Source organism: Achromobacter sp. SIMBA_011 (assembly GCF_046535435.1).
Lineage (GTDB): Bacteria > Pseudomonadota > Gammaproteobacteria > Burkholderiales > Burkholderiaceae_B > Achromobacter > Achromobacter dolens.
Genome location: NZ_JAWRWN010000003.1, coordinates 394724 through 509193, shown reverse-complemented (window position 1 = coordinate 509193; position 114470 = coordinate 394724). Strand labels below are relative to the sequence as shown.

Annotated in this window: 96 protein-coding genes and 1 tRNA gene (2 of these 97 running past the window's edge); 48 read left to right on the top strand and 49 right to left on the bottom strand. The window is 67.5% G+C overall.

Going from position 1 to position 114470, the window contains the following annotated elements; all coding sequences use genetic code 11:
- Positions 1-738, bottom strand: partial view of a sulfite exporter TauE/SafE family protein gene (locus tag SB816_RS15415; RefSeq protein WP_006386411.1) — the 5' portion only. It extends 27 nt beyond the left edge of the window; the window shows 738 of its 765 coding nt (coding positions 1-738); the start codon lies at positions 736-738; the stop codon falls past the left edge of the window.
- A gap of 341 nt (positions 739-1079) precedes the next feature.
- Here SB816_RS15415 and SB816_RS15410 point away from each other — a divergent pair, with 341 nt between their 5' ends.
- The 7 genes from SB816_RS15410 to SB816_RS15380 are packed head-to-tail and all read left to right on the top strand — an operon-like array spanning position 1080 to position 6124.
- A complete protein-coding gene (locus tag SB816_RS15410; protein WP_144655095.1) occupies positions 1080-2069 on the top strand; it encodes a methyltransferase in 990 nt (329 codons plus the stop codon).
- Positions 2070-2100: 31 nt separating this feature from the next.
- Positions 2101-2349, top strand: a complete 249-nt coding sequence (locus SB816_RS15405; protein ID WP_054504092.1) for an acyl carrier protein — start codon at positions 2101-2103, stop codon at positions 2347-2349.
- A gap of 19 nt (positions 2350-2368) precedes the next feature.
- The gene (locus SB816_RS15400) at positions 2369-3262 is read left to right on the top strand and encodes a diiron oxygenase (protein WP_167517617.1); all 894 of its coding nucleotides are present in this window, start codon (positions 2369-2371) and stop codon (positions 3260-3262) included.
- Positions 3263-3275: 13 nt separating this feature from the next.
- Positions 3276-4232: an NAD(P)H-dependent flavin oxidoreductase gene (locus SB816_RS15395; protein WP_144655093.1), complete on the top strand. Its 957-nt coding sequence runs from the start codon at positions 3276-3278 to the stop codon at positions 4230-4232.
- A gap of 58 nt (positions 4233-4290) precedes the next feature.
- The gene (locus tag SB816_RS15390; RefSeq protein WP_054504095.1) at positions 4291-5076 is read left to right on the top strand and encodes a hypothetical protein; all 786 of its coding nucleotides are present in this window, start codon (positions 4291-4293) and stop codon (positions 5074-5076) included.
- Positions 5077-5460 (top strand): thioesterase family protein, encoded by a 384-nt coding sequence (locus SB816_RS15385; RefSeq protein ID WP_054504096.1) that lies wholly within the window; start codon positions 5077-5079, stop codon positions 5458-5460. It begins immediately after the preceding gene.
- On the top strand, positions 5435-6124 hold the full coding sequence (locus SB816_RS15380; protein WP_144655092.1) for a hypothetical protein: 690 nt from the start codon (positions 5435-5437) through the stop codon (positions 6122-6124). Before SB816_RS15385 ends, SB816_RS15380 begins: the two co-directional genes overlap by 26 nt.
- A gap of 77 nt (positions 6125-6201) precedes the next feature.
- On the opposite strand, the gene SB816_RS15375 is transcribed toward SB816_RS15380, so the two are convergent.
- The 4 genes from SB816_RS15375 to SB816_RS15360 form a co-directional block, all read right to left on the bottom strand.
- Positions 6202-6277, bottom strand: a tRNA-Ala gene (locus tag SB816_RS15375).
- A gap of 70 nt (positions 6278-6347) precedes the next feature.
- Positions 6348-7130, bottom strand: a complete 783-nt coding sequence (gene xth, locus SB816_RS15370; protein ID WP_064523698.1) for an exodeoxyribonuclease III — start codon at positions 7128-7130, stop codon at positions 6348-6350.
- 95 nt (positions 7131-7225) lie between these two features.
- The gene (locus SB816_RS15365; protein ID WP_054504099.1) at positions 7226-7537 is read right to left on the bottom strand and encodes an addiction module antidote protein; all 312 of its coding nucleotides are present in this window, start codon (positions 7535-7537) and stop codon (positions 7226-7228) included.
- On the bottom strand, positions 7534-7848 hold the full coding sequence (locus SB816_RS15360) for a type II toxin-antitoxin system RelE/ParE family toxin (protein WP_144655091.1): 315 nt from the start codon (positions 7846-7848) through the stop codon (positions 7534-7536). The genes SB816_RS15365 and SB816_RS15360 overlap by 4 nt, the downstream gene beginning before the upstream one ends.
- A gap of 426 nt (positions 7849-8274) precedes the next feature.
- Between SB816_RS15360 and SB816_RS15355 the strand changes: the two genes are divergently transcribed.
- Positions 8275-11616, top strand: coding sequence for an AAA domain-containing protein (locus SB816_RS15355; protein ID WP_410547243.1), 3342 nt, complete (start codon positions 8275-8277; stop codon positions 11614-11616).
- Positions 11617-11644: 28 nt separating this feature from the next.
- Here the strand turns inward: SB816_RS15355 and SB816_RS15350 are convergent, their stop codons facing one another.
- A complete protein-coding gene (locus SB816_RS15350) occupies positions 11645-12421 on the bottom strand; it encodes a 3-oxoacyl-ACP reductase (protein WP_064523701.1) in 777 nt (258 codons plus the stop codon).
- A 107-nt stretch (positions 12422-12528) separates the two neighbouring features.
- Positions 12529-13332, bottom strand: a complete 804-nt coding sequence (locus SB816_RS15345; protein ID WP_064523704.1) for a FadR/GntR family transcriptional regulator — start codon at positions 13330-13332, stop codon at positions 12529-12531.
- 336 nt (positions 13333-13668) lie between these two features.
- On the opposite strand from SB816_RS15345, the gene SB816_RS15340 reads away from it, so the two are divergent.
- Together SB816_RS15340 and SB816_RS15335 are read left to right on the top strand one after the other, a co-directional pair.
- Entirely contained in the window at positions 13669-15102 is a 1434-nt protein-coding gene (locus tag SB816_RS15340) for an aldehyde dehydrogenase family protein (RefSeq protein ID WP_410547242.1), read from the top strand.
- 110 nt (positions 15103-15212) lie between these two features.
- Positions 15213-15917, top strand: coding sequence for a riboflavin synthase subunit alpha (locus SB816_RS15335; protein WP_410547241.1), 705 nt, complete (start codon positions 15213-15215; stop codon positions 15915-15917).
- A 52-nt stretch (positions 15918-15969) separates the two neighbouring features.
- On the opposite strand, the gene SB816_RS15330 is transcribed toward SB816_RS15335, so the two are convergent.
- Positions 15970-17463, bottom strand: coding sequence for a M81 family metallopeptidase (locus SB816_RS15330; protein ID WP_410547240.1), 1494 nt, complete (start codon positions 17461-17463; stop codon positions 15970-15972).
- Between the two features lie 18 nt (positions 17464-17481).
- Positions 17482-18783 carry an MFS transporter gene (locus SB816_RS15325; RefSeq protein ID WP_054504106.1) on the bottom strand — a complete coding sequence of 434 codons (1302 nt, stop codon included), beginning with the start codon at positions 18781-18783 and terminating at the stop codon, positions 17482-17484.
- Between the two features lie 169 nt (positions 18784-18952).
- Between SB816_RS15325 and SB816_RS15320 the strand changes: the two genes are divergently transcribed.
- The 3 genes from SB816_RS15320 to SB816_RS15310 all read left to right on the top strand — a co-directional run bounded on the left by SB816_RS15320 (position 18953) and on the right by SB816_RS15310 (position 22320).
- The gene (locus tag SB816_RS15320) at positions 18953-19867 is read left to right on the top strand and encodes a LysR family transcriptional regulator (RefSeq protein ID WP_144655087.1); all 915 of its coding nucleotides are present in this window, start codon (positions 18953-18955) and stop codon (positions 19865-19867) included.
- Between the two features lie 226 nt (positions 19868-20093).
- A complete protein-coding gene (speG, locus tag SB816_RS15315; protein WP_049074529.1) occupies positions 20094-20678 on the top strand; it encodes a spermidine N1-acetyltransferase in 585 nt (194 codons plus the stop codon).
- A 550-nt stretch (positions 20679-21228) separates the two neighbouring features.
- On the top strand, positions 21229-22320 hold the full coding sequence (locus SB816_RS15310; RefSeq protein ID WP_410547239.1) for an HNH endonuclease: 1092 nt from the start codon (positions 21229-21231) through the stop codon (positions 22318-22320).
- Between the two features lie 191 nt (positions 22321-22511).
- On the opposite strand, the gene SB816_RS15305 is transcribed toward SB816_RS15310, so the two are convergent.
- Positions 22512-24980: a heavy metal translocating P-type ATPase gene (locus SB816_RS15305; protein WP_175188925.1), complete on the bottom strand. Its 2469-nt coding sequence runs from the start codon at positions 24978-24980 to the stop codon at positions 22512-22514.
- A gap of 98 nt (positions 24981-25078) precedes the next feature.
- Between SB816_RS15305 and cadR the strand changes: the two genes are divergently transcribed.
- Positions 25079-25513, top strand: a complete 435-nt coding sequence (cadR, locus tag SB816_RS15300) for a Cd(II)/Pb(II)-responsive transcriptional regulator (RefSeq protein WP_006386392.1) — start codon at positions 25079-25081, stop codon at positions 25511-25513.
- 125 nt (positions 25514-25638) lie between these two features.
- Positions 25639-26232, top strand: a complete 594-nt coding sequence (locus SB816_RS15295; protein WP_064523713.1) for a nitroreductase — start codon at positions 25639-25641, stop codon at positions 26230-26232.
- 55 nt (positions 26233-26287) lie between these two features.
- Here the strand turns inward: SB816_RS15295 and SB816_RS15290 are convergent, their stop codons facing one another.
- Positions 26288-26614, bottom strand: coding sequence for a hypothetical protein (locus SB816_RS15290; RefSeq protein ID WP_054504110.1), 327 nt, complete (start codon positions 26612-26614; stop codon positions 26288-26290).
- 493 nt (positions 26615-27107) lie between these two features.
- Between SB816_RS15290 and SB816_RS15285 the strand changes: the two genes are divergently transcribed.
- From SB816_RS15285 to lpdA (SB816_RS15270), 4 genes are read left to right on the top strand one after another with little or no spacing between them, the layout of a single operon-like run.
- Entirely contained in the window at positions 27108-28340 is a 1233-nt protein-coding gene (locus tag SB816_RS15285) for a 3-methyl-2-oxobutanoate dehydrogenase (2-methylpropanoyl-transferring) subunit alpha (RefSeq protein ID WP_026382699.1), read from the top strand.
- A 3-nt stretch (positions 28341-28343) separates the two neighbouring features.
- Positions 28344-29387: an alpha-ketoacid dehydrogenase subunit beta gene (locus SB816_RS15280; RefSeq protein WP_054415994.1), complete on the top strand. Its 1044-nt coding sequence runs from the start codon at positions 28344-28346 to the stop codon at positions 29385-29387.
- Position 29388: 1 nt separating this feature from the next.
- Positions 29389-30741, top strand: coding sequence for a dihydrolipoamide acetyltransferase family protein (locus SB816_RS15275; RefSeq protein WP_410547238.1), 1353 nt, complete (start codon positions 29389-29391; stop codon positions 30739-30741).
- Positions 30742-30743: 2 nt separating this feature from the next.
- Entirely contained in the window at positions 30744-32147 is a 1404-nt protein-coding gene (gene lpdA, locus SB816_RS15270) for a dihydrolipoyl dehydrogenase (protein ID WP_054508127.1), read from the top strand.
- Positions 32148-32318: 171 nt separating this feature from the next.
- Here the strand turns inward: lpdA (SB816_RS15270) and SB816_RS15265 are convergent, their stop codons facing one another.
- Together SB816_RS15265 and argH are read right to left on the bottom strand one after the other, a co-directional pair.
- Entirely contained in the window at positions 32319-34358 is a 2040-nt protein-coding gene (locus tag SB816_RS15265) for a PEP/pyruvate-binding domain-containing protein (protein ID WP_410547237.1), read from the bottom strand.
- A 177-nt stretch (positions 34359-34535) separates the two neighbouring features.
- Complete coding sequence (gene argH, locus SB816_RS15260) at positions 34536-35954, bottom strand: argininosuccinate lyase (RefSeq protein WP_006386379.1); 1419 nt, start codon at positions 35952-35954, stop codon at positions 34536-34538.
- A 198-nt stretch (positions 35955-36152) separates the two neighbouring features.
- Between argH and SB816_RS15255 the strand changes: the two genes are divergently transcribed.
- The 3 genes from SB816_RS15255 to SB816_RS15245 all read left to right on the top strand — a co-directional run bounded on the left by SB816_RS15255 (position 36153) and on the right by SB816_RS15245 (position 40121).
- The gene (locus SB816_RS15255; protein ID WP_054504113.1) at positions 36153-37484 is read left to right on the top strand and encodes a mechanosensitive ion channel family protein; all 1332 of its coding nucleotides are present in this window, start codon (positions 36153-36155) and stop codon (positions 37482-37484) included.
- Between the two features lie 93 nt (positions 37485-37577).
- Entirely contained in the window at positions 37578-39644 is a 2067-nt protein-coding gene (locus SB816_RS15250; RefSeq protein WP_410547267.1) for an NAD(+) synthase, read from the top strand.
- A 138-nt stretch (positions 39645-39782) separates the two neighbouring features.
- Complete coding sequence (locus SB816_RS15245; protein WP_006386376.1) at positions 39783-40121, top strand: P-II family nitrogen regulator; 339 nt, start codon at positions 39783-39785, stop codon at positions 40119-40121.
- Between the two features lie 475 nt (positions 40122-40596).
- Here SB816_RS15245 and gspF read toward each other — a convergent pair whose 3' ends face one another.
- On the bottom strand, positions 40597-41802 hold the full coding sequence (gene gspF, locus SB816_RS15240; RefSeq protein ID WP_269874624.1) for a type II secretion system inner membrane protein GspF: 1206 nt from the start codon (positions 41800-41802) through the stop codon (positions 40597-40599).
- Between the two features lie 174 nt (positions 41803-41976).
- Between gspF and gspD the strand changes: the two genes are divergently transcribed.
- Positions 41977-44598 (top strand): type II secretion system secretin GspD, encoded by a 2622-nt coding sequence (gspD, locus tag SB816_RS15235; protein WP_054504115.1) that lies wholly within the window; start codon positions 41977-41979, stop codon positions 44596-44598.
- Positions 44595-46022 (top strand): type II secretion system ATPase GspE, encoded by a 1428-nt coding sequence (gspE, locus tag SB816_RS15230; protein WP_054504116.1) that lies wholly within the window; start codon positions 44595-44597, stop codon positions 46020-46022. Before gspD ends, gspE begins: the two co-directional genes overlap by 4 nt.
- 136 nt (positions 46023-46158) lie before the next feature.
- On the opposite strand, the gene SB816_RS15225 is transcribed toward gspE, so the two are convergent.
- From SB816_RS15225 to SB816_RS15175, 11 genes are all read right to left on the bottom strand, one after another.
- Complete coding sequence (locus SB816_RS15225; protein ID WP_054504117.1) at positions 46159-46689, bottom strand: TlpA disulfide reductase family protein; 531 nt, start codon at positions 46687-46689, stop codon at positions 46159-46161.
- A complete protein-coding gene (locus SB816_RS15220; protein ID WP_410547236.1) occupies positions 46689-48866 on the bottom strand; it encodes a TonB-dependent receptor plug domain-containing protein in 2178 nt (725 codons plus the stop codon). The genes SB816_RS15225 and SB816_RS15220 overlap by 1 nt, the downstream gene beginning before the upstream one ends.
- A 257-nt stretch (positions 48867-49123) precedes the next feature.
- Complete coding sequence (gene gspN, locus SB816_RS15215) at positions 49124-49891, bottom strand: type II secretion system protein N (RefSeq protein ID WP_410547235.1); 768 nt, start codon at positions 49889-49891, stop codon at positions 49124-49126.
- Positions 49891-50478, bottom strand: a complete 588-nt coding sequence (gene gspM / locus SB816_RS15210; protein ID WP_144655757.1) for a type II secretion system protein GspM — start codon at positions 50476-50478, stop codon at positions 49891-49893. The genes gspN and gspM overlap by 1 nt, the downstream gene beginning before the upstream one ends.
- Positions 50475-51467 (bottom strand): type II secretion system protein GspL, encoded by a 993-nt coding sequence (gspL, locus tag SB816_RS15205; RefSeq protein WP_410547234.1) that lies wholly within the window; start codon positions 51465-51467, stop codon positions 50475-50477. The genes gspM and gspL overlap by 4 nt, the downstream gene beginning before the upstream one ends.
- Entirely contained in the window at positions 51464-52408 is a 945-nt protein-coding gene (gene gspK, locus SB816_RS15200) for a type II secretion system minor pseudopilin GspK (RefSeq protein ID WP_175189734.1), read from the bottom strand. The genes gspL and gspK overlap by 4 nt, the downstream gene beginning before the upstream one ends.
- Positions 52405-53019, bottom strand: coding sequence for a prepilin-type N-terminal cleavage/methylation domain-containing protein (locus SB816_RS15195; protein ID WP_410547233.1), 615 nt, complete (start codon positions 53017-53019; stop codon positions 52405-52407). Before SB816_RS15195 ends, gspK begins: the two co-directional genes overlap by 4 nt.
- Entirely contained in the window at positions 53016-53420 is a 405-nt protein-coding gene (gene gspI / locus SB816_RS15190; protein WP_410547232.1) for a type II secretion system minor pseudopilin GspI, read from the bottom strand. Before gspI ends, SB816_RS15195 begins: the two co-directional genes overlap by 4 nt.
- Positions 53407-53895 (bottom strand): type II secretion system minor pseudopilin GspH, encoded by a 489-nt coding sequence (gene gspH / locus SB816_RS15185; protein WP_054504125.1) that lies wholly within the window; start codon positions 53893-53895, stop codon positions 53407-53409. The genes gspI and gspH overlap by 14 nt, the downstream gene beginning before the upstream one ends.
- A complete protein-coding gene (gspG, locus tag SB816_RS15180; RefSeq protein WP_054504126.1) occupies positions 53867-54295 on the bottom strand; it encodes a type II secretion system major pseudopilin GspG in 429 nt (142 codons plus the stop codon). The genes gspH and gspG overlap by 29 nt, the downstream gene beginning before the upstream one ends.
- A 75-nt stretch (positions 54296-54370) precedes the next feature.
- Positions 54371-54817, bottom strand: coding sequence for a type II secretion system protein N (locus tag SB816_RS15175; RefSeq protein ID WP_054504127.1), 447 nt, complete (start codon positions 54815-54817; stop codon positions 54371-54373).
- Between the two features lie 263 nt (positions 54818-55080).
- Here SB816_RS15175 and SB816_RS15170 point away from each other — a divergent pair, with 263 nt between their 5' ends.
- Genes SB816_RS15170 through SB816_RS15160 form a run of 3 tightly spaced genes read left to right on the top strand, consistent with a single transcriptional unit; the run spans position 55081 to position 59467 of the window.
- Positions 55081-57069 (top strand): alkaline phosphatase family protein, encoded by a 1989-nt coding sequence (locus SB816_RS15170; protein ID WP_410547231.1) that lies wholly within the window; start codon positions 55081-55083, stop codon positions 57067-57069.
- A 21-nt stretch (positions 57070-57090) separates the two neighbouring features.
- Positions 57091-57255: a hypothetical protein gene (locus SB816_RS15165; RefSeq protein ID WP_343719141.1), complete on the top strand. Its 165-nt coding sequence runs from the start codon at positions 57091-57093 to the stop codon at positions 57253-57255.
- Positions 57256-57292: 37 nt separating this feature from the next.
- Entirely contained in the window at positions 57293-59467 is a 2175-nt protein-coding gene (locus SB816_RS15160) for a phosphocholine-specific phospholipase C (RefSeq protein WP_395757648.1), read from the top strand.
- A gap of 105 nt (positions 59468-59572) precedes the next feature.
- Here SB816_RS15160 and SB816_RS15155 read toward each other — a convergent pair whose 3' ends face one another.
- Positions 59573-60475 (bottom strand): LysR family transcriptional regulator, encoded by a 903-nt coding sequence (locus tag SB816_RS15155; protein ID WP_054504129.1) that lies wholly within the window; start codon positions 60473-60475, stop codon positions 59573-59575.
- A gap of 105 nt (positions 60476-60580) precedes the next feature.
- Between SB816_RS15155 and ggt the strand changes: the two genes are divergently transcribed.
- From ggt to SB816_RS15105, 10 genes are all read left to right on the top strand, one after another.
- Positions 60581-62209 (top strand): gamma-glutamyltransferase, encoded by a 1629-nt coding sequence (gene ggt / locus SB816_RS15150; RefSeq protein WP_410547230.1) that lies wholly within the window; start codon positions 60581-60583, stop codon positions 62207-62209.
- Positions 62210-62269: 60 nt separating this feature from the next.
- Entirely contained in the window at positions 62270-63784 is a 1515-nt protein-coding gene (locus SB816_RS15145) for an ABC transporter substrate-binding protein (RefSeq protein ID WP_054504131.1), read from the top strand.
- Positions 63785-63859: 75 nt separating this feature from the next.
- On the top strand, positions 63860-64804 hold the full coding sequence (locus SB816_RS15140) for an ABC transporter permease (RefSeq protein WP_116793295.1): 945 nt from the start codon (positions 63860-63862) through the stop codon (positions 64802-64804).
- The gene (locus SB816_RS15135; RefSeq protein ID WP_054504133.1) at positions 64801-65679 is read left to right on the top strand and encodes an ABC transporter permease; all 879 of its coding nucleotides are present in this window, start codon (positions 64801-64803) and stop codon (positions 65677-65679) included. The genes SB816_RS15140 and SB816_RS15135 overlap by 4 nt, the downstream gene beginning before the upstream one ends.
- Before the next feature lie 14 nt (positions 65680-65693).
- On the top strand, positions 65694-67553 hold the full coding sequence (locus SB816_RS15130; protein ID WP_116793293.1) for a dipeptide ABC transporter ATP-binding protein: 1860 nt from the start codon (positions 65694-65696) through the stop codon (positions 67551-67553).
- A 125-nt stretch (positions 67554-67678) separates the two neighbouring features.
- Complete coding sequence (locus tag SB816_RS15125) at positions 67679-68215, top strand: YaeQ family protein (protein WP_410547229.1); 537 nt, start codon at positions 67679-67681, stop codon at positions 68213-68215.
- A 31-nt stretch (positions 68216-68246) separates the two neighbouring features.
- A complete protein-coding gene (locus SB816_RS15120) occupies positions 68247-68828 on the top strand; it encodes a hypothetical protein (protein WP_410547228.1) in 582 nt (193 codons plus the stop codon).
- A gap of 120 nt (positions 68829-68948) precedes the next feature.
- Positions 68949-69548, top strand: coding sequence for a TetR/AcrR family transcriptional regulator (locus SB816_RS15115; protein ID WP_054504136.1), 600 nt, complete (start codon positions 68949-68951; stop codon positions 69546-69548).
- A gap of 125 nt (positions 69549-69673) precedes the next feature.
- On the top strand, positions 69674-70372 hold the full coding sequence (locus tag SB816_RS15110; RefSeq protein ID WP_064525525.1) for an SDR family oxidoreductase: 699 nt from the start codon (positions 69674-69676) through the stop codon (positions 70370-70372).
- A gap of 56 nt (positions 70373-70428) precedes the next feature.
- Complete coding sequence (locus SB816_RS15105) at positions 70429-71847, top strand: DHA2 family efflux MFS transporter permease subunit (protein WP_054504138.1); 1419 nt, start codon at positions 70429-70431, stop codon at positions 71845-71847.
- A gap of 76 nt (positions 71848-71923) precedes the next feature.
- On the opposite strand, the gene SB816_RS15100 is transcribed toward SB816_RS15105, so the two are convergent.
- Positions 71924-72544, bottom strand: coding sequence for a chorismate--pyruvate lyase family protein (locus tag SB816_RS15100; RefSeq protein ID WP_064525540.1), 621 nt, complete (start codon positions 72542-72544; stop codon positions 71924-71926).
- 126 nt (positions 72545-72670) lie between these two features.
- Between SB816_RS15100 and SB816_RS15095 the strand changes: the two genes are divergently transcribed.
- Positions 72671-73402 carry a pseudouridine synthase gene (locus SB816_RS15095; RefSeq protein ID WP_054504139.1) on the top strand — a complete coding sequence of 244 codons (732 nt, stop codon included), beginning with the start codon at positions 72671-72673 and terminating at the stop codon, positions 73400-73402.
- Between the two features lie 89 nt (positions 73403-73491).
- On the opposite strand, the gene SB816_RS15090 is transcribed toward SB816_RS15095, so the two are convergent.
- Positions 73492-74397, bottom strand: a complete 906-nt coding sequence (locus SB816_RS15090) for a LysR family transcriptional regulator (protein ID WP_006394388.1) — start codon at positions 74395-74397, stop codon at positions 73492-73494.
- 336 nt (positions 74398-74733) lie between these two features.
- On the opposite strand from SB816_RS15090, the gene SB816_RS15085 reads away from it, so the two are divergent.
- The 3 genes from SB816_RS15085 to adeC are packed head-to-tail and all read left to right on the top strand — an operon-like array spanning position 74734 to position 80611.
- On the top strand, positions 74734-75927 hold the full coding sequence (locus SB816_RS15085; RefSeq protein ID WP_049074437.1) for an efflux RND transporter periplasmic adaptor subunit: 1194 nt from the start codon (positions 74734-74736) through the stop codon (positions 75925-75927).
- Positions 75928-75941: 14 nt separating this feature from the next.
- A complete protein-coding gene (locus SB816_RS15080) occupies positions 75942-79124 on the top strand; it encodes an efflux RND transporter permease subunit (protein ID WP_054504140.1) in 3183 nt (1060 codons plus the stop codon).
- Positions 79121-80611: an AdeC/AdeK/OprM family multidrug efflux complex outer membrane factor gene (gene adeC, locus SB816_RS15075; RefSeq protein ID WP_064525522.1), complete on the top strand. Its 1491-nt coding sequence runs from the start codon at positions 79121-79123 to the stop codon at positions 80609-80611. Before SB816_RS15080 ends, adeC begins: the two co-directional genes overlap by 4 nt.
- A 78-nt stretch (positions 80612-80689) precedes the next feature.
- Here the strand turns inward: adeC and SB816_RS15070 are convergent, their stop codons facing one another.
- Together SB816_RS15070 and SB816_RS15065 are read right to left on the bottom strand one after the other, a co-directional pair.
- Positions 80690-80941, bottom strand: a complete 252-nt coding sequence (locus SB816_RS15070; RefSeq protein WP_049074432.1) for a GlsB/YeaQ/YmgE family stress response membrane protein — start codon at positions 80939-80941, stop codon at positions 80690-80692.
- Positions 80942-81083: 142 nt separating this feature from the next.
- Positions 81084-81698, bottom strand: a complete 615-nt coding sequence (locus SB816_RS15065) for an SCO family protein (RefSeq protein WP_054504173.1) — start codon at positions 81696-81698, stop codon at positions 81084-81086.
- A 222-nt stretch (positions 81699-81920) separates the two neighbouring features.
- Between SB816_RS15065 and SB816_RS15060 the strand changes: the two genes are divergently transcribed.
- Positions 81921-82652, top strand: a complete 732-nt coding sequence (locus SB816_RS15060) for a class I SAM-dependent methyltransferase (RefSeq protein WP_081273498.1) — start codon at positions 81921-81923, stop codon at positions 82650-82652.
- Positions 82653-82711: 59 nt separating this feature from the next.
- Here SB816_RS15060 and SB816_RS15055 read toward each other — a convergent pair whose 3' ends face one another.
- The 4 genes from SB816_RS15055 to SB816_RS15040 form a co-directional block, all read right to left on the bottom strand.
- Positions 82712-84778 (bottom strand): M3 family metallopeptidase, encoded by a 2067-nt coding sequence (locus SB816_RS15055; RefSeq protein ID WP_336236228.1) that lies wholly within the window; start codon positions 84776-84778, stop codon positions 82712-82714.
- Between the two features lie 217 nt (positions 84779-84995).
- The gene (folD, locus tag SB816_RS15050) at positions 84996-85847 is read right to left on the bottom strand and encodes a bifunctional methylenetetrahydrofolate dehydrogenase/methenyltetrahydrofolate cyclohydrolase FolD (RefSeq protein WP_024068618.1); all 852 of its coding nucleotides are present in this window, start codon (positions 85845-85847) and stop codon (positions 84996-84998) included.
- Positions 85844-86470 (bottom strand): response regulator transcription factor, encoded by a 627-nt coding sequence (locus SB816_RS15045; protein ID WP_020927318.1) that lies wholly within the window; start codon positions 86468-86470, stop codon positions 85844-85846. Before SB816_RS15045 ends, folD begins: the two co-directional genes overlap by 4 nt.
- Positions 86467-88221 (bottom strand): PAS domain S-box protein, encoded by a 1755-nt coding sequence (locus SB816_RS15040; RefSeq protein WP_020927319.1) that lies wholly within the window; start codon positions 88219-88221, stop codon positions 86467-86469. The genes SB816_RS15045 and SB816_RS15040 overlap by 4 nt, the downstream gene beginning before the upstream one ends.
- Positions 88222-88652: 431 nt before the next feature.
- Between SB816_RS15040 and aceE the strand changes: the two genes are divergently transcribed.
- The 5 genes from aceE to SB816_RS15015 all read left to right on the top strand — a co-directional run bounded on the left by aceE (position 88653) and on the right by SB816_RS15015 (position 96853).
- Positions 88653-91361 carry a pyruvate dehydrogenase (acetyl-transferring), homodimeric type gene (gene aceE, locus SB816_RS15035; protein WP_064525520.1) on the top strand — a complete coding sequence of 903 codons (2709 nt, stop codon included), beginning with the start codon at positions 88653-88655 and terminating at the stop codon, positions 91359-91361.
- A gap of 12 nt (positions 91362-91373) precedes the next feature.
- A complete protein-coding gene (gene aceF / locus SB816_RS15030; RefSeq protein ID WP_144655777.1) occupies positions 91374-93035 on the top strand; it encodes a dihydrolipoyllysine-residue acetyltransferase in 1662 nt (553 codons plus the stop codon).
- 12 nt (positions 93036-93047) lie between these two features.
- A complete protein-coding gene (gene lpdA / locus SB816_RS15025; RefSeq protein WP_054504145.1) occupies positions 93048-94820 on the top strand; it encodes a dihydrolipoyl dehydrogenase in 1773 nt (590 codons plus the stop codon).
- 182 nt (positions 94821-95002) lie between these two features.
- The gene (locus SB816_RS15020) at positions 95003-95776 is read left to right on the top strand and encodes an SDR family oxidoreductase (RefSeq protein ID WP_054418568.1); all 774 of its coding nucleotides are present in this window, start codon (positions 95003-95005) and stop codon (positions 95774-95776) included.
- Positions 95777-95944: 168 nt separating this feature from the next.
- The gene (locus SB816_RS15015) at positions 95945-96853 is read left to right on the top strand and encodes a LysR family transcriptional regulator (RefSeq protein WP_054418566.1); all 909 of its coding nucleotides are present in this window, start codon (positions 95945-95947) and stop codon (positions 96851-96853) included.
- A 113-nt stretch (positions 96854-96966) separates the two neighbouring features.
- Here the strand turns inward: SB816_RS15015 and SB816_RS15010 are convergent, their stop codons facing one another.
- The 15 genes from SB816_RS15010 to SB816_RS14940 form a co-directional block, all read right to left on the bottom strand.
- Entirely contained in the window at positions 96967-97161 is a 195-nt protein-coding gene (locus SB816_RS15010; protein ID WP_054431993.1) for a putative motility protein, read from the bottom strand.
- Positions 97162-97270: 109 nt separating this feature from the next.
- A complete protein-coding gene (locus SB816_RS15005; protein WP_410547227.1) occupies positions 97271-98140 on the bottom strand; it encodes a hypothetical protein in 870 nt (289 codons plus the stop codon).
- A 128-nt stretch (positions 98141-98268) separates the two neighbouring features.
- Complete coding sequence (locus SB816_RS15000) at positions 98269-99045, bottom strand: TylF/MycF/NovP-related O-methyltransferase (RefSeq protein WP_081273497.1); 777 nt, start codon at positions 99043-99045, stop codon at positions 98269-98271.
- Positions 99042-99842: a phytanoyl-CoA dioxygenase family protein gene (locus SB816_RS14995; protein WP_175189744.1), complete on the bottom strand. Its 801-nt coding sequence runs from the start codon at positions 99840-99842 to the stop codon at positions 99042-99044. The genes SB816_RS15000 and SB816_RS14995 overlap by 4 nt, the downstream gene beginning before the upstream one ends.
- 61 nt (positions 99843-99903) lie before the next feature.
- Positions 99904-100404 (bottom strand): acyltransferase, encoded by a 501-nt coding sequence (locus SB816_RS14990; protein ID WP_064525501.1) that lies wholly within the window; start codon positions 100402-100404, stop codon positions 99904-99906.
- Positions 100405-100423: 19 nt separating this feature from the next.
- Positions 100424-101179, bottom strand: a complete 756-nt coding sequence (locus SB816_RS14985) for a cephalosporin hydroxylase family protein (RefSeq protein ID WP_054431990.1) — start codon at positions 101177-101179, stop codon at positions 100424-100426.
- Positions 101180-102004, bottom strand: coding sequence for an NAD-dependent epimerase/dehydratase family protein (locus SB816_RS14980; RefSeq protein WP_144658152.1), 825 nt, complete (start codon positions 102002-102004; stop codon positions 101180-101182).
- Positions 102001-103245 (bottom strand): methyltransferase domain-containing protein, encoded by a 1245-nt coding sequence (locus SB816_RS14975; protein WP_410547226.1) that lies wholly within the window; start codon positions 103243-103245, stop codon positions 102001-102003. Before SB816_RS14975 ends, SB816_RS14980 begins: the two co-directional genes overlap by 4 nt.
- Positions 103242-103799, bottom strand: a complete 558-nt coding sequence (gene rfbC, locus SB816_RS14970) for a dTDP-4-dehydrorhamnose 3,5-epimerase (protein WP_410547225.1) — start codon at positions 103797-103799, stop codon at positions 103242-103244. The genes SB816_RS14975 and rfbC overlap by 4 nt, the downstream gene beginning before the upstream one ends.
- Complete coding sequence (gene rfbG, locus SB816_RS14965) at positions 103796-104866, bottom strand: CDP-glucose 4,6-dehydratase (RefSeq protein WP_064525489.1); 1071 nt, start codon at positions 104864-104866, stop codon at positions 103796-103798. Before rfbG ends, rfbC begins: the two co-directional genes overlap by 4 nt.
- Positions 104851-105621 (bottom strand): glucose-1-phosphate cytidylyltransferase, encoded by a 771-nt coding sequence (gene rfbF, locus SB816_RS14960; protein WP_175189747.1) that lies wholly within the window; start codon positions 105619-105621, stop codon positions 104851-104853. The genes rfbG and rfbF overlap by 16 nt, the downstream gene beginning before the upstream one ends.
- Positions 105618-109019: a bifunctional class I SAM-dependent methyltransferase/glycosyltransferase gene (locus SB816_RS14955; protein ID WP_144658149.1), complete on the bottom strand. Its 3402-nt coding sequence runs from the start codon at positions 109017-109019 to the stop codon at positions 105618-105620. Before SB816_RS14955 ends, rfbF begins: the two co-directional genes overlap by 4 nt.
- A gap of 250 nt (positions 109020-109269) precedes the next feature.
- On the bottom strand, positions 109270-110949 hold the full coding sequence (locus SB816_RS14950) for a flagellin (RefSeq protein ID WP_064525479.1): 1680 nt from the start codon (positions 110947-110949) through the stop codon (positions 109270-109272).
- 278 nt (positions 110950-111227) lie between these two features.
- Positions 111228-112823: a methyltransferase regulatory domain-containing protein gene (locus tag SB816_RS14945; protein ID WP_064525475.1), complete on the bottom strand. Its 1596-nt coding sequence runs from the start codon at positions 112821-112823 to the stop codon at positions 111228-111230.
- 154 nt (positions 112824-112977) lie between these two features.
- Complete coding sequence (locus SB816_RS14940; protein WP_064525472.1) at positions 112978-113733, bottom strand: RNA polymerase sigma factor FliA; 756 nt, start codon at positions 113731-113733, stop codon at positions 112978-112980.
- Between the two features lie 429 nt (positions 113734-114162).
- Here SB816_RS14940 and flhD point away from each other — a divergent pair, with 429 nt between their 5' ends.
- On the top strand, positions 114163-114470 hold the 5' portion of the coding sequence (gene flhD / locus SB816_RS14935) for a flagellar transcriptional regulator FlhD (RefSeq protein WP_006219025.1). 16 nt of this gene lie beyond the right edge of the window; 308 of the gene's 324 nt are visible here — the first part of the coding sequence; its start codon is at positions 114163-114165; its stop codon lies beyond the right edge, outside the window.

Genomic DNA, 114470 nt, shown 5'->3' with positions numbered 1-114470 from the left:
CACGGTCATGGCGGCGCCCGTGACGATCACGAACGCCCGGATGGCCGAAGCCGGCAGGACGCGTATCAAGTGGCCGCCCAGGTAGCCGCCCGCCAGCGCGCCGGCCAGCATGCATAGCGTGGCCGGCCAATGCACCGAACCCTGCACGATGAAGATGACGATTGCCGCGGCGGTGACAAACGTGGCCAGCAGGTTTTTCAGCGATTTGATGGCGCGCAGGTTTCCGGGATCCGTGATGGAAATCACCGCGGTCAGGATCACGCCCAGCCCGGCGCCGAAAAAACCGCCATACACGGAGGCCAGCGCGATCGGCAGCACGCCGCGCGCGGGGCCGTCCTGCGCCTGGCCGCCGCGTCGGCGCGCGCTCCAGGCCTGCACCTGGGGCGCAAAGGCGAACAGCAGGGTGGCGAACGCGATCAGGGCCGGCACGGGCAGGATGAAATAGGCGGGGGGAATGGCAAGCAGGATGAATGCGCCCAGCGCGCCGCCCGCGGTGGTGGCGATGGATAACAGCCAGAAGCGCCGATCGGGAGCGGGCAGATTTTCACGATCCGCCAGCGCCGCGAGGATATGGCCGGGTGAGATGGCGACCGCGCTGGAGGCATTGGCGATGACGGGCGGCAGGCCCGCCGCCACCATCGCGGGAAAGGTAATCAATGTGGCGCCGCCCGCCAGCGCATTGATGACGCCGCCCAGCGTGCCCGCGCCGGCCAGCAGTGCCGCGATGGTCCACTCCATGCCCACACCTCTTCGTTAAACAATGTTTATGGTCCATATAATGGACCCAAAATATCGGGTGAAATTTATTATTGCCTATTTTCTGCGTGGGTATAGAATGCTCGAAAATTAAACAATAAATAATGGTCCAATATATGGACCATATTGAAACTCCGGCGACGCCTTTTAGCCGCCCCCGCAAGATCGCTGTCACTCCCCAGGATGGCGCATGCGGCCGGATCTGCATCGGCTTTGCGTGTATCCCGTCCTGATCGCTGGTTTCCAACTCCGTCCCCGGAGTTGTTGCGTGTTCACCTGTCTGGCCCTGCGGGCCATCACCGTTGAATCAGGAGGGAATCTCGATGGATGTGAGCTTCATGGCGTTTTCCCGGTTGGCATTCGGGCATTGGGAGGGGCAACCCTTGTATGCCCTGGCCGATCTGGGGATTGCCCAGCGTTTGACCGAACCCCGTACCTGCGCCGAGCTGGCTCGGGAAATCGGTTGCGAATCCGAGCCGCTGGAACGCTTGCTGGACTGCGCGGTCGCGCAAAAGCTGCTGGCATGCGACGGCGAGCGCTACGCCAATACCGATCTCAGTGCGCGTTTCCTCACCGAGGACAGCCCCGAATCCCTGTTGTGCTGGCTGCGCGTCATGGCGCGCTGGAAACAGCCCTGGACGCAACTGGCCGAGGCGGTGCGGCGAGGCGAGGCGGTGGACAACCAATCCAAGTGGCTGGGCGAGGACCCCCAGTTCATGCGCGATTTCATCCTCGGCATGCACCAGTTCGCGTCCCGTTCCGGCCCCGCGTTCGCGCAGGCCCTGCAAGACGTGCCCATTCGCCATCTGGTGGATGTGGGCGGGGGCGCGGGCACGTATTCGATTGCCTTGTGCGCGGCGCGGCCCGATGTAACCGCGCAGGTTCTGGATCTGGCGCCGGTTGTCGAGATCACGCGCGAAACCGTGCGCGCAGCCGGCCTGGCGGACCGCGTGAGCGCCAAGGTGGCCGATTATCGGCAGGACGGCTTTGGCGAGGCGGCCGACGCGCTGCTTTTTTCGAACGTGCTGCATCAGGAGAGCGCGCAGGTGTGCCGATCGATGCTGGACCGCGCAAGGCAGGCATTGCGCCCGGGCGGAACCTTGCTGGTGCAAGGCTACTTCCTTGCCGAGGACCGGCGCGCGCCGTTGTTCACCACCTTGCACAACCTGTCCGCGCTGGCGCTATGGGACGGCGGGCGCAGTTGGACGGTGGGCGACATGCAGGCGCGGATCGCGGGTGCGGGGTTTGAGCGCCAGGCCGTGCTGCGCCAGGAGAGCAGCGGGTTCTGCCTGCTGTCGGCCGTCAAGGTCTGACGCGTTATCCACCTATTGAACCGGAGTCCCTATGTCCACACAGACCGTCACCGATACCGAAGCCGAAGTGATCGCCTGGCTGAAGGAAAACCGCAATGCGCAGGTCGAAGGCATCAAGGAGAAGAACCTGATCGAAGAGCGCATCCTGGACAGCATGCAGTTCCTGGATTTCATCATGTTCCTGGGCGAACTGGTCGGGCGTGATGTCTCGACCGCCATCACCGTCGACGACCTGCGCACGGTGGATGCCATCGTCAACTTCGTCCAGGCACAGCGCTAGGCCGAGCGAGGAGCGCACCATGACATTCGACTACTCAAGAATCGAACGCCTGAAGACGCTATCCAAGGGGCGTTCGCATGATCCCTACGAGCGTTTCGAGTGGCCCGCCCGTATCCCGGATGACCAGCCCTGGTGCAGCAATGACTTGCTCACCACCTATGGAACGCCCTTGCAGGAGCAATTGGACGCCGCGCAGCAGATACGGCTCAGCAAGTGGGAGGCGGTCAATTTCTTCAGCCTGAACGTGCATGGCATCAAAGGGGTGCTGGGCTTTGTCAGCCGCTGCATCTATGAAGAGCGCTATGCCGATGTCTCCGAATACCTGCATGTCTTCATGGGCGAAGAGAATTTCCATATGTGGTATTTCGCCAAGGCCTGCCTGGATTATGCGGGAAAGATATATCCATCCATTCAGTTGCAGGGCGATGCGCAGGCCGCCACGCCAGAGTTGGACGACTTGTACATGTTCGCCAGCACGCTGATCTTCGAGGAGTTTGTCGACTACTACAACCATAAGGTCGGCACCACGGACGGCATCACCGAGATCCTCAAGCAGATCAACTACCAGCACCATGTCGATGAGTCCCGCCACGTGTCCTTCGGCCGGGAAATGGTGCCGCGCCTGTATCGGCTGGCCTTGGAGCGCAGCGGCGATCCCGACGCGACGCGGGCGGAGGTGGCGCGCACGGTAACGAGTATGTTCCGGTACTTCATCAGCCTGATGTACAACCCCGCCGTCTATGACGATGCCAAGGTCTACGAGCCGCTGGGGTTTCGCAACGGCAACGCCATGCGCAACGCGCTGCGGTCGCATCCGGCGCGCAAGGCCATCCACGAGCAATGGTTCAAGCGTAGCGCCGCCTACTTCACCAAACAGGGGCTGGTGACGGACTTGAATCTGGCTGCGCTATAGGCGGAGGTTCACCATGGCGCGGATTGCCAGCAGTCCCGAGGTGGAGGCGTTTTTTGGCGCGTGCTTGCCTGTCCTGCAGGCCGGCATGGGCGGCGTGGCGCAGCCGGAACTGGCGGCCGCCGTGTGCGAGGCGGGCGCGTTCGGCATGATAGGCCTGTATCGCCACACGCTCGACGAGATCGGCGCGTTGCTTGCGCGCACGGCCCAACTGACCCGCGCGCGCTTCGGCGTGAATCTGGTGCCCTTCGTACTGGACGCGGACGCGTTGCTGGAGCGGCTCGCCTTTCTGGCGGACCGTCCGGAGCGGCCGGTCGTGACCTTCTTCGGCCTGCCGGATGCCCCCGTGCTGCGGGCCTTGCCGGCCGGCATGGAATATGGCGTGCAAGGCGGGACCTGGGACGAGCTGGAAGCGGGGTTCGATGCCGGCGCGCGCTTTGGCGTGTTGCAGACGACGGAGGCGGGCGGCCATCACCTGGGCTCGACCGCGCGCGGACAGGCGCTGGACCAGGCCGGCCGTCATGGCGTCGACAGGCGCATGGTGTTTCTAAGCGGCGGCATCAGCAACGCGGCGGAGTTGCGCCAGGTGGTGCAGGCCGGATTTTCCGGCGCGCTGTGCGGCACCGTATTCGCGGCCACCCGGGAGTCCGCCGCGCACGAGCGCTACAAGCAGGCGATCGTGAACGCCACACCCGGCGATACCGTGGTCACCGACCGCTTCAGCATCGGCTGGCACACCCATCGCCACCGGGTTATCCGCAATGCCAGTTGCGAGCAATCGCTGCCGGCCAGTGTCATCGGTTCCGCGCATTACTTTGGCAAGCGTTATCCCATCCTGCGTTACAGCGTTGCGGTACCCACCGTGCACACCGAGGGTTTGATCGAGGAAATGGCGTTGTATTGCGGCACGTCCTGCAAGGACACGCATTCCATCCGAACCGTCCGCCAGGTGCTGGCTGACCTGACGGCGTAAGGCCGGGTCGTGCATGCATTCACTCAAGTGCTTTCAGGGATTTTCAGGAGATTGAATCGTGATTATCGAAAAGCAATGGCACCAGGTAAAGAACGTGCTGCAGGCCAAACTGGACGACATATTCTCGATTGCGCCCGACGCCACCACCGAGTTCGACAGCTTGCTGGCCCATGAAGAGATCAATGCGCTGGGTTACGTGCGCAATTTCCCGCACCTGACCTGCGTCATGTGCTCGATAGAAAAGGGCGAGTTGCTGGGGTTCGCGCGCGGCCAGCGCAAGCTGGACCAGGATTTCAAGGCGCTTTGCGCCGACGTGGCGCTGTTGCCGGCCACCTGCTACAAGGTCTACCTGGGGCTGCAAGGGCAGCACCTCGAAGACGCGCGGGTGGAGTCCTGCATCGCGCGCTGCTTCCGGCACGAGGACAAGGCGCTGGATCGTTACCGCGCTTTCAACTTCACCATGAAGGAATACGTGTACCTGGGCACCGCGCAGGGCGCGCAGGCGCACCTGGAAGCGGGGTACGACCGCCTGTTCTCCCTGTTCGCGCAACTTGGGATCAGCGCGGGTTGTGAAGAAGCCAACGATCCCTTCTTTGATTCCGGCAGCGCCGTGGCGCGCCTGTCGGCGCTGACGCCCACCAAGCGTGAGCTGGTGTTCGACGGCCACGCCGTGTCGTCGCTGAACTATCACCGCAACTACTTCGGAGAAAAGTTCGATATCCGCCTGGCCGACAGCTTCGTGCATACCAGTTGTGTCGCGTTTGGGCTGGAGCGATGGATCTCCATGTTCAAGGATCGTTTCGGCAATGCGGCGGATGCGCTCGCCGCGCTGGAGCGCGCCTAGATGGATGGCCCGACGCTACAGGCGCAGGCGCTGTTCGAGACGGGACAGCAGTTCACGAAAACCTGCATGGTCGATGCCGCCGCAAGCGCATTGAACTATGGAGGAGATCGGGATGTGCTGGCCACCCCGGTGATTGTCTATTGGATCGAGTCTTACGCGACCGAGTGCATCCGGCTGGCGGGCGACGGGCGCTGCGGGTCGGTCGGGCATGCGGTCAGCGTGCGCCACGTTGCGCCCGCGCACCCAGGCAGCGCGGTGCGGCTGACGATCACGGTGGAGGCGATGTTCGGCCATTCCCTGCGGTTCAGCGCCCGCGCCGTGGCGGGCGAGGCCGACACCCTGATCGCGACCGGCACGCATGACCGCACCCTCGTCGAACTTTGATGTCACGGTAGTGCTGGGCCGTCCCGATCCGGTGCTGGTCGGGCGGGCCGCGCGCGCCCCGATCCTGCGCACCCGGTTAGGCAAGCCGTACCTTCCCGGCCTTGCCGGTTTCGGCGTGAGCCACAGTGCCGGCGTGCAGGCGCGGCTATATGCCAATCGCAAGTATGTGGGCATTGATATCGAGCATCTGGACCGGCCCGATCTGGCCGCCCGCCAACGCCGCCTGGCGGCTTGGCTGGCGCGGCGGGACCTCGTCGTGGTGGACTTCCTGGTCGGCTGGGTCGCCCGCGAGGCTTGCGCAAAAAGCGTGGGGCTGGGGCTGTTGCACGCGCTGCCGCGCTTGTCCATCGCCTGGGCCCGGCCTTGCGGCCAGGACGGGGCGCAAGAAATCGGCCTGGTATTGAGCCGCTGGCGATTCGTCGCGCGGTGCGAGCGTGTCGGCAGGGTGCTGCTATGTGTGGGTTACCGGGAGGAATATGGCAAGCCCGCCATATCCTTGCTGCAGCCCGGCCTTGGCGCAGCCGGCGCCGTGGCCGGTAGTCCCGTGGTCGGTAGTCCCGTGGTCGGTAGTCCCGTGGTCGGTAGTCCCGTGGCCGGCAGCCCAACGGCCGCCAGCCTTTCAGTCGTGGGTACTGGCCGGATCCTGGGCGCGGGCCGGAAATAGTCAGGCCAAGCGACCAAACAAAAACAGCGCCTTAAGGCGCTGTTCCGGACTTGCCCAGATCACTCTGGAGATTGAATTGGTGGAGCGGAGGAGGATCGAACTCCCGACCTTCGCATTGCGAACGCGACGCTCTCCCAGCTGAGCTACCGCCCCAAATCAAGCAAGAGCGCAACTATACAGGAATTTCCGCGCGCCGTGCAAGCCGGCGCGCAAGATTTTTGGCTCAATCGAACGTCAGCGTGGCCACCACCGGCGCGTGGTCGGACGGCTGCTCGTTGCGGCGCGGCTCCTTGTCGATCACGCAGGCGGTGCAGCGCTTGACCAGCGGCGCCGACAGCAGGATGTGGTCGATGCGCAGGCCGGCATTGCGGCGGAACGCGAATTGGCGGTAATCCCACCACGAAAACGATTTCTCGGGCTGCTCGAACAGGCGGAAGGAGTCGGCCAGACCCAGGTCGATCAGCTCGCGCAGCGCCTGGCGCTCGGGTTCGGAGACCAGCACCTGGCCTTCCCATTTCTCGGGGTTGTGCACGTCCTCGTCGGCCGGCGCGACGTTGTAGTCGCCGAGCACCGCCAGGCGCGGGTACTGCTTGATCTCGTCGGCCAGCCAGGCGCGCATGGCGGCGAACCATTCGAGCTTGTAGGCATACTTGTCGGAACCGACCGATTGGCCATTGGGGCAATAGGCGCAGACCACGCGCACCTCGCCGTCGGCGCTGGGGAAGGTCAGGGCCAGCACGCGCTGCTGCGGGTCTTCGTAGGTGGGCAGGTTGCGCACCATGGACGTGCCCGGCACGCGCGACACGATGGCGACGCCGTTGTAGGTCTTCTGGCCGGCCCAGACGGCGTGGTAACCGGCTTCCTTGAAGGCATCCTCGGGAAACTTGTCGTCGGTCAGCTTCAGTTCCTGGATGCACAGCACGTCGACGGGATTGGCGCCCAGCCAGTCCAGCACTTGCGGCAGGCGCACGTTCAGGGAGTTGACGTTCCAGGTGGCTAATTTCATGGGGGGAATGCAGTTTATCGTTGCGGAAGGTGGGAGGGATTCTCTAGGAAATCTTGGTTTCCGGCTACTGGCCCGGCCACGCTCGTCATGCGTGCCTAGGCCGGATGCTTGGCCTGGACGACGAGACGCACGCCCAATGCCTTGCATACCTTGGCGATGGTGTCAAAGCGCGGGCTCGCGCCAGCGCGCAGGGCCTTGTATAGCGATTCTCGGCCAATGCCAGTCGTCTCGGCAATTTGCGTCATGCCACGAGCGCGCGCGGCAACTCCCAGCGCCTGGGCAAGCTCACTGAAGTCTCCGTCCTCGATCACCTGCGTCAAGTAGGCGGCGATGTCCTTGTCGTCGCGCAGGTAACGCGCGGGGTCGAAGGTGGGCAGTTCGGAAACCTTGATCGTTTTCTTGCTCATGATTGGTCTTCTTCGTCGTTTCTCAGGGCCCGCGCCAATTCCTTGGCCTGTTTGATGTCACGGCTTTGTGTGCCCTTGGTGCCGCCACCCAGCATGACGATCAGCACATTGCCCCGTTCGACGTAATACATGCGCCAGCCGGGGCCAAAGAACTCGCGCATCTCGCTCACGCCCTCTCCGACCGGTTTCACATCGCCCAGCAAACCCCGTGCGGCCTTTTCAAGCCTGCGGATCAGGCGGGCCCGCGTAGTCGGGTCTGTCAGGGTGTCGAACCAAGCGTCGAACTCTGGCAGCGGCTTTATGTGGTACATGGGTAGTGTATTCGATCGGATACTTTTTTGACAAGCGGATCGGCGAAGTGATGCCGGTGCCTGACCTGCACGACATGCCTGCGGGTAGCGCTCGAATGAGTCGCGTACCACTGGAAGGTGTGGCCAATGCGCGAGCCAAGGCATTGAACCTGCGGGTAACTAATGCCCTGTCGGCAGTCTAGCAACGGAAGCAGTGGGTTTTGGCGAGTCGTCCCTTCTGGGCGTCCGAAACCGTGGGAAGCGTTGACGGGCAGCGCTTCACGCATGGTTCACTCCTTTCTGTAATTTGCGCGAACAAATGGCGGGTTCCGTTCAAACCGGAAAGCCACCGCATCCGTATAAATTATTATCAATTTGTATAATTTAAAAAACGCCAATATCCGACTTTTATCGGAAGTTCCGCAGTCCTGAAAAGAGAACAAAACAATGGCAGAACAACAGCAGGGCCGGCAGCCTGCGATATCTCAAGCCCCGCGAATATTAGGGTTCTGGCGCGCCGTCGAGGCGTGCGTCCCGCAAAAGGCCGAGAAAGCCAATCCCTCCCACCTCACCGAGCCTGTCTACCGGTTGCGCGCGGACGAGTCCTTGCCCTGGTTCGATCCAAAACACCGGGCCAAACGCATTGCGCCGCGCCTTGCCTGGCGCTACACGCTGCAGGCGGGGCTCTACGAGATCGAGCGGTTTGCGGCATTGCTGGAAGTCAAGGTTGGTTCGCACGAGGATGTATTCGACGAGCGCCGCCCCAGTGGCCAAGGCCGCCTCTTTGACCTGGCTTTCGACGAAGACGGCTATCCTCTGCCACAGAGTTTTGTGCTGTCTCTGGCATGTTGGGCTGCAGGGCAGATCCTGCATTACCCTGACGGCATCGCGGTGCTGGAAGAGGGCGGCAGGATCGTCACCGCCGGCTTGCCAGAGGCCAATCCCGAGATCCCGAGCCCGAACAGCGGCTATGCGGGCTTCGACATGCTGGTCCGCCGGCTTATGCAGTGGCTCGTCGGCGCCACGGCCGCGGCGCGAGAGAAAAAAGCGCCGCCCACCCGTGCCTGGCTCGATGCGTTGAGCGGGCGCATTGCCGCCCTTTGTCTACTGCCCGAGGGGATGATCTCCTCGACCCACGCCGCCAAATGCGTCCAGGTCAAGAGAGCCGAAGCGACGGGAGATCAGGGCACGTCCGATCCCCAGCCGGGCGATGATCTGCTGAATAGTTTCTTTGTGGGCGATCTCAACGCGCTGCGCCGAGCCTGGGTCGATGGCAATGTCGGGAAAGGGCTGGCCGAATATATCCAGGCGGCGGCAAAGGTGGATCCTGCGCGCGTGGATCTGCGCGAGGCTCATGGAGTGGCGACTGCCTTCGCGGCGTTGAATCCTCCGGCTTTTCCTGCGGGAAGTTGGCCTTCGGATCATCCGCTTGCGTTCAGCCAGCAACTGGCCGTCAACGAACTGTGGCGCCAGCTCGAAGCCAAGCCTGGAATTTTTGCGATCAATGGACCGCCGGGCACGGGCAAGACCACCTTGCTACGCGATGTGGTGGCGGCGGTTGTCACTGCGCGCGCGGCGCACCTTGCCCGGTTGGGAGGGCAGGCCTTTGCCGGGCGGACGACAAAGAAACTGGGTGAATTCTGGTGCAACTATCGACCGTTGCACGCTGACCTGAGCGGGTTCGCCATCGTTGTGGCCTCGGCCAACAACGGCGCGGTGGAGAACATTTCGCTGGAACTGCCTGGCGTCAAGGCCGTACCCGCCGATGCGGCCGGGCGCAGTGCGCATCCGGATGGTTATTACCAGTGCCTGGCCGGCAACGTCCTGGGCAATGCCGCCTGGGGCCTCCTGGCCGCGCGCATGGGATCGAAGGCCAACCGTGGCGCGTTCATGAACAGCTTCTGGTGGAAGAATCCCCCAGGCGTCCATTCCAGGAAAAATCAGCCGGACGCGCAAGACGATCCCACGCAAGCGGCGCTTCTGGCTCGATGGGACGCCAATCCCTTTGTCGAGGGCGGGGAAGGGCTGCGCTATCACCTGAGCCGGATCATCGACGGCGGACGCAAGCCGGTGATCGGTTGGGCACAGGCCGTGGCCCGGTTCGAACAGGCGCAGGAGGCCGAACGTCAATGCCGAAGCGTCTTGGAGGCGAACGCGAAACTTCCGGAGGCCGTCGTCAAGGCGCGCGCTCAGGCCGAGGAACTAGAGCGTGGCGCGCGAGCTATCGAGGTCGAACTCGCGGCGCGACAGGCCGCGCTGCCGACGCTACGGGAGCGCGTCGACGACCTGCGAGCGCGGATGGCCGGCGCGCTTAAGCAGTGTGCGGCGGCACAAGCTGAATTGGCCAGCCACGATCGGGCCAGGCCTGGATTGCTGATCTGGCTTTCGACCTGGGGACGCTCGCACCGGGATTGGTGGAACAGGCGCAGCCAGATCGATGCTCAAGTCAGGCAATCCAGGGCCGATCACGATGCCCTGGCCGCGGAGTGCAAGAAGGCCAAGGCGGCTCATCAGGATGCGGCCGGTGGGGACGAGAAGCTTAGGACAGCCTTGCGGCAAAAGCAGGTCGCTCATCAGGAGGCATTGGACCGGCTTGACGCTGCCAGGCATGCATGTCTGCAGGCAATGCAACGCTTGGGGGCGTACTGGCCGCAATCCAGCGCCGATGACGCCGCCCGCGAATTGTCTTCGCCCTGGTCAACGCCGGCTTGGCGCCGCGCGCGGCAAGATCTGTTTCTGGCCGGATTGGATGTGCATCGCGCTTTCATCGAGTCACATCCCCAGGAGATCATCGACAACCTTGGCTTGGCCTCGAACTGGCTCCAAGGTAAGGGCATGCCTGAAGACATGGCGCGGGTGGCGCTCGGTAGCCTCGCGCTCGTGGTGCCGGTGATTTCCACGACCTTTGCCTCGATTCCTCGCATGTTCCATTCGCTTGGCCGGGAGTCGATCGGCTGGCTTTTGATCGACGAAGCCGGCCAGGCGCTGCCACAACAGGCCGCCGGCGCCATTTGGCGCTCGGCGCGCACCGTCGTGGTGGGCGATCCCAACCAGCTTGAACCCGTGCTGGGCATGCCGGCGGCGGTCGAGGGCGCACTGGCTCGGCACTATGGAGTACCTCGGGATTGGTGGCCCAGCTTCACATCGGCGCAGTGCCTGTCGGATCAGAGCATGTCGATGGGGACCTGGCTGCCTGGCAAGGAGAACGGGAAAGTCTGGGTCGGTTCGCCTCTGCGTGTGCACCGCCGTTGCGATGATCCGATGTTCTCCATCAGCAACGACATTGCTTATGACGGGCTGATGGTTCAAGGGAAATCGCCGTCCGCCCATTCGTGGCCGCATTGCCATTGGATCGACGTACGCGCGCAAACCAGTGTGGGCAATTGGGTGCCCGAGGAAGGGGAGGCTGCCAGGAAGCTATTGCGGTCGTTGCAGGCTGAGCATCAGGTCGCGCCCAAGGATATTTTCCTGATCTCGCCGTTCAAGGATGCGGCGACGCAACTGCGCGCGATGGCCCGGATGCTGGGACTCGACCCTGCCAAGACCGGGACGGTGCACACGACCCAGGGCAAGGAGGCCGAAATCGTTATCCTGGTGCTGGGCGGCAACCCGCAGCGCCCGGGGGCCAAGGATTGGGCTGCGCAAAGCTCCAACCTGCTCAATGTGGCGGTCAGCCGGGCCAAGGCCCGGCTGTATGTGATCGGCGATCGTGCCGCTTGGGGCCAACGCCCCTATTTCCGCGTTCTTGACCAGCGCCTTGGTATCGGCAGCGAGCCGCCCTCGCATTAACCACATTCGTCGACGCGACGCGGCCGCATCACCCCTTGACCAGCCCCCCGTCCACAATCAAATTCTGCCCGGTCACCGCGCGCGACCACGGGCTGGCGAAAAACAGCACCGCGTCGGCGAACTGTTCGGGCGTGGTCACTTCGCGCAGCGGCGTGCTGGCGGCGATCAGGTCGAACACCGCCGCCGGCGTGGCGGCCGAGGCGTCGGTGGTGCGCAGCAGCCCGCCGGACACCATGTTGACGGTGATGCCGTCCGCGCCCAACTCGTGCGACAGCGTGCGCGTGAACGCCAGCAGAGCGGCCTTGGCCGCGGTGTAGTCGTGGTACGGCACCACCGGGTTCTGGACCAGGTTGGTGCCGACGTTGATGATTCGGCCGCCGCCGGCGGCGCGCATCGACGGCAGCACGGCCTGGGTGGTGTTCAGGGCGGCGCGCACGCTGCCTTCCAGTTGCGCGTTCATGCGCGCCCAGTCGAGCGTGTCGGCGTGGGGGCGGGCGTCGCCGTCGAACTGGAAGGCGGGCAGGGCGTTGTTGACCACGGTGCCGACCGGCCGGCCGAAATGTTCGCTGGCGCGCGCCACCATGGCGGCGACGGCCTCGCCATCGCGCACATCGGCCTGCACGGCCAGCGCGCGGTCCGGGGCGGTGGCGGCCAGTTCGCGCGCCGCGGCGTCGCTGTTCAGATAATTGATGACCACCCGCGCGCCTTCTCGCAGAAAGGCGCGGGCAATGGCCGCGCCCAGGCCGCGGCTGGCGCCGGTGACGATGACGAGTTGCTGGTCCAGGGGGAGGGGAAGGCTGGGCATGGTGGGAATCAGGCGGAAATCAGGCAGTGAATCGGGTCAGGAAAAATGCGGTGGCGCCGGACGGACCGCATGAGCCGCCGCGCGGGCGGGGCAGCGCCGGCGCCGCCTCAATGTTCCGAGCCGCTGTTGAGCATGCGGCTGCGGGCTTTTTCGATATGCGCGCGCATGATGTTGCGGGCGCCCTCGGCGTCCTGTTCGCGGATCAGGCGGTAGATCTGGCGGTGTTCGTCGATGGCGGCGCGGGTGCGCTTCCAGGGTTCGCTGTGGACCAGGTGGCGCATCATGTTGACGGCGTGGCTGACGTCGTACTCCAGTGATTTGAGCACCTGGACGAAGCGCTGGTTGCCGGTGGCCGCCGCGATCGCGCGGTGAAAGCCATAGTCGTGATGGTGGGCGATGGCGCCGGCGGCGTCGGCGGCTTCGTAGCCGGCCAGCATGCGGTCCATTTCCAGCAGGTCGTCGTCGGTGCGGCGCAACGCGGCCAGGTAGGCGCATTCCGGTTCGATCACCATGCGCAATTCCAGCCCTTCCAGGATGTGGCCGACGCGGCGCGCCGGGTCGACGGCGGGCATGCCGCCCATCAGGTCGGGCTTGGCGCGCACGTAGCTGCCCGAGCCGCGCACCGACTCGACCAACTGGTCTTCCCGCAGGCGGTCCAGCGCCTGGCGCACCACCGGCCGCGATACCTCGAACAGCGCGGCCAGTTCCAGTTCGGTCGGCAGCTTGGCGCCCGGCGCGATCTTGCCCGTGGCGATGGCGTAGAACAGGCTTTCGTAGACCCGTTCGGCGAAGCGTTCGGCGCGCACGTAGCCCAGGCCCGAGGCCACTTCGGCCAGGACCTCGAGTTCCGGCCGCGGCCGGCTGGCCGCGGTGAGCAGCTTGTCCAGCTGCGGATCGCGCACTTTGCTCATTGACTTGCTCCCATGGCGCGGGCGCCGGGTTTGTTCGGTGTCATGACAAATCTGACCAGGCGTCCCGCCGTGGGACGAACGCCTTATGGTTTTGAAATCCTAGGGATAACCCGAGTTGGACGAAAAATATCCTGAAGCGTGGGGCGAAAGCTGTCAATTCAATTGACAAATTGTGGGGCGCTCCCTTACCTTGGATGGATCCGCAGCACCCCCATAACCACACCGCGCGCCACCGACGCCCGGGTGGCGCGATCCGGCTTCGCCGGCCGCGCCAGGAGACCCCCGCATCCGCGCGTTCCGCAATCGGCCAACGGCCGCTACTTTACTCCGCACACCGTGACTCAGAAGAACTTTATCGCCAACCAATGGGTGCCCGCCGCCAGCGGCGAAACCATCCCCGTGCTGAACCCTTCCGATGGCAAGGCGTTCGATGCCATCGCCCGCTCGGGCGAGGCGGATGTGGACCGCGCCGTGATCGCCGCGCGCGCGGCCTTCGAGGGCGAGTGGGGCCAGATGGCTCCGGCCGCCCGCAGCCGCCTGCTGATGCGCATCGCCTTCGCCTTGCTCGATCGCCAGGAAGAACTGGCACAACTGGAATCGGCCGACGCCGGCAAGCCGATCAAGCAGGCCCGCGCCGACGCGGCCGCCGTGGCGCGCTATTTCGAGTTCTATGCCGGCGCGGTCGACAAGCTGCACGGCGAGACCATTCCCTATACCCCGGGCTTTACCGTGCTGACCGTGCGCGAAGCGCATGGCGTGACCGGCCACATCGTGCCGTGGAACTATCCGCTGCAGATCTTCGGCCGCAGCGTCGGCGCGGCGCTGGCCGCGGGCAACGCCTGCGTGGTCAAGCCGGCCGAGGACGCCTGCCTGTCGCTGCTCAAGGTGGCCGAGATCGCCGCCGAGGTGGGCCTGCCAGCCGGCGCGCTGAACATCTGCACCGGCTACGGCCACGAGGCCGGCGCCGCCTTGTCGGCGCACCCGGGCATCGACCACATCTCGTTCACCGGCTCGCCGCAGACCGGCAAGATGGTGGCGCACGCCGCCGCCGAGAACCACGTGCCGGTGACGCTGGAACTGGGCGGCAAGTCGCCGCAGATCGTGTTCGATGACGCCGACCTGGACGCCGCCATGCCGGTGCTGCTGGCCGCCATCATCCAGAACGCCGGCCAGACCTGCTCGGCCGGCAGCCGCGTGCTGATCCAGCGCGGCGTCTACGAGAAAGTGCTGGCGCGCCTGGGCGAGGCGTTCTCGGCCACCGTCACCGGCCCGGCCGCGCAGGACCTGGACGTCGGCCCGCTGATCAGCGCCCGCCAGCACGACCGCGTGCGCGGCTTCCTGGCCGAGGCCGAAGCCGAGGGCCTGAAGGTCGCCGCGCGCGGCAAGCTCAAGGACGGCGCGCCCGACAGCGGCTTCTACCAGCCGCCGGTGCTGTTCCGCGACGTGCCGCCCAAGAGCCGGCTGGCGCAGGAAGAAGTGTTCGGCCCGGTGCTGGCCGCCATGGTGTTCGACACCGAGGAGGAAGCGCTGGAAATCGCCAACGGCACGCTCTACGGCCTGGTGGCCGGCGTCTGGACCCGCGACGGCGGCCGCCAGTTGCGCCTGGCGCGCAAGCTGCGCGCCGGCCAGGTGTTCGTCAACAACTACGGCGCCGGCGGCGGCGTCGAGCTGCCGTTCGGCGGTTCGCGCCAGTCGGGGTACGGCCGTGAAAAGGGCTTCGAGGCGCTGTACGGCTTCACCACCCTGAAGACCATCGCCATCCGCCACTGATCCGGCGGCGGCCGGGCGCGCCGCCCCGACAGGGGCGGGCGCCCGGTGGCAAAATATCGGTTACCTTTGATGTTTTGCCAGGGGCGCCACGCCCCGTATCCAGGATCAGCATGTTCACCGGTATTGTCCAAGGCACCGCGAAGATCGCGAAAATCGCGGACCGCGAAGGCCTGCGCACGTTTACGCTGGCGTTTCCCGACGGCTTCTGCAAGGACCTGGCGGTCGGCGCCAGCGTCTCCACCGACGGCGTCTGCCTGACGGTCACCGAAATCCTCGACGCCAACCAGGCCACCTTCGATGTCATGCTGCAAAGCCTGGCCATCACCACGCTGGGCAGCTACCAGGAAGGCGACCGCGCCAACGTCGAGCGCGCCGCCAAGGATGGCGCCGAGATCGGCGGCCATCCGCTCTCCGGCCACGTCGATTTCACCTCGGAAGTGGTGATGGTGAAGTCCTCGGACACCAACCGCCTGATGCGCTTCAGCATCCCCGAGGCCTTCCGCAAGTACGTGTTCGCCAAGGGCTACATCGCCATCAACGGCGCCAGCCTGACCGTGTCCGAGGTCAACCGCGCCGAAGGCTGGTTCGAAGTCTGGCTGATCCCCGAGACCCGCCGCATGACGGTGTTCGAGGACAAACAGGTGGGCGACCACGTCAACATCGAGATCGAGCGCAGCACCCAGGTGGTGGTGGACACCGTGCGCGAGACGGTCCAGGACAGCCTGGGCAAGCTGCAGCCGCTGCTGGAAGCCATTCTCAAGGAAAAAGGGCTGACGCTGGAAGATTTCGTCAGCCCGCAGGGCAAGCTCAAGTAGGACGCGGCCGTCCGCGTTCCATCCGCGTTCCGTTCAAGACCAGGCCGCGAATTCAAGCCGCGAATGCCGGCCCCATCGGCTTGATGCGGATGCCCGGTTGCAGCCGGGTCCAGGGCAGGTCGGCGGGATCGGCCTGCATCGGGCCCGGGGCCTTGGCCACCAACACCTCATGCGCGATGGGCTGGAAGTCGGCGCGGAAGTGCACCGAGCTTTTCACCACCAGGATCGCCATCTCCTCGGGCTGCACGCCGCCGACGCGGAACAGGTTGCGGTCCAGCATCTGCGACTTGGTGGCGCTGACCACCACGCGCACGCCGCCCAGGCGCAGCCCGGCCACCGCCTCCAGGTCCACGTCCATGCCGTTCATCATCGGGCCATCGAAGCGCAGTTTGCCCGGCGACAGCGTCTCGACCACGAATTCGCCCTCGAACGGCGCGTCGCCGGCCACGCCGGACTGGCCGCCCAGGCGCAGCTTCACCTTGCTGCCGATGCCGGCGGCGGTCGCCTGGCGCACGGCCTCGGGATCGTAGAACAGGCCCAGCGCGGCGTTCTGCGCGTCGGCCTCGACCAGCGCGCGCAGCATGCCGGTGGTGTTGGCGTCGCCACCCGCGCCCGGATTGTCCTGGGTGTCGGCGATGACCACGGGGCGCGACGCGCCCGCCGCCAGCGCCTGGGCCCGCTTGACGGCGTCGGCCGGCGCCAGGAAGTCGGGCGACCATTGCGGTTCCAGTTCCAGCACGCGCTGGTACAGCGCCTCGGTCACGCGTTCGACCGCGTCGGCGTCGGTGCCGTAGGCCCACACCACCGGGCCGCATTCGGGAAAGTCGGCCGCGGGAAAGCCCGGCGCGAACGAGATCGAGGCCACGCCCGGCGTCCGCTCCAGGCGTTCGAGTTCTTCGTACACGCCCTGTGACGGCTGCAGCATCGTGCACATGCCGTTGATGGGGATCAGGAACGGCAGCCGGCGTTCGGCGCGCACCCACTTGTCGCCGGCCGCGACGCGCGCGGCCAGCAGGCGCGCGGCGTGCTCGCCGGTCACCGCCATGTCCACGTGCGGGTAGGTGCGGAACGCGGCCAGGCCGTCGGCCTCGCGCAGCATCCGCACGGTGACGTTGGCGTGCAGGTCCAGGCTGCCGACCACCGGCACGCCGGGGCCGACCAGCGCGCGCACCCGCGCCAGCAGTTCGCCTTCGCCGTCGTCCAGGTGTTCGGCCACCATGGCGCCGTGCAGGTCCAGGTAGATGGCGTCGAAGCCGCCGGCGCGCGCCGCCTCGACGATCTCGCCGGCGATGCGTTCGTAGGCGTCGCGGGTGACGTGGGCCGACGGGCTGGCGCCGGCCCAGATCACCGTGCGCACGGTGTGGCCCTGCGCCAGCGCGGCGTTGATGAAGCCGCCGGCGGGGATGTTGACCTCGCGCAGCGCCAGCATGTCCTCGCCGCGCACCATGGCGGGAAAGCCCTCGCCGCGCACGAAGTTCTCATAGGCCGCCTTGGACGGCGCGAAGGTATTGGTCTCGTGCTGGAAGCCAGCCACCAGAATGTGCATGATCGATTCCTTTGAGCGTCAGGCGCGCGCGGGCGCGGATTGGGGAGGACGGTTCACCAGCAGCAGCAGGGCGCCGGCCACCAGCAGGGCGGAGATCGCGTACAGGCCGCCAGCCAGGCTGCCGGTGGATTCCTTGACCCAGCCGATGATGGACGGGCTGAGAAAGCCGCCCAGCAGGCCGATGCTGTTGATCAGCGCGATGCCGCCCGCCGCGGCTTCCCCTTGCAGGTACTGCGACGGAATCGCCCAGAATACCGTGTAGGCGGCCCACATGAAGCCGGTGGCCAGCGTGATGGCCGTCAGGGATAGCGCGAATTGCGTCGGCGCCGCGGTGGCGATGCACAGCGCCACGCCGGCCAGCAGCGCCGGCACCAGCGTGTGCCAGCGGCGTTCGCGCAGGCGGTCGGAACTGCGCGCGAACCCCAGCATGAAGACCGCCGCGGCCACGTACGGGATCGCCGAGTACAGGCCGATCTGCATGGTGTCCTGCACCCCGGCCAGCTTGAGCAGCGTCGGCAGCCAGAAGCTGACGGCGTAGATGCCGCAGATCAGACAGAAGTAGGTCAGCGCCATGCCGTAGATGGCCGGGTCGCGCAGTACCTGGGCGAAGGCGTGCTTCTTGTGCGCGCCGCGGCTGTCCAGGTCGGCGGCCAGCAGCGCCTTCTCCTCGACGCTGAGCCAGCGCGCCTCGGCCGGCTTGTCGTCCAGGTAGCGGAAGGCGATGACGCCCAGCAGCACACAGGGCAGGCCTTCGAGCAGGAACATCCATTGCCAGCCGTCCAGGCCGTGGGCACCGGAGAAGGCCGTCATGATCCAGGCCGAGACCGGGCCGCCGACGATGCCGCCGATCGGGCCGGCCAGCATCACCACCGCCATGACGCCGGCCATGCGCGATTGCGAGTACCAGTAGGTCAGGTAGAAGATCATGCCGGGGGCGAAGCCGGCCTCGAACACGCCCAGCATGAAGCGCAGGACGTAGAAGCTCCATTCGCCCTGCACGAACAGCATCGAGGCCGAAGTCAGGCCCCACAGCACCATGATGCGGCTGATGGTGCGGCGCGCGCCGATGCGCGTCAGCAGCAGGTTGCTGGGCACCTCGAACATCACGTAGCCGAGAAAGAAGATGCCCGCGCCCAGGCCGTAGACGGCGTCCGAGATGCCGATGTCCTGCTGCATCTGCAGCTTGGCGAAGCCGATGTTGATGCGGTCCAGGTAGGCGAACACATAACAGAGCAGCAGGAACGGCAGCAGCCGCCAGGTGATCTTGCGGTATAGCGGACCCAGGCGCGGATCGGCGCCTGGCGTGGCCTGATGGGGCATTGCGTGTCTCCTCGCGGGCGGGTCTGCGCCCGCCGCGGTGGGTGGGATGGCGGCGGGGCCCGGGCGGGTCCGCGCGGCGTCCATATTGCGAGCACACTGTGTTCGAAACAATGACCTGGGTGATAAATTGTCGTTGCCTTCAGAGCAACGGAAAACAGAAGGGGAAACCATGGCGGAAATCAGCCAGACGCGGCTGAAGTACTTCAACGAGGTCGTGGCCTGTGGCTCGATCCGCGGCGCGGCCGACAAGCTCGGCACCGCGCCCTCGGTCATCAGTCGCCAGATCCAGTTGCTGGAAAAGGAACTGGGTGTGGCGCTGTTCGAGCGCCGCGCGCGCGGACTGACGCCGACCGAGGCCGCCGACATGCTGCTGGAATACCACCGCGCCTGTCGCGCCCAGCAGGAACACCTGAACACGCGCCTGCAGGAACTGCGCGGCATGCGGCGCGGCAACGTCCATCTGATGATCAGCGAGGGCTTCATCGACAGTCTGATGGAGCACGTGGTGGGGCCGTTCTGCATCGAACACCCGCGCATCAACGTCAGCGTCAACGTCGGCTCGGTCAACGAGGTGGTCGAGGCGGTGGCCACGGATGCCGCGCACATCGGCCTGGCCTACAACCCGCCGGTCGATCCGCGGCTGCGCTGCCGCGCCAGCCGCAAGCATCCGGTCTGCCTGCTGGCGGTGCCCGGCCATGCGCTGGCGCGGCGCCGCGCGCCGCTAACCATCGCCGACATCCTGCCGTATCCATTCGCGCTGATGTCCGCGCCGTATGGCTTGCGCCAGGCGGTCGACCTGCTGGAATTCACGGAACGCATCCACCTGACGCCCAGCCTGACCACCAATTCGCTGCGCGTGCTCAAGCAGTACGCGATCAGCGGCGCCGGGGTGACGCTGATGCCGAACCTGGGCGTGCACCACGAATTGGCCAGCGGCGAACTGGTGGCGCTGCCGATCGCGCATCCGATCCTCAGCGCGCCGGAGTGCCAGATGCTGCTGCGTCTGGGGCGGCCGCTGTCATCGGCCGCCAACGAGGTGGTGCGTCGCATCGAACAGCGCCTGCCGGCATTCGCGGCGCCGTAATGGCGGCATGTGTGCCAAGGGCAGGGGGGCAATGCCCGGCCCGGGCTGCGGGTGGATTTCGTTACGGATGGCGGCGCGTGAATATTGAAAGTTCCAGTATTCATGCGCTTTTTCAGCCATTTTTCTGCTGTAGGTCAATAAACAAGCCATTCTTCTAGTGAAATCGCCATGTAATGGGCTTTTCGGGGTGGTGTCAGCTACAATGGCAGCACTTTCGGAGGTTTCTATGTCGGTAATATCCGATATCAAAATACGCCCCCTGGAGCGCGGCGACCTGCACTTCGTGCACAAGATCAACAATAACGACGTCATCATGCGTTATTGGTTCGAAGAGCCCTACGAGGCCTACGACGAACTGGTCGCCCTCTATGACCGCCACTTGCATGACCAGAACGAGCGGCGCTTCATCATCGAGCACGACACCGGTCAGCCGGCCGGCCTGGTGGAACTGGTGGAAATCGACTACATCCACCGCCGCGCCGAATTCCAGATCATCATCGCGCCCAGCTACCAGGGCCGCGGCTACGCCAAGGCCGCCACCCGCATCGCGGTGGGCTACGCCTTCCGCGTGCTGAACCTGCACAAGGTCTACCTGGTGGTGGACAAGGACAACCGCGCCGCCGTGCACATCTACGAGCGCTGCGGCTTCCAGATCGAAGGGCTGCTCAAGGAAGAGTTCTTTTCCAACGGCGCCTACCGCGACGCCTACCGCATGGCGCTGCTGCAGCACGATCACCTGCGCGAAGTCGGCCCGGGAGCGCCGGATGCGCCGGTGCTGCGCGACTGGCCGCAGGAAGAACAGACGGGCTGACGGGCGCGTCATGTACGGGCTTGAGGGGCATGATGGCCCCTCCGCTACGATGCGTCGTTCGTGGCGTTTTCCCAAAACGCGACCGATTGAACGGATTGCGCCCGATGTCGCGAAAAAGATGGATATTTTCTGACAGTTGAGGATCACCGCCACCAGTTGCTGGCAATTGAATAACTCCAGCATGCTCTCGAGTGGGAAGTAAGGCGTCTCAGTCTATATCCGGTGATTCCCGGCGAGGCTGTCCTTTTTTTTTCGTGACTAGTCCAGGAGTTGGGTTTCGGCTTCCTCCAGCGCTGTCGAGGTCCGGGCGCGCAGCCTGCATGGCCTGCCATCACAATAGCCGACAGCTCGCAGAAGTTTTCACGCGAGGGCTCCTCGGGCGATCTGGCGAAATTAAGGTGATGGACACGGGTTTTGGCAGCGAATCGGCGGTGTCCGTGCCCCCGGGCCATCTCGCTCGCTCGGGCGGGCAGGGCGTAGAACTACTGGCGTACATTTCTGTAGTGCTGGTGGAAATCCAGTTGACGTTTTAACAGTATGGAAAACACGCATGAAGATGCCGATGAAAGTCGAGGCGCAATTCAAGAGTTTCCTGTTGGCTGAGCTAGCCAAAGCGAAAAGCTTCGGGTACACACCGTCCAAACTTCTAGGGGATATCGAAGTCGACGGGGCGTATAACGCCACCGCTCGGCTGCTAGGTAAGCCGGACCCGACGGATGGCTACGGTACTTTGGTGACTAACAATCATCCTCAACTCACACTTGAGGCGCTCGTGTTGGAGCACGAGTGGCACGAATACTTCGATGACGCCCTTTTACAAATAGCTGATAAGAGATTGCGATTGTCTAAGTACATTCCTAGAGTCATGCTCCGCCGTACAGATGTGCTCTTGTCTGTTGAGTGGGCAAATACTATCGAACACATTCCTCTTAACTTGGCATCACTAAGCACACGTACTGAAATTCAAACGATTGAACGGTCGAAGACGCTTGAGTGGGAAGCCTCTTATGACGTGCGTTGCATTGACATCGAACGGAATGTCGAGGGATGGGAAATCTCGCTGCAGTATGACTCCACATATCTTCGAAATAAGGTTCTGGCGAAAGATCCTACCTATGAGTGGGGTGTGACCCTACTGACTATCGATGCCGGGTTGTCAAGGGCATCTGCCGTGTTCACTCCCGAAGGTAACCACAAACAGATAACTGGAAAAGTCAGATTCTTTGAGACATCGCTGTACCAGAAGCTGAGTCGAGCTCAAATGGAGGTACTTTTGCGTCCTGGGCAGGCGGCTCTTCGTAAGCGTTTACTTAAGGACAGCACTCGGAATCGTTGTGCCGTTTCGAACGAATCCTGCCCGGACGTTCTCGAAGTTGCGCACATCGTCGACCATAGCTCTGGTGGTGTGGCCGGTGAACAAAACGCAATGCTATTGCGTGCTGACCTCCATAGCCTTTTCGATTCGGGTCTTCTAGTCATCGATAGGAGTGGCAGCATCACATTACGTCGTGTGCCACAGGGCTCCCTCTACCACGCAGAAAAGGCCTTATGGAATAAGCGCCTATCCGAGGTGGAGTTCGGGGCTGTAAAGGCTGCATTGCGGGAGCGTGAGCGACTGCTGGCCAAAACTGGTCCAGGTTAGGCATCCCTGTCTTGGTGGGGGGGCGCGGCTTGGAGGTTCAGTCAGAGGTGCGGCGAGCCGCGGCTTCACTTCATAAGTACTTGGGTCGCAGTAAGCTCTGTTCAAGAAGTCAGATAACGTCTGGTTCATTGCGCTGCAGTCGTTAATACGTAGTGCCGCTGTCGGCCCTGCTCATGCCGGACCCGTGGGTTTCAGTTCGCCGCCGGCGCGGCCCGCAGCAGCCGCAAGCCGTTGGCCACCACCAGCAGGCTGGCGCCGACGTCGGCGAACACCGCCATCCACAGCGTGGCGTTGCCGGTCATCGCCAGCGCCAGGAACACCACCTTGATGCCGAGCGCCAGCGCGATGTTCTGCACCAGCACGCGGTGGGTGGCGCGCGACAGGCGCAGGAAGGTGCCGATCTTGCGCAGGTCGTCGTCCATCAGCGCCACGTCGGCCGTTTCGATGGCGGTGCCGGTGCCGGCCGCGCCCATGGCGAAGCCGATATCGGCGCGGGCCAGGGCCGGGGCGTCGTTGATGCCGTCGCCGACCATGCCGACCTTGCCGGCGGGCGCCAGCTTGCTTTCGATGGCGGCCAGCTTGTCTTCCGGCAGTTGATCGCCGCGCGCTTCGTCGATGCCGACCTGGCGCGCGATGGCTTGCGCCGTGGGCGTGTTGTCGCCCGTCAGCATCAGGGTGCGCACGCCCAGCGCGTGCAGGTCGGCGATGGCGGCCGCGCTGGTGGGCTTGACCGTGTCGGCCACCGCCGCCAGCGCCAGCACGCGCTGGCCATCGCTGAGCGCGATGGCGCTCTTGCCCTGCTGTTCCAGTTCGTCGAAACGGGCTTCCAGTTTTTCGTCCGACACGCCCAGCTCGCGCATCAGGCGGCGGTTGCCCAACTGGAACAGCACGCCGTCCACCTTGCCGCTGACGCCACGGCCGGGCAGGGCGGTGAAGTCGTCCACGTCCAGCAGGGCCTGGCCGGCGTCGCGCGCGGCGTTGGCCACGGCCAGCGACACCGGGTGGTCCGAGCGCGCCGCCAGGCTGGCGGCAATCCGCGCCGCGGGTTGGCGCGTCAGGTCGGAGACGTCCCAGTCCTGCAGGTCGGTCTGCACCGGCTTGCCATGGGTCAGCGTGCCGGTCTTGTCCAGCGCCAGCCACTTCAGGTTGCGGCCTTCCTCCAGGTACACGCCGCCCTTGACCAGGATGCCGCGGCGCGAGGCCGCCGTCAGGCCGCTGACGATGCTGACCGGCGTGGAGATCACCAGGGCGCAGGGGCAGGCGATGATCAGCAGCGCCAGGGCGCGATAGATCGCGTCGAACCAGGGCTGCGCCCACAGCAGCGGCGGCAGCACCGCCACCAGCACCGCCACGCCCACCACGGCAGGCGTGTAGATGCGCGAGAAACGGTCGATGAAGCGCTGGGTCGGCGCGCGCGCGCCCTGGGCCTGTTCGACCGCATGGATGATGCGCGCCAGCGTGGTGTTGCCCGCCGCCGCGGTGACGCGGTAGTCGAACGAGCCGGCCGCGTTGACGGTGGCCGCATACACCTGATCGCCCTCGGCCTTTTCCACCGGCAGGCTTTCGCCCGTGATGGGGGACTGGTCCACCGCCGAGCGGCCGCTGACGATGAGGCCGTCGGCGGCGATGCGTTCGCCCGGTCGCACCCGCACCACGTCGTCGATCTGCAGTTGCGCCGCCGGCACCGATTGCCAGCCGCCGTCGGCCTGGCGCACGGTGGCGGTTTCGGGCGCCAGGTCCAGCAGGCCGCGGATGGCGTTGCGGGCGCGGTCGAGCGAACGGGCCTCGATCAGTTCAGCCACATTGAACAGGAACATCACCATGGCCGCTTCCGGCCACTGGCCGATCAGCACCGCGCCGGTGACGGCGATGCTCATGAGCGCGTTGATGTTCAGGTTGCCATTGCGCACGGCGATCCAGCCCTTGCGGTAGGTGCTGATGCCGCAGGCCAGGATGGCGGCGACCGCCAGCGCGGCGGTGACGCCCCAGTGCATGCCGGCGAAGTGCGAGGCTTCGGACAGCGCGGCAAGCACGCCGGCGCCGCCGATGGCCCACCAGTTCACGCGCGCGGCGGCCGGGGCCGGCGTGCGCGGCGCGTCGTCGGCCAGCGGTTCGGGCGTCATCCCCAGCGACTTGATGGCCGCGGTGATGCGGTCCAGCGCGCCCTCGGCGTGCACCACCGTCAGGATGCGCTGCATCAGGTTGAAGTCCAGCGCGTGCACGCCGTCGACGCTGTCGAGCTTCTTGCGGATCAGCGTTTCCTCGGTCGGGCAGTCCATCTGGCCGATGCGCAGGCGCGCCAGCAACTGGCCCGGGCCGGCCTGCAGCACGGCCGCGCCGCCGGCGGACATCTGGATGTTGCCGGCATCGTGGCCGCAGCAGGCCGAGGCGCCGTGGTCATGCGTCCGCGCATGGGCATGGCCGTGATCGCGGTCGTGGTCGTGGCTGTGATTGTGATCGTGATCGTGGCCGTGATCGTGATCATGGCCGGCGCCTTCGTGGCGATGGCCGGCGGCCGAGGCGGCCTTGCCTTGCGCGGGGCCGCAGCATGCGCCGGCGTGGTCATGCCCGCCGGACGCAGCCGGGGTCTTGGCGCCGCAGCAGGCGTCCGGTCGTCCGGAAGCGGTGGGATCGGTATGTTTGTTCGTTGCGCAAGACATTCGCGTTGCCTTTTCGTAAGCCATTGACCGTATTCCACACCTTGGAGTTACTATAGGGTCAACCCCCTTTAATCCATCGGATGCGTCCGGGAGGCATGATGCGTATCGGCGAATTGGCCACGGCGGCCGGCACCACGGTCGAAACCGTCAGGTATTACGAAAAGGAAGGGCTGCTGCCCGCCCCGGAACGGGGACTGAACAACTACCGCAGCTACGGCCAGCCCCACCTGGAGCGCCTGCGGCTGATCCGCAACTGCCGCGCGCTGGACATGACGCAGGACGAGATCCGCGCCATCCTGTCGCTGGCCGACAATCACCAGGCAGGATGTGGCCCCATTAATGAACTGTTCGATGAGCACATCTCCCACGTGGACGAGCGCATCGCCGAGCTGACCCAGTTGAAGACGCAATTGACCGATCTGCGCCAGCGCTGCCTGTCGGCGCGGCCCGACGCGGAAGACTGCGGCATCCTGCACGGCCTGTCGGAAATGCAGGTCGAGGAACGCCAGGAACGCCATACCCACCTCGGTTGAATCCGCCAGTCGCCATGCGCCGGGCAGGGGGATAGCCGTCCCCCGCGCGGCCATGGCGTAATATGAGAACCCTTCTCTTTCCCATTTGGGAAACCGCCAGAATCCTGTTACCTGTGCCTGACTCCATGACCCAGACCGCCACCGCCACGCCCCTGCATGCCATCACCTCGCGCCGTTCCGTGAAGTTCCTGCGGGGTCCGGCGCCCAAACCCGCCGAGCTTGAACAGATCCTGCAGGCCGCCATGTCGGCCCCCGACCACGGCGCGCTGCGCCCGTGGCGCTTCGTGGTGATCCAGGGCGAGTCCATCGGCAAGCTGGCCGACGTGGCGCTGGAAGCCGTCAAGCGCAGCGGCGATCCGCGCATGACGCCGGAAAAGGAAAAGTCGGTGCGCGAGTGGATGGCCGGCGTGCCGCTATTCGTCGCCGTGGCGCAGAAGATCGCCCACGACAACACCAAGATCCCCGAGGCCGAGCAACTGCTGGCAACCGGCTGCGCCACCATGAACATCCTGAACGCCGCCCACATGCTGGGCTATGGCGCGTTCTGGAGCACCGGCATCGGCACCTACGTCGAAGACGTGCAGGCGGCGCTGGGCCTGGATTCGCTCGACTACCGCTTCCTCGGCTTCCTCGCGATCGGCACGCCGGCGTGCGCGGTGCCGCCGGCCAACCGTCCGGACTACCGCGAGTTCGTCACCGAGTGGACCGGTCCGGTCTGAGGCGCGTCGTGGCGCAAAAAAACCGGCTGCTGGCCGGTTTTTTTGCGTGCGTCGCTTACCGTTGCGACGCGATGGGCCGGAAGGCCGCGCGCACGAGTTTCTCCAGGCCCCAGCCCACGGCATAGAAGAGGGCCAGCGTCGGCAGCCCGATCAGCAGGTAGCCGCCGACCCAGGACAGCTCACCGAGCAGCCGGTCCAGGTTCAGTTCGTGCAGCAGCGCAAGCTGCAAGGCCAATGGCAATTGCAGCAGCACGAAGCGGCCCTTGTCGTCGCCGTCGGCGGACAGTGCGCCGGCGATGCAGAGGATGACGATGGCGAGGTAAAGCGCGGCAAACACGATGCCGGTCCAGCTGAACCCTTTCGAGGCAGTCAATCGAGGCACGTCGGTTTCCAGGGGAATCGGAAGCGGCGAGTATAGAGGTCAACCCTGCCGGAGCCGGTGCGCGTGACCGGCGTGGCGGCATCCCCCATCGTCTGCTCACGCTCGAGGCAGCCCGCTGCAATTGGGCTAGATGGGTAAGCGTCTGACATTCTGTGCCGTTCAACCCGTCCTCGTTTTGGGGAAGATGGCTTCGGCGTCTCCGCCCTCCCAGGCCTTGGGGCAGCGCTGTCGGCACGGCGCCCCACCGCGGGCCATACCGGGCGGAAAGGGGTCTGCAATCCTCCGTCTCGCGCGGTGATTGGCGCCGCCGCGCGCGGCGAGCCACGCCCGGCGCGGCCCCTGTCTCGGGGCCGCGCCCTGTGCTACTCTGGCTCCCGGCCGTGCATGTTCATCCCTTTGCACAGGCCGACGATGGCAATGTCCGAGGTCACCCCCCCGGGCAGTGTCTTGGTAAGAAGAATGCGCATGACACGATCAAGCGTGGAGACAATTCATGAGCCAATACGGGCCGCTGAAGTTGCACGTCCCCGAGCCCACCGGGCGTCCGGGTTGCAAGACCGACTTTTCCTACCTGCGCCTGTCGCCGCCCGGCGAGGTGCCCAAACCCCCCATTGATGTCGCCGCGATCGACACCGGCAGCCTGGCCTACAGCCTGGTGCGGGTCATCGACGACGACGGCCGCGCCGTCGGCCCGTGGGCGCCGGAGATCAGCGACGAGCTGTTGCGCCGAGGCATGCGCACCATGCTCAAGACGCGCATCTTCGATGGCCGCATGCTGACCGCCCAGCGCAAGAAGAAGATCTCCTTCTACATGCAGAGCCTGGGCGAAGAGGCCATCGGCTCGGCCCACGCGCTGGCGCTGGAACAGGGCGACATGTGTTTCCCGACCTACCGCCAGCAGAGCATCCTGCTGGCGCGCGACGTGTCGCTGGTGACCATGATGTGCCAGCTCATGTCCAACGAGCGCGATCCGCTCAAGGGGCGCCAGTTGCCGGTCATGTATTCCGACCGCGAGAACGGCTTCTTCACCATCTCGGGCAACCTGGCCACGCAGTTCATCCAGGCGGTGGGCTGGGGCATGGCCTCGGCCATCAAGGGCGACACCCGCATCGCGTCGGGCTGGATCGGCGACGGCGCCACCGCCGAGGCGGACTTCCACACCGCGCTGACCTTCGCCCACGTGTACCGCGCGCCGGTGATCCTGAACGTGGTCAACAACCAGTGGGCCATCTCGACCTTCCAGGCCATCGCCGGGGGCGAGGGCGCCACCTTCGCCGGCCGCGGCGTCGGCTGCGGCATCGCCTCGCTGCGGGTGGACGGCAACGATTTCCTGGCGGTCTACGCCGCCTCGCGCTGGGCCGCCGAACGCGCCCGCCGCAACCTCGGCCCCACCCTGATCGAATGGGTGACCTACCGCGCGGGCCCGCACTCCACCTCCGACGATCCCTCCAAGTACCGTCCCGGCGACGACTGGAGCCACTTCCCGCTGGGCGACCCGATCGAGCGCTTCAAGAAGCACCTGATCCTGCGTGGCATCTGGTCCGACGCCGAGCACGACGCGGTGCGCGCCGAGCTCGACGCCGAGATCCAGGCGGCGCAGAAGGAAGCGGAAAGCTACGGCACCCTGGTGGACGGCCACGTCCCCAGCGCCGCCAGCATCTTTGAAGACGTCTACAAGGACATGCCGGAGCACCTGCGCCGGCAACGTCAGCAGCTCGGAGTGTGAGTCATGGCTATCGATAACAATGTTGGTCCGGCGTCCGCGCCGATGACCATGATCCAGGCTTTGCGCTCGGCCATGGATGTGATGCTGGAGCGTGACGGCAACGTGGTGGTGTTCGGCCAGGACGTGGGCTATTTCGGCGGCGTGTTCCGCTGCACCGAGGGCCTGCAGGCCAAATACGGCAGCTCGCGCGTGTTCGACACGCCGATCTCCGAAGGCGGCATCGTCGGCGTGGCGGTGGGCATGGGCGCCTACGGCCTGCGGCCGGTGTGCGAGATCCAGTTCGCCGACTATTTCTATCCTGCTTCCGACCAGATCGTGTCGGAAGCGGCGCGCCTGCGCTACCGCTCGGTGGGCGAATTCATCGCGCCCATGACCATCCGCATGCCCTGCGGCGGCGGCATCTACGGCGGCCAGACGCACAGCCAGAGCCCCGAGGCCATGTTCACCCAGGTCTGCGGGCTGCGCACGGTGATGCCGTCCAACCCCTACGACGCCAAGGGCCTGCTGATCGCGTCCATCGAAAACGACGATCCGGTCATCTTCCTGGAACCCAAGCGCCTGTACAACGGCCCGTTCGACGGCCACCACGACCGTCCCGTGACGCCGTGGACCGGACGCCCGGGCAGCGTGGTGCCGACCGGCTACTACACCGTGCCGCTGGACACCGCCGCGATCGTGCGGCCGGGCAACGCGCTGACGGTGCTGACCTACGGCACCACCGTGCACGTGTCGCTGACCGCGGCCGAGGAAACCGGCATCGATGCCGAGGTCATCGACCTGCGCAGCCTGTGGCCGCTGGACCTGGAGACTATCGTCAACTCGGTCAGGAAGACCGGCCGCTGCGTCGTGGTGCACGAAGCCACGCGCACCTGCGGCTTCGGCGCCGAACTGATCGCGCTGGTGCAAGAACACTGCTTCCATCACCTCGAAGCGCCCGTCGAGCGCGTGACCGGTTGGGACACTCCCTATCCGCACGCGCAGGAATGGGCGTATTTCCCCGGCCCGCGCCGGGTCGGCGAAGCGTTCAAGCGCGCGATGGAGGTGTGAGATGGGGATTCATGTCATCAAGATGCCCGACATCGGCGAAGGCATTGCCGAGGTCGAACTGGTGGGCTGGCACGTCAAGGTGGGCGACACGGTCGCCGAGGACCAGCCGCTGGCCGACGTCATGACCGACAAGGCCACGGTCGAGATCCCGTCGCCCGTGGTCGGCCGCGTGGTCGCGCTGGGCGGCGAAGTCGGCCAGGTCATGGCCGTGGGCGGCGAACTGATCCGCCTGGAAGTGGAAGGCGAGGGTAACGTCAAGGGCGAGGCGGCGGCGCAGAAACCGCAGGCCGCGGCCGCGCCGGCTCCGGCGGCGAGCGCGCCGGCCGCCGCACCGGCGCCGGCCAAGGCCGACAAGGCCCCGGCCGGCGGCGTTGCCGGCCAGATCGCCGCGTCGCTGCAATCGTCCGCCGCCGCGCCGCAAGCGCCGTCCAGCCGTCCGGCCGCCGCGCGCCAGGCGCCCGCCGCGGCCCGCCAACCCGGCGAAAAGCCGCTGGCCTCGCCGGCGGTGCGCAAGCGCGCCTGGGACCTGGGCATCGAGCTGCGCTACGTGCACGGCAGCGGCCCGGCCGGCCGCGTCATGCACGAGGACCTGGACGCCTACCTGCAAGGGCAGGGCGCGGCCACGACCGCGCGCGGCCCGGCCTACGCCGAGCGCAACGACGAAGAGCAGGTGCCGGTGATCGGCCTGCGCCGCAAGATCGCGCAGAAGATGGCCGAGTCCAAGCGCCGCATTCCGCATTTCAGCTACGTGGAGGAAATCGACGTCACCGAGCTCGAAGACCTGCGCGTCAGCCTGAACGCGAAGTTCGGCGAGTCGCGCGGCAAGCTGACGCTGCTGCCGCTGCTGGCGCGCGCCATGGTGATCGCGCTGCGCGACTTCCCGCAGATCAACGCCCGCTACGACGACGAGGCCGGCCAGGTGACGCGCTATGGCGCCGTGCACATCGGCATCGCCACGCAGAGCGACGGCGGCCTGATGGTGCCGGTGATGCGCCACGCCGAAACCCGCGACCTGTGGTCGATGGCGGCCGAGATCGGCCGGCTGGCGCAGGCGGTGCGCGCCGGCAGCGCCGGACGCGACGAGCTGTCCGGCTCGACCATCACCATCACCAGCCTGGGGCCGCTGGGCGGCATCGTCACCACGCCGGTCATCAACCATCCCGAGGTCGGCATCGTGGGCGTGAACCGCATCGTCGAGCGGCCCGCCTTCCGCAATGGCGCCGTGGTGGCGCGCAAGCTGATGAACCTGTCGTCCTCGTTCGACCACCGCGTGGTCGACGGCATGGACGCGGCCCGCTTCATCCAGGCCGTGCGCGCGCTGCTGGAACAACCCGCGCTGCTTTTCGTGGAGTAAGCATGAGCCAGACTACCAAGACGACAACCCTGCTGGTGATCGGCGGCGGGCCTGGCGGCTATGTGGCCGCGATCCGCGCCGGGCAACTGGGCGTGCCCACCATCCTGGTCGAGGGCGACCGGCTGGGCGGCACCTGCCTGAACATTGGCTGCATTCCGTCCAAGGCGCTGATCCACGCGGCCGAGGAATTCGACAAGGCGCGGCATTACGCCGGCCAGTCGGCGCTGGGCATCTCGGTGTCGGCGCCCGCCATCGACATTGGCCGCACCGTGGCCTGGAAGGACGGCATCGTCGGCAAGCTGACCGGCGGCGTCGGCGCGCTGCTCAAGAAGAACGGCGTGCAGGTGGTGCAGGGCTGGGCCAGCCTGCTGGACGGCAAGACCGTCGAGGTCGAGGGCGCCGACGGCAGCCGCCAGCGCATCCAGTGCGAGCACCTGCTGCTGGCGGCCGGCTCCGAGCCGACGCCGCTGCCGTCGGTGCCGTTCGGCGGCATGGTGGTGTCCTCGACCGAGGCGCTGTCGCCGGCCGACATCCCGAAGAAGCTGGTGGTGGTGGGCGGCGGCTACATCGGCCTGGAGCTGGGCACCGTGTACCGCAAGCTCGGCGCCGAGGTGGCCGTGGTGGAGGCGCAGGACCGCATCCTGCCGACCTACGACGCGGAACTCACCAAGCCCGTCGCCGCCGCGCTGGCCAGGCTGGGCGTCGAGCTGCACCTGGGCCGCAAGGTGCTGGGGCTGAATGGCGCAGGCACGGCGGTGCGGATCCAGGATGCCAGCGGCGCCGAGACCGCGCTGCCGGCCGACCGGGTGCTGATCGCCGTCGGCCGGCGTCCGCGCACGCAGGGCTGGGGCCTGGAAAATCTGCAGCTTGACCGCAAGGGCAACGCACTGCGCATCGACGACCAGTGCCGCACCTCCATGCGCGACGTCTGGGCCATTGGCGACCTCGCCGGCGAGCCGATGCTGGCGCACCGCGCCATGGCGCAGGGCGAGATGGTGGCTGAGCTGGTGGCGGGCAAGCGCCGCCACTTCCAGCCGGCCGCGATCCCGGCGGTGTGCTTCACCGATCCCGAAGTCGTGGTGGCCGGCCTGTCGCCGGCCGAGGCCGAAGCGGCCGGGCTGGATTGCCTGGCGGCCTCGTTCCCGTTCGCCGCCAACGGCCGCGCCATGACGCTGGAGTCCACCGACGGTTTCGTGCGGGTGGTGGCCCGTCGCGACAACCACCTGATCGTGGGCTGGCAGGCGGTGGGGCGGGGCGTGTCGGAACTGTCGACGGCGTTCGGCCAGTCGCTCGAAATGGGCGCGACGCTGGAGGACGTGGCGGGCACGATCCATGCCCATCCGACCCTGGGCGAAGCGGTGCAGGAAGCCGCGCTCAAGGCGCTGGGGCACGCGCTGCACATCTAGAAGCTGTCGCGGCGTATCCGGAGCCGTGGTGGTGGGCATCCTGCCCGCCGCCGCGGCTTTTTCCTGTGCGGGCCCGTTTGCCGGACGGCATGGGTTGCCCGTGATGCGCGCAGGACACGCGGCGCGGACGCGTTCAAGGCAACAGGCCTGGAACGCCCGCGTGCGTGCTCGCTAGCGGCGCGCGTCGATGTAGGGCCGCGCCTGCAGGATGATGATCCTGTCGCCGACCACCGCCCATTCGATGTCCTGGTCGATCTGGCCCAGGCGCTGCTTGACCTGCCGGCCCACGGCGGCCAGCCGCGCCACCAGCGCGTCGTTCAGCACCTGGCGCGCGTCCGCCGCGATCGGCACTTCGCGCACGCCGCCGCCGGCGTCGGCCACCAACTGCGTGTCCTCGGCCGAGCGGCTCAGCACCTGCACCGCCTTGGACCAGCTCGAATACATCACCTGCTCGGCCTGGCGCTTGCCTTCCACCACCTTGATGCCCAGGCCGCGCTTGGCCGAGATGTAGGTCACGTAGCGGCGGCTGGCGTCGAACGGATCGCGCGTGATCATGACGCCGGAGCTGTCGGACGGCGCCGCCAATTGCACCAGCACGGCCATCACCACCGCGTCCTGGGGGATGCCCGCCGCGCGCCGCGCCTCGTAGGCGTCGAAGTTGTAGACCGAGGCCCACACGGTCTGCACCGCCTTGGCCAGCGCGTCAGGCTGGGTGACGTTGGGCACGGTGGTGTACAGACCGGCGCCGCTGAAGCCGGGCAGGTCCTCGGAATTGGACGAGCTGCGCACGAACACGCCCGCGCCCTTCAGGCGCGATTGCCACAGCGCCCGCCAGGATTCGGCCTGCGTCGGGTCGACGGCGGCCTGCATGATGTCCTGGCGCAGGGCCGCCAGTTCCTTGCGCCGGACTTCGGCGTCGGCCACGAAGTCGGCGCGCTGTTCCAGCGCCGCCACCCGTTGCGCCACGTTCAGCCGCTTCATGAAGGCGGCGTATTGCGCGAACGGGATGCAGAAGCCGTCCGGCACGCTGGCGGCCGGCGGCAATGCGGAGCGGAGCGCGCCCAGGTTGGCGGCCTTGACGCCGCAATGGCGGCTGTCGCGCACCGCCAGGGCATCGAGCGGCTTGAGCGCCTGCACCGTCAGGTCCGGCTTGGGCAGTTGCGCGCGCGGCTTGGGCGGCGTGGCCGGCGGTTGGTTGGCGGGCTTGTCGCTGGGCCGCACCTGGTAGTCGTTGCCGCTGACAGTCAGCGTGACCCACTGGCCGTCGTACTGGCGCAGTGCGGTGGTGGCGTCGCGCACGTAGGCGTTGGGAATGCCCCAGCCCTTGGCCAGCAGGTTGACGTGCGACAGCAGCGTGGACGGGCGCTGCGTGATCAGGCCGGCCACGGGCGGGATGGCGATCGGCACTTCGTCCAACACCACGATGTCGTCGCGCTTGAGGTCGGGCGTGGCCTCGACCGAGGCGACGATGCGTAGCCGGCCCTGCGCGCTGCCGGGGTTCAGCGGCAGAAACGCCTGTTCGCGCAGCAGCGCTTCCTGGGTCACAAAGGTCAGGCCGGCGGTAGCGGCGGCCTGTTCGTGCAGCGTCGAGTTGGTCTTGAAGCGGACCGGGGCATAAAAGCTCTTGGCGACCACCTCGTCGGCCAGCTTCAGCAGTTCGGGGGTGAGGCGGTCGCCTTCCCAGAATTCATAGGTGTAGCCGGGCAGGTCGCGCTGCCAGCTGAGGGTGCCGAACAGCAGGCGGCGGTTCGGATCCTTGTATTGCGCGGTCAGCGCGGCCTTGTCCTTGCCGTGCAGCAGGCGGCGCTCGCGCGCGAAGGTCTCGTGCAGCCCGTAGCGCGGCGTGTCCAGGTAATGGATGCGATTGCCGCGCTGGCGGTCGATCACGAACAGCACGTGCGGGATTTCCAGCGGCGTGCCGGCGTTGTAGACGCGCGCCAACTGGCGGAACGCGGCTTCGTCGTCGATGCGCGCCATGAAGGCGGGACCGCCGCGGCGCGCGTCCTCGGCCTTGCGCGCCGCAATCTCCTCGGGGGTCAGCGGCCGGGGGGCCCTGAAGGGCTCGATGACGTTGTTTTCGTACGGCGACGGCTTGCGCGCCGTCTGCGCCTGGGCGGCGGGGAGGGCGGCAAGCGCCAGCAGGCAGGCGGTCGTCAGGATGGCCGGACGGGACAGGGGCGACGGAAACCAGGACGCGCGCAGGGCTGGCATGGGGCAGGGGCTGAGTGGAAAAGCGCCCATCATAGCGAACCCCTCCCCGCCGCCTGTGCGAGATCCGAAACGAGGAATGACACGCCGTGACAGGTCATTTGCGTAGCGTGGCCACAAAAGAAAACGGCCCCGGAAATCCGAGGCCGCTTGTTTTCCCGCCAGGGAATCGCCGGCGTGTTACGCCGCCGTTTCCTGCAGCACGCGGCGGGCTTCCTCGGCCACGCGTTCGGGGGCGGTGCCGCCCACGTGCTTGCGCGCGGCGACCGAGCCTTCCAGCGTCAGCACCTGGTGCACGTCGTCGCCGATGGTCGGGTGATAGGCCTTGAGCTCATCCAGCGACAGATCGGCCAGGTCGCAGCCGCGCTGTTCGCAGTCGCGCACGGCGTGGGCCACCACTTCGTGGGCATCGCGGAACGGCACGCCGCGCTTGACCAGGTAGTCGGCCAGGTCGGTGGCGGTGGCGAAGCCCTGCAGCGCGGCGGCGCGCATGTTGTCGGCCTTGACCTTGATGCCGGCGGCCATGTCGGCGAAGATCGTCAGCGTGTCGCGCACCGTGTCGACGGTGTCGAACAGGCCTTCCTTGTCTTCCTGGTTGTCCTTGTTGTAGGCCAGGGGCTGGCCTTTCATCAAGGTCAGCAGGGCGACCAGGTTGCCGTTGACGCGGCCGGTCTTGCCCCGCGCCAGTTCGGGCACGTCGGGGTTTTTCTTCTGCGGCATGATCGAGCTGCCGGTGCAGAAGCGGTCGGCCAGGTCGATGAAGCCGACGCGCGGGCTCATCCACAGCACCAGTTCTTCGGACAGGCGCGAGACGTGCGTCATGATCAGCGCGCCGGCGGCGCAGAACTCGATGGCGAAGTCGCGGTCGGAGACGGCGTCGAGCGAATTGCGGCAGACGCCGTCAAAGCCCAGCGTCTTGGCGACGCGTTCGCGGTCGATCGGGAACGAGGTGCCGGCCAGGGCGGCGGCGCCCAGCGGCAGGCGGTTGACGCGGCGGCGGCAGTCGGCCAGGCGCTCGGCGTCGCGGCCGAACATCTCGGCGTAGGCCAGCAGGTGGTGACCGAACGTGACGGGCTGGGCCACCTGCAGGTGGGTGAAGCCCGGCATGATGGTGGCGGCGTTGTCCAGCGCCACCGTGGCCAGCGCGTGGCGCAACTGGCGCAGCAGGTCGATCAGCGTGTCGATCTCGCCGCGCAGCCACAGGCGGATGTCGGTGGCCACCTGGTCGTTGCGCGAACGGCCGGTGTGCAGGCGCTTGCCGGCATCGCCGACCAGCTCGACCAGGCGCTTCTCGATGTTCAGGTGCACGTCTTCGAGGTCGAGCAGCCACTGGAAGCTGCCGGCGTCGATTTCCGACAGGATCTGGGTCATGCCGCGCTGGATGTCGGCCAGGTCCTGGGCGCCGATGATGCCCTGGGCCGCCAGCATGTCGGCGTGCGCCAGCGAACCCTGGATGTCGACGCGCGCCAGGCGCTTGTCGAAGTCCACGGACGCCGTGTAGCGTTTGACGAGTTCGGAAACCGGTTCCGAGAACCGGGCGGACCAGGCCTGCGCCTTGTTGGCGAACTGGTTTTGATCGGGGGAGGGAGTGTTTGCCATGATGGCGGGGATTATAGGGCCTGCCTCGGGCGCCTGACGAATCCGGCGCGACGCTGTTGCGGCTGGAAACGCGCGGCGGCGCGAGTTGTCGGATAATTCAGGGTCATATCCGGCGGTCCACGGCGTTTTTCCATCGCCGAGCCGCCTAAGGATGAGAACGTCCCCCGTCACCTGAAAGAGAGCACACGACCTATGCCCATGGAATGGGAACAGCTGGCCACCGAACTGGATACCTATATGCCGCACCAGCCGTGGGCGCAAACGCTGGTCGGCATCGGCGTGCTGATCCTGACGGCGTTGTTCGTCCAGTGGGTGGTCGCGCGGGTGGTGCTGCTGCTGGCGCACCGGCTGCTGGTGGTCAGCGGCCACGAGGACTGGGACAAGGCGCTGCAGCGCCGTCGCGCCTACCAGAACCTGTGGTACGCGGTGCCGTTCGCGGTGGTGTCGGTGGGCATCGAACTGGTCCCGCACGTCGAGAAGGCCGCCACGCTGGTCGGGCGGCTGGCCCACGCCGGCGCCTGGATCTGCGTGTTCGTGGCGTTTTCCGGGGTGCTGAGCGCCTGGCAGGACACCTATTCGGCCACCACCCGGGCGCAGACCCGCTCGATCAAGGGCTATATCCAGATCAGCAAGCTGATCCTGATGGCGGTGTGCACCGTGTTGGTGCTGTCGATCCTGATCGACCGCTCGCCGCTGTGGATGATCTCCGGCCTGGGTGCGCTGTCGGCGGTGCTGCTGCTGGTGTTCAAGGACACGCTGCTGTCGCTGGTGGCCAGCACCCAGCTCACCAGCAACGACATGCTGCGCATCGGCGACTGGATCGAGATGCCGCAGTCCAACGCCGACGGCTTCGTCAAGGACATCGCGCTGCATACGGTCAAGGTGCAGAACTGGGACAACACCGTCACCACGGTGCCGACCTACAAGCTGTTCTCGGAAAGCTACCGCAACTACCGCCACATGTTCGAATCGGGCGGCCGGCGCATCAAGCGCACCCTGCGCATCGACGCCAGCAGCGTGCGCTTTCTGACCGATGAGGAAGCCCAGCAGTTGATGCGCTTCCGGCTGCTGCACGACTACCTGCGGGTCAAGACCCAGGACATCGCCCAGGCCAACCAGACCATGGGCGAGCTGGCCAGCGTGCCGGCCAACCGCCGCCGCCTGACCAATATCGGCACCTTCCGCGCCTACGGCCTGGCCTATCTGAAGCAGAACCCCGAGGTGCGCCAGGACATGGCGATGATGGTGCGCATGATGGAACCCACCGCCGATGGCATTCCGGTCGAGGTCTATTGCTTCACGGCCGTCACCGCCTGGGTCGAGTACGAACGCATCCAGGGCGACATCTTCGACCATCTGCTGGCGATCCTGCCGGAACTGGGCCTGCGGCTGTACCAGCAGCCGTCTGGCGCGGACATCGGCGCCATGGGCAGCTACCTGCGCGAGGGCGCCGTCCAGGCGGCGCTGGCGGCCGAAGGCGCGCATCACCGGGCCGATCCGGAGCGCCTGGCGCCGCCGTCCGGCGCATGACGCCGTGAGATAATCGCCAGGTAGGATTCCCGGGGCCTGCAGCAGGCCCGTTTCGTGCAGTTCCGTATCAAGGCGCCCCAGGCGATGGATCCGATGTCGAACCCGTTCTTCAACCTGTATTCCCATGGCTTCGCCCGGGTCGCCGTGGGCGTGCCCGAGTGCAAGGTCGCGGACCCGGCCTTCAACGCCGCGCAGACCATCGCGCTGGCGCAGCAGGCGGCCCAGGGCGGCGCCGTGCTGGTGGCGTTCCCCGAACTCGGCCTGTCCGCCTATACCTGCGACGACCTGTTCCACCAGAAGGCCCTCCTGGACGCCTGCGAGGCGGCGCTGGACCAGGTGGCGCGGGCCACGGCCGAGCTGGATATCGCGGTCATCGTCGGCGCGCCGCTGCGGGTGGCGCACCAACTCTACAACTGCGCCGTGGTCATCGCCGGCGGCCGCATCCTGGGCGTGGTGCCCAAGAGTTTCCTGCCCAACTACAGCGAATTCTACGAAGCGCGCCAGTTCAGCGCGGCCGATTGCGCCGTCGCCACCGAGATCCGCCTGCTGGACCAGACCGTCCCGTTCGGCCCCGAGCTGCTGTTCCAGATGGAAAAGCTGCCGCTGTTCCAGTTCCACGTCGAGATCTGCGAAGACGTCTGGGTGCCGATCCCGCCGTCCTCGTTCGCGGCGCTGGCCGGCGCCGCGGTGCTCGTGAACCTGTCGGCCTCGAACATCGTGGTCGGCAAGTCGGCCTACCGCCACCAACTGGTGGCGCAGCAGTCGGCGCGCTGCCTGGCGGCCTACATGTATACCTCGGCCGGCCGCGGCGAGTCGTCCACCGACCTGGCCTGGGACGGCCAGGCGCTGATCTACGAAAACGGCGAACTGCTCGGCGAATCCGAGCGCTTCCTGAACGAATCTCACCTGCTGTTTGCCGACGTCGACCTGGAGCGCCTGTCGCGCGAGCGCATGCACCAGACCACCTTCGGCCAGTCGGCGCGCCGTCACCGCGACGAAGTGCGCAAGTTCCGCCAGGTGCTGGTGCCGGTCGCGGCGCCGCTGGAGGACGCCGAGCTGCCGCTGGAGCGGCGCGTGGCGCGCTTTCCGTACGTGCCGGCCGACCCCCGGCGCCGCGATGAGCGCTGCAAGGAGGTCTACAACATTCAGGTGCAGGCGCTGGCGCAGCGGCTCTCGGCCAGCGGCATGTCCAAGGTGGTCATCGGCATCTCGGGTGGGCTGGATTCGACCCACGCGCTGCTGGTCTGCGCCCAGGCCATGGACACGCTGGGGCTGCCGCGCGCCAACATCCTGGCCGTGACCATGCCGGGTTTCGCCACCAGTACGCGCACGCTGCAGCAGGCGCGCCAGTTGATGGCGGTGGTGGGCTGCACGGCCTCCGAGGTCGACATCCGTCCGAGTTGCCTGCAGATGCTCAAGGATCTCGGCCATCCCTATGCCGCTGGCCAGCCGGTGTACGACATCACCTTCGAGAACGTGCAGGCCGGCGAACGCACCAACCACCTGTTCCGCATCGCCAATTTCAACAACGCCATTGTCATTGGCACCGGCGACCTGAGCGAGCTGGCGCTGGGCTGGTGCACCTATGGCGTGGGCGATCACATGTCGCACTACAGCGTCAACGCCAGCGTGCCCAAGACGCTCATCACGCACCTGGTGCGCTGGGTGGCCGAATCCGGCCGCCTGGGCGAAGCCGGCGCTGCGGTGCTGCTGGACGTGCTGGGCACGGACGTCAGCCCCGAATTGGTGCCGGGTGGCGATGATGGCAAGCCGACGCAGAAGAGCGAAGACACGATCGGGCCCTACGAGCTGCAGGATTTCAACCTGTACTACACCTTGCGCTATGGTTTCGCGCCGACCAAGGTGGCGTTCCTGGCGCTGGCGGCCTGGCGCGACCGCGATGCCGGCGCCTGGCCGGAAGGCGGCCACGTGGCGCGCAACCAATACGACCTGGCGGCGATCAAGCGCAACCTGAAGATCTTCCTGGACCGGTTCTTCCGGCTCAGCCAGTTCAAGCGCACCTGCGTGCCGAACGCGCCCAAGGTGGGCTCGGGCGGGTCGCTGTCGCCGCGCGGCGACTGGCGCGCGCCGAGCGATTCGGAGTCGGCGGTGTGGATGCGCGACGCCGACCGGATTCCCGACCAGACGCCGCCGGCCTGACCGGTCTGCGGGTTTTCCCGGCAGGCGAGGCGCCGGGCTTGGCGGGCCGGGCGCCGGTGGTATTCTCTCAATCATTGTGCCCTGGTCCGATATGTACCCCGGGGCGCCGCAACAGATCGAACAATCAGGACGACCAACGTGAAACAAGTCACCGCCATCATCAAACCCTTCAAGCTCGACGAAGTCCGCGAAGCGCTGGCCGAGGTCGGCGTCAGCGGGCTGACCGTGACCGAAGTGAAGGGGTTCGGGCGCCAGAAAGGGCATACCGAGCTCTACCGCGGGGCCGAATACGTGGTGGATTTCCTGCCGAAGATCCGCGTCGAGGTGGTGCTGCCGGATGACCAGGTCGAGGCGGCGATCGAGGCGGTGGTGAAGGCGGCTCGTACCGGCAAGATCGGGGATGGCAAGATCTTCGTGACGCCGGTGGAGCAGGCGATCCGGATTCGGACAGGGGAGAGCGACGAAGAGGCGCTTTGAATTTGCGCTGGGTTTGCTCGGGTTGACTGTCGGGGGGATCGTTATGGTCTCCCCGAAGTTTTTTGGGGCGGGCGGTTGCGTTCTTGAGGCGCCCGGCGCGCAGGCGCAGCGGGTGCGGGCGCCAACGATTGCGGTCCGGAGCGTTCGCTCCGGACTGCCCCTTCGTCATCTTCGTTGTCGCCTTCGGCGACTGCCTTCAGATTCCCTCGGGCGCATCGACGGCGCCCGCACCCGCTGCGCCTGCGCGCCGGGCTCGCACCATTGAGAAATGAAGCGCTGCTGCGGCGGTTGCCTGCGTGGGGGTTTTCGGGGCCCGCCCGGGACGGCCGCGCGGGCGGCCGTCCCGGGCATACGCGGTGGTGGGGCGTTGGGAGGGGGGCGCTTCGCGCAGGGGGCAAGAGAGAGGGGATGGGAGGACGGCGGCTTTTGGGGCGCTGCTATTTCTTTGGTGCGCGGGCCTTTTCCTTTTGTGCGTCTAGCGGATCAGTTGATTCATTTCGAGGATCGGCATCATCACGGCCAGCACGATCAGCAGGACGAAGCCGCCCATCAGCAGGATGAGAGCGGGTTCGAGCAGGGCGGTCATGGCCATGGCGCGGCGTTCGAGGTCGCGTGAGAGGTTCTGCGCGCCGCGGTCCAGCAGTTCGGGGAGCTGGCCGGTCTTTTCGCCGCTGGCGATCAGGTGGATGAGGAGCGAGGGGAAGGCTTTCTGCGCGGCCAGCGAGGCTGACAGGGAGGCGCCTTCGCGCACGCGCGCGGCGGCTTCGTCGACGGCGCCGCGCAGGACGTCGTTGCCGAGGGTGCGGCGGGCGGCGTCGAGGGCGGTGAGCAGGGCGACGCCGCTGCCGCAGAGGATGGCCAGGGTGGAGGCGAAGCGGGCGGCGTTGACGCCGAGCACGAAGCGGCCGGCCAGGGGCAGGCGCAGGACGCGGGCGTGCCAGGCGCGGCGGGCGGCGGGCGCGCGCAGGGAGTAACGCCACAGCATGATGGCCAGCGCGATGACGGCGCCGGTGGCCAGGCCCCAGTCGCGCACGTAGTCGGACAGCGCCAGCATGATGCGGGTCAGCAGCGGCAGTTGCTGCTTGGCGTGGTTGAAGGCGGATACCACCTGCGGCACGACGTAGCCCAGCAGGAAGATCACGATGATGACCGAGACGCAGGCCACCACGGCGGGATAGATGAACGCCGTCATGACCTTGCTGCGCAGCGTGTTGCGTTCTTCGATGTAGTCCGCCAGTTTCTCCATGACCTGCGCCAGGTCGCCGGATTCCTCGCCGGCGCCGATCAGGGCGCGGTAGATCTCGGGAAAGTCGCGCGGGCGCGAGGCCAGCGCGGTGGACAGGCGATGGCCGGCGCGGACATCGTCGCGCACGCCTTCGAGCGTGGCGGCGATGTGTTTCTTCTCGGCCTGTTCGAGCGTGGCGCCGAGCGCGGCGTCCAGCGGCAGGCGGGCGGCCAGCAGGCTGGCGAGCTGGCGCGTGAGCCAGGCCAGGTCGGCATCGGACAGCCGCGTGCGCAGCGCGGCGCCCAGGCCTTCGACGCGCGCGGCGGGGGTGGTGGACAGGGGCAGCAGGCCGCGGCCGCGCAACTGGTTGCGGGCGCCGCGTTCACTGTCGGCGTCGATCGTGCCGTGCACGATCTTGCCGAGCGCGTCAGTCGCTTCGTAACGAAAAGATGGCATGGTGGGAAGGTGGCTCGGGGCCGTCGCCGTTTGGCGGAAAGGCCCGTAAATCAAGGCTTTGCAGCCCGTCACCTTGCCTCTGGATTATGACCGTAGTGTTGCAGTGTCACCCCGTATACTCCGACGCGCTTTCACGTTTTTTCACACGACTTCACGTCTCAGGCACATCTCGTCATGCGTCATCTCGCGCAACTCAGCCTTGCGGTCTTGCTAGCGGCAAGCCAACTCGGACCCGCGGCCAGTCTGGCCCATGCTCAACAGGCGGACAATCGTGTCAGCCTGAACTTCGTGGACACGGACATCCCCGCCGTGCTGCGTGCGCTGTCGCTGTTCACCAAGCGCAATTTCCTGGTGGATCCGCGCGTGAAGGGCAAGCTCACGCTGGTGTCGGACCGGCCGGTCGATAGCGGACAGGCGCTGTCGATGTTGACCGGCGCGCTGCGGTTGCAAGGCTTCGCGATCGTCGATGTGGACGGCGTGACCCGCGTGGTGCCGGAGGCCGACGCCAAGCTGCAGGGCAGCGCGGTGGTGGGTGATCCGCGCCCGGCGCCCGCCGCCGGCGGCGCGGGCAAGGCGCCGGTGCCGGTCGCGGACTTCGCGCGCGGCCGCTCGGGCAATAGCGGCGAGATGCTGACGCGGGTGTTCCCGCTGAAGTACGAGAATGCGGCCAACCTGGTGCCGGTGCTGCGCCCGATGGTGCCGCCCAACAACCCGATCAACGCGTATCCCGGCAACAATACGCTGGTGGTGACGGATTATGCCGACAACCTCGACCGCATCGCGGCCGTGATCGCGCGCATCGACGTGCCCAGCTCGATCGATACCGACGTGGTGCCGGTGCGTTCGGGCATCGCCTCCGACATCGCCATCCTGGCGTCGCAATTGCTTGACACGCAGAGCAGCGACCCGACCCAACGCATCGCGGTGGTGGCCGACCCGCGCAGCAACAGCGTGCTGGTCCGCGCCGGCAGTCCGGCGCGCACGCGCCTGGCGCGCGATCTCATCACCAAGCTGGACGCGCAGCAGAACCGCGCCGGCAACCTGCACGTGGTCTACATGCGCAACGCGCAGGCCACCCGTATCGCCGAGGTGCTGGGCGGGCTGCTGGCCGGTCAGGCCAATTCGGCGCCCGGCGCCAACACCGCTGGCGCGGGCGGCAATTCCGGACAGGCCGGCGGCAATCGCCCGTCGCAATCGTCCGGTGGCGGCGCCAATCCCGCTTCGGGCCTGGGCATGTCGTCCAATACGCCAAATGGGTCCGGCAATGGCAAGGGCGGCCTGTCCGGCGACCAGGACCGCATCGCGCGGGATGACTCGGGCAATCAGGCCGTGTCCTACTCCGCCGGCGGCGCGACGATCCAGGCGGATCCGGCCACCAACTCGCTCATCATCGCGGCGCCCGAGCCGCTGTACCGCAGCCTGCGGGAAGTGATCGATCAGCTCGACCAGCGCCGTGCGCAGGTGCTGGTCGAAAGCCTGATCGTCGAGGTCAGCGAGCAGGCGGCGGCCGAATTCGGCATCCAGTGGATGACCGGTGCCGGCAACATCAACAGCGGCGGCACCAGCTTCATCGGCGGCACCAACCTTGGCGGCAGCGGCCTGTCGGGCAAGGGCCCGACCTCGATCGACGCGCTGGGCGGCGGCCTGAGCCTGGGCGTGGTCAAGGGCACGGTTGACGTGCTTGGCAACAAGGTCATCAACCTGGGCGTGCTGGCCCGCGCGATGCAGAACAGCGGCGAAGCCAACATTCTGTCCACGCCGAACCTGCTGACGCTGGACAACCAGTCTGCCAGCATTCTGGTGGGCAAGACGGTGCCTTTCGTGACCGGCCAGTACGTCACTAGTGGCAGCAATGGCAGCTCCAATCCGTTCCAGACCATCCAGCGCGAGGACGTCGGCCTGAAGCTGAACATCCGGCCGCAGATTTCCGAAGGCGGCGCGGTCAAGCTCGACATCTATCAGGAAGTCAGCAGCATCGACGAGAGCAGTTCGTCGGCGACCACCGGCATCGTCACCAACAAGCGCGCCATCGACACCAGCGTGCTGATCGACGATGGCCAGATCATCGTGCTGGGCGGCCTGCTCGAAGACAACGTGACGCTGACCTCCAACAACGTGCCGGGCCTGAGCTCGATTCCGGTGCTGGGCTCGCTGTTCAAGTACGACAGCCGCAAGCGCACCAAGACCAACCTGATGGTGTTCCTGCGGCCCTACGTGGTGCGCGATGCGCGCCAGAGCGCGGGCGTGACGATGGACCGCTACGACTACATGCGCCGCGCCCAGGGCGGCGCGCAACCGGGGGACCACTGGCTGCTGCCGAACATGCAGGCGCCGATGCTGCCGCCGCCCGGGTCGGCGCCGTCGGTGTCCAACAATGCATATGACATGCGTCCCGACCAATTGGCCGAGACCATGCGGCGTCCGCCGCCCACGACGGTCGAGTCGTTCGCGGTGCGGCAGTACCCGGCGGCGCGCCAGACCAGCGATCCGGCGCAGCCGATCCGCGCCAGCCTGCCGCTGGGCGTGAGCGTGGCGCGCGATCCGTCCTCGCTCTACGGCGAAGCCGAGAGCGCCAGCGCGACGCTGCAGTTCGCCTCGGTCAAGACGCGCGCCGAGGCCGACCGCATCGCCCAGCGGGTGCAGGCCAGCGGGCTGCAGGCCTACGTGCAGACGGGGCCGGGCGGCATGGGCTACGTGGTGCGCAGCCAGGTGTCCAAGGACCCCGGCACGATCTCCACCGCGACGGCGCTGCTCAAGGAACTGGGCTTCAAGGGCGAACTGGTCTCGCATCTATGAGCGCGCATCCCTTGCCCTACGCCTGGGCGCGCGCGCAGCGGGCGGTGCTGTCGCTGCGCGCCGGCCACGCGCAATTGACGGTCAGCCCGCGCACGCCCGAATGGGCGGTGCGCGAGATCCAGCGCTGCCATGGCGACATCGCCGTGGCGCGGGTGGACGACGACGCCCTGGAAACGCTGCTGGCGGCGGCCTACAGCCACGCCGAGGACGCCGCCTCGGTGATGGGCGTGGCCGAGAACGAGATCGACCTGGACCGACTGCTGCAGGACATGCCCGAGGTTGCCGACCTGCTGGATGCGCAGGACGACGCGCCGGTGATCCGCATGATCAACGCGCTGTTCGCGCAGGCGGCGCGCGACGGCGCCAGCGATATCCACATCGAGCCGTTCGAGACCCATTCGGTGGTGCGCTACCGGGTCGACGGCACGCTGCGCGACGTGGTCTCGCCGCGCAAGGCGCTGCACGCGGCGCTGATCTCGCGCATCAAGATCATGGCCCATCTGGACATCGCCGAAAAGCGCCTGCCGCAGGATGGCCGCATCGCGCTGCGGGTAGGCGGCCGGCCGATCGACGTGCGCGTCTCGACCCTGCCCACCGGGCATGGCGAGCGCGCGGTGCTGCGCCTGCTGGACAAGGAAGCCGGCCGCCTGCGGCTGGAGAAGCTGGGCATGGCGCCCGGCGTGCTGCGGCAACTGGACCGGCTGATCCGCCAGCCGCATGGCATCGTGCTGGTGACCGGCCCGACCGGCAGCGGCAAGACCACCACGCTGTACGCCGCGCTGAGCCGGCTGGACGCCTCCACCAGCAACATCCTGACCGTGGAAGACCCGATCGAGTACGACCTGCCCGGCATCAGCCAGACCCAGGTCAACGCCAAGATCGACATGAGTTTCGCGCTGGCGCTGCGCGCCATTCTGCGCCAGGATCCGGACGTCATCATGATCGGGGAAATCCGCGACCTGGAGACCGCGCAGATCGCGGTGCAGGCGTCGCTGACGGGCCACCTGGTGCTGGCCACGCTGCACACCAACGACGCGGTGTCGGCGGTGACGCGCCTGACCGACATGGGGGTGGAGCCGTTCCTGCTGTCCTCGTCGCTGCTGGGGGTGCTGGCCCAGCGGCTGGTGCGCAAGCTGTGCGCAGCCTGCAAGAAGCCGTCGATGCGGGACGGTGCGAGGGTATTCCAGCCGGTGGGCTGCGAAGCCTGCAACCATACCGGCTACGCCGGCCGTTCCGGCATCCATGAACTGTTCACCGTGGATGACGAGGCGCGCCGCCTGATCCACGAAGGCAGCGACGAGCGCGAACTGCGCCGCGCCGCCAGCGCTGCCGGCATGTTCAGCATGCGCGAGGATGGCGCGCGCTGGGTCGAAAGCGGGGAGACCTCGCCGGAAGAGATCCTGCGGGTGACACGCGACGCCTAGCCGGCCACGCCATGGCGGCCGGGCCGTCCCTGCCAGCAGGCGGGGCGGTGCGGGTGTCGCGTGGCATGCAGCGCGCCGCGTGACCGGCGGCGGCCAATGCGCGCATGGCGCGCCCGTCGCGCCCGGCGCGGCGGCGTCACGGGCCGGGCGCGACGGGCGTAGCCGGCGCCGTTGCGCAGCGCGCCGTGAGGCGTTGCAGATCCGCCGTGGACAGCGCGCCGAGCTGTCCGTCGCAGATGTGGGCGGCGCGGGTCGCCACCGTGAATGGCAGGGCGCCGCCCCGGTTGCCGGCGGCGCGCATCAGGGCGAGGACATTGCCGCCCGGACGCAATACCGGCAGAGTGATGTCGTGGCGCCGCGCGAATTCCGTGGCGACGGCCGGCGTATCGGTGCTGACCAGCAGCACGGCCCACGCCGGATGGTCGGCGGCGAAGGCCTGCAGCCGCGGCAGCTCGGCGACGCACGGCGGGCAGTCGCGGCTCCAGAAATTGACCAGGACCGGGCCGTCCAGCGCCGCCAGCCGCACGAAGCGGTCGCCGGCCAGCGTTGGCAGCGAGAAGTCCCAGGCGCGCCCGGCCGGCAGAGGCGACCCCGGCGGCGACTGTGCGCCCGCCATGAGCGGCGCGGCGCACAGTGCCAGGCAGGCGTGCAGCAGCCCGCGGCGCATCAGAAGCTGATCTTGGTGCCGGCGTACAGGTAGCGCCCGCGGCTTGGCCCCCACAACTGCGTCACGTCGATATCGCCCGCGCTGTCGACGAACAGCGGGCTTTCCTTGTCCGACTGCTTGTAGTCGAACACGTTGTCGACACCGGCGTAGAAGGTGAAGTTCTTGTTGATGGCGTATTCGCCGCGCAGGTCGAGCGTGAAGAAACCGGGACTCTTGTCGCGCTTGGGCGTGCCGTCGAGGTTGTAACGGTTCGGGCCGTCCGAGCCGTCGCCGTGGAACTTGCGCAGGTTCATGGGGCCGGTCCAGACCAGCTTGGCGTTCAGGTCGAGGCTGCCGCGGTCGTAGTCCAGGCCGAGGTAAGCCTTGGCGTAAGGCCGCGCGAAGATCAGCGAGCCCGCCGGGAAGCGGTAGTTGAAGCCTTCGGCGGCGGCCATGACCGACAGGGCGGGCGTGACCAGGTAGGACAGCGTCACGTCCACGCCTTGCACGATGACGGATTGCCGCGCGCTGCTGAACACCGTGATCGGGTCGCCGTTGGCATCTATCTGGCTCGGGTCGAGCATGGCGAAGTTCTTGATGCGGTTGTAGTTGTAGGAGCCGGTCACCGCCAGCCGGTCGTCGGCGTAGTTGAGCGCATAGCTGGCGTTCAGGGACTCCTCTGGCTTGGTGATCCGCCGGTCGATGCGGATGGTGTTGAGGATGCCGTGCTCCTGCTCGAAGAAGCTGGTGGGCGCGCGGAAGCCCTTGCCGATGCTGAAGCGGCTGGAGAGCTCGGCCGTGTGGTGATAGAGCGCGTTCAGGCGCGGCGAGGTGATGCCGCCGAAGACGTTGTGGCGGTCATAGCGCACGGAGCCGTTGATTTCCAGCGCGTCGTCCAGGAAGGCGCGGTAGGCCTGCACGAACAGCGCGGGCGTGCGATAGGCATAGTCGTCGACGCCGCGCACGGCGGTGCCGTCTTCCATGCTGCCGTGGCTTTTCAGGTCTTCGTAGCGGAAGTTGGCGCCGGTGGTGGTCAACCAGCCGGCGATGGGCGTCTGCCAACTGGCTTCGGCGTAATACTGCTTCTGGCGGGCGATGTAGGTGGCCAGCTCGTAAAAGCTGTCCTGCTTGTGCTCTGCCGCGCCGACGGCCAGGCGCAACAGGCTGTCGCCGAAGTGCTTTTCACCGGTGGAGATGAACTGCACGCGATCCGTGAAGATGATCTCGGACATGCCGCCGCGGCCGCCGCGATCGCCGTCCGGGCCCTCGTCGTAGTCAACGATGGTGCCGTCTTCCGGCCTGACCCAGCCGTTGCGGTCGGGCGAGCCGTGTACGCCGCCGCTCCAGTTGAAGGGGTTGCCCGTGGTGCTGTGCTTGATGGCCGAATAATCGGCGCCCAGCGCGCCGCCGCCGCGCTTTTCGTTGACCACGTCGATCCGCCCGCGGACCTTGAAGCCGCCCGCGTCGTCCAGGAAGAAGCCGATGCCGCCCAGCCTGCGGTCGTAGCCGGTGTATTCCGAGATGCCGTTGTGGTCGGCGTCGACCGAGTCGTGCTTGTTGTAGTTGAGCGTGGCGGTGATGGCGCCGCCCTCGAACGGTCGCGCCAGGTAGGCGTCGCCCTGGCGCGAACCGTAGCTGCCGATCTGCGCGCGGGCGCGGTTCTCGGCCTCGGTGGGGCGCTTGGTGACGATGTTGACCGAGCCGGACAGGGCTTCCGGGGCGATCAGGCTGGCGCCTGCGCCGCGCGCGACGTCGATGCGCTCGACGCCGTAGACGCTGACGCTGTCCAGTCCATAGGCCGACGATACCGAGGAGAAGATCGGCACGCCGTCGATCATCATCGTGGTGTAGCGGCCGGGCAGGTTGTTCAACAGCACGTTGCGCACATTGCAGATCGAGCATTCCACCTGCACCGCGATGCCGGGATTCTTGTCGAGCGCTTCGTTGATGTTGGTGGCGCCGGCCTTGGCGATGGCGCGTTCACTGATGGATTCCGTCTTGACCAGTTCGTCGCGCAAGGCGCCGGGCCGCATCGAACCCTGGTTGGAGCGGTCGATGACGGTGATGGCGGGTAGCGTGGCGGTGTTGTCGGCGGCCGATGGGGCCTGGGCCTGGGCGGCGCCGGAGGTGGTCAGGGCCGCCGCCAGGGCGGCTAGCCGGAAACGGGACGGCGTGCGAGAGGAGAAGACGGAAGGCATGGCGGGAGGCATCGGGCGAACGGTTTCCTGGTGCGAACGATCGGGCGGCGGACGCAGCGCGTCCGCGCCGCGGCGCGTTCAGTTGATACAGGAGGGGACCGTGAGGCGGGATGGCATGCCCATGGGATGACGCGGATCTGTCGTGATGCAAAGAATTCAAAACGTTATGGTTTATGAAAATTTGCGTCAACGTCAGCCGGTCTGATAGTGAGCGGTGCGCCGCGGCGAGGGCGTCCGCCAGGGCCGTGACACTGAAACTACTTGCGGGTGCCGAAGACCACCACGTCGTCGCTGCGCCGGCCGAGGGTCGACATCAGGCCGTCGAGCGCGCTGCGCTCGGCCTCGCTGGTCCCGGCCGCGAAGGTCGCCTGGCCCTGAAAACGCACGCCGCGGGCATTGACGCTGCCCTGGCCTGTGACCGCCAGCGGACCGCTCTCGGTGCTGAGCGCCAGCGTGGCGCCGGCCCGGCCGTTGCCGCGCACCCGCAGTACGTAGGTGCCGACCGGGGCCACGGGTGACAAGGCGGTGGCGGCGTCGCGCCAGCGCAGTTCGGCCAGGGGCGCGTCGGGCAGGGCGCCGCCCAGGCGCAGCGTCTGCCAGTCGAGTTCCAGCGTGCCTTCGGGCGCCAGCGTGTTCCAGGGCGCGCCCAGCGCCGGCAACACCGTGGCGGGCAACCGCAGCGATTGCGCCGACAGCGACAGGCCGTCCCAGCCCAGGCCGGCGCGCACCGGTCCACGCAGCCAGGGGTGCGACAGTTCCAGCGTCAGCGATGACCAGCGCCACTGCCAGTGAAGGGCCTGCGGCAGCATGCGGCGCGCGCCGGGCGGGCCGAGCGCCAGCCAGGCGCTGCCGTTCCAGACGGTGCCGGCGGCGTCGGCCAGCGCCACCGGCGCGTCGGCGGGCAAAAAGGCCAGCAGCCAGCGCGCCGGCAGCACGGCGGCCGCGGCCGTGAGGGCGCAGGCGGCGCAGGCCAGCGCCAGGCCGCTGCGCCTGGGCAGGAGGCGGGGGCGTCGCGGCAGACGCATCAGGAGCGGGCCTGCGGGGCCGGCAAGGCCAGCTTGATGCTGCCGTTGACCAGGCCGGGCAATGGCCGGCCATTGACGTTGGCGGCGCGGGTCAGCTCCACCTGCCTGACCGCCAGGCCCCAATCGCCGGCGGCATGCTCGAGCCATCGCAGCAGCGCCGAAGAGGGCACTTCGGTCACGACCAGCGTGACGCTGTCGCCCTGGCCGGGATGATCCAGCTTCCAGTGGTCGGCCGGCAGGCCCGCGCGTTCGAGGCTGGCGCCGATGTCGGCGACGGCCGGCAGGGCGGCGGCCGGCGCGGCGGCCCTGCCGCGCAGGGACATCGCCTGCGTGGTGATGGCCGCCACGGCGGCGGCCTGGCTGCGCAGGCGCGGCAGTTCCTCGCGCAGCTTGCGCACCGAGTCCAGCGCGGGTTCGACCAGCAGGGTGAAGACCAGCACCGCGCCCAGCAGGGCGCCGGCGCCGTTGACCAGCCGCCGTTCGCGCGGCGCCAGGGCCTGGTAGCGCTGGCGCGCGCGGTCGGCGGCAGGCGCCAGCGGGGTGAGGACGGCGCGGCAGGCGGCGTTCAGGCGTTCAGTGGGCGTCATGGTTGGCTGCGCGTGATGCGCCAGGTGTTGTCGGTGTCGCCGCGTTCCAGCTTCAGGCCCTGGGAGGCTGCCTGCTGGATCAGCGCGGGCGTTTCGGCCACGCGCTGGGCCTGGGCGCCGGCATCGGCCAGTTGCAGGGTCAGCGCCTGGCCGGCATAGGACAGGCGGGCGACGTTGTCGGCGGCGAACGGCAGCGCCTGCGCGGCGGCGCGCGCCAGCGGCAGGAAGTCGCCGGCGTGGGCGCCGCCGCGGCGGGTCTGCAGCGCGTCCAGGCCTTGCTGCGCCTGGCGCGCGGGGTCCAGCACCACCGGCAGTTCGGGAAACGCCGCCAGCACCTGGCGGCGCATGCCGTCGCGCAGCGACTGCGCCTCGCCGCGCAGTTGCGCCGCATGCAGGTTCAGGCCGCCGATCCAGACCGCGGCCGCGACGGCGCTCCAGCGCCAAGCCGGCCGCCAGCGCGACACGCGCGCCGGCGCCAGTTGGGGCATCGCCAGCGACCATGAAGGCGACGGCGCCTGCCAGCGCGGGTCGGCCGGATCGCGCAGAGGCGTCGTGTCGTCCGGCGCCAGCGTCTGCGGCGCGATCAGGGCGTGGGCGCGCAAGCCCTGCGCGTTCAGCAGGCCCCACGCACGACGCACCGGTTCGCGCGGCGCCCAGGCCAGCGCCACGTTGCCGTGGGCGTCGCGCGGGCCATGGCCGATCGCCAGGTCGTCCAGGTCGCTCAGCACCAGCGGCTCCAGCGCGCCGCGCACCGCGGCGGCGAAGCGGGCCTTGGCCACCGCCGGCACCTGGACGGTGGCGGCGATGACGTCGGCCGGGTGCAGCACGGCCTCGCAGGCGGCCTGCGGGTAGGCCTGGCCCAGGGCGTGCAGCGTCAGCTCGCCCTGGCGCGCGCAGCGGCCGCGGCGATCGAACCAGGCAAAGGGCAGCAGCGAGCCCGGGCCGAGTTCGGCGAGTGGGGCCAGCGCGATACGCAAGGAATTCTTCAAGGGGCTTCTCTTGTCCAGATGGTGTCGGGCGCGGCGGGCGGCGCGCTGCGTATCAGCGCCTGCATCGAGACCCGCGCCCGTTCGTAGACGACGGCGCCGCTGGCCAGGAACCAGCCGCTGGTCGTGCTGACGGCGGGCGCGGGCGTCTTGACGCCGGTGGCGGCCAGCCGGTTGGCGAAGTCGCCGGCGTTGTTGAACCAGTTGCCGCGGTCGCGTTCGCCGGTGATGGCGCGGGCCTGGCTGAGCGACAGGCCCGTCACCAGCGCGGCGATGACTTCGGGCGGCGCGGTATTGACGTTGACGTTGGTGGCGCTGGGCAGCACCGTCATCGTGCGCCGCAGTTCGCCGCGAGCGGCGGGCTCCAGCCCCAGCAGCGCGGCCACGTCGTCGATGCCGCGCGGCAGCGGCGCGCGCGCATCCGGCGCCTGGCCGCCCTGGGCCGGCGTGGGCGCGCCCGCGGCCGGCGCCGGCGGCTGGCTGGCGGCGATGACCTCGATGATGCGTCCCGCCAGCGTGTCGGGCAGGCGCAGAGCGCCCAGCAAGCGCCGCAACACCCGCTCCTGTTCCGGTTGCGGCACGCCGTTGCTGGCCAGGTTGGTCAGGTTGTACTTGCCCTGTTCGTCCTGCACCTTGCCCGAGAACACCGCCACGCGGTCGTCGCCGGGGCGCTCGATGCGGGTGTCCAGCACCGGCGTGGCCCAGATCTGGTCGCCGCGGGTGGTCGACTCGCGCTTGCCGTGATCGCGCACCACCAGGCGGGCCCAGTCGATGCCCCCGGCCAGCAGCATGCGCGCCTGCACCCGCGCCATTTCGTTCTCGATGCGGCGCGTGCTGGCGGTCTGGCGCTGGAACAGACTGGTGGTCAGCGCCGCGACAATGGCGACGATGATCAGCGCGCTGACGACGGCGGCGCCGCGTTCGCGCGGCGGGGGCGTTTTCATGGCAGCTCCAGGATGCGGCTGTAGCGCCGCGCGTCGCCAGCCGGGCCCCGGTCGAGCGTGATCTCGATGCCGCTGGGCGTGGCGGAAAATGGCGCGCGGGTGTCCATCCAGCCCGCGCCCGGCACCCAGCCGCGCAGCGTCAGCGCGCGCACGCCGGGCAGCAGCAGCGCGCCATTGCCGACGGGCGGCAGCGGTCCCTGTTCGGCCGGCGGGCCGCTGGCGCGCCACAGACCGTCCTTGCGCACCGACCATTGCACCCGTTGCCAGCGGCCGTCGCCATCCGCGGCGGGACGCAGGATCTCCAGGCGCTGCGCGCCGGCGGCGTCGCGCAACAGGCGCACGCCCGTCGTGAAGACGTGCGCGTCGATGCCCGGCGCGGCGAACGACGGGCCGTTGTAGGCCAGTTCGACATCGCGTCCCATCTGGCCGAGCGTGCGCACGATGGCGTCGGTGTCGTCGGCCTGCTGCGCGATCCAGTCGCGCGCGCTGGAGACGCTGTCCAGGCCGCGCCAGGCCATCAGGCTGACGAGCGCCATCAGCGCCAGTGCCACCAGCACTTCGATCAGGGTGAAGCCCGCCTGGGCGCGGGCGCGGCAGCGGCAGGCGGTCATCGCAAGCTCGACAGCAGGCCGTCCAGTTGCAGCAGGGCCGCGCCATTGCCCGCGTCGCGGACCTTGACCGACACCTGGCGGAAGCTGCGGTTCAGGGAATTGGTGAACACCAGTTCGCATTGCAGCGCCAGGCCGCCTTGCGGACAGGGAACGGTCTGCGAACCGGCGCGCGGCAGGGTCTGCTCCAGCCGCAGTTGGGTCAGCGCGTTCTGCGCGGCCAGCAGCGCCAGCGTCTTGTCCTGCAGCGCGCGGTTGTTGGCGGCCATGACGCCGGTGGCGCGCAAGGCCGCGCCCATCGCCAAGGCGATGATGGCCAGCGCCACCAGCACCTCGATCAGGGTGAAGCCACGCTGGCGTCGGCGCCGCGGGGGGCGGATGGGAATAAATTCAGCGGATCTCATAGCGTCCGGCGGCGTCGCGCGTCACCGTCACGAGCGAATCGCCCGCGCGCAGTTGCACGCTGAACGGGTCGGCCACCCATTCGGTGTTGAAGACCAGCGGACGGTCGGGCGACAGCCGCAACCGCACCTGGCGCGCCAGCCAGGCCTGCGGGCGCAGGGCCTCGTCGCGCTCAAGCGTGTCGACGGGCAAGGGCGTGTCGTCCTGGGCGGAGGGGGCATTGGAGCGGCCCTGGCGCTCGAACGACCAGCCGCCGCTGGCGGGCTGCCAGCGTATCGATCGGCCATCGCTGCGGGCTTCGCCTTCGGCCACCGTGAAGGCGTCGACCAGGCGCTGCGCGTCGTCGCGCAACGGGTCGGCGCGCTTGCCGATGGACAGGCTCACCATGCTGGCGGCGATGGCGACGATCACCAGCACCACCAGGACTTCGACTAGCGTGAAACCGCGCTCAGAGTTCCCACGAACCGATGTCGGCATCGCCGCCTTCCCCGCCGGGCTTGTTGTCGGCGCCGAACGAGAACACATCGATGTCGCCTTTGACGCCGGGATTCAGGTATTGGTACGGATGGCCCCAGGGGTCATTGGGCAGCTTGTCCAGGTAACCACGCCAGTTGGAGGCGCCTTCCGGCTTTTCCGCCAGCGCGCGCAGGCCCTGGGCGGTGGTGGGATAGCGCCCGTTGTCCAGTCGGTACAGCTTGAGCGCCTGCATGATGCCGGCGATGTCCTGGCGCGCCGCAACCTGGCGGGCCTGGTCGGGACGGTCCAGCACGCGCGGCACGATCAGTGCGGCAAGAATCCCCATGATCACGATGACCACCATGATCTCGATCAGGGTGAAACCTTGCTGGCGGGCGAGCCCGCGCGATGACTGTCGCACTTCACGACTCCGGTATTTCAGTGAGAAGCGTGCGATTGTGGACATGAAATATGACAGCAATATGAGGCGCGGGGATCACTTGGCGGCGCGGGTGATGCCGCCTTCCGGCGCCGGCGAGGCGGGCGCGGCCAGCCGGCTGGGCCGGCCGCCTTGCTCGACCGTGACGGCGTCGGCGCCGACCTCCTTGAGCACGATGCCCGGCGCGACTTCGTCGCCGACGCGCCAGGCCGCGGGCGGGCCGCCGTCGACGCTGAACACCGCGGCGCCGTCGGCGCCGGCGGCGATCACGCCGAGCACGCTGATCTGCGTGCGCAGCACTTCATCGCGGCCGAACCACAGCGCCACCGGCATGTTGTCGGCGGCGCGCGGGGGCGGCGCGGATACGGCGGCGGGCAGGGCGGGGGGCTTGGGCGCGAGCAGCACCGCGCCCCAGGCACCCAGCCCGGCGGCCAATGCCAGCATGGCAACGACACGGCAGACGGCGGGAGCCGCGGGCGGGGACAGGCGCAGGGACAAAGGCATCAATGAAACGGCGGAAAGAGGATTGGCGCGCAAGCGCCACGATGCGCCCGACTCTAACAGCCGATCGTGACAAGTCCGCGAAAGCGCGTGGGCCGCCTGCAGGGGACCGGCTGGCTGGTCCCCTGGCTTTGTTGCCGTCTGTATCGCACTGGGAAAAAAAGCTGATCCGTCGATCAACGATTCCTTTCTTTGCTTCATCGGTCGTTCACCTTGCGACGCCACTATGTGGGCCACTCACAAAGCGGGTTTGGAAAGGGAAAGACATGCAGGTATCGAATTGGAAGCGCTGGGGCGTCGCGTTGGCGACCCTGGGCGCGTTGGCCGGTTGCGGCGGCGACAAGAGCGACGACGACACGCCGGCGCCGGCCGCGCAGGCGGGCGGCGGCTCGGCCGCCAAGGTGTTGTTCATCGGCGTGGACGGCCTGACCTATGACGCCTATCGCCAGGGCGCGGCGGACAAATCCCTGCCCAACCTGGCGCAATTGACGGCGACCCGGTCGTGGACCGGCGGCGTCACCGGCGCGGTCACGCAACAGCCGACGCTGTCGGCGCCCGGCTGGGCCACGCTGCTGACCGGCCAGTGGGCGGACCAGCATGGCGTGCGCAGCAACGCGCTGGGCCAGGCGCCCAAGACCCCGACGCTGTTCCAGCGCGTGCGGACGGCCAAGCCCGCCGCGCGCACCGCGGCGGCATTCAACTCGTCGCTGCTGGCCAGCCTGACGGGCAATGACCGCGACGCGGGTTTCCTGCAGAGCCTGACGGACTGCGGCGGCGTCGACGATTGCGTCGCCAGCCAGGCGCGCGACCGCATCACCGAAGGGTATGACGTGGTGCTGGCGCAGTTCGGCGCGGCCGAGCGCGCCGCCGCGAGCGGCGGTTTCGGCGCCGGCTACCAGGCGATCCTGCGCCAGACCGACGCCGCCATCGGCGCGCTGCTGGCGCAGGTGGCCGATCGCCGCAATACCCATCCGGACGAGAACTGGCTCGTGGTGGTGGCCTCCAGCCATGGCCTGGATCGCACCGGCGGCAGCGACGGCCTGCCGCTGTCGCTTAACAAGACCACGCTGCTGGCCATGAACCGCCCGCAGATGCTGGGCGGCAGCGCCGACGACGCCTCGTTCGACGGCGCCTGGAATATCGCCTGGTACGGTCTGCCCAGCGGCGCCGACGCCGCGCCGACCATCCTGGCGCACCTGGGCGCGTCGCCCGCGGCCGGCCAGTACGACCTGGCGGGCGCCTCGCTGTTCGAGCCGGTGGCGCTGCGCCGCGCGACCAGCCGCACGTCAATGGACAACAAGAGCGTGGCGCTGAACTGGACGCGCGTCGGCACGCCCACCGGCGAGATCGTGATCACCCGCGACGGCACGGAAATCGCGCGCCTGCCGGGCACCGCCACCGACTACGCCGATACGGGCTTCACCTTCACCACCGAAGGGCTGCATGAACTGAACTACGCCATCTCGGTTGGCAACGCTGTGACGGCGGTGCGCGCCACCGTGGTCTACACGGCGCCGGTGCCGTTGCTGCCGTCGCTGCGCACCGGCCTGGCGATGCTGTTCCCGTTCGAGGGCAACCTGACCGACAAGGCCGCCGGCGGCGGCGCCATCACTCCCTACGACGGCGTCCAGGCGCCGGCGTTCAGCGACCGCGGGGTGTTCGGCAAGATGTTCCAGAACCAGCGCTCGGGCGATCCGACCGGCGCCTTCAAGCTGGACTATCCGGCGGGCCTGCTCGACAGCGTCCAGGCGTTCACCATCGGCTTCTGGTACCAGTCCGATGGCACCGCCAACGACCGCTCCATCCTGGGCAACAAGGACTACAACTCCGGCGGCAACCCCGGCATCACCATCGCCCAGTGGGCTGGCCCCGAGCTGCGCTTCAACCTGGCCGGCGGCAGCCGCGTCGACATCAACGGCGTGAAGTTCACGGCCAACAAACCGGTCTACGTGGCGATGGTCATCGACAAGACCGCCAAGACCATGGCCGCCTATGTCTACGACACGGAAATGGGCTGGTTCAGCCGCTCGATTTCCACCGGCGCCGTCAACTTCGCCCAGATCGCCGGGGTGTTCGGCCCGCACCTGGGCCTGAACGAAGACGGCAAGGGGACCTACGGCGTGTGCTGCGCCGGCACCAAGGGCCCCTACACCATGTATTTCGACGACCTGGCCTTCTGGTCGCGCGCCCTGACCGAAACCGAGGTCAAGTCGCTGGCCATGTCCGGCAAATCGGTTTCCGAATTGTTCCCCTGATGTCCCGAGGATAGACACGACATGAATACCGCTTCCCCGATCCTGCGCGCCTTCCTGCGCCTGGGCGCCATGCTGATGCTGGCCGCCACCTTGACCGCCTGCGGCGGCGACAAGGACGACGACACCGGCAGCCAGCCCGACACGCCGACCCAGCCCGCCAAGCCCCTCCTGCGTTGCGCGCCCTGACGCCGCGCCATTTTTCAGCATTCAAGGAAACGCATCCGTGACGTCCCATAAAGAACCGATCCACGCCGGCAAGCGCCGCTTCCTGCGCAACGCCGCCGCTTCCGGCGCCGGCCTGACCGCCTTGTCGATGTTCCCGCCGGCCATCCGCCGGGCGCTCGCCATTCCCGCCAACAACCGCACCGGCACGATCAATGACGTCGAGCACGTGGTCATCCTGATGCAGGAGAACCGCTCGTTCGACATGTACTTCGGCTCGTTCAAGGGCGTGCGCGGCTTCGGCGACCGCATCACGGTGCCGCTGCCCCAGAACCGCTCGGTCTGGGAACAGACCAACGGCACCCGCGTAGTGCTGCCGTATCACCTGGACAGCACCAAAGGCAACGCCCAGCGCGTGTCAGGCACCCCGCACGACTATCTCGACGCCCAGAACGCCTGGGACGGCGGCCGCCTGTACCAATGGCCGCGCTACAAGCAGAACCAGTCGATGGGCTACTACACGCGACAGGAACTGGCGTTCCAGTATGCGTTGGCCGAGGCCTTCACGCTGTGCGACGCGTACCACTGTTCCTCGCACGGCGGCACCAACACCAATCGCCTGTTCCATTGGACCGGAACCAACGATCCGCTGGCGCAGGGCAACGGCCCCTCGACCCGCAACCAATGGGACGACCTGGGCCCGTCGACGATCGGCTGGACCTGGAAGACGTATCCCGAGCGCCTGCAGGAAGCGGGCGTGAGCTGGAAGGTCTACCAGAACCTGCCGGACAATTTCACCGACAATCCGTTGGCCGGCTTCCGCCAGTTCCGCAAGGCCTATGAGCTGGCCGGCAATGATCCCAATGTCGACCCCAATCCGCCGGCCTGGACGCCGGCATCCGAGGCCGCCAACCCGTTGTACAAAGGCACGGCCAACACCATGCCCGATGGCGGCTTCCTGCAGGCGTTGCGCGACGACGTGGCCAACGGCGCGCTGCCGCAGGTGTCGTGGATCGTGGCGCCCGCGGCCTATTCCGAGCACCCCGGCCCGTCGAGCCCGGTGCAGGGCGCCTGGTACATCCAGGAGACGCTCAACGCCCTGACGGCCAATCCGGACGTCTGGAGCAAGACCGTGCTGCTGGTCAACTTCGACGAGAACGACGGCTTCTTCGACCATGTGCCGTCGCCGGCCGCGCCGTCGCTCAATCCGGACGGTTCGATGGCGGGCGCCTCGACCATCAACACCGACCTGGAGCGCCACGTCAAACCGTCGCTGCAGGACGCGGCCGACAACCGAGTGTACGGTCCCGGTCCGCGCGTGCCGATGTACGTCGTCTCGCCCTGGAGCCGCGGCGGCTGGGTCAACTCGCAGGCCTTCGACCATACCTCGGTGCTGCGTTTCCTGGAGGCGCGTTTCGGCGTGGCCGAAAAGAACATCAGCGCCTACCGCCGCGCGGTGCTGGGCGACCTGACCTCGGCCTTCAACTTCGCCACGCCCAACAATGAGCAACTGCCCGACCTGACGCTGCTGACCAAGGCCCAGGCCGACCAGACCCGCGCCGATCAGCAGGCCCTGGCGCAGGTGCCGCTGCCGGACACCAGTACCCAGGTCAAGCCTAAGCAGGAAACCGGCGTGCGCTATTCGCGCGCGCTGCCCTACGAACTGCACACCAGCGGCCGCGCCCAGCCCGGCACCAGCGCCATGTGGCTGGTGTTCGCCAACACCGGCAGCGCGGCCGCGGTGTTCCACGTCTATGACCGCCTGCACCTGGATCGGCTGCCGCGCCGCTACGCGGTCGAGCCGGGCAAGCAATTGGAAGGTAGCTGGGACGCCGCCGCGGACGGCGGCAAGTACGACCTGTGGGTGATGGGCCCGAACGGCTACCTGCGCCATTTCGCCGGCGACCTGGCGCTGGCCCGCACCGAGCAGTTGGACGCGGAAATCCGTGTCTGCTACGACATCGCCAACGGCGACGTCTATACCAGCTTCATCAACAACGGCAAGAAGGCCTGCACCTTCGTCATCACGCCCAATGCCTACTACACCAACAACGAGAAGTGGACGTTGACGGTGCCGGCGGGCAGCCAGGTCGAGCAGTCGTGGTCGCTCAAGGCGAGCGGCGCCTGGTTCGACTTCACCGCGCGCCTGAACGAGGATCCGGCCTATCTCCGCCGCTTCGCCGGCCGGGTGGAGACGGGCAAGCCGTCGGTCACCGATCCGGCGATGGGCCTGTAAGCGCGCCCCCCCGCGGCGGGCCGGCAGCGGCCGCGCCGGGCGCAATGCCGCGCCTCGCTCCCGCCCGGGGCGCGAGGCGGGGCGTGCTTGCGTGCGGCGCGCCGGTTACGGGATGGCCTGCGGCTCGCGCGCCCGGAATGCGGCGGCGCATGCCTCGCAGATGGCCGTGGTGATGCCCTGGCGGGCATGCTCGCGCCGCTCCAGCATGCCGATGGCGCGGGCCGACGGCCCCAGGTCGTCGGGCAACGGCAGGATGCGCAACTGCGGGCTGTCGCGCCAATTCGAGCCGTTGATGAGCGGCAGCAGCGTCACCCCGACCTCCTGGCGCACCAGTTCGATCAGAGTCTCGATCGCGTTCAGTTCCAGGAATTCGTCCAGCGGCACCGCCAGGCGCCGCAGCAGGCGGTCGATCTGCAGCCCGGTGCGCTGGGTGCGATCAAAGCGCAGGAAGGGGTTGCCCGCCAGCACCTGGCGCGCGTCGTGGCCGGCGGCCGAGGGCGGGGCGATCACCACCAGCGGTTCTTCATACAGCGGGGTCCAGCGGGTGCTGGCCATCTTGCGGCCGGCCTCCACCAGGAAGGCCGCGTCCAGTTCGCCGTCCTCGACCTTGCCGGCCAGTTCGCTGGCCTTGCCCGACAGGATGCGCACGTCCAGCCTCGGGTGCGACTTCTTCATGCCCGACACCACCTTGGACAGCGTGCCCATGCAGGAGACGATGCTGCCCACCGAGACCGACCCCGCCAGTTCGCCCGGCACGGTGCGCGGCAGCCGCATGCGGTCGTATAAATCCAGCAAGTGCTTGATTTCCGGCAGCAATTCCCGGCCCGCCGCATTCAGGATGGCCAGCCGGCCGCTGCGGTCGAACAGCTCGCGCCCCAGTTCGGCCTCCAGCGAGCGCATCTGGAAGCTGACGGCAGCCTGCGTGAGGGCCACCTGCTCGGCCGCTTCGGAGAAGGATCCATGGTGGGCGACGGCCAGAAAGGTGCGCAGGAAACGGATGGTGCTCATGGGGTCAATTCACAAAAATTTCTTTTATTACTGAACAAAAAATCAAATTGATTTAATTAGATCACGGGAGTACCTTCGCCTGCTTACCTCTATGAGACAGGCGCCATGAAATCCTTCGACTGGGTCAACCCGTATCCCTCCATCCGTATCCCGCTGTTCGCGCGTAACGTGGTGTCCACGTCGCACCCCCTGGCGGCCCAGGCTGGCCTGCGCATGCTGCTCAAGGGCGGCAACGCGGTCGACGCCGCCATCGCCGCCGCCGCCACCATCGTGCTGGTCGAGCCGGTCTCCTGCGGCCTGGGGGGCGACTGCTTTGCCATCGTCTGGGACGGCAAGGAACTGCATGGCCTGAATTCCTCGGGCGTGGCCCCCGCCGCGTGGAATGTCGAATACTTCAAGCGCAAGTACGGCGTCGGCGCCGACGGCCTGGCGATCCAGCCCAAGCGCGGCTGGGACGCGGTCACGGTGCCGGGCGTGGTGGCCGGCTGGTCCGCGCTGCACGAAAAGCTCGGCAAGCTGCCGTTCGAGCAACTGTTCGAACCGGCCATCGAGATCGCCGAGCGTGGCTATGCCGTGCCGCCGGTGGTGGCGCACAAGTGGGCCGCCGCCGCCAATGAACTGAGCAACCAGCCGGGCTACGCCCAGGCCTTCATGCCCGAGGGCCGCGCGCCCAAGGTCGGCGAGCACTTCCGCTTTCCGGACGCGGCCAACACGCTGCGCCGCATCGCCGCCTCCAAGGGCCGCGATTTCTACGAAGGCGAGCTGGCCGAGCGCATCGCCGCCTTCAGCCAGGAATGCGGCGCCGCCATGACGCTGGAAGACCTGCGCGCCTACCGCCCGGAATGGGTCAAGCCGATCTCCCGTTCCTACCGCGGCTACGAGCTGCATGAGATCCCGCCGAACGGACAGGGCATCGCCGCCTTGATCGCCCTGGGCATCGTCGAACGCTTCAACATTGCCGACATGCCGGTCGACTCGGTGCAGTCGCAGCACCTGCAGATCGAGGCCATGAAGCTGGCCTTCGCCGACCTCTACAAGTACGTGGCCGACCCGCGCTCGATGGAAGTCACGCCCGAGCAGATGCTGTCGGACGACTACCTGGGCAGCCGCGCCAAGCTGATCCGCCTGGACGGCGCCACCCATTTCGGCGCGGGCCGCCCGGCCGCCGGCGGCACCGTCTACCTGACCGCCGCCGACGAGAACGGCATGATGATCTCGTTCATCCAGTCCAACTACATGGGTTTCGGCTCGGGCGTGGTGGTGCCGGGCACGGGCATCAGCCTGCAGAACCGCGGCGTCGGCTTCTCGATGGATCCCAAGTCGGCCAACGTGGTCGAGGGCGGCAAGCGGCCGTTCCACACAATCATCCCGGGTTTCCTGACGCGCGGCGGCAAGCCGGTCATGAGCTTCGGCGTGATGGGCGGCGACATGCAGCCGCAGGGCCACCTGCAGACCGTGATCCGCATGGTCGACTACCACCAGAACCCGCAGGCCGCCTGCTGCGCGCCGCGCTGGAAGGTCAACCGCGATTTCACGCTGGATATCGAGACCAATATGAAGGCTTCCACTATTGCGGGCCTGAAAGACCTCGGGCATGCTTTGAAATCCGTGGACGATCCGTACATGGACTTCGGCGCCGGCCAATTCATCTGGCGCATGTCCGAAAGCGACAACGAGCTTGGCTACGTCGCCGCCAGCGACAGCCGCCGCGACGGCCAGGCCGTGGGCTTCTGATACGCGCCTTGCCGCCTGGCATCGCAGCCAGGCATTGCAGCCACAAGGGGAATAAACACAATGAAACGCTTGACCATGACCTTCGGCGCCAGCGTGCTGGCGCTGGCCGCCGGCGCCGCCTGCGCGCAGAACATCCGCATCGGCCTGCAGGAAGATCCGGACGTGCTGGACCCGCACCGCGCCCGCACCTACGTCGGCCGCATCGTCTTCACCTCGCTGTGCGACAAGCTGGTGGACATCGATCCCAAGCTGCACTTCGTGCCGCAACTGGCCACCTCGTGGTCGTTCAGCCCGGACAACAAGGTGCTTACCTTCAAGCTGCGCGAAGACGCGCTGTTCCATGACGGCAGCAAGTTCGACGCCGCCGCCGCCAAGGCCAACCTGGAACGCGCCATGACGCTGCCCGACAGCCTGCGCAAGGGCGAGCTGGCCTCGGTCGAGAAAGTCGAGGCGCCCGACGCCAGCACCCTGGTGCTGACCCTCAAGCAGCCCGACGCCACGCTGCTGGCGCAACTGTCCGACCGCGCCGGCATGATGCTGTCGCCCAAGTCGTTCGCCGACGCCGACGTGGCCGCGGTCGGCCGCAAGCCGATCTGCTCGGGTCCGTACAAGTTCGTCGAGCGCATCCAGAACGACCGCGTCGTGCTGGAGAAATTCGACCAGTACTACGACGCCAAGGACTACGCCTTCAAGCGCATCACCTTCCTGCCGATCCCCGATACCACCGTGCGCCTGTCGAACCTGCGCGCCGGCGACCTGGACCTGCTCGAGCGCCTGAACCCGTCCGACGCGCCGCAGGTCAAGAACGATGCCAGCCTGACCTTCGCGCCGGTGGCCGGCCTGGGCTTCCAGCAGTTCATGTTCAACGTCGCCAACGGCAAGCGCGCCGAGGACAATCCGTTCAAGAACAAGCTGGTGCGCCAGGCGTTCCAGCTCGCCATCGACCGCAACGCCATCAACGAAGTGGCCGGCGGCGGCATCTTCGAACCGGCGCAGCAGCCGTTCCCGCCCGCCAGCCCCTACCACAGCGACAAGTTCCCCGTGACCAAGCGCGACGTGGCCAAGGCCCGCGCGCTGCTCAAGCAGGCCGGCTTCGACCGCGTCAAGGCCGAGGTCATGTTCGGCAACAACACCACCACCTCGTCGGTGGCCGAGATGGTGCAGGCCATGGCTTCCGAGGCCGGCTTCGACCTGTCGCTGCGGCCCACCGAGTACGCCGCCCTGCAGAAGGAATCGGCCGGCGGCAACTTCCAGGTGGTGATGCTGGGCTGGTCGGGACGGGTCGATCCGGACGGCAACATCCATAGCTTCGTGACCTGCAAGGGCGCGCTCAACGACGGCCACTATTGCAACCCGGAAGTCGACAAGCTGCTCAACGAGGCCCGCACGGTGCCGGATGAAACCAAGCGCCGCGCCATCTACGACCAGGCGCAGACGATCATCCAGGACGAACTGCCCGGCGTGTACAACTACTACCAGCCGTGGCCGTTCGCGCTGGCCAAGAAGGTCAAGGGCTTCGTGCCTTACCCGGACGGCATGATCCGCCTGAAGGGCGTGACGTTCGCCCAGAAGTAAACCGGTGCGCGGCGGTTCGCCGCCGCGCCCGCCGGCCACGCGCGCGTGGCCTTTTGTTTTCTACGGTTTTTCCCCATGCTTAAACTCATCTTGCGCCGCATGATCGTCGCGATACCGACCCTGATACTGGTGTCGATGATCGTCTTCATGCTGCAGAAAATCCTGCCCGGCGATCCGGTGCTGACCCTGGCCGGCGAAGAGCGCGATCCCGCCGTGCTGGATTATCTGCGCGACAAATACCGTCTCAACGATCCGCTGCCGATGCAGTACGCCGCCTGGGCCGGGCAGGTGCTGCAAGGCGACCTGGGCAAGTCGCTGCGCACCGACGTGCCGGTGACCACGCTGATCGCCCAGAAGCTGCCGGTGACCCTGCAACTGGCGGCGATGGCCATGTTCTTCGCGCTGCTGGTGGGCATCCCCATGGGCATCGTGGCCGCCGTGCGCAAGGGCAGGCCGGTCGAGATGGGGGCCAACATCGCCGCGCTGTCAGGCATGTCGATTCCCAATTTCTGGCTCGGCATCATCCTCATCATGGTGGTGTCGGTGCAATGGAAGCTGCTGCCGGCCTCGGGCTACGTGTCGCCGGCCGAGGACTTCTGGCTGTCGATCAAGACCATGCTGATGCCGTCGCTGGTGCTGTCCACCGCGATTGCCGCCTATCTCATGCGCCACACCCGGTCGGCCATGCTCGAGGCGCTGTCGGCCGATTACGTGCGCACCGCCCGCGCCAAGGGCGTATCGCCGCGCCGCGTGGTGCTGCGGCACGCGCTGCGCAATGCGCTGATGCCGATCGTCACCCTGGTGACGCTGTTGTTCGGCGAATTGCTGGCGGGCGCGGTGCTGACCGAACAGGTCTTCACCATTCCGGGCTTCGGCAAGCTGGTGGTCGACGCGGTCTTCACGCGCGACTACGCGGTGGTGCAGGGCGTGGTGCTCTGCGTCGCGGTGGGTTTCATCCTGATGAACCTGCTGGCCGACATCCTCTACATCCTGGTCAATCCCCGCCTGAGGCACGCATGAGCGCCATTCCCGCAACGGCCGCTGCCGTCACGCCGCCCCGCAGCCGCAACCGCGCCTGGGGCAAGTTCAAACGCAATCACGTCGCCATGCTGGGCCTGGGGATCGTGCTGTTCTTCGTGCTGCTGGCGCTGCTGGCGCCGCTGATCGCCAATCACGACCCGTTCCAGACCAGCTTCACCACCATCCGCAAGGCGCCGTCGGCGTCCTACTGGCTGGGCACCGACGAGCTCGGCCGCGATATCTTCAGCCGCATGGTTTATGGCGCGCGCGCCTCGCTCATGGCCGGCCTGGTGTCGGTGCTGATCGCGCTGGTGGTGGGCGTGCCGTTCGGCCTGGCCGCCGGTTATTTCGGCGGCTGGACCGATAGCTGCATCTCGCGCGCCACCGAGGCGCTGCTGGCGATCCCGTTCCTGATCCTGGCCATCGCGCTGGCCGCCTTCCTCGGCCCGAGCCTGACCAACGCCATGATCGCCATCGGCGTGTCGGCCGCGCCCAAGTTCATCCGGCTCACGCGCGGGCAGGTGCTGGCCGTCAAGAGCGAGGACTACGTGCAGAGCGCCCGCGCGCTGGGCGCCTCGGACCTGCGCATCATCTGCCGCCACGTGTTCCCGAACGTCATGCCGCCGCTGATCGTGCAGGCCACCATCACCATCGCCACGGCCATCATCGCCGAGGCCAGCCTGTCGTTCCTGGGCCTGGGCCTGCAGCCGCCGAATCCGTCTTGGGGCTCGATGCTGAACACCGCCAAGAACTTCATGACCCAGGCGCCCTGGATGTCGATCTTCCCCGGATCGGCCATTTTCCTGGTGGTGCTGGGCTTCAATCTGCTGGGCGACGGGCTGCGCGACGCGCTGGATCCCCGTCAGGACAAGTAATCATCATGGCAACCATGGATCCCAAACGCGTCGTCCAGGTCAACGACCTGACCGTGCGCTTCAAAACCCCCGAGCGCGTCGTCGAAGCGGTGCGCAACGTGTCATTCCACGTCGACCGCGGCGAAACCCTGGCGATCGTGGGCGAGTCCGGCTCGGGCAAATCGGTCACCTCGCTGGCGCTGATGCGCCTGGTGGAGTACGGCGGCGGCCGCATCGTCAACGGCGGCATGCTGCTGCGCCGGCGCAACGGCGACGTGCTGGACCTGGTCAATGCGCCCGACAGCACGCTGCAGCGCGTGCGCGGCGCCGACGTGGCGATGATCTTCCAGGAGCCGATGACCTCGCTCAACCCCAGCTTCACGGCCGGCAACCAGATCGCCGAGGCCCTGCAACTGCACCAGGGGCTGGACGCGGCCGCGGCGCGCGCCGAAACGCTGCGCATGCTGGAGCGGGTGCGCATCCCGGAAGCCCGCGCCATTCTCGACCGCTATCCGCACCAGTTGTCCGGCGGCATGCGCCAGCGCGTCATGATCGCCATGGCGCTGTCCTGCAAGCCGCAACTGCTGATCGCCGACGAACCGACCACGGCGCTGGACGTCACCATCCAGGCCCAGATCCTGCAACTGATCCGCCAGTTGCAGGAAGAAATGGACATGGGCGTCATCTTCATCACCCACGACATGGGCGTGGTGGCCGAAGTGGCCGACCGGGTGCTGGTGATGTATCGCGGCGACAAGGTCGAGGAGGGCGGTTCCGACGACGTCTTCGCGCGGCCGCAACATGCCTACACCCGCGCCTTGCTGTCGGCCGTGCCGCGCCTGGGCGCCATGCATGGCACCGACGAACCGGCGCCGTTCCCGCTGCTCAAGGTCGAGGACGCCGCGCGCCAGGCCGCGCCCGCCGAGCCGGCCATGGCGGCGCCGTCCACCGTGCGCCGCGAGAACGGCCCGGTGCTGAAGGTGCGCGACCTGACCACCACCTTCGACATCACCGGCGGCATTCTCGGCCGCGTGCAAAAGCGCGTCCACGCCGTGGAGAAGGTCAGCTTCGACCTGTATCCCGGCGAGACGCTGTCCCTGGTGGGCGAGTCCGGCTGCGGCAAGACCACCACCGGCCGCTCGCTGCTGCAACTGGTCAAGAGCCGCGGCGGCTCGATCGAATTCGACGGCCAGAACATCGGCGCGCTGCGCGGCAGCGCCATGCAGACGCTGCGCCGGCACATCCAGTTCATCTTCCAGGATCCGTTCGCCTCGCTCGATCCGCGCATGACGGTCGGCTACTCCATCATGGAGCCGCTGCTGATCCACCGCGTCGCCAGCGGCGCGAAGGCCGAGGAACGGGTGCGCTGGCTGATGGACAAGTGCGGCCTCGTGCCCGAGATGATCGACCGTTATCCGCACGAGTTCTCGGGCGGGCAGCGCCAGCGCATCTGCATCGCGCGCGCCCTGGCGCTGAACCCCAAGGTGGTGATCGCCGACGAATCGGTGTCGGCCCTGGACGTGTCGATCCAGGCGCAGATCGTCAACCTGCTGCTCGACCTGCAGCGCGAGCTGGGCGTGTCGTTCCTGTTCATCTCGCACGACATGGCGGTGGTCGAGCGGGTCAGCCACCGCGTCGCGGTGATGTACCTGGGCCAGATCGTCGAGATCGGCCCGCGCCGCGCCATCTTCGAGAACCCGCAGCATCCCTACACGAAGAAGCTGATGGCGGCGGTGCCGATCGCCGATCCGCAGCGCCGCCACCGCGAGCGCTCGCTGCTGGTCGACGAAATCCCCAGCCCGATGCGCAAGCTGGGCGACGATCCCCTGGTGGAGCCGCTGGTGCGGGTCGGGGAAGGGCACTACGTCGCGCGTCATTCCGTCGGCGTGTACTGAGCCGTGGCGGGGGCGCCTGCCGGCAAAGCGGCGGGCCCTCGCCGCGGGCCGCGCGGGCCGGCCGCGCCGCAGGCGGTATCATGGCGGCCTTCAGTCATTCGCCCCATTCAACGGATTTTCTCGCCATGGCCCTGCGCGCCACTATCTACAAGGCCGACCTCAACGTGGCCGACACCGATCGGCACTACTACGGCAGCCACGCGCTGACGGTCGCCCGCCATCCCTCCGAAACCGACGAGCGCATGATGGTGCGCCTGGTGGCCTACGCGCTGCAGGCCCAGGAAGAGCTGTCCTTCACCAAGGGGCTGAGCGACACCGACGAGCCGGACCTGTGGGTCAAGGACCTGACCGGCGCCATCACCCAGTGGATCGAGGTCGGGCAGCCCGAAGAGCGCCGCATCCTGCGCGCCTGCGGCCGCGCCGAGCAGGTCATCGTCTACTGCTACGGCGGCTCGGCCAGCAGGATCTGGTGGGACGGCGTGCGCAACAAGCTGGAACGCACCCGCAACCTGAAGGTCATCAACCTGCCGTCCGAGCAGACGCGCGCGCTGGCCAATCTGGCCGAACGCACCATGCAGTTGAATGCCAATATCTCGGACGGCGTGGTGTATTTCTCGGCCGACAAGGGCGAAGTCAGCATCGAACCCGAAGTCTGGCGCTGATACCGCCAGGCCCTTTCCTGGAGGCGTAGGGATGAGGAAGACCCGAACATTGGCATGGGCGGCATTGCCGCTGGTGGTATTTTCGCTGCGGGCGGTCGCGGCGCCGGCCGGGGAGCCGGCCACGGCCGCCACGGACCGCATGCACGTGTTCGCCGGCGGCCAGAAGGTGCTGGTCCCGGCGGGGTGGGAACTGGCGCAGGGGCCGGCGCAGGCTGGCCAGGAAATGATCATGATCGCCAGGCCTGGCGCCACCGCGGCCGACAACCAGACGTGTTCGGTCTCGCTGCGCACCATCGATCCCCCGGAGCCGCTGGGCGAGCAGGATGCCGTCCTGCCCGAAGTCGTCTGGAGCATGATGTATTCCGACCAGCAGGTGAATGTGCTCGAGAACGGGGTGTCGACCCTGGCCGGGCTGCCGGCGCACCAGGCCCTGCTGACCCTCACCCTGGGTGACGACCGCCAGGTGGCGCTGGTGCGGCTGCGGTTGGCGGACGGCTACACCTGGTCCCTCATGTGCTCGTCTGGAGCCTATCACCCGGGCGTCGCCCGGGAGGGGTTCGACCGCACGGCCGGGACGTTCCGCAAGGTGCTGGACAGCTTCAGCGCGCCCTGAGGGGCTTCTCCGCCGCGCCCAGGGAACGTTCCGCGCCCAATCTTGCATCGCAACAAAAAAAGCGTGCAAAGTGTGCGGGGCAGGTTTATATTATGGCCATCATATTTCGGAGTCCCGACCATGGCCGGCCCCGCTTCCCGCAAAGAGATATCCCATGACCGCATCGTGGAAGCGGCCGCGCGCGCCATTCGTCGGGAAGGCTACGCCGGCGTCGGCGTGGCCGACGTCATGAAAGAGGCCGGGCTCACGCACGGCGGCTTCTACGCGCATTTCCCGTCGCGCGATGCCATGCTGGTGGCGGCGATGGAACGCGCCGGCCGGGATGGCGCGGCGCGCATGGCGCAGGGCATGGCGCGGCGCCGCGCCGAAGGCGCCAGCCCGCTGCGGGCCCTGGTCGAAAGCTATCTGTCCGAGAAGCATCTGCTGGGGTGCGAGAGCGGTTGCCCGATTTCGGCGCTCGCCTCGGAGATGCCGCGCCAGTCGCCCGAGGTCCGCGACATCTCGGCCAGCCGGGTGTCCGGCCTGGTCGGCGTGGTGCGGCAGGCGCTGCCGGCCGACGCCGGCCCGCATGCGGCGATGGCGATCACCAGCAACCTGGTCGGCGCCATGCAACTGGCCCGCGCGCTCGGCGACAACGAGCAGGGCCGGGCCATGCTGGCGGCCGCGCGCCAGTCGATCCTGGACCAGTACGACAGCGAGGGCCGTCAAGCCGCCCACTGAACCCCTTTTTCCGGGCCGCCGCGCGCGGCCTTTCTTCACTCCATGAATATGATGATCGTCATATTCATATAACCGGCCGGTGTTTCCGGCCCCCCGCCAGAACGCAGCACCCAAGGAAAGACATCATGCAACTGAAGAACGCCACCGTCCTCATCACCGGCGCCAACCGCGGCATCGGCCTGGCCTTCGCCCGCGAGGCGCTGGCTCGCGGCGCCCGCAAGGTCTACGCCGGCGCGCGCGATCCGGCCAGCGTCACGCTGCCGGGCGTGCAGGCCATCCAGCTCGACGTCACCAGCGACCAGGACGTGGCCGCCGCGGCCGCGCTGGCCAAGGACGTCACGCTGGTCATCAACAATGCCGGCATCGCCGCCATGGGCGGCTTCCTGGCCGAAGGCAGCATCGAATCGGCGCGCCGCCACCTGGAAACCAATCTGCTGGGCTCGCTGCGCGTGGCGCAGGGCTTTGCGCCGGTGCTCGCGGCCAACGGCGGCGGCGCGCTGCTGAACGTGCTGTCGATCGCCAGTTGGATCAACCGGCCGATGCTGGGCGTGTACGGCATGAGCAAGTCGGCCGCCTGGGCCCTGACCAACGGCCTGCGCCACGAACTGCGCGAGCAGGGCACGCAGGTGCTTGGCCTGCACATGGGGTTTGTCGATACCGACCTGACGCGGGGACTGGACGCGCCCAAGAGCACTCCTGACTCGGTGGTGCGCCAGGCCTTCGACGCGCTCGAAGCCGGGGCCGAGGAAGTGCTGGCCGACGACGCCACGCGCCGGGTCAAGCAGGGCCTCGCGGCCGAGCCGCCCGTCTACCTGCAGGCATGAGCCGCGGACGCTACGCCCTCGCGACCTTTCCGACGCCATTTCCGAGTCCGATCGACATGCATTCCAATGCCACCTCCGCGGCTCCCCATGCCGCCGCCGCGCCGCTCGCGGCCCAATCTCCCTGGCCGATCTTCTGGATCGCCAGCGTGGCCGTGTTCCTGGTTTCCCTGGACGCGACCATGCTCTACGCCGCGTTCGGCGCCATGCGCGCCGGCTTTCCGCAGGCCTCGGCCGCCGACATGTCCTGGGTGCTGAACGCCTACACAGTGGTCTACGCCGCCATGCTGATCCCGTCCGGCGGGCTGGCCGACACGCATGGACGCAAGCGCATGTTCATGGTCGGGGTGCTGCTGTTCCTGGCGGCCTCGGCTGCCTGCGGCCTGGCGGGCAGCGTCGGTTGGCTGATAGCGGCGCGCGTGGCGCAGGCGGTCGGCGCGGCGCTGCTGACGCCGGCCTCGCTGTCCATCGTGCTTGCCGCCTTCCCGGCCTCGCAGCGCTCGGTGGCGGTGAGCCTGTGGGGCGCGGTGGCCGCGCTGGCGGCGGCGGTCGGTCCCAGCCTGGGCGCGTTCGTGGTCGATGCCGCCGGCTGGCCGTGGGCCTTCTACATCAACCTGCCGTTGGGCGCGTTGTCGCTCTGGTTCGGCGCCAGCCGCCTCAAGGAATCGGTGCGGCCCGAAGCGCGGCGGCGCGTCGACGGCGTCGGCATGGCGCTGCTGATGGTGGGCGTCGGCGCGGTGGCGCTGGCCATCGTGCAGTCGGAATCCCCGCACTGGAGCCGTGGCGAGCTGTGGATGGTGGCGGCGATGGGGCTGGTGTCGCTGGCGGCCTTCGTGGGCTGGGCCCGCAGCACGCCGCATCCGCTGGTCGATCTGGCGCTGTTCAAGCATCGCACCTATCGCTACGTGAACCTGGCCACGCTCAGCTTCGGCATCGCCTTCGCGATGATGTTCTTCGCCTTCTTCTTCTACATGACCGGCGTCTGGCACTACAGTCTGCCGCGCGCGGGCCTGGCCGTGACGCCGGGCCCGCTGCTGGTGATGCCCACCGCGATCATCACCGGCAAGCTGGCGGCGCGCCTGGGCCATCGCCCGTTCCTGGTGGGCGGCTCGCTGGTGTACGCCGCCAGCGGACTGTGGTTCCTGCTGGTGCCGGGCGCCGAGCCCGCCTACCTGGCGCATTGGCTGCCCGGCTTGATCCTGAGCGGGCTGGGCGTGGGCCTGGTGCTGCCGTCGCTGGCCGGCGCCGCCGTCAACCGCCTGCCGCCGCAGCACTACGCGGTCGGCAGCGCGGTCAACCAGGCCACGCGCCAGATCGGCGCGGTGCTGGGGGTGGCGTTGACGGTGCTGTTGCTGGGCAAGGGGGCGCTGAGCCACGCGGACTTCGATCCGCTGTATATCGGCCATGTGGGGCTGGCGCTGCTGACGGGCCTGCTCTGCCTGGCGGTGGACACCCGGCCGCGCCCCGCGCATGCGTAAGCGCCTGCGCGGCGGGAACGAGGCGGGGGTGTGCTGGGCGGAGGCGTGCGGCGCGGCGCCCGGCGGCGCCTCGCGGCTAGCGCGGCGTGCGCTGGTGCGGCACCAGCGGCGGCGCCGCGCGCCCGGCCACCAGGCGCCAGAAATCCGGCAGGAAGCATTCCGCCACCAGCAGCGGCTGGCCCTGGCGCCAGAACACCGAGCGTCGCGCCCAGACCCGCTCGGCGTCGCGCGGGCGGCCATTGGCGGCCAGCGCGCCAGCGGCGGTGGCGTGAAACGGCACCGGCCAGGCCAGCCGGCGGCACGCGAACGGCGAGCGGATCACGGTGCTGTCGTGATACAGCATGTCCGCCAACGGCCGCGTCAGCAGCCGCCGCATGCCCTGCCAGGCGCCGTGCGAGGCGCGCAGCGGCGTCAGGCTGCGCGCCGGCACGCTGTCGATGCCGTCCACCGACATCAGCACCTCGCGCACCCAGACGGGCGCGCCGGGCGCGATGCGCATGGCGTGCGCTTCGTCGGCGGGCGCGCCGTCCGCGTACTCGGCCAGCACCCGCAGGCGCACCTGGCCGACCTGGCGCAGGCCGGCGGTCAGGGCGCCGGGACGGAACAGCCAATGGCGCTGGGCAAGGGTCAGGACGGGCGGGGCGCTGGCCAGCCAGCCGGCGGCCAGGGGAGGGCGATGTGCTGCTGCTGAGGTCATCATGGCTGCGTATTATGCCAAGGCCGGCGCGCGGCCTGGCCGTCGCGGCCTGTGGCCGATTGCCGCAGGGGCGCCGGCGGCCGCAGGGCGGCGGCGCGGGCGGGGCCTGCGCATACAATACCGGCCATGGAAAAAGTACGAATCTCCAAGCTCATGTCCGAGCGTGGACTCTGTTCGCGCCGCGAGGCCGACAGCTATATCGAGCGCGGCTGGGTGCGGGTCGACGGCGAGGTGGTGTCCGAGCTGGGCGCGCGCGCCTTCCCGCACCAGGTCATTACGCTGGAACGCGCCGCGCAGGCGCGCCAGACGTCGCGCGTCACCATCCTCATCAACAAGCCGGTGGGCTACGTCTCGGGGCAGGCCGAAAAGGGCTACACGCCCGCGGTGGCGCTGATCGACGCGCGTTCGCGCTTTGCCGGCGACCGCAGCCCGCAGCGCTTCGAGCGCGGCCACCTGGACGGCCTGGCCGTGGCCGGGCGGCTGGACATCGATTCGCAGGGGCTCCTGGTGCTCACGCAGGACGGCCGCGTGGCCAAGCTGCTGATCGGCGAAGATTCCAGCATCGACAAGGAATACCTGGTGCGGGTGCAGGGCGAACTGTCCGAGAACGGTCTCGCGCTGCTGAACCACGGCCTGTCGCTGGACGGCAAGGCGCTCAAGCCGGCCCAGGTGCGCTGGCAGAACCACGACCAGTTGCGCTTCGTGCTGCGCGAGGGCAAGAAACGCCAGATCCGCCGCATGTGCGAACTGGTCGGGCTGAAGGTGGTGGGCCTGAAACGCGTGCGCATCGGCCGCGTGGCCCTGGGCGACCTGCCGCTGGGCCAGTGGCGCTACCTGCGCGACGACGAACGCTTCTGAACGCGGCGCCGGCCCGGCGCCGGCGCGCGCTTGCCGGGCCGCCACCGCCCGGCCGCGAGCAAGTTTTTCAGTCTGTTTCCGAGCCGCCGTCATTTCATGAACGGCGCGGTATCCTTCGCCTGCCCGTCTCCGCCCAGGCGCTCCATCAGGAATTCGATGAAGATCCGGGTCTTGGCGGGCAGCAGCCGGGTTTCCGTGACGGCATACACCGGGAACGGTCCCAACTGCCAGTCCGGCAGCACGCGCCGCAACTGGCCCGATTTCTGTTCGGCGGTCTGGCCGCCGACCAGCACGGTGATGCCGGCGCCCAGCATCGCCAGGCGCCGGGCCATGGCCACGCCGTTCACGGAAAAGCGGTTGCCGGGCGTGAACTGGATGTGCTGGTCGCCGCTGTTCAGCGGCCAGCGGGTGACGCGGCCGGCGCCTTCGGCGCGGAACTCGATGCACTCGTGGCGGGTCAGGTCGCTGGGGTGCTTCGGTTCCCCGTGCTTCTCCAGGTATTCGCGCGAGGCGTACAGATGGGCGGGCAGCATGCCCAGCAGTCTCGCGATCTGCGTCGAATCGGGCAGTTCGCCGATCTCGATGGAAATATCGCAGGTCTGGAACACGCGTTGCGCGTGATCGGGATTGGCAAGATCCAGGAAAAACGTGACGTCGGGATAACGGCGCGAGAATTCCATGAACGATTCAGCCAGGAAATCGGTGCCGAAATCGGCCGGCATGTTCACCCGCAGGGGGCCGGACGGCGTGTCGACCAGCTTCTGCAGTTCCTCGTGGGCGATCTGGGCCTCGGCGACGATGCGCTGGCAGCGCTCGAAATACAGCCGGCCGGCGTCGGTCAGCTCCACCTTGCGGGTGGTGCGGCTGAGCAGGCGCAGGCCCACCGACCGTTCCAGTTCGGCCACCTGGCGAGACAATGTCGATTTGGGCACCCCCAGGGCGGCCGCCGCACGGCTAAAACTGTGCGTCTTGGCGACTTCCACGAAGAGTTCCATGCCTTGTAGACGTTTCATGGAAGGGATTCTGTCACACGATGGGGCGATTTATTGTCCCATATCTGGAATGATGTTTTCTCAATATGCCTCTTTGTTTCTCGGGCGGGATAACGCAAAATGCCGATTCTGCAATGCAGCAAAGCGTCGAAGCCCTGCCTGAATGTCTGAGGCGAAACCACACCCCAGTCAATCCTCACGAGCCGCAACGATGCGCGGTCCGGGTGGCGCCGTTGCTGTCGCCGGTTGCCCGGCGGACACCGCGGTCGCCCCGCGGGCGCAGGCCACGGCGGGCGGGTATGACGCTACCTTTTTAGTTGGAAATCGGGAATGCAATCTATGAACAAGAAAAGCGCGATGTGGCGCGGTGCGGCGGTGCTTACGCTGACGGCATCGGCCCTGACGTTGGCCGCTTGCGGCAAGAAACAGGAAGCACCCCAGGCGGGCAAGCCGCAGGTGACGGTCGTCACGCTCACCACCAAGCCGGTTTCCCTGACCACTGAATTGCCGGGCCGCACCTCGCCGTTCCGCGTCGCCGAAGTGCGGCCGCAGGTCAACGGCATCGTGCAGAAGCGCCTGTTCACCGAGGGCGGCGAGGTCAAGGCCGGCGACCAGCTCTACCAGATCGACCCCGCGCTCTACCAGGCCAGCTTCGACAGCCAGAAGGCCGCCCTGGCGCGTGCCCAGGCGCAGCAGAAGACCGCCGCGCTGCTGGCCGAACGCTACAAGCCGCTGGTGGCCACCCGCGCCGTCAGCCAGCAGACCTACGACAACGCCGTGGCGGCGCGCGACCAGGCCGTCGCCGACGTGCTGTCGGCCAAGGCCGCGCTCGACACCGCGCGCATCAACCTGGTCTACACCAAGGTGCTGTCGCCGATCAGCGGCATCATCGGCCGTTCCTCCGTCACCGAGGGCGCGCTGGTCACGGCCAACCAGGCCACGGCCCTGGCCGCCGTGCAGCAGATCGACCCCATCTACGTCGACGTGACCCAGTCCAGCGTGCAATTGCTGCGCCTGCAGAACGCGCTCTCCAGCGGTCAACTGAAGAAGGCCGAGGGCGAGCAGGCCGCGCTGGTCACGCTGACGCTGGAAGACGGCTCGCAATACACCCAGCAGGGCAAGCTGCAGTTCTCCGAAGTCACCGTCGACCCGGGCACCGGCTCGGTCACGCTGCGCGCGGTGTTCCCCAACCCGGACCGCCGCCTGTTGCCCGGCATGTTCGTGCGCGCCCGCCTGGTCGACGGGGTTGCCGCCGACGGCCTGCTGGTGCCGCAACGCGGCGTGACGCGCAACCAGCGCGGCCTGCCGACGGCGCTGGTGGTCAATGCCGAGAACAAAGTGGAACTGCGTGAAATCAAGACCGACCGCGCCATTGGCGACCAGTGGCTGGTCACCGACGGCCTGAAGGCCGGTGACAAGGTCATCGTGGAAGGCGTGCAGATGGTGCGCCCGGGCGTCGAGGTGGTTGCCTCTGAAGCCAGCGCCAAGCCGGCGCAGCAACCGCAGGCGGGCGCCGCGGCGGCCAAGCAGTAGTCAGGGAGCCTTGCATGGCAAAGTTTTTTATCGATAGACCGGTTTTCGCATGGGTGATCGCGATCGTGCTGATGATGGCCGGCGCGTTGTCCATCCTGAAGCTGCCGGTTTCGCAGTATCCGAACATCGCGCCGCCGGCCATCGGCATCGCGGTGACCTACCCGGGCGCCTCGGCGCAGACGGTGCAGGACACCGTGGTGCAGGTGATCGAGCAGCAGATGAACGGCCTCGACGGCCTGGAGTACATCTCCTCGGAAAGCAACGCCGACGGCAGCATGTCCATCACGCTGACGTTCCGCCAGGGCACCAACCCCGACACCGCGCAGGTGCAGGTGCAGAACAAGCTGTCGCTGGCGCAGCCGCTCTTGCCGCAGGAAGTGCAGCAGCAGGGCATCCGCGTCACCAAGGCCACCAAGAACTTCCTGATCGTGGCGGGCTTCGTGTCCACCGACGGCACGATGACCAAGGACGATCTGGCCGACTACGTCGCCTCGTACGTCCAGGATCCCATCAGCCGCACGCAGGGCGTGGGTGACTTCCAGTTGTTTGGCTCGCAGTACGCCATGCGCATCTGGCTGGATCCGGCCAAGCTGGTGAACTACGGCCTGACCACGGTCGACGTGGTCAACGCCATCAAGGAACAGAACGTCCAGGTGTCGTCCGGCCAGTTGGGCGGCCTGCCCGCGGTGCGCGGCCAGCAGCTCAACGCCACCATCATCGGCCCCTCGCGCCTGGAAAAGCCGGAAGACTTCGGCCGCATCCTGCTCAAGGTCAATGCCGACGGTTCCCAGGTGCGCCTGGCCAACGTCGCCCGCATCGAACTGGGCGGCCAGACCTACGCCATCGACAGCTACTACAACGGCAAGCCCGCCTCGGGCCTGGCGATCAAGCTGGCCCCCGGCGCCAACGCGCTCGATACGGCGCAGGCGGTGCGTGACACCATCAACAACCTGAAGCCGTACTTCCCGCCGGGCATGGACGTGGTCTATCCGTACGACACCACGCCTTTCGTCAGCCTGTCGATCGAGGAAGTGTTCAAGACGCTGGTGGAAGCCATCATCCTGGTGTTCCTGGTGATGTACCTGTTCCTGCAGAACTTCCGCGCCACACTGATCCCGACGCTGGCGGTGCCGGTGGTGCTGCTGGGCACCTTCGGCGTGCTGGCCGCGTTCGGCTATTCCATCAACACCCTGACCATGTTCGGCATGGTGCTGGCCATCGGCCTGCTGGTGGACGACGCCATCGTGGTGGTGGAAAACGTCGAGCGGGTGATGGCCGAGGAGGGCCTCACGCCCAAGCAGGCCACGCGCAAGTCCATGACCCAGATCACCGGCGCGCTGATCGGCATCGCCATGGTGCTGGCCGCGGTGTTCATCCCGATGGCGTTCTTCGGCGGCTCGACTGGCGTGATCTATCGCCAGTTCTCCATCACCATCGTGTCCTCGATGGTGCTGTCGGTGATCGTCGCCATCGTCTTCACGCCGGCGCTGTGCGCCACGCTGCTCAAGCCCATCCCGAAGGGCCACCATGGCACCAAGCGCGGCTTCTTCGGCTGGTTCAACCGCAGTTTCGACCGCAGCAGCCACGCCTACGCCAATACCGTGGCGCGCGGCCTGGGCCGCACCAAGCGCCTGATGGTGGTGTACCTGGCCATCGTCATCGCCATGGGCTGGCTGTTCACCCGCATCCCGACCGCGTTCCTGCCGGCCGAGGACCAGGGCATCCTGTTCGCCCAGATCCAGACGCCCGCCGGCGCCACCGCCGAGCGCACCAAGGCCGTCATCGACGAGGCCACCAACTACCTGCTGACCGAAGAGAAGGATGCCGTCACCTCGGTGTTCGCGGTCAACGGCTTCAACTTCGGCGGCCGCGGCCAGAATGCCTCGATCCTGTTCATCAAGCTGCGCGACTGGGAAGACCGCGGCGCCGCCAATCTCAAGGCGGCCGCCGTGGCGGCGCGCGCCAATGCGCACTTCCGCAAGACCGAGCGCGACGCCCAACTGTTCGTGGTGCCGCCGCCTTCGGTGATGGAACTGGGCAACGTCGACGGTTTCGACTTCCAGTTGATGGACCGCGCCGGCGTGGGCCATGAAAAACTGCTGGCCGCGCGCAACCAGTTGCTGGGCGAGGCGGCGCAGAGCAAGATCCTGCAGGGCGTGCGCCCCAACGGCATCGAGGACGCGCCGCAGTACCAGCTCGACATCGACCGCGAAAAGGCGCGCGCGCTGGGCGTGGCCGTGTCGGACATCAACAGCACGCTGTCCACCGCCTGGGGTTCGTCGTACGTCAACGACTTCATCGACCGCGGCCGCGTCAAGAAGGTGTTCGCGCAGGGCGAGGCCTCGGCCCGCATGCTGCCCGAAGACCTGGACAAATGGTACGTGCGCAACAAGGATGGCGACATGGTGCCGTTCTCGGCGTTCGCCAAGGCCACCTGGAGCTTCGGCCCGCAGAAGCTGAACCGCTACAACGGCGTGCCTTCGTACAACATCCAGGGCGGCGCGGCGCCGGGCTACAGCTCGGGCGCGGCCATGGACGAGATGGAACGCATCGCCAGCAAGCTGCCCACCGGCGTGGGCTTCGAGTGGACCGGCATGTCGTACGAAGAACGCCTGTCGGGCGCCCAGGCGCCGGCGCTGTACGCGATCTCGCTGATCGTGGTGTTCCTGTGCCTGGCGGCGCTGTATGAAAGCTGGACGATTCCGTCCGCGGTCATGCTGGTGGTGCCCCTGGGCATCATCGGGGCGCTGGGCGCGACGCTGCTGCGCGGCCTGTCCAACGACGTGTACTTCCAGGTGGGCCTGCTGACAACGATCGGGCTGGCGGCCAAGAACGCCATCCTGATCGTGGAGTTCGCCAAGGAGCACTACGAGGCCGGGGCGAGCCTGACGGAATCGGCGATCCACGCCGCCCGCCAGCGCCTGCGCCCGATCCTGATGACGTCGCTGGCGTTCATTCTGGGCGTGGTGCCGCTCGCGATCTCCTCGGGCGCCGGTTCGGGCAGCCAGAACGCCATCGGCACGGGCGTGATCGGCGGCATGCTGACCGCGACCTTCCTGGCCATCTTCTTCGTCCCCGCGTTCTTCGTGATCATGCTGCGCCTGTTCAAGGTGGAACGCATGAGCGCGCGACGCGATCCGCACGACCCCAGCGCCAACGACGCGCAGGACGTGTCCGTCGAAGGAAAACCGCAATGAAGCTGCAGATGAGAACCCTGGTTTCCCTTTCCCTGGCGGCGGCCCTGGCGGGCTGCTCGCTGGCCCCGACCTACGAACGGCCCGACGCGCCGGTCTCGGCGGCCTATCCGGCCGGCCCGGCCTACAAGGCCGATGCCGCCGGTCCGGTGGCCACCGCCGACATCGGCTGGCGCGACTTCTTCGCCGATCCCTTGCTCCAGCAACTGATCGAGCAGTCGCTGGCCAATAACCGCGACCTGCGCGTGGCGGCCTTGAACGTCGAGGCCGCGCGGGCCCAGTACCGCATCCAGCGCGCCGACCTGCTGCCCAGCGTCGGCATCGCCGGCAAGGAAACCGCCCAGCGCACGCCGGCCGACCTGTCGCCCAGCGGCCAGGCCACCACCAGCCACAACTACCAGGTCGGCGCCGCGCTGTCCTCGTGGGAGCTGGACCTGTTCGGCCGCATCCGCAGCCTGAGCGACAAGGCGCTGGAATCGTACCTGGCGCTGGACGAAACCCGCACCGCGACCCAACTGACGCTGATCGCCGAAGTGGCCAACGCCTACCTGACGCTGCGCGCCGACCAGGAGTTGCTGAGCCTGACGCGCGACACGCTCAAGAGCCAGGATGATTCCTACAAGCTCACCAAGCAGAGCTACGACCAGGGCCTGTCCACCGCGCTCGACCTGAGCCAGGCCGAAGTGTCGCTGCGCACCGCCCAGCGCAACCTGTCGCAGTACACGCGCCAGGCCGCGCAGGACCGCAACGCGCTGGTGCTGCTGGTGGGCCAGCCGCTGTCGCCGGAGATCTCGGCGGCGCTGGACAACGCCGTCAAGCTTGACGACGGCATGCTGCCGACCGCGCTGCCGGCCGGCCTGCCGTCCGAGCTGCTGGCGCGCCGTCCGGACATCCGCGCCGCCGAGCACCAGCTCAAGGGCGCCAATGCCAACATCGGCGCGGCCCGCGCCGCATTCTTTCCGACCATCAGCCTGACGGGCAACGCCGGCACCGCCAGCGCCAGCCTGGGCGGCTTGTTCAACGCGGGTTCGGGCGCCTGGAGCTTCGTGCCGCAGATCACGGTGCCGATCTTCGCCGGCGGCTCGCTGCTGGCGGGCTTGGACCTGGCCAAGGTGCAGAAGAACATCCAGATCGCGCAGTACGAGAAAACGATCCAGACGGGATTTCGCGAAGTGGCCGACGCGCTCGCCGGCCGCGGCACGCTGGACGAGCAGATCCAGGCGCAGCAACTGCTGGTGGCCGCCAACCAGCGCGCCTATGACCTGTCCGAGCAGCGCTTCCGCCAGGGCATCGACGACTACCTGACGGTGCTCGATTCGCAGCGTTCGCTCTATACCGCGCAGCAGGCGCTGGTCGATACGCGCCTGGCGCGGCTGTCGAACCTGGTCACCTTGTACAAGGTGCTGGGCGGCGGCTGGACCGAGCGCACCGTCACGGCGGCGCAGCCGGCGCCGGACGCCGCGCCCGCCGCCAACGGCCAGCGGGGCTGATCCCCGGGCAGTCCGACAGCGAAAAAAAGCGGGCCGATCTTTCGATCGGCCCGCTTTGCGTGGTGCGCGCGCGGCGCGTCAGGTGCGTTTCTTGGCGATCAGGCCGACCACGAACAGGACGATGATCGCGCCGACCACCGAGCCGATCCAGCCGGCCGGTTCGCCCGGGGCGTACCAGCCCAGCTTCTGGCCGAGGAAGCCGGCCACGACCGCGCCCACGATGCCCAGTATGGTGGTCATGATGATCCCCATGTTCTGGTCTCCGGGCATGATCGCGCGGGCGAGCAGCCCGACGATGAAGCCGACGATGATCATGATGATGATGCTCATGCGCGTACTCCTTGCGAGGGTAAAGGGCGATGTGCCCTGATATTACCCACGCGCGCGCCAGCGGGGCTGTAACAACTGGTGTTTGGGGCCTGGACGCAACATGCTGCGCCGCATGGCCCATGCAGCAATGTTGCACCCCGCCTTACGAAGTCAGGTCGATCAACTGGCGCAGGTCCTTGGTCATCGCCTCGATGCTGTCGGTGTCCGAGGCCAGCAGGCGGGCGCGGCCCTGATTGTCGAAAATGTACACGCCGCGGCTGTGGGTCACTTCGTACTGGTCGGCGTCATCGCCGGGACGGGGCTTTTCGATCTGGTAGGCCACGCGGTAGCGGCGCGCCAGGTCGGCCACCTGCTTTTCGTTGCCGGTGACGCCAATGGCGTTGCTGTTGAAGGCGTTGACGTAGGCCTGCAGGATATCCGGCGTGTCGCGGTGCGGGTCGACGCTGACGAACACGATGCGCACGTCGCGCGCCTTGTCGCCCAGGTTCTGCAGTACCGCCGTCAACTGCGCCATGGTGGTGGGGCAGATGTCCGGGCAACTGGCGTAGCCGAAGAACAGCAGCACGGTCTTGCCCTTGAGGTCGTCGCTGCTGACGGTCTTGCCGCCGGCGCCCGGCAGCGAGAACTTCAGATCGGGCAGGTGGCCCTTGACGTTGTAGAGCGTCCAATCGACATTGCGGTCGCCGCAAGCGGCAAGCAGCATGCACAGGGCCAGGAAGAGGCCGCGCCAGGCGCGTCCGGTAAGCAGGTGTCGCATGGGTTCCATCGCCGGTTGGAGGGATAAACCCGTCGATTCTACCCGTTGGCGGCGCGTTGGCCGCGCGCCGCCAACGCTGGTGTTTGTCCCGCCGCAAGGCGCGTGCGGCGCACTTGTGAAGCTTTGTCGAAATATTGTTGGAGAAGTGGCAAATCGGGCCATGCGAACGGTTGTTGACAGCTACAGTCAGGATATTGTCAGTTACCGGCGAGGTGCCACTCTATGAACACCGCGGCCAGTCATGCGCTGGGCTATCCCTATTTTCCGTATTACCCCGTGGTGCTCGACATCCTGCGCAGCCGCCTGGCGGGGCGTGTGCTGGACGCGCCTTGCAACCGTGGCTGGCTGGGCGACATGGTGCGCCCGGCGACCGGACGCGATGTCGAACTCGATGGCATCGGTCCGGCCGGGTTGCCGGCCTCGGCCAATGGCTACCGGCGCCTGACCGTGCATGACCTTGAAACGCCGCTGCCCGCGGCCGTGCCCTACGACGCCGTGGTCTGCAGCGAAGCGATCCACCTGGCGTCCAACCCCGGACTGCTGGTGCGCGGCTTTCATGACGCGCTGCGCCCGGGCGGCACGCTGGTTCTGACCACGCCCAACGCGGGCCGCGTGCGGGTCCGCCTGCGGGCGCTGCTGCGCGGTGTGCACGTCGATCCCTGGAGCGCCGCGGCGCGCACGGAAGGCGCGCTGTTCCCCCTGGGCTTTGCCCAACTGCATCAATTGCTGGCGCACCATGGATTCCACGACATCACCCTGCATTCCGTGGCCGAAACCAGGCAAGGGCGCTGGCTCGATCATCTGCTGGCCTGGCCCGCGCGGCGCTATTGCCGGGCGCGCCTGAAACACGCGCAGGACGAGGACAGCCGCCACTTCTGGCGCCAGGCCGGCTCGGAACCGTCGGCGCATGGGAACTGGCTGGTGGTATCGGCGCGCCGGCCGGGGGAGCGCTAGCGCGGCCAGCCAAAAAAATGGCCCGCTCGCAAGCGGGCCATGGATCATGCGCGAATCGATCAACCCGCGCTCATGCCGCTGTGGCGCAGCAGCGCATCGATGCGCGGGGCGCGGCCGCGGAAGGCCGCGAACGACTCGGCCGCGGGACGCGAGCCGCCGACGGCCAGCACTTCGCGGCGGAAACGCGCGCCGGTGGCCGGATCGAGCGTGCCCAGGGCGTTGCCGGCCTGCCTGGCCGCGGCTTCCTCGAACGCCTCGTAGGCGTCGGCGGACAGCACCTCGGCCCACTTGTAGCTGTAGTAGCCGGCGCCGTAGCCGCCCGCGAACAGGTGCGAGAAGGCATGCGGCAGGCGGTGCCAGGCCGGCGGGAACAGCACCGCGACCTCGGCGCGCACTTCCTGCAGCAGGGCCAGCACTTCGCTGATGCTGGCGCCCTTGGCGCGGTCGTGCATCAACATGTCGAACAGCGCGAACTCGATCTGGCGCACGGTCTGCATGCCGCTCTGATAGTTGCGGGCCGCGACCAGGCGGTCGTAGAGCGCGCGCGGCAGCGGTTCGCCGCTGTCGACGTGGGCCGACAGCTTCTGCACCACCGCCCATTCCCAGCAGAAGTTCTCCATGAATTGCGAAGGCAGTTCGATGGCGTCCCATTCGACGCTGGCGAAGGCGGCGGCGCCGGGCTCGTCCACTTCCGACAGCAGCGCGTGCAGGGCATGGCCGGTTTCGTGGAACAGGGTGATGACGTCATCGTGCGTCAGCACGGCGGCGCGGTCGCCGTTGGGGCGCGAGAAATTGCAGGTCAGGTAGGCGATCGGCGTCTGCACACGGCCGGCGACCACGCGGCGGGTGCGCTCGCTGTCGACCCAGGCGCCGCTCTGCTTGCCGGCGCGGGCGTACAGGTCCAGGTAGAGGTAGCCGATCAGGTCGCCCTGGGGGCTTTCGACGCGCACGCCGCGCACATCGGCATGCCACGACGACACCGGCGTTTCGGCCAGGCGCACGTCGAACAGCGTCTCGATCACTTCGAACAGGCCGGCCAGCACGCGCGGCTCGGTGAAGTACTGCTTCACCTCGTCTTCGGAGTAGGCGTAGCGCGACTCGCGCAGGCGCTCGGAGGCATAGGCCACGTCCCACGGCTGCAATTCGGCCAGGCCGAGTTCGGCCGCGGCGTAGGCCTTCAGCTCGGCCAGGTCGCGCTGGGCGTAGGGCTTGGCGCGGGCGGCCAGGTCGCGCAGGAAGGTGGTGACCTCCTTGGCGTCGCGCGCCATGCGCGTCTGCAGCCGCAGCGCGGCGAAGGTGCCCAGGCCCAGCAGGGTGGATTCCTCGGCGCGCAGGGCCAGCAGTTCCTCGATCAGGGGCGAGTTGTCGAACCGGGCATCGCCCTGTTCGGACGCCACCGTGCCGTAGCCGCGATACAGCGCCTCGCGCAGCGAGCGGTCCTGCGCGTACTGCATGACGGGCAGGTAGCAGGGCATCTTCAGCGTCAGCTTCCAGCCCGGCTTGCCGTCTTCCTCGGCGGCGGCGCGCGCGGCGGCCCGCACGTCGGCGGGAATGCCGGCCAGGCGGGCCTCGTCCTCGATCAGCAGCGACCAGGCGTCGATGGCGTCCAGCACGTTCTCGGAGAATTTCTGCGAGGCCTGCGCTTCGCGGTCGGAAATCGCGGCGTAGCGCTCGCGGTCGGCGCCGCGCAGTTCGACGCCGCTCAGGCGGAAGTCGCGCAGCGCCATCTCGACGATGCGGCGGCGCACCGGCGACCACGAGGCGAAATCGGGCGCGGCGGCCAGGCGCTGGTACTGCTGGTACAGGCCTTCGTGCAGGCCGACCCAGGTCGAGAACTCGGTCACCAGGGGCAGGGCGGCGTTGTAGGCCTCGCGCAGTTCGGGCGTGTTGACCACGGCGTTCAGGTGGCCGGCCACCGACCACGCGCGCCACAGCCGTTCGGAGGCGGTATCCAGCGGCTCGACCACGGCTTCCCAGGTGGGCGCCAGCGCCGGATCGGCGGCGCGGTCCACGGCCTGACGGGCGACGCCCAGCAGTTCCTCGATGGCGGGCACCACGTGAGCGGGCTTGACCGCCTGGTAGTCGACCAGTTCTGAGACGGGGGCGAGCAAGGGATTCTGGGTCATGGTGTTACCAATAGCGTGAGAGGAGGGCGGGCAGCAAGCGAGCGCGCCGGCAGGCATAAGGATCAGGTTGGGGCGGCAGGCCGAAAAGCAAGGGCCGGCCCTGGGCGCGCCCGGTTCCGCGCGGCGGGTCCAGAGACGACTGTGGGTTTGCCCCCGGCCCCCGGAAGGGCGCGGGGCAAACCCACAGGGGTGCCACGGCGGGGCGCGGGACCGGTCTTCAGGCGGCGGCCCGTTCCGCCGCTTCGACGGTGTTGACCAGCAGCATGGCGATGGTCATGGGGCCGACACCGCCCGGCACGGGGGTGATGGCGCCGGCCACCTGGCTGGCGGAGGCGAAGTCGACGTCGCCGCACAGCTTGCCGTCGGCGCCGCGGTTGATGCCCACGTCGATGACGACCGCGCCGGGCTTGATCATCGAGCCGTCGATCATGCCGGGCTTGCCGGTGGCCACCACCAGCACGTCGGCGCGGCGGGTCTGGGCCGCCAGGTCGCGGGTCTTGGAGTTGCAGATGGTGATGGTGGCGCCGGCGGCCAGCAGCAGCATGGCCATGGGCTTGCCGACGATGTTGCTGGCGCCGACGATCACGGCCTCGGCGCCGCGCAGGGCCACGCCTTCCGATTCCAGCATCTTCATCACGCCGTAGGGCGTGCAGGGGCGGAACAGCGGCTGGCCGGTCATCAGCAGGCCGGCGTTGCTGACGTGAAAGCCATCCACGTCCTTCTCGGCGGCGATGGCTTCGATGACCTTGTGCGCGTCCATGTGCTTGGGCAGCGGCAACTGCACCAGGATGCCGTGGATGGACGGATCGCGGTTCAGCTTGTCGATGCGGGCCAGCAGTTCGGCCTCGGTCATGTCGGCGGGGTACTGTTCCTTGACGGAATGCAGCCCGGCCTTCTCGCACGCCGCGACTTTATTGCGCACGTACACCTGGGAGGCGGGGTCTTCGCCCACCAGCACCACGGCCAGGCCGGGGCGGGTGCCCTTGGCGGCCAGGGCGGCGACGCGTTGGGCGACTTCTTCGCGAATGCGCTGCGACAGGGCGGCGCCGTCGATGATCCTAGCGGTCATGCGTGTGCCTCGGGTTTGGCCAGGGCCACTTTCATCAGGTCGGCAACGGTGGTCACTTCAAGTTTTTCCATGATGTTGGCGCGGTGCGCTTCGACGGTCTTGATGCTGATGCCGAGGTCGTCGGCGATCTGCTTGTTCAAGCGGCCGGCGACGATGCGCTCCAGCACCTGCTGCTCGCGCGCGGTCAGGCGCGCCAGCATGGCTTCGTGGTCTTTCTGGGCCTGGTGCTTGCTCACGCGCTGCGTGGCCTGCTCCAGCATGCGCGCCACGATTTCGCGCAGATCGGATTCGTTGAACGGCTTCTCGAGGAAGTCGACGGCCCCCTTCTTCATGGTCGACACGGCCATCGGCACGTCGCCGTGGCCGGTGATGAAGACGATGGGCAGGGGGGCGTTGCGGGCGATCAGTTGTTCCTGCAGCTCCAGGCCGCTCATGCCGGGCATGCGCACGTCGGCGATCAGCACGCCGATCTGGCTGGGGTCATAGTCTTCCAGGAACGACTCGCCGCTGGCGTAGGCGCGAACCCGGTAGCCATTGGCCTCCAGCAGCCAGCGCAGCGAATCGCGGACCGCTTCGTCGTCGTCAACAATGAATACCGTGCTCGACAGGTGGGGCGTGTTCATGCGTGCAACTCCTCGGACTGATCATTCTGGGCCTGCGTCTGAGACGCAGCGCAGGGCAGGGTAAAGCGGAAAATAGTACCGCCGGCGGGATTCGGGTCCGCCCACAGGCGGCCGTGGTGCGATTCGATAATGGTACGGCAGATATTCAGTCCCATGCCCAGGCCCTGGGTCTTGGTGCTGAAGAAGGGCTCGAACAGGCGCTCCGGCTCGGCCAGGCCATGGCCGCGGTCGACCACCGCGACCTCGATGTGCTGCTCGTGCAGGATCACGGCCACCTTGAGCTCGTCGGACTCGCTCTTTTCCATGGCTTCCAGGCCGTTTTTGAGCAGGTTCAGCAGCACCTGTTCGATCAGGATCGGGTCGGCCAGCACGTCCGGCGCGTTCGACGGCACGAAGCTGTCGATGCGGATGCGGCGCTTGCGGGCGTCGATCTCGGCAAAACCGATGGCGTTGTCGACGATGCGGCCGATCGCCACGCGCTGGCGGCGCGGCTCGCTGCGCTTCACGAATTCGCGGATGCGGCTGATGATCTTGCCGGCGCGCTCGGCCTGCGAGGCGGCTTTTTCCAGCGCCGGCAGCAGCATGTTGGGGCTGGTGTGGCCGGCCTTGACCAGCGCCACCGCGCCCATGCTGTAGTTGGCGATGGCGGTCAGCGGCTGGTTCAGTTCGTGCGCCAGCGACGAGGCCATCTCGCCCATGGTGGTCAGGCGGCTGGTGAGCTGGATCTTTTCCTGCTGCACGCGCGAGGCCTCTTCGTGGGTGCGGCGTTCGGTGATGTCGCGCGCCACCTGCATGCGCACGCGGCGGCCGTCGGTCCAGGCCAGCATGCGGTGGTGCACTTCGAACCAGCGCTGCACCGAAGGCGCGAAGACTTCCACGGATTCATCCGTGAAGCGGCCGCGGCGGCCCGCCAGCAGCTCGTCGTGGCCGCCGGTCTGGGCGCCGAACACGCGGCGGTAGGTGCGGTTGGCGAACAGCAGCTCCAGGCCGTCGTGGGTGTCGGCGGTGACCGAGATGGCGTCGTCCAGGCCTTCCAGCACCGTCATGAAGCGCTCGTGCGCGGCGGTCAGGGCCTCGCGGATGCGCTTGGGCTCGGTGATGTCGGTCATCGACGTCATCCAGCCGATCTGGTTGCCGTTGGGGTCCAGCAGCGGCGACACGTACATGCGCGCCGTGAAGCGCGAGCCGTCGCGGCGCTGGGCCTCGACTTCCAGGCCGCTGCTGGGCGTCTTGCCGGACATCAGCACGTCCAGGGTGTGCTGGTGCTGTTCATGGCGGCCCGGCACCCAGTAGGGGAAGGGCGGGCTGCGGCCGATCAGGTCGGCCTCGTTCCAGCCGATCATGCGGCAGAAGGCCGGATTGACGTAGGCGATGCGGCCTTCCATGTCCAGCACGCGCATGCCGGTGGACATGGAGTTCTCCATGGCGCGGCGGAAACCGGTCTCGGCGATCAGGGCGGCCTCGGCGGCGGAACGGAAGCGCGTATAGCGCCACAGCATCAGCAGGCTGATGACGATCACGCACGACAGCGCCAGCACGACCCAGATCAGGCGCTGCTGCCGCATTTCCTGGTCGATGGTCACGAACATGACGCTGTCGTCATGGATGCGCTGCAACCAGAAGAACACCCCCATCACACAGATATAGAGGATCAGCACCATCGCGGGCGTGACCCAGTACACCCCGCGGCGGCGCGTGCGGGCGTGGTCGTGGAACGGCGTGGGTATATTGGACTTGGGCGCGCTGGACATGTAATTTGGGCCGGATAGGCCGGGCATTTTTCATCGCCAGGCCGCCTCAAGATGAAAACGCCCCCGCGGGGCAGCAAGCCGAAGGCGCGGCGTGGGGGGCATTTTAGTGCGTGTCGGCGGGAATTGCCGGGAATCAAGCCCTTCAGAAGGGAGATGGGCTAAAAAAGTGCCTTCCATCCTTTTCAGCTTCTGTTCATATTTTCGCATTATGAAATGCCGTACCGCAACATGAAATTTTCCTTGCGACCGGTTAATCTTCTTTCTTAGAATGCCGGCTGATAGGGAAACCGCTCCCGAGTAGCTGGTCTCTAGCACAACACCCCGACCCATGCATGGCATGGTAGCCCGGATGATCCCGACTACCATGGCGTGTCCGCGAGTAGATAAATAAGCGGGTGCGGTCACGAACGAACCCCAACAGGAGACACACGATGTCCTCTTTCGCCCAGGCTGGCGCCGTGCAGGCTGCCAACGACGAAGACACCCTAGAAACCCAGGAGTGGCTCGAAGCCCTGGCGGCAGTCCTTGATCGCGAAGGACCGCAGCGCGCGCACTACCTGCTGGAACGCCTGATCGACGAAGCCCGTCGTTCCGGCGCCCACATCCCGTTCTCGCCCAACACCGCTTACGTCAATACGATTCCGCCCGGCCTGGAGCCGGCGCATCCGGGCAACCTGGAACTGGAATCGCGCATCCGCTCGTACGTGCGCTGGAACGCCATGGCCATGGTGGTCAAGGCCAACAAGCACAACCCGCCGGACGGCGGCGACCTGGGCGGCCACATCGCCTCGTTCGCCTCGCTGGCCACCATGATCGGCTGCGGCCAGAACCACTTCTGGCACGCCGAAACCGAAGACCACGGCGGCGACCTGGTCTACTTCCAGGGCCACACCTCGCCCGGCATGTACGGCCGCGCCTACCTCGAAGGCCGCCTGACCGAAGAACAACTGAACCACTTCCGCCAGGAAGTGGACGGCAAGGGCCTGTCCTCGTACCCGCATCCGAAGCTGATGCCGGACTTCTGGCAGTTCCCCACGGTGTCGATGGGCCTGGGCCCGTTGATGGCCATCTACCAGGCCCGCTTCCTCAAGTACCTGCACGCCCGCGGCATCGCCGACACGAGCAAGCGCAAGGTCTGGGTGTTCTGCGGCGACGGCGAAATGGACGAACCCGAGTCGCTCGGCGCCATTGCCCTGGCGGCCCGTGAAAAGCTCGACAACCTGATCTTCGTCATCAACTGCAACCTGCAGCGCCTGGACGGTCCGGTGCGCGGCAACGGCAAGATCATCCAGGAACTGGAAGGCGACTTCCGCGGTTCGGGCTGGAACGTGATCAAGCTGATCTGGGGCGGCTATTGGGATCCGCTGCTGGCGCACGACAAGGAAGGCATCCTGCGCAAGATCATGGAAGAAACCGTCGACGGCGAGTACCAGGCGTACAAGGCCAACGACGGCAAGTTCGTGCGCGAGCATTTCTTCGGCAAGCACCCCAAGCTGCTGGAAGCCGTCTCGCGCATGAGCGACGAGGACATCTGGCGCCTGAACCGTGGCGGCCACGATCCGCACAAGGTCTACGCCGCGTTCGACGCCGCCTCCAAGCATGAAGGCCAGCCGACCGTCATCCTGGCCAAGACCATCAAGGGCTACGGCATGGGCCACGTGGGCCAGGCCAAGAACCCGACCCACCAGCAGAAGAAGCTGGAACTGGACTCGATCCGCGAATTCCGCGACCGCTTCGGCATCCCCATCCCGGACGACAAGCTGGCCGACCTGCCGTACTTCAAGCCGGCGGAAGACTCGCCCGAAATGAAGTACCTGCACGAGCGCCGCGCCGCGCTGGGCGGCTACCTGCCGCGCCGCCGCGCCAAGGCCGACGAGCAGCTCAAGGCCCCGGCCCTGGACGCCTTCAAGGCCGTGCTGGAACCCACCGCCGAAGGCCGTGAGATCTCCACCACGCAAGCCTTCGTGCGCATCCTGAACCAGGTGCTGCGCGACAAGGAACTGGGTCCGCGCGTCGTGCCGATCCTGGCCGACGAATCGCGCACCTTCGGCATGGAAGGGCTGTTCCGCCAGATCGGCATCTACGCGCCGGAAGGCCAGAAGTACGTGCCGGTCGACAAGGACCAGGTCATGTACTACAAGGAAGCGGCCGACGGCCAGCTCCTGCAGGAAGGCATCAACGAAGCGGGCGCGATGAGCTCGTGGATCGCGGCGGCCACGTCGTACTCCTCGAACAACCGCATCATGATCCCGTTCTTCATCTACTACTCGATGTTCGGGTTCCAGCGCATCGGCGACCTGGCCTGGGCGGCCGGCGACATGCAGGCGCGCGGCTTCCTCTTGGGCGGCACCGCCGGGCGCACCACGCTCAACGGCGAAGGCCTGCAGCACGAAGACGGCCACAGCCACATCCTGGCCTCGACCATCCCCAACTGCGTCTCGTACGACCCGACCTTCGGCCACGAACTGGCCGTGATCATCCAGCATGGCCTCAAGCGCATGGTGGAAGACCAGGAAAACGTCTACTACTACCTGACGGTGATGAACGAAAACTACCCGCAGCCTGGCCTGACCGCCGGCGACGAGGAAGGCATCATCAAGGGCATGTACAAGCTCAAGTCGCACGGCAAGGGCAAGAACCGCGTGCAACTGATGGGCTCGGGCACGATCCTGCGCGAAGTCATGGCCGCCCAGGAACTGCTGGAAGCCGACTGGGGCGTGGCCTCGGATCTGTGGAGCGTCACCAGCTTCACCGAACTGCGCCGCAACGGCCTGGACGCCGAGCGCCACAACATGCTGCACCCCGACGAGAAGAAGCCGCAGGTGGCCTACGTCACGGAACAGCTCGCCAAGACGGAAGGCCCGATCATCGCCTCGACCGACTACATGAAGCTGTTTGCGGACCAGATCCGTCCGTTCGTGCCCAAGGGCCGCGAGTACAAGGTGCTGGGCACCGACGGTTTCGGCCGTTCGGATTTCCGCGCCAAGCTGCGTGAGCACTTCGAAGTGGACCGCCACTTCGTCGTGGTCGCCGCGCTGCGCGCGCTGGCCGACGAAGGCAAGGTGCCGGTTGCCAAGGTGGCCGAAGCCATCAAGAAGTACGGCATCAACCCGAACAAAGCCAACCCGCAATACGCCTGAGGGTAAAGAGACATGAGCAACGTCGTGCAAATCAAGGTTCCCGACATCGGCGACTTCAAGGAAGTGGAAGTCATTGAAGTGCTGGTGGCGGTGGGCGACACGATCAAGGCCGAGCAGAGCCTGATTACCGTCGAGTCCGACAAGGCCTCGATGGAAATCCCCGCCTCGCAGGGCGGGGTGGTGAAGTCGATCGCGGTCAAGGTCGGCGACAAGGTCGCCGAAGGCGCCGTGGTGCTCGAGGTGGAAGCGGCCGACGCCGCCGCCGCTCCGGCCGCCAAGGAAGCGCCCAAGGCCGAAGCCCCGAAGCAGGCTGCCGCCGCCGCGCCCGCCGCCAAGGCCGAGGCCGCCGCGCCGGCCGCCAGCAGCGGTCCGGTCGAGATCGAAGTGCCGGACATCGGCGACTTCAAGGAAGTGGAAGTCATCGAAGTCATGGTCGCCGTCGGCGACACCATCAAGGCCGAGCAGAGCCTGATCACCGTCGAGTCCGACAAGGCCTCGATGGAGATCCCGGCCTCGCAGGGCGGGGTGGTCAAGGAAGTGAAGGTCAAGGTCGGCGACAAGGTCGCCAAGGGCTCGGTCGTGGTCGTGGTGGAGGGCAGCGCGCCCGCCGCCGCGCCGGCCGCCAAGGCAGAGGCCGCGCCGGCCAAGGCCGAAGCCCCGGCCGCCAAGGCCGAAGCGCCCGCCGCCCCGGCCACGCCCGCCGCCGGCTCGCGTCCGGCTCCCGCCGCCGCGCTGGAAGACGCCAACCTCAAGCCCGGCCAACTGCCGCACGCCTCGCCGTCGGTGCGCAAGTTCGCCCGCGAACTGGGCGTGAACCTGAGCAAGGTCAAGGGCACCGGTCCCAAGGACCGCATCACCGCCGACGACGTGCGCGGTTTCGTCAAGCAGGCGCTCGCCGCCGGCCCGGTGGCCGCCGCCGGTGGCTCGGCCGATGGCGCCGCGCTGGGCCTGCTGCCGTGGCCCAAGGTCGACTTCACCAAGTTCGGCCCGGTCGAAGCCAAGCCGCTGTCGCGCATCAAGAAGATCTCCGGCGCGAACCTGCACCGCAACTGGGTCATGATCCCGCACGTCACCAACAACGACGAAGCGGACATCACCGACCTGGAAGCGCTGCGCGTCACGCTGAACAAGGAAAACGAGAAGTCGGGCATCAAGGTCACGATGCTGGCCTTCCTGATCAAGGCCGTGGTCGCGGCCCTGAAGAAGTTCCCCGAATTCAACGCCTCGCTGGATGGCGACAACCTGGTGCTCAAGCAGTATTACCACATCGGCTTCGCCGCCGACACGCCCAACGGGCTGGTGGTGCCGGTGATCCGCGATGCCGACAAGAAGGGCATTCTGCAGATCGCCCAGGAAATGACCGACCTGTCCAAGAAGGCGCGCGAAGGCAAGATCTCGCCGGCCGACATGCAGGGCGGCTGCTTCTCGATCTCGTCGCTGGGCGGTATCGGCGGCACCTCGTTCACGCCCATCATCAATGCGCCCGAAGTGGCCATCCTGGGCGTGTCGCGTTCGTCGCACAAGCCGGTCTGGGACGGCAAGCAGTTCGTGCCGCGCCTGATCGTGCCGCTGTCGCTGTCCTATGACCACCGCGTCATCGACGGCGCCGCCGCTGCCCGCTTCAACGCCTATCTGGGCGCCTTGCTGGCCGACTTCCGCCGCATCGCGCTGTAAACGGGGAGCCCTATGAGCAATACCGTTCAAATCAAAGTGCCGGACATCGGTGACTTCAAGGAAGTCGAAGTCATCGAAGTGCTGGTCGCCGTGGGCGATACCATCAAGGCCGAGCAGAGCCTGATTACGGTCGAGTCCGACAAGGCCTCGATGGAAATCCCCGCCTCCACGGGCGGCGTGGTCAAGTCCATCAGCGTCAAGGTCGGCGACAAGGTCGCCGAAGGCTCGGTGGTTCTGGAAGTCGAGGCGGCCGAGGCTGCCCCGGCCGCCAAGGAGGCGCCCAAGGCCGAAACCGCCAAGGCCGAGGCCCCCAAGGCCGAAGCCAAGCCGGCCGCCGCGGCCCCCGCCGCCGCGACCTTCAAGGGTTCGGCCGACGCCGAGTACGACATGCTGGTGCTGGGCGCGGGCCCCGGCGGCTATTCGGCCGCCTTCCGCGCCGCCGACCTCGGCCTGTCCGTGGTGCTGGTCGAACGCTACGCCACGCTGGGCGGCGTCTGCCTGAACGTGGGCTGCATCCCGTCCAAGGCGCTGCTGCACAACGCCGCCATCATCGACGAGGCGCGCGAACTGGCCGCCCACGGCATCAGCTTCGGCGAACCCAAGATCGATCTGGACAAGCTGCGCGGCTACAAGGACAGCGTGGTCGCCAAGCTGACCGGCGGCCTGGCCGGCATGGCCAAGGCGCGCAAGGTGACCGTGGTGACGGGCGTGGGCGAATTCGCCGATGCCAACCACCTGGCGGTCAAGGGCGCCGACGGCAAGTCGCAGACCATCCGCTTCAAGCAGGCCATCATCGCCGCCGGCAGCCAGTCGGTGAAGCTGCCGTTCCTGCCGCAGGACGAGCGCATCGTCGATTCCACCGGCGCCTTGCTGCTGCGTGAAATCCCCAAGAAGATGCTGATCATCGGTGGCGGCATCATCGGCCTGGAAATGGGCACGGTGTACTCCACGCTGGGCGCGCGCCTGGACGTGGTGGAAATGCTGGACGGCCTGATGCAGGGCGCCGACCGCGACCTGGTCAAGGTCTGGCAGAAGAAGAACGCCGGCCGCTTCGACAACATCATGCTCAAGACCAAGACGGTCGGCGCGGAAGCCAGGAAAGACGGCATCTACGTCACCTTCGAGGGCGAGGGCGCGCCGAAGGAACCGCAGCGCTACGACCTGGTGCTCCAGGCCGTGGGCCGCAGCCCCAACGGCAAGAAGATCGGCGCCGACAAGGCGGGCGTGGCCGTGACCGACCGCGGCTTCATCGAGGTCGATCGCCAGATGCGCACCAACGTGCCGCACATCTTCGCCATCGGCGATATCGTCGGCCAGCCGATGCTGGCGCACAAGGCGGTGCATGAAGGCCACGTGGCGGCCGAAGCCGCCGCCGGCCAGAAGTCGTTCTTCGACGCCCGCGTGATTCCGTCGGTGGCCTACACCGATCCGGAAGTGGCGTGGGTCGGCCTGACCGAAGACGAAGCCAAGAAGCAGGGCATCAAGGTCGAGAAGGGCGTGTTCCCGTGGGCCGCTTCCGGCCGCGCCATCGCCAACGGCCGCGACGAAGGCTTCACCAAGCTGCTGTTCGACGCCGAGACGCACCGCATCCTGGGCGGCGGCATCGTCGGCACCCATGCCGGCGACCTGATCAGCGAAGTGGCGCTGGCCGTGGAAATGGGCGCGGACGTCATCGACATCGCCAAGACCATCCACCCGCACCCGACGCTGGGTGAATCGGTGGGCATGGCGGCCGAAGTGGCCGAAGGCGTGTGCACCGACCTGCCGCCGATGAAGAAGAAGTAAACCCTGACGGGCCGGATCTTGCATCCGGACGCAGGCACCGCAGCCCGAAGCGCCTCCCGGCCTTCGGGCTGTTTTTCATTGGGACGTTTTTCTGGATAATCCATCCGGCCATGCCCGGCTGATCCCGGTCGCGCCGCTGCCTAGAATCGAATCTCCATCGACACACATGCGGGAGATTTTCCATGGCAGACCATTCCATCAAGGGCAAAGTCGTCCTGATCGCCGGCGGGGCCAAGAACCTGGGCGGCCTGATCGCGCGTGACCTGGCGCAACAGGGCGCCAAGGCCGTCGCCATCCACTACAACAGCGCGGCGTCCAAGGCCGACGCCGACGCCACCGTGGCCGCGATCCAGGCCGCCGGCGCCAGGGGCGTCGCATTCCAGGCCGACCTGACCACGGCCGGCGCCGTCGAGAAACTGTTCGCCGACGCGGTCGCGGCGGTGGGCCGGCCCGACATCGCCATCAACACCGTCGGCAAGGTGCTCAAGAAGCCGCTGACCGAAATCAGCGAAGCCGAATACGACGAGATGAGCGCGGTCAACGCCAAGTCGGCGTTCTTCTTTCTGAAAGAGGCCGGCCGCCACGTCAACGACAACGGCAAGGTCTGCACCCTGGTGACCTCGCTGCTGGGCGCGTTCACGCCGTTCTACGCCGCCTATGCCGGCTCCAAGGCGCCGGTCGAGCACTACACGCGCGCGGCCGCCAAGGAATTCGGCGCGCGCGGCATCTCGGTGACGGCGGTCGGGCCCGGCCCGATGGACACGCCGTTCTTCTATCCGGCCGAAGGCGCCGATGCCGTGGCGTACCACAAGACCGCCGCCGCGCTGTCGCCGTTCTCCAAGACCGGCCTGACCGACATCGAGGACGTGGTGCCGTTCATCCGCCACCTGGTCAGCGACGGCTGGTGGATCACCGGCCAGACCATTCTGATCAACGGCGGCTACACCACCAAGTAACCGGCCTGGCGCACGGGGGGCGCCTGGCGCCCGCGATTCGAGGCCCCGTGGGTCTGGCCCGGCCTGCCTGGCGGGGGCGCCATTTCCCGTGTCTGCGATGTCCCGCGAACCGGCTATGCTGTCACGGGCGGCGTCGTGCCGCCGGCGCTGGGGGACTCCCGGGGGAGCATGGACAGATTCGAACAGTACCGCGTCTTCGCGCAGGTGGCGGAGATGGGCAGCTTCATCAAGGCGGCGAACGCGCTGGAGCTGCCGCGCGCCTCGGTCTCGGCCGCCGTGCAGCAGCTCGAGGCCCAGTTGGGCGCGCGGCTGCTGCACCGGACCACGCGCCAGGTGCGCCTGACCGCCGACGGCGCCCAATTGCTGGAGCGGGTGCGGCCGTTGCTGGCCGAGGTAGAGGACATTGACCACCTGTTCCAGCAAAGCCAGCGCCAGGTTTCCGGGCGACTCAACGTCGACGTGCCCAGCCGCATTGCGCGCCGCCTGGTGGCGCCTGCGTTGCCCGGCCTGTTGCGGCGCCATCCCCGGCTGCAACTGGCATTGGGGTCCAGCGACCGCGCCATCGACCTGATCCAGGAAGGCGTCGATTGCGCGGTGCGCATCGGCGCGCTGCATGACAGCAGCCTGGTGTCACGGCCATTGGGCAACATCGCCCTGGTCAATTGCGCCAGCCCCGCCTACCTGCGTGAGCAGGGCGAGCCGCGGGCGCCGGACACGCTGCCGACGGATCACTGGATGGTGGGATACGCTTCGCCGACCACCGGCCGCGAACTGCCCTGGGAGGTGGCGGCCGGCGACGGCGACCGCCAGGCCATCACGGTGCCCAGCCGGGTGGTGGTCAACAATGCCGAAAGCTATATCGCCTGCTGCCTGGCGGGCCTGGGATTGATCCAGATTCCGCGCTTCGACGTGCAACACCTGCTGGACGCCGGCGAACTGGTGGAGGTCATGCCGGCGCATCGCGCCGCGTCCATGCCGGTGGCGCTGCTGTATCCGCACCGGCGGCAGCGCTCGAGACGGCTGGCGGTTTTTCTGGAGTGGTTCGAGGAACTGATGCGCAGGCACCTGGAGGCCTGACGGCCGGAGCCCGGGCGGGAACAGGGACTCGCGAAGGGGGAGCGAAGAAGGGGCCGAAGAGAGGGGCCGGGAGGACCGGGCGCGGCAATCGTTGCCGCGCGCGCCGGCGCGGCTTACGCCTGGGTATTGATGCGGGTGCCGATCTTGCCGTCGATGGCGACCACCGGCAGCGACTGCATCAGCGTGGCGACGGTGTCGGCCTGGGCGTTGATGGCCTTCTTGGTGACGCGGGCCTGGACTTCCTGCATCAGTTGCGCGTCGCGCATGGCCAGGCCGGTGTTCACGGTGTTGCTGATGGAAAGATCCATGGCGGGTGTCCTGTGGAAGGCTGTCCGAGCCGAAGCCCGGGGTTCAGCGATTATCGCAAAGTTTGCGGCATCGCGGCAGAATTTTCCGGCGTCGGCGTCGGCGTCGGCGTCAAGGCTGCGACGGGCATTCCTTGACCGCACCCCAACCCTGGTTGGGGCCGCAATATTGCTTGCGCGCGGCCCAGGCGCAATCGGGGCGGTCGAAAAAGCCCAGGGTGGCGCAGCGCGCCAGCTCGGTTTTCAGGCTGTCGAGCCAGGCCAGCGGATTCTCGGCGGGAATCTCGGTGATCCGCAGCGTCGGCTTGGGCGCGTCTGGCGCGGGGTCGCGGGCGGGAGGCGGCGCGGCATTGGCGCCGGCGGCGGTGGCGGGACGCGCGGCCGGCGTGCCGGCCGGGTCCGACGGCGTGGCGGTTGCCGGGTCGTCCTCCTGGGACGTATCTTGCCGCGCCTGCTCTGGAACGGGCGGCCGTTCGGCTTCCCTGGGCGGCGTAGCGGCGGCGCCGTCGCTGCTGTTCCAGTCGGTCGGGGCCGCGGCGCCCGCCGCTTTCTGGCCCGCGCTTGGCGGGCCGTCCAGCGGCACCCGCACCGGCCCGGCGGCGTTCACGCCGGTGCGCGCGGCATTCGGCGTGCTCCACGACACCACCAGCAACACCAGCGCGCCATAGATCGCCAGCGTGTAGAGGACGGTCAGGGTGGCGTAGCCCACGCGCTTGCCGGTGATCGGGGTGGCGTCCTCGCGGCCGATCAGGCTGCGCCAGCGCACCAGGGCGGCGCCGGGCGCGCTGATCAGCGCCCAGCCCAGCCGCTTGCACAGGCTGGGCCGCGGGAGCGAGGCCTGCACCTGCGCCGCCAGCAACTCGCGCAGGGCGCGGTTCTCGTCGCGCAGGCGCTGAGTGTGCGCGTCCACCGGCGCCTGGTCGTCTGGATCCGTGGTGCCGTCATGCCGCGTAGCGAGTGGATCGGGAGGCGTGGTGGTCATGTTACGAAAAATATAGATACAAAATTGTACGAGTGCAATTATGACCGCCAGCCAGACCGTGCAAAAAAGGAATAAGCCGGCAAAAATGCCGGCTTCCGACCAATCATGTCGTGGCGCGTGTGGGCCGGCTACTCGAGGATGGCGTAGCTGATGTGCGGTTCGTAGGTGAAACGCTGGATCCGCAGCCGGTTCAGGCCCAGCTTCTCCATCACGGCCAGCGTCTCGCCGGGCCAGGTCCGATTGTTCAGCTCATCGAAGACGATGACGCCGCCCTTGGGCATGCGCGGCAGGAAATGCTCCAGGCAGATCTTGGTGGGTTCGTACAGGTCCAGGTCCAGATGCAGGAGCGACACCACGGTCTGCGGTTCGCGCGCCAGGTATTCGGGCACGCTCTGGGCGACATCCCCCTTGACCAGTTCGACCTTCTGGATGTGGCCGATGAAGCGGTTGGCGTCGAACAGCGCAATGGCGCGCTGCAAATCCGTGTAGCTGTCGGCCTGGTAGCCGTGTTCGCGGCGCTCGGTGGTCTGCACCACGGCATGGCGATCCTGGTCGGCGATGCCGGTGAAGCCGGAAAAAGTGTCAAAGCCGACGATGCGGCGTTGCAGGTTGACCGGCTCCAGCGTGGCGCTCAGTTGGGCGAAGGTCATCAGGCCGCCGCCCCAATTGACGCCGCATTCCATGATGTCGCCCTGTACGTGCAAGGCCATCTTGAACAGTTCAGTCAAGCACAGGAAGCGCGCCAGGCTCTGGCGCGGCACGAAATTGGCGAAGTTCTCGAGTTTTTCGACGGTGCTGCCGCCCGCCGCGTCGAAGAACGCGCCCAATTCCGCGCGATAGCCCACTTCGCGGGTGGTGCTGCGGCCATCCTGGCGGAAGCGGGAGGGATCGGTGGTGTCGTTCATGCTGCGGTTCTCTGGGATTCCTGCTCGCGACGACGCTGGGCGTCATGCCCCGGGTAGTCGACATAGAAGATGTTGCTGCGATCGCCGGTAGGGTAGCGCTGGCGACGGTATTCGGCGTCGGCCAGGTCCGTGATGCGCAACTGCGTGGTCCAGCGGATCTGTTGGCCCAGGTTGGGCGTGCTGCGATGGAGCAGCAATTGCTTGAAGATGACCACGTCGCCGCGCTCGGCGGTGATGGTTTCGGGCGTTTCCGTTACGTCGTAGTCCAGGCTCAGGTCGCGCTGCAGGAACGGCACGTAGGGCGCGATCACCTTGTCGCTGATGCGCTTGAAGGGATAAAGACCGCGCTTGTGGCTGCCGGGGATGACCTGGATGGTGCCGGACGCCAGGTTGACGTCCTGGAGCGGGACCCAGAGCGTCACCGCGTTTTCGGAGCCCAGCAGGTAGAGCGTGTCCTGATGCCAGGCGAACAGGTGGCGGGCGTCGGCCGGCTTGTCCAGGCGCATGTTGCAGCAGCCCATCAGGCCGGGGTGGGCCAGGCCCAGTTCGCGGCACAGCCGGTCCACGGCGGCACTTCCCGACAGGCGCGACAGCGCGGGCAGGTACTTGAGGCGGTCGTACAGCAGCGACTGCGTGGCCGGGTCCAGTTCGTAGCGGCCGAAATCGTGCATGTCGAATTGCGGGCCGACGATGCGACGGCCCAATTCGCCGAGTTGTTCTTCCAGCTCGTCGAGTTCGCCGTGCTTCCAGAAGTCCTTCAGGACCAGATAGCCGTCGGCTTCAAATCTTTCGCGCATATGCGTACGCTCGTTGTTCTGTTGCAGTCTGTACGGAGGGGTTGCTGGTCGCCGGCCTGTCTCAGTCGCCGGTTTCTTCGCGCCAGCCCAGGACTTTCATGGGGTTGCCGCCCTGGATCGAGAAGGCGGCGATTTCTCCGCGCACGATGCTGCCGGCGGCGATGACGCAGCCTTCGCGCAGGATGGCGCCGTCCAGCAGCACGCAGTTGGCGCCGATCCAGACGTCGTCCTCGATGACGATGCCGCCCTTGCTGGGGCGGAAACCCTGTTGCCGGATCGGCAGGTCGCGCCGGCGGAATTCGTGGTTGGCGGGGGCGAAGGTGCAGTTGGCCGCGACGGCCACGCGCGCGCCCATCCGTATGCCGTGGCCGGTGTAGAGCACGCAGCCGGAATTGATGACGCAGTCGGGGCCGATCAGGACGTCCCCGGCGCCGCCGGCGGGCTTGATCTTGACGAACGAATCCACCACGGCGCCGGGGCCGATCACGATCCGCGTGCCGCGGGTGGAATCCTCGATGTCGGCCAGCGGCGATACGCGGGCGCTCGGGTCGATCTCGATCATGATGCCGCCTGGGGTGCGGTCAGGCTTTGCGGCGCAGGAAGCCGTCGGGCGCCGAGGTCACCAGCAGCCGATCCTCGACCGAGCGGTCGATCTCGAATTCCGGGTGGCTCTTGATCCATTCCCAGACGGCGGTCTTGGGGTTGTTGCCCTTGCCCCAATGGCGGCCCGGCCATTCGTAGTCGGCCGGCATGTCCTCGACGAAGGTGTCGAACACCACGCAGTAGCTGCCCACGCTGACCAGGTCGGCATAGGCGTTCAGTTCGGCCAGCACGTGGTCGTGCGTATGGTTCGAATCCAGGCACACCATGATGTTCTTCTTGCCCTCGGCGTGCGCGCGCACCTGGGCGATGGTGGCCGGGTCGATACTGGAGCCTTCGATCAGGTGGATGCGGCCGGCCAGCGGGTGGGCCTCGATGGCGCGGCGGTTGTGCTCGCGGATCTCGATGTCCACGCCGACCACCTCGCCGGCGCCCAGCAACTGCAGCATCGAGGCCGACAGCATCAGCGAGCCGCCGTGGGCGATGCCGGTCTCGATGATGAGGTCCGGCTTGACCGCCCAGATCAGTTCCTGCATGGCCATGGCGTCCATGGGCAGTTGGATCAGCGGCCGGCCAGCCCACGAGAAGTTGTTCATGTACTTGCGCTCCAGCGCCATCTGGCGCCAGGCGATCGACAGTTCGCGGAATTCCTGGTCGGTCGCGAACGAGCCGATGCGGGCGGCCTTTTCCTGGCGGTATTCGGGATGCGCGTCGGGCGTGGTTTCAAGGTAGGACATTCAGATTCCTTTGCGTTGGCGGTACTGCGCCAGAAAAAGCGGGAAATAATCGGCGAACGCGCGCGGCGCGAGGCCGAAGCGGGTGCGCATGCGTTGGGTGTCGATATCGGCGAAGGCCCAGGGCTGCGCGTCGGGCGCTTCGGTGACGCGGTAGCCCAGGGCGGCTTCCAGGCAGTCGGCGATGGCGCGGTTGTCGACGCCCTGGCCGTGGGCGACGTTGAAAATGCCGGTGGCGTCCGATTGCGCCAGGGCCAGGATCTGGGCCACGGCATCGTCGATGTACAGGTAGTCCTTGCGCGAGGACAGCGTGGTGTGCAGCATGATCCGGCCGTCGCGCGCGCCTTCCTCGAGCAGTTGGTCGATGAAACTGTCGGGCGCGTCGCGCAGGCCCACGATATTGGACAGGCGCGCCACCCGGGCCCGCGGATGGCCGCCGTGCAGGCACAGGGACTCTCCCATCAGCTTGGACAGGTTGTAGAGATCGCTGGCGTGGTTCGGGTTGACCGTCAGCGCGGCCTGCTCGCGGGTGTCGCTGGCGCCGGCATATACGCGGGTGCTGGACAGGTAGGTCAGGCTGTCGAAGTTGTCCGCCTCGATCAGGCGCCGCAGCAGGCAGACGTGGGCTTCTACCGTGTCCAGCGGCCGGCCGCGGAAGTCCGAGGTCAGGCCGATGGCGTAGATCACGTGACCCAGGGGGCGGTCGAACAGGCCGGCATCATCGCGCGCCGGCGCCTCGCAGGCGATGCCATCGGCGCGCAGGCGCGCCAGCAGGTGGCGGCCGATGAAGCCCGTTGCCCCCAGGACGGTGACCGGCGCGGTGTTCATGCGTCGTGGCCGCCGTCGATCGCCAGGCCGGGCACGGCCGTGACCAGCTTGGCGTGCCAGCCCTCGCGCGCGTAGGCCAGTTGCTGCGAGACCTCCGTCTTCAGGTTCCACGGCAGCACCACGATGTATTCGGGCTGGTCCTGGCGCAGCACGTCCTCGGCGACGATGGGAATGTGGCTGCCCGGCAGGTACTTGCCCTGCTTGGCCGGGTTCAGGTCCACCACGTAGGGCAGCAGGTCCGGCCGCACGCCGGCGAAGTTCAGCAGCGTGTTGCCCTTGGCGGCGGCGCCATAGGCGGCCACCCGTTTGCCATTGCGGCGCAGCTCCACCAGCAGCGCCAGCAGGTCGTTCTTGATGCGCTCGGCCTGCTGCTGGAAGCGCTCGTAGAAGGCCGCGCCGGTCATGCCGGCCTGTTGCTCCTCGTCCAGCGTGCGCGCCACCTCCGCCGTCACCTCATGCTTGCCGGTGTCGAGCCGCTGGGCATACACGCGCAGGCTGCCGCCGTGGGTGGGCAGGTGCTCGACGTCGAACACCGCCAGGCCGTTGGCGCGGAAGATGCGCGCGACCGCGGTCAGCGACAGGTAGGAATAGTGTTCGTGATAGGCCGTGTCGAACTGGTTCTCGCGCACCATGCGCAGCAGGTGCGGGAATTCGAAGGTGGCCACGCCCTGGGGCTTGAGCAGCGCGGCGAAGCCCGAGACGAAATCGTTGATGTCCGGCACGTGCGCCAGCACGTTGTTGGCGGCGATCAGGTCGGCCGCGCGGCCAGTGCTGGCCAGCTCGTCGCCCAGTTCGACGCCAAAGAAGCGCTGCACGATCTCGATGCCGCGTTCGCGCGCGGCCTGGGCCGTGCTGGCGGTGGGCTCGACGCCGTAGCAGGGGATGCCGGCGGCCTGGACGTACTGCAGCAGGTAGCCGTCGTTGGCGGCGATCTCGCACACCATGCTTTGCGGGCCCAGGCCAAAGCGGCTGGCCATGGCGTCGACGTAGCGGCGCGAATGCGCCAGCCAGGACGACGAGAACGAGCTGAAGTAGGCGTAGTCGTCGGTGAACAGGGCTTCGCGGCCGGCGTGGTCCTCGGTCTGGACCAGCCAGCACGATTCGCACACCAGCAGGCGCAGCGGAAACCAGGTTTCCGGGCCGCGCAGCGCATCGGCGCTCAGGTAGGCATTGGACGGCGGCGCGTGGCCCAGGTCGAGAAAGGGCAGGCTCAGTTCGGCCTGGCAATGGCGGCACTTCACAGTGCGACTCCCGGGAAGGCGGCATTCAGGCGCGGATGGTTCTGATCGCGCTCGGACACCAGGGTAGGGGGCAGGGGCCAGGCAATGCCCAGGCGGGCATCCTGGAAATGCAGGCCGGCCTCGGCCTGCGGGGCGTAGGCCGCGGAATGGCAATACAGCATCTCGACGTCGTCGCCGAGCGTCTGGAAGCCATGGGCGAAACCCTGCGGGATCAGCAGCGCGCAGCCGTTGTCGGCGGACAGGCGCTCGGCGTGCCATTGCAGGAAGGTGGGCGAGCCGCGGCGCAGGTCCACCGCCACGTCCCACACTTCGCCGCGGATGCAACTGACCAGCTTCATCTCGGCGTGCGGCGGCAACTGGTAGTGCATGCCGCGCACCGTGCCGGCCCGGGCGGTATGGGTATGGTTGACCTGCGCGATGGCGCCGTCCCAGCCGGCGGCCCGCAGGGCCTCGGCATCGAACAGGCGCGCCAGGAAGCCGCGCGTATCGCCGCGCGGGTGGCGCCGCACGCGCTTCAGGCCGGCCAGCGGCGTGTCATGGATTTCCAGGCTCATTGCGGCCCCGTGTAGCGGTCGATGTCGGCGTGGCAAAGCGCCAGCGCGTCCTCGCCCGCGTCGAAGCGGCGATACCAGTCCATGCTGCGCGCCACCGCCGTGGCCAGCGGCCAGCGCGGCGCCACGCCAAGCACGGCGCGGGCCTTGGAGGTATCCAGCGTCAGCAGGCCGGCTTCGTGCGGTCCTTGCGGATGCTCGGCATAGACCGTGCGGCCGCGGCCATAGGCGGCCTGCGCCAGGTCGATGACCGTGCGCACCGGCGCGGCCTCGGCGGCATCCGGTCCGAAGTTGTAGGCGTCGGCCAGCGCCGGATCCCGCCATAGCGTCTCCGCCAGGGTCAGGTAGCCGGCCAAGGGTTCCAGCACGTGTTGCCACGGCCGCACCGATTGGGGCCGGCGCACGTGCAGCTCGCCGCCATCGCGCCAGGCGCGCACGGCGTCGGGCAGCAGGCGGTCGACCGACCAGTCGCCGCCGCCGATCACGTTGCCGGCGCGCGCGCTGGCGACCGCCAGGCCCTGTTGTTTCAGGAAGGCGTCGCGGTACGAGGCGATGACCAGTTCGCTGGCCGCCTTGCTGGCGCTATAGGGATCGTGGCCGCCCAGCGTGTCGTGCTCGCGGTACGGGTAGGGCCATTCGTTGTTGCGGTAGACCTTGTCGGTGGTGACCATGACGGCCACCCTGGCGTCCGGCGCCGATCGCAGCGCGTCCAGCAGGTGCGCGGTGCCCATCACATTGGTGGCGAACGTGTCCACCGGTTCGGCGTAGCTGGGCCGCACCAGTGCCTGGGCGGCCAGGTGCAGCACGATCTGGGGCCGCGCGTCGCGCACCCGCGCCCGCAACGCGGCGGCGTCGCGGATATCGGCTTCATGATGGTCGACGGCCTGCCTGACGCGAGCGGCCTCGAACAGGCTGGGCGTGGTGGCCGGGGGCAACGACACGCCAGTGACCTGGGCGCCCAGTCGGTGCAGCCACAGCGCCAGCCAGCCACCCTTGAAGCCGGTGTGGCCGCTCAGCAGCACACGCTTGCCGCGCCAGAACGCGGCGGTCGGGCTTACCAGACTTTCCATGGCGCCTTGCCCGTGCTCCACAACGATTCCAGCAGGTTCTTCTCGCGCAGCGTGTCCATCGGTTGCCAGAAGCCCAGGTGTTCGTATGCGTGCAACTGGCCGTCGCGGCTCAGGGCCTCGAGCGGCGCCGCTTCCCAACTGGTGTCGTCGCCTTCGATCAGCGACAGCACGCTGGGCGACAGCACGAAGAAGCCGCCATTGATCAGGCCGCCGTCGCCGCGCGGCTTCTCGGTGAAGCCGGTCACCCGGTCGCCTTCGCGCCGCAGCGCGCCATAGCGGCCGGGGGGCTGCACCGCGGTGACGGTCGCCTGGCCGCCATGGCGGCGGTGGAACGCGATGAGGGCGCTGATGTCGACATCCGCCACGCCGTCGCCGTAGGTGAAGCAGAACGCCTCTTCTTCCTTGACGTAGTCGGCCACGCGCTTGAGGCGGCCGCCGGTCATGGTGTTCTCGCCGGTGTCGACCAGCGTCACGCGCCAGGGTTCGGCCTTGCGCTGATGCACTTCCATGCGGTTGTCGGCCATGTCGAAGGTGACGTCGGACATGTGCAGGAAGTAGTTGGCGAAATACTCCTTGATCATGTAGCCCTTGTAGCCGCAGCAGATCACGAACTCGTTCACGCCGTGGGCGGAGTAGGTTTTCATGATGTGCCACAGGATCGGGCGGCCGCCGATCTCGATCATCGGCTTGGGACGCGTATGCGTTTCCTCGGAAATACGGGTGCCCAGGCCGCCGGCCAGAATGATTGCTTTCATGCTTGGTTCTCGCACCAATTCGTGAACATGCCGCGCAGGGCGGCTTCGAACTTGCGGGCGAAGGCCGGCTCGTCCATGAGGGGGCTGGCGTGCATCTGCTCGCGCAGCGTGCCGCGCAGGGTTTGCAACGCCGGGATGTCGCCGGCCAGCGCCACGACCTTGTCGATGTAGGCGGCCTCGTTGTCGGCGATCCATTCGGGGTGGCCGACACTCTGGAGCACCGAGGCGCCGATGCGGCCGACGCTGGGACGGTCGGCCAGCGTCACGTAGGGCACGCCCATGTAGAGGGTCTCGACCAGCGTGACGCCGGAATTGTGGGGGAAGCAGTCCAGCCCGATGTCCATGCCGCGCAGCACGTCCCAGGCCGGGCTGGTGCAGCCGATCTCCAGGCGCTGGCGTTCGATGCCATGGGCCTCGAAGCGGCGGATCAACTGCTCGCACATCGGGCCGTCGCGGTAGCTGGTGCTGTTGACCACCAGGTGCGCCTGCGGCAGGCGGCGCAGGATCTCGGACCAGACCTTGACCGTGCGGTCGTTCATGCGGATCGCGCGGGTCAGCGTGCCCAGGGTCACGTAACCATTCTTCAGGGCCGGCAACGGGCCGGGATCGCCCATGCCGCCGCCGGGGCGGTAGATGAAATTGCCTTGCGGCAGCCGCCAGGGCTTTTCCGAGAACAGGTGCTCGTAGCCCTCGGGCAGCATGACGCCGTCCGTCATGATGTAGTCGATCGCCGACAGCCCGGTGGTGTAGCCGAAGCCCAGCCAGGTCAGCGATACCGGCGCCGGCTTGCGCGCGAACGCGCCCAGGCGGTTGCCGGCGGTGTGGCCGGCGACGTCGATCAGGATGTCGATGCCGTCGGCGCGGATGCGTTCGGCCAGCTGCGCGTCAGTCAGCGCCGCGGTGGGCACCCAGTGGTCGAAATAGGCCTTCAGGCGCGGCGTGGTCGCGTCTTCGGTCGCCAGTTCCGCGTAGGCGGTCAGCTCGAAGCGCTCGCGGTCATGGTGCGCGAACACCGGCTCGATGAAGTAGTTGCCGGAGTGCTGGCGGAAGTCGGGCGAGACATACCCGACCTTGAGCTTGCGCGCCGGGTCCCGCGTGTTGGCGTGCGGCTTCCAGCTCGAACGCAGCGGCATGCACAGGTCGGTGTCATAGTCGCGGTAGGCCTGGAACACCTCTTCGGCCGTGCGATCGTCCGAATAGTTCATGGCGAACAACAGGTTGTTGCGCGCCACCGGGGCGGTCGGGTAGTGCGTCAGGGTCCTGCGGGTCATCAGCTCGGCCTTGGTCACCTCGCCCGAGTCGATGTAGATCTTGCTCAGGTTGATGAGCGCCTTGCGATGGGTCGGATCGAGGTCCAGGGCCGTCTGGTTGCAGGCCTCGGCCTCCTTGTAGCGGCGTTCGGCGGCCAGCGCGTCGGCCAGGGCGGAGTGGGTTTCGGCGCTGCGCGGTTCCAGTTCGATCGCGCGGCGGGCCACGCCGATGGCCTCGGAGGTGCGTCCCAGCTGGGTCAGGACGGCGGCGAGCACGATGTGGCTCTGCGGGTCGGCTGGCGCCAGGTTCAGCATGGTCAGCGCCGGCAGCAGGGCCTGGGGACTGCGGAAGGTGCTGAACAAGGCGACGGTCAGCGCTTCCCAGGCATCCCAGAACCGCGGCGACAGTTTGGTCAGCTGGCGCGCCACCGGTTCCGCCTCGAGGTAGGCCTTCTGCACCATCAGTTCGTGCATGCGCTTGACCGGTGCCGCGATGCCGGCCGGCGGGTTCGGCTGGTGTCCGCTGGCGTGCAGCACCCGGGAGTTCAGGCTCATGCAGGCCCGCGCGCTGGCGTACATGCCCGCTAGCGGCATGTACGCTTCCCCGGCCGCCTCGAGCGTGCGGCGCAGCAGGTCGGCCCAGGCCTTGGGGCCGCCTTGGGTCAAGGCATAGCGCTTGAGCAGTGCCAGGGTCTCCGCCACGTCCGCGGGTTGGGGGGCAGGGGTGAGGTCGGCTGCCGCGCTGGGCAGGCGGCCCGCCGCCAGGTTGGCCACGACCGCGGCCTGCTCGGGGGGCGGCAGGTAGTTGACGGCCTCGTGCCAGAGATTGAAGCGGGGCAGCGCGGGTTCGCCGTCCGCTACCGTTTCGGTCATGAACGGCAGCAGGTGGAAGGTGTCGCCGCCCTCGGTGTCATAGGGGCCGCGGTCGAGGCAGTAGTGCACCAGGTCGTGCTCGAGCAACGTCTGCAGGACGCGCTGTAGGATCTTGGTCCCCGCATCGTTGTCGATCTGATTGCGGTACAGCAGAACCGCCTGCAGGGTGCTGTACGGCAGCGAGCCGGGCCAGGCATGCGCCAGTGTGTCCACCACCGTCACCACGTCGGCGTCGTGCGTGACCAGGGCGCGGCCCAGGTGGTTCACATAGGTGGCGCCTTGTTCCTGGCCGTTGGCGGCCAGCCGGATCGGGCCGGACGCGAAACGCAAGTCGCGCAGCCGCGCCAGGTCCGGACGCTGGACCTCGGCGGACCGTTCGTTGCGCAGCCAGAGGCATTGGCGGAACGCGCGCCCGGTGGCGAAGTCGAGGTATTGCTGGCGCACCGTAACCGGCTGCCCCATGGCGAGCAGGCTGTGGTTGAGCGACACCCCCTGGCCGAACGACAGCGGCAATTCGCTCAACGGCTGCGCATCGCCCAGGTAGGCAAGCCCGGCCTGGGCGGCCACGCCGGCCAGTTCGACGAAATAGCTGGGGTTGCAGGACAGCGGATTGGCGCCGGCCGTCGTGTCGCCGAGGGCGCGGGCGAATTGCTCCGCCGCGGCCGCCAGGGTCGAGGCGTGCGGGTTGGACGCCGCCAGGCCGTCCTTGAACAGGGACAGCGCCGCCGTGGCGCTCTGGCGCAGTTCGGCGTCGTTCTGCGCGGCGTGGCCGTGCAGCAGGATGGCGTCGCGCACCACTTCCAGCGACTTGGCGCCGGGGTAGACATGGCAGTCCAGGTAGAGAATGCCGCGCGGCGACAGCAGTTGCCCGCAGGCCTGCAGCAACGCCTGTTGCGCCGGCGCGGGCAGGTAACTATAGAGGCCCGTGACGATGACGTAATCGAACAGGCCCAATTGGGTGCCGATGTCGGCCGCCTCGCCCACGTAGAGTGTCAGGTTGGCCGCGCCCAGTTGCCGGGCGGCTGCCGTGCCTTGCGCCACCAGTGTCTCGGATCCGTCGATGCCGACTGCCTGCGCCTGCGGGTGGGCCAGCGCGAAGGGCAGCAGGCCGGCACCGTCGCCGCAGCCGATGGCCAGCACGCGGGCATTGTCCAGGGGGACGGTGTCGACCCCGTACAGATGGGCGGTGGCACGCAGCCGGACAGGGGAATGGCTCGGGGCCAGGCGTCCGGGGTCGGCGGCGGCTTGTCGTTGGGTATGGGCCGGATAAGACATGTGACTCGCGAAGAGGGGACGAACCCCGGGAGACTATTGCGGTAATTCTATGAATGCCGAGGTTCGCTCATTCGGCGAATCAGCGTGCCAATTCCCCGCCAGTTTCGGTGAAACCACGCGTAGTCGGCGCCAATGAAAAAACCCGCCGTGAGGCGGGTTCGGGGTGGCCGGCCAGGACGCGAAGGGCCTTGGCCGGCTGGCCGGGAGGGCAAGCCGGAGCTTGCCCGCCGTCCGTTCTGCTTGCCGTGAATTAACGCAGCAGCGACAGCACGGTTTGCGGCACTTGGTTGGCTTGCGCCAGAACCGAGGTGCCAGCCTGTTGCAGGATCTGGGCCTTCGACATGTTCGACACTTCCGTGGCGTAGTCGGCGTCCTGGATACGCGAACGGGCGTTGGACAGGTTGTTGACCACGTTGTTCAGGTTGGCGATGGTCGATTCCAGGCGGTTCTGCACGGCACCCAGTTCACCGGTCAGCTTGTCCAGCTTGGTGAAGGCGGCATCCAGCGTCTTCAGCGGATCGGTGGTCAGCGTGCCCTTGCTGGTCGTGTCCGTGGTCAGCTTGCCCGAGGCGCTGACGTAGGCGGTGGAACCAACCTTGGGAGCGTAGTCGCCCGTGCCCGTGCCGCTCTTGACCGTGGCCTTGCCCGTGTTGGGATCGACGGTGTAGACGGTATCGAACGTCTTGGTGGTCGTGAACGCGCCCTTGTCGTCGACGTACGTGTCGGTCGAGGTGCCGTTGGCCAGGGTGACCGTGGCGCTGGTGATGCCTTGACCCAGTTGGATCGACGAGTTGGCGGCGGCCTTGACGTTGGCCAGCAGCGCATCGGAGGCGATGGTGTTGGTGAACGACAGTTGGTTGGCGGTGCCCGTGTTGGAGTACGTCTTGCCGCCGATGGCGACCGACGACGAACCGGCGGCGCCGGTGTTGTTCGACGCGGCGGTCATGACGGAGTCGAGCGTGGCAGCGGTGGCGCTGGCGCTGTTGGTCGTCAGGTTGCCGGCGGCGTCCAGGTAGGCAGCTTGGCCGCCGATGGTGACCTTGCCCGTGGCGTCGACTTCGAACGAGGTCGAAGCGGAACCGTTGCTGTGGGTGTAGGTGGCGGTCGTGGTGCCGGTGGCCGGGCGCAGCGAGTTGGCCAGGGCGGTCACGGAAGCAGCGTCCGAAGCCGACTTGTCGGTGAACGTGAAGTTCTTGTTGGCGGCGTCGTAGGTGTAGACGGTGGCGCCGGTGCCCGTGCCGACGGTAACCTTGTTGCCGCCTTCCAGCTTGGCGAACACCTGGTCAGCGGTGGCGCTGGCGTGGTTGGTGGTCACGGTCCAGTCGTTGCCGGCGGCGACGCCACCAGCGGCTTGCAGGTCGGACACGGTGGCCGTACGGTTCTGGGTCACGCCCGAGCCGTTGACGTTGAAGCCGTCCAGACCCAGCGTCTTGACGCTGATTTCCGACAGGTTCAGGGTGATGGTTTCGCCGTCGTTGGCGCCGACTTGCAGCGTCAGGGGCTTGGCGTTGCCCGACAGGACCTTCACGCCGTTGAAGTCGGTTTGTTGCGAGATGCGGTCGATGTCGTCAAGGCGTTGCTTGATTTCATCTTGCATCGAGTTCAGCTGCTCTTGCGAGTAGCTGCCGTTGCCGGCCTGCACCGTCAGTTCGCGAACGCGCTGCAGGTGGGTGTTGATTTCGGAGGCGGCGCCTTCCGTCGTCTGGGCCAGCGAGATACCGTCGTTGGCGTTACGAGCGGCTTGGGTCAGACCCTTCACGTTGGCGGTGAAGCGGTTGGCAATGGCCATACCGGCGGCGTCGTCCTTGGCGCTGTTGATGCGCAGGCCCGACGACAGGCGTTCGATGGCGGTACCCAGGGAAGATTGCGACTTGTTCAGGTTGTTCTGAGCAACCAGCGACAAGTAGTTGGTGTTAATGACTGCAGCCATGTTTAGGCTCCCAAGAGAGAAAGGCTTCTTCAAACCGGGCAGCGGGGCCGCCCATCGTTGTAACGGGAAGAATTCGATTTCTTGCGTCTTCGAATTTCTCCGTTGCAAGGATTACGGCAGTCGCAAATCAATCTTTAGGGCTTTTTTTTGGTATTCGCAAAATGTTGTTGGATACCACTTACAGACTAGTCTTGTGGGTTTCCCGGGCGGGGAGCCAAGCGCGTCACCGCTTGAGGCGGACGGGTCCGACGGCCGATCCAGGCCGCCGGACGCGCTCCTCAATGCAGCAGCAGGCCGACCCGGCGCAGGGCGGTCAACAGGCTGTTGACGATTTCCTGGGCGACGGGGTCCAGGTTGCGGGCGCCCTTGTAGGATTTGCCATCCGGATGCGGGTGGCGGCCTGCCGTCAGCGCATCGCGCGCCAGGGTGCGCAGCTCGGCGGCGCTGTGGTCGCCGTCGATGTGGCGCGTGAGATAGAGGTACAGGGCGTCAGTGGGGGCGTTGACCGGGTGGTGCCAGAGGTTATGCATCCCGACCTGGCATCCCGGTCTTGTTACTTCTTGTAGTAGTTGCAGGGCGCCAGGGATCAGGCGCGGCCTGGCCTGCGTCGGCTGATAGGGGGCCGGCTCCAGGCGGTAGTGCAGGGCGCCGGCCTGCACCAGCGTCACCAGGTGGCCGATCATCGCGTTGCTCAGGGCGTCCGCCGACGCGTCGGCCGCGTGCCCGCGCTGGGTCTCGAGCAGCGCGGCGAACGGCAGCGATTGCGGCCAGGCCTGCGCCAGCGCTTCCATCAGCGCGATCATCGCCGGATCCTGGGTGGTGATGGCGGTGCCGGCCGCGGTGCGGTATTGGCGTTGTCCGGCCGGCGCGCCCGTCAACGGCGTCAGGTCGGCGGCGAAATGCATGGCGGTGAAGGCGCCGCCCTCGGGCTGGTCCAGGATCTCGCCGGCGCGCTCGGCGTGCACCAGCAGGCTCTTGCGGAACGAGCGGCCGACGGCGAAGTCCAGGTACTGCTCGCGCATTTCCCGGCCGGCGTTGACCGACAGCCCGTTCAGGCCGAGCGCCACCATGCTGCCGAAGGTGGAGGGGAACGTCAGTTGCGGTTCGGCGTCCGTCACGTATGCCAATCCGGCCTGCTGCGCCGCGGCGGCGAATTCCAGGAAATAGCAGGGCGTGTTGATCGCCTCCAGGTATTCGTGCAGCAGGTAGTGGTCGGTCTGGCCGCGCAGCTTGCGGGCGGCTTCCTGCAGCGCCGAGCGCAGCGGATTGTTCTGCCACAGGCCTGCCTCGATCAGCTCCAGCATGGCCTTGGCGCGGACCAGCTTGTCCTGCGGCGTTTCCGCGCCGAAGCTGTTCAGGATCATGGCGTCGCGGATCACGTCGGACGCCTTCCAGCCCGGGTAGGTGTTGTAGCTGACGTAGGCGATGCCTTGCGGCGCCAGGTTTTCGCGGCAGATGCGCAGGATCGCGTCACGCACCTCCGGCGGCACCCAACTGAACACGCCATGGCAGATGATGTAGTCGAAGGTGCCGAAGTCGGCCGTGATCTCGGTCAGGCTCATCGCCCGCAGGTCGAGGTTGCGGACGCCGAGCGCCTCGGCGGTCCGCTGACCCGCCTCGATCTGTTGCGGCGAGAGGTCGATGCCCACGACCCGGGCTTCGGGATGGGCCAGCGCGAATGGCAGCAGATTGCCCCCGGCGGCACAACCCAGCTCCAGCACCCGCGCCCGTTCCAGCGCCGGCGCCTCGAGTTGGTAGAGGCTGGCGACCGCGCGCAGGTTGCCCGGCGACGTATAGCAGAACGGCAGCGAGATATATGGGGTTTCGTCGTAGGCGTCGGAAATGGCCTGCGTCAGGACGTCGGGTGCGCTCATGGCGAAATTCCAGGGATCGCGGTGCGCGGCTGGCTGCGTGATCGCCGTGCGCACCTATTGGTGTCAGCCTGCAAGGCTAACAAGGGCGGGCGCGGCGTAATGGGATGAATAACGTCCGATTTACCTGGAATTCCGGCCGCAGTGCGCCATCGGGCTAGATAATCTGCGCGATCTGCCCTTCCTGGGGCAGGTGTTGCCAGGCCTGTTCGCGCAGCTTGGCGCGGATGCGCGCCGTGGCCTGCGACCGGAGCTGGCAGACGCGGGCCTCGGTCACGTTCATGATCGCGCCGATTTCCTTCAGGTTCAGGCCCTGCTCGTAGCACAGCGACAACAGCAGTTTCTCGCGGTCGGGCAGGGTGTCGATCGCCAGGATCAGCGCCTGGCGGAAATCGCCGGCCAGCAGCGAGTCCAGCGGGTTGCCGCCGGCGGTGCCGTGATTCAGCGTGGCGGTCCAGTCGGTCTGGCCCGACGCGGTGTCGGGCTCGGTGGCGAAGTCTTCGTAGTGGACGATCTGCACGCCCTGGGCGTCGTGTAACAGCGTCTGATATTCAGCCAGCGGCATCTCCATCTGCTGCGCGATCTCGGCTTCGGAGGGTGCGCGCATCAGGCGTTGTTCGAGTTGCTGGATGGCCTGTTCGATCTTGCGTGCCTTGGCGCGCACGCTGCGCGGCAGCCAGTCCTGGCCACGCAGTTCGTCGAGCATGGCGCCGCGGATGCGGGTGGTGGCGTAGGTCTCGAACTGGGCGTCGGCGGTCTCCTGGTAGCGGCGCACCGCATCCAAGAGGCCGATCATGCCGGCCTGGATCAGGTCGTCGAGTTCGACGCTGGCCGGCAGCCGGGCGAGCAATTGCAGGGCCAGCTTCCGCACTAGCGGGGCATATTCGACCAAGCTGTCATCTGCGTGGGGCATTGCGGGAGTGTCAGGCGGTGTCCATCGTGACGCATTGTCGGTTGTTGTCAATTTGCGACATTGTCGACAAACGCGCGGCTACGCTAAAGCTAGCAATATTTTGTGATCGAAAGGTGTCATTGTCGGCAAAAGCCGGTATTTCATTCCTTAAAGCACGCAACGTTTTGAATGCTTATTTGCCAAATTGACGTACATTTGTCAGGACTTTCTATGTCAAGGTGTATCTAAAGTCTCAAGTTGCGCGATATCAACAAAGATTTGTCATATAAGTCATAGAAAATGACATGACCTGTGGTAAATTTTACTTAAATTGCGAACAAATGATACATTTCGCATTAAAACAGGATGCAGCGGACACTGTGCAACAAACGTTGCCATTGTCCTTGGTTATCAAGCCCCTTCGGTGGGATAGGGAATAGGGAGTCGGGCGTGCAACAAGTCGAAAATTCTTTGCTGGCAGATATCCGTGAGGTGAATCTGTCCTACCTGCTTCTCGCGCAGCGCATGCTGCGCGATGACTATGCTGCATCGATGTTCCGTCTGGGTTTCAGCAACGAGGTTGCCGATATCCTGATGCGTCTTTCTCCGGCTCAGCTGGTGAAGCTGGCCAGCTCCAGTTCGCTCCTGTGCCGTTTCCGTTTCGACGACTACAGCCTGCTGTCGGCCCTGACCCACGACGTGCTGGGCGGCGCGCTGCAGCAAGCGCACGCGACGATCCTGCTGGCCAAGCAACCTGT

Bases quoted from the DNA above. Each gene is read 5' to 3' on its own strand.
- SB816_RS15410 (WP_144655095.1), top strand. From the start codon at position 1,080: ATGGATGTGAGCTTCATGGCGTTTTCCCGGTTGGCATTCGGGCATTGG.
- SB816_RS15405 (WP_054504092.1), top strand. From the start codon at position 2,101: ATGTCCACACAGACCGTCACCGATACCGAAGCCGAAGTGATCGCCTGG.
- SB816_RS15400 (WP_167517617.1), top strand. From the start codon at position 2,369: ATGACATTCGACTACTCAAGAATCGAACGCCTGAAGACGCTATCCAAG.
- SB816_RS15395 (WP_144655093.1), top strand. From the start codon at position 3,276: ATGGCGCGGATTGCCAGCAGTCCCGAGGTGGAGGCGTTTTTTGGCGCG.
- SB816_RS15385 (WP_054504096.1), top strand. From the start codon at position 5,077: ATGGATGGCCCGACGCTACAGGCGCAGGCGCTGTTCGAGACGGGACAG.
- SB816_RS15380 (WP_144655092.1), top strand. From the start codon at position 5,435: ATGACCGCACCCTCGTCGAACTTTGATGTCACGGTAGTGCTGGGCCGT.
- xth (WP_064523698.1), bottom strand. From the start codon at position 7,130: ATGAAATTAGCCACCTGGAACGTCAACTCCCTGAACGTGCGCCTGCCG.
- SB816_RS15365 (WP_054504099.1), bottom strand. From the start codon at position 7,537: ATGAGCAAGAAAACGATCAAGGTTTCCGAACTGCCCACCTTCGACCCC.
- SB816_RS15360 (WP_144655091.1), bottom strand. From the start codon at position 7,848: ATGTACCACATAAAGCCGCTGCCAGAGTTCGACGCTTGGTTCGACACC.
- SB816_RS15355 (WP_410547243.1), top strand. From the start codon at position 8,275: ATGGCAGAACAACAGCAGGGCCGGCAGCCTGCGATATCTCAAGCCCCG.
- SB816_RS15350 (WP_064523701.1), bottom strand. From the start codon at position 12,421: ATGCCCAGCCTTCCCCTCCCCCTGGACCAGCAACTCGTCATCGTCACC.
- SB816_RS15345 (WP_064523704.1), bottom strand. From the start codon at position 13,332: ATGAGCAAAGTGCGCGATCCGCAGCTGGACAAGCTGCTCACCGCGGCC.
- SB816_RS15335 (WP_410547241.1), top strand. From the start codon at position 15,213: ATGTTCACCGGTATTGTCCAAGGCACCGCGAAGATCGCGAAAATCGCG.
- SB816_RS15330 (WP_410547240.1), bottom strand. From the start codon at position 17,463: ATGCACATTCTGGTGGCTGGCTTCCAGCACGAGACCAATACCTTCGCG.
- SB816_RS15325 (WP_054504106.1), bottom strand. From the start codon at position 18,783: ATGCCCCATCAGGCCACGCCAGGCGCCGATCCGCGCCTGGGTCCGCTA.
- SB816_RS15320 (WP_144655087.1), top strand. From the start codon at position 18,953: ATGGCGGAAATCAGCCAGACGCGGCTGAAGTACTTCAACGAGGTCGTG.
- speG (WP_049074529.1), top strand. From the start codon at position 20,094: ATGTCGGTAATATCCGATATCAAAATACGCCCCCTGGAGCGCGGCGAC.
- SB816_RS15310 (WP_410547239.1), top strand. From the start codon at position 21,229: ATGAAGATGCCGATGAAAGTCGAGGCGCAATTCAAGAGTTTCCTGTTG.
- SB816_RS15305 (WP_175188925.1), bottom strand. From the start codon at position 24,980: ATGTCTTGCGCAACGAACAAACATACCGATCCCACCGCTTCCGGACGA.
- cadR (WP_006386392.1), top strand. From the start codon at position 25,079: ATGCGTATCGGCGAATTGGCCACGGCGGCCGGCACCACGGTCGAAACC.
- SB816_RS15295 (WP_064523713.1), top strand. From the start codon at position 25,639: ATGACCCAGACCGCCACCGCCACGCCCCTGCATGCCATCACCTCGCGC.
- SB816_RS15285 (WP_026382699.1), top strand. From the start codon at position 27,108: ATGAGCCAATACGGGCCGCTGAAGTTGCACGTCCCCGAGCCCACCGGG.
- SB816_RS15280 (WP_054415994.1), top strand. From the start codon at position 28,344: ATGGCTATCGATAACAATGTTGGTCCGGCGTCCGCGCCGATGACCATG.
- SB816_RS15275 (WP_410547238.1), top strand. From the start codon at position 29,389: ATGGGGATTCATGTCATCAAGATGCCCGACATCGGCGAAGGCATTGCC.
- lpdA (WP_054508127.1), top strand. From the start codon at position 30,744: ATGAGCCAGACTACCAAGACGACAACCCTGCTGGTGATCGGCGGCGGG.
- SB816_RS15265 (WP_410547237.1), bottom strand. From the start codon at position 34,358: ATGCCAGCCCTGCGCGCGTCCTGGTTTCCGTCGCCCCTGTCCCGTCCG.
- argH (WP_006386379.1), bottom strand. From the start codon at position 35,954: ATGGCAAACACTCCCTCCCCCGATCAAAACCAGTTCGCCAACAAGGCG.
- SB816_RS15255 (WP_054504113.1), top strand. From the start codon at position 36,153: ATGGAATGGGAACAGCTGGCCACCGAACTGGATACCTATATGCCGCAC.
- SB816_RS15250 (WP_410547267.1), top strand. From the start codon at position 37,578: ATGTCGAACCCGTTCTTCAACCTGTATTCCCATGGCTTCGCCCGGGTC.
- gspF (WP_269874624.1), bottom strand. From the start codon at position 41,802: ATGCCATCTTTTCGTTACGAAGCGACTGACGCGCTCGGCAAGATCGTG.
- gspD (WP_054504115.1), top strand. From the start codon at position 41,977: ATGCGTCATCTCGCGCAACTCAGCCTTGCGGTCTTGCTAGCGGCAAGC.
- gspE (WP_054504116.1), top strand. From the start codon at position 44,595: ATGAGCGCGCATCCCTTGCCCTACGCCTGGGCGCGCGCGCAGCGGGCG.
- SB816_RS15225 (WP_054504117.1), bottom strand. From the start codon at position 46,689: ATGCGCCGCGGGCTGCTGCACGCCTGCCTGGCACTGTGCGCCGCGCCG.
- SB816_RS15220 (WP_410547236.1), bottom strand. From the start codon at position 48,866: ATGCCTTCCGTCTTCTCCTCTCGCACGCCGTCCCGTTTCCGGCTAGCC.
- gspN (WP_410547235.1), bottom strand. From the start codon at position 49,891: ATGCGTCTGCCGCGACGCCCCCGCCTCCTGCCCAGGCGCAGCGGCCTG.
- gspM (WP_144655757.1), bottom strand. From the start codon at position 50,478: ATGACGCCCACTGAACGCCTGAACGCCGCCTGCCGCGCCGTCCTCACC.
- gspK (WP_175189734.1), bottom strand. From the start codon at position 52,408: ATGAAAACGCCCCCGCCGCGCGAACGCGGCGCCGCCGTCGTCAGCGCG.
- SB816_RS15195 (WP_410547233.1), bottom strand. From the start codon at position 53,019: ATGACCGCCTGCCGCTGCCGCGCCCGCGCCCAGGCGGGCTTCACCCTG.
- gspI (WP_410547232.1), bottom strand. From the start codon at position 53,420: ATGAGATCCGCTGAATTTATTCCCATCCGCCCCCCGCGGCGCCGACGC.
- gspH (WP_054504125.1), bottom strand. From the start codon at position 53,895: ATGCCGACATCGGTTCGTGGGAACTCTGAGCGCGGTTTCACGCTAGTC.
- SB816_RS15175 (WP_054504127.1), bottom strand. From the start codon at position 54,817: ATGCCTTTGTCCCTGCGCCTGTCCCCGCCCGCGGCTCCCGCCGTCTGC.
- SB816_RS15170 (WP_410547231.1), top strand. From the start codon at position 55,081: ATGCAGGTATCGAATTGGAAGCGCTGGGGCGTCGCGTTGGCGACCCTG.
- SB816_RS15165 (WP_343719141.1), top strand. From the start codon at position 57,091: ATGAATACCGCTTCCCCGATCCTGCGCGCCTTCCTGCGCCTGGGCGCC.
- SB816_RS15155 (WP_054504129.1), bottom strand. From the start codon at position 60,475: ATGAGCACCATCCGTTTCCTGCGCACCTTTCTGGCCGTCGCCCACCAT.
- ggt (WP_410547230.1), top strand. From the start codon at position 60,581: ATGAAATCCTTCGACTGGGTCAACCCGTATCCCTCCATCCGTATCCCG.
- SB816_RS15145 (WP_054504131.1), top strand. From the start codon at position 62,270: ATGAAACGCTTGACCATGACCTTCGGCGCCAGCGTGCTGGCGCTGGCC.
- SB816_RS15140 (WP_116793295.1), top strand. From the start codon at position 63,860: ATGCTTAAACTCATCTTGCGCCGCATGATCGTCGCGATACCGACCCTG.
- SB816_RS15135 (WP_054504133.1), top strand. From the start codon at position 64,801: ATGAGCGCCATTCCCGCAACGGCCGCTGCCGTCACGCCGCCCCGCAGC.
- SB816_RS15130 (WP_116793293.1), top strand. From the start codon at position 65,694: ATGGATCCCAAACGCGTCGTCCAGGTCAACGACCTGACCGTGCGCTTC.
- SB816_RS15125 (WP_410547229.1), top strand. From the start codon at position 67,679: ATGGCCCTGCGCGCCACTATCTACAAGGCCGACCTCAACGTGGCCGAC.
- SB816_RS15120 (WP_410547228.1), top strand. From the start codon at position 68,247: ATGAGGAAGACCCGAACATTGGCATGGGCGGCATTGCCGCTGGTGGTA.
- SB816_RS15115 (WP_054504136.1), top strand. From the start codon at position 68,949: ATGGCCGGCCCCGCTTCCCGCAAAGAGATATCCCATGACCGCATCGTG.
- SB816_RS15110 (WP_064525525.1), top strand. From the start codon at position 69,674: ATGCAACTGAAGAACGCCACCGTCCTCATCACCGGCGCCAACCGCGGC.
- SB816_RS15105 (WP_054504138.1), top strand. From the start codon at position 70,429: ATGCATTCCAATGCCACCTCCGCGGCTCCCCATGCCGCCGCCGCGCCG.
- SB816_RS15100 (WP_064525540.1), bottom strand. From the start codon at position 72,544: ATGACCTCAGCAGCAGCACATCGCCCTCCCCTGGCCGCCGGCTGGCTG.
- SB816_RS15095 (WP_054504139.1), top strand. From the start codon at position 72,671: ATGGAAAAAGTACGAATCTCCAAGCTCATGTCCGAGCGTGGACTCTGT.
- SB816_RS15090 (WP_006394388.1), bottom strand. From the start codon at position 74,397: ATGGAACTCTTCGTGGAAGTCGCCAAGACGCACAGTTTTAGCCGTGCG.
- SB816_RS15085 (WP_049074437.1), top strand. From the start codon at position 74,734: ATGAACAAGAAAAGCGCGATGTGGCGCGGTGCGGCGGTGCTTACGCTG.
- SB816_RS15080 (WP_054504140.1), top strand. From the start codon at position 75,942: ATGGCAAAGTTTTTTATCGATAGACCGGTTTTCGCATGGGTGATCGCG.
- adeC (WP_064525522.1), top strand. From the start codon at position 79,121: ATGAAGCTGCAGATGAGAACCCTGGTTTCCCTTTCCCTGGCGGCGGCC.
- SB816_RS15070 (WP_049074432.1), bottom strand. From the start codon at position 80,941: ATGAGCATCATCATCATGATCATCGTCGGCTTCATCGTCGGGCTGCTC.
- SB816_RS15065 (WP_054504173.1), bottom strand. From the start codon at position 81,698: ATGCGACACCTGCTTACCGGACGCGCCTGGCGCGGCCTCTTCCTGGCC.
- SB816_RS15060 (WP_081273498.1), top strand. From the start codon at position 81,921: ATGAACACCGCGGCCAGTCATGCGCTGGGCTATCCCTATTTTCCGTAT.
- SB816_RS15055 (WP_336236228.1), bottom strand. From the start codon at position 84,778: ATGACCCAGAATCCCTTGCTCGCCCCCGTCTCAGAACTGGTCGACTAC.
- folD (WP_024068618.1), bottom strand. From the start codon at position 85,847: ATGACCGCTAGGATCATCGACGGCGCCGCCCTGTCGCAGCGCATTCGC.
- SB816_RS15045 (WP_020927318.1), bottom strand. From the start codon at position 86,470: ATGAACACGCCCCACCTGTCGAGCACGGTATTCATTGTTGACGACGAC.
- SB816_RS15040 (WP_020927319.1), bottom strand. From the start codon at position 88,221: ATGTCCAGCGCGCCCAAGTCCAATATACCCACGCCGTTCCACGACCAC.
- aceE (WP_064525520.1), top strand. From the start codon at position 88,653: ATGTCCTCTTTCGCCCAGGCTGGCGCCGTGCAGGCTGCCAACGACGAA.
- aceF (WP_144655777.1), top strand. From the start codon at position 91,374: ATGAGCAACGTCGTGCAAATCAAGGTTCCCGACATCGGCGACTTCAAG.
- lpdA (WP_054504145.1), top strand. From the start codon at position 93,048: ATGAGCAATACCGTTCAAATCAAAGTGCCGGACATCGGTGACTTCAAG.
- SB816_RS15020 (WP_054418568.1), top strand. From the start codon at position 95,003: ATGGCAGACCATTCCATCAAGGGCAAAGTCGTCCTGATCGCCGGCGGG.
- SB816_RS15015 (WP_054418566.1), top strand. From the start codon at position 95,945: ATGGACAGATTCGAACAGTACCGCGTCTTCGCGCAGGTGGCGGAGATG.
- SB816_RS15010 (WP_054431993.1), bottom strand. From the start codon at position 97,161: ATGGATCTTTCCATCAGCAACACCGTGAACACCGGCCTGGCCATGCGC.
- SB816_RS15005 (WP_410547227.1), bottom strand. From the start codon at position 98,140: ATGACCACCACGCCTCCCGATCCACTCGCTACGCGGCATGACGGCACC.
- SB816_RS15000 (WP_081273497.1), bottom strand. From the start codon at position 99,045: ATGAACGACACCACCGATCCCTCCCGCTTCCGCCAGGATGGCCGCAGC.
- SB816_RS14995 (WP_175189744.1), bottom strand. From the start codon at position 99,842: ATGCGCGAAAGATTTGAAGCCGACGGCTATCTGGTCCTGAAGGACTTC.
- SB816_RS14990 (WP_064525501.1), bottom strand. From the start codon at position 100,404: ATGATCGAGATCGACCCGAGCGCCCGCGTATCGCCGCTGGCCGACATC.
- SB816_RS14985 (WP_054431990.1), bottom strand. From the start codon at position 101,179: ATGTCCTACCTTGAAACCACGCCCGACGCGCATCCCGAATACCGCCAG.
- SB816_RS14980 (WP_144658152.1), bottom strand. From the start codon at position 102,004: ATGAACACCGCGCCGGTCACCGTCCTGGGGGCAACGGGCTTCATCGGC.
- rfbC (WP_410547225.1), bottom strand. From the start codon at position 103,799: ATGAGCCTGGAAATCCATGACACGCCGCTGGCCGGCCTGAAGCGCGTG.
- rfbG (WP_064525489.1), bottom strand. From the start codon at position 104,866: ATGGAAAGTCTGGTAAGCCCGACCGCCGCGTTCTGGCGCGGCAAGCGT.
- rfbF (WP_175189747.1), bottom strand. From the start codon at position 105,621: ATGAAAGCAATCATTCTGGCCGGCGGCCTGGGCACCCGTATTTCCGAG.
- SB816_RS14955 (WP_144658149.1), bottom strand. From the start codon at position 109,019: ATGTCTTATCCGGCCCATACCCAACGACAAGCCGCCGCCGACCCCGGA.
- SB816_RS14950 (WP_064525479.1), bottom strand. From the start codon at position 110,949: ATGGCTGCAGTCATTAACACCAACTACTTGTCGCTGGTTGCTCAGAAC.
- SB816_RS14945 (WP_064525475.1), bottom strand. From the start codon at position 112,823: ATGAGCGCACCCGACGTCCTGACGCAGGCCATTTCCGACGCCTACGAC.
- SB816_RS14940 (WP_064525472.1), bottom strand. From the start codon at position 113,733: ATGCCCCACGCAGATGACAGCTTGGTCGAATATGCCCCGCTAGTGCGG.